The sequence below is a fragment of the Arthrobacter sp. YA7-1 genome (assembly GCF_025960325.1).
Taxonomy (GTDB): domain Bacteria; phylum Actinomycetota; class Actinomycetes; order Actinomycetales; family Micrococcaceae; genus Arthrobacter; species Arthrobacter bambusae_A.
In genome coordinates this window covers 1,430,271-1,542,570 of record NZ_CP110114.1, presented here as the reverse complement: position 1 = coordinate 1,542,570, position 112,300 = coordinate 1,430,271, and the positions used below count along the sequence as shown (strand labels likewise).

Annotated in this window: 116 protein-coding genes, 1 tRNA gene and 2 pseudogenes (2 of these 119 only partly in view); 45 read left to right on the top strand and 74 right to left on the bottom strand. The window is 64.8% G+C overall.

The annotated features are described in order from the left end of the window. From OIT41_RS07225 to OIT41_RS07160, 14 genes are all read right to left on the bottom strand, one after another. Positions 1-1,005: the start of an FtsK/SpoIIIE family DNA translocase gene (locus OIT41_RS07225; RefSeq protein ID WP_264637670.1), read on the bottom strand. 1,845 nt of this gene lie to the left of the window's left edge; only the first 1,005 of its 2,850 coding nucleotides appear in the window; it begins with the start codon at positions 1,003-1,005; its stop codon lies beyond the left edge, outside the window. A 171-nt stretch (positions 1,006-1,176) separates the two neighbouring features. After that, complete coding sequence (locus OIT41_RS07220) at positions 1,177-2,868, bottom strand: ribonuclease J (protein WP_264637669.1); 1,692 nt, start codon at positions 2,866-2,868, stop codon at positions 1,177-1,179. A gap of 27 nt (positions 2,869-2,895) precedes the next feature. Then, positions 2,896-3,807, bottom strand: a complete 912-nt coding sequence (gene dapA / locus OIT41_RS07215; RefSeq protein ID WP_078105677.1) for a 4-hydroxy-tetrahydrodipicolinate synthase — start codon at positions 3,805-3,807, stop codon at positions 2,896-2,898. 64 nt (positions 3,808-3,871) lie between these two features. After that, positions 3,872-4,147, bottom strand: coding sequence for a nitrilase-related carbon-nitrogen hydrolase (locus tag OIT41_RS07210; protein WP_264637668.1), 276 nt, complete (start codon positions 4,145-4,147; stop codon positions 3,872-3,874). A gap of 23 nt (positions 4,148-4,170) precedes the next feature. Continuing rightward, a complete protein-coding gene (locus OIT41_RS07205) occupies positions 4,171-4,578 on the bottom strand; it encodes a hypothetical protein (RefSeq protein WP_241708809.1) in 408 nt (135 codons plus the stop codon). A 60-nt stretch (positions 4,579-4,638) separates the two neighbouring features. After that, entirely contained in the window at positions 4,639-5,127 is a 489-nt protein-coding gene (locus OIT41_RS07200) for a hypothetical protein (protein ID WP_078105678.1), read from the bottom strand. 4 nt (positions 5,128-5,131) lie between these two features. Continuing rightward, on the bottom strand, positions 5,132-5,890 hold the full coding sequence (dapB, locus tag OIT41_RS07195) for a 4-hydroxy-tetrahydrodipicolinate reductase (protein WP_264637667.1): 759 nt from the start codon (positions 5,888-5,890) through the stop codon (positions 5,132-5,134). 58 nt (positions 5,891-5,948) lie between these two features. Further along, positions 5,949-6,404 carry a molybdenum cofactor biosynthesis protein MoaE gene (locus OIT41_RS07190; RefSeq protein ID WP_264637666.1) on the bottom strand — a complete coding sequence of 152 codons (456 nt, stop codon included), beginning with the start codon at positions 6,402-6,404 and terminating at the stop codon, positions 5,949-5,951. Continuing rightward, complete coding sequence (locus OIT41_RS07185; protein WP_264637665.1) at positions 6,394-6,894, bottom strand: MogA/MoaB family molybdenum cofactor biosynthesis protein; 501 nt, start codon at positions 6,892-6,894, stop codon at positions 6,394-6,396. Before OIT41_RS07185 ends, OIT41_RS07190 begins: the two co-directional genes overlap by 11 nt. Further along, positions 6,891-7,436, bottom strand: a complete 546-nt coding sequence (moaC, locus tag OIT41_RS07180) for a cyclic pyranopterin monophosphate synthase MoaC (RefSeq protein WP_274619698.1) — start codon at positions 7,434-7,436, stop codon at positions 6,891-6,893. Before moaC ends, OIT41_RS07185 begins: the two co-directional genes overlap by 4 nt. Beyond that, positions 7,424-8,644, bottom strand: a complete 1,221-nt coding sequence (glp, locus tag OIT41_RS07175) for a gephyrin-like molybdotransferase Glp (RefSeq protein WP_264637664.1) — start codon at positions 8,642-8,644, stop codon at positions 7,424-7,426. Before glp ends, moaC begins: the two co-directional genes overlap by 13 nt. Before the next feature lie 41 nt (positions 8,645-8,685). Then, positions 8,686-10,245, bottom strand: a complete 1,560-nt coding sequence (locus OIT41_RS07170; protein WP_264637663.1) for a molybdopterin-dependent oxidoreductase — start codon at positions 10,243-10,245, stop codon at positions 8,686-8,688. Continuing rightward, a complete protein-coding gene (locus OIT41_RS07165; protein WP_264637662.1) occupies positions 10,242-11,510 on the bottom strand; it encodes a sensor histidine kinase in 1,269 nt (422 codons plus the stop codon). Before OIT41_RS07165 ends, OIT41_RS07170 begins: the two co-directional genes overlap by 4 nt. Beyond that, a complete protein-coding gene (locus OIT41_RS07160) occupies positions 11,497-12,228 on the bottom strand; it encodes a response regulator transcription factor (RefSeq protein WP_078105748.1) in 732 nt (243 codons plus the stop codon). The genes OIT41_RS07165 and OIT41_RS07160 overlap by 14 nt, the downstream gene beginning before the upstream one ends. A 179-nt stretch (positions 12,229-12,407) precedes the next feature. On the opposite strand from OIT41_RS07160, the gene moaA reads away from it, so the two are divergent. The 3 genes from moaA (at position 12,408) to OIT41_RS07145 (ending at position 14,183) form a co-directional block, all read left to right on the top strand. Then, on the top strand, positions 12,408-13,538 hold the full coding sequence (gene moaA / locus OIT41_RS07155; protein WP_264637661.1) for a GTP 3',8-cyclase MoaA: 1,131 nt from the start codon (positions 12,408-12,410) through the stop codon (positions 13,536-13,538). Positions 13,539-13,542: 4 nt separating this feature from the next. Continuing rightward, positions 13,543-13,809 carry a MoaD/ThiS family protein gene (locus tag OIT41_RS07150; protein ID WP_234753108.1) on the top strand — a complete coding sequence of 89 codons (267 nt, stop codon included), beginning with the start codon at positions 13,543-13,545 and terminating at the stop codon, positions 13,807-13,809. 80 nt (positions 13,810-13,889) lie between these two features. Then, a complete protein-coding gene (locus OIT41_RS07145; RefSeq protein ID WP_264637660.1) occupies positions 13,890-14,183 on the top strand; it encodes a hypothetical protein in 294 nt (97 codons plus the stop codon). Between the two features lie 26 nt (positions 14,184-14,209). Here the strand turns inward: OIT41_RS07145 and OIT41_RS07140 are convergent, their stop codons facing one another. From OIT41_RS07140 to truB, 9 genes are all read right to left on the bottom strand, one after another. After that, a complete protein-coding gene (locus OIT41_RS07140) occupies positions 14,210-14,671 on the bottom strand; it encodes a DUF1579 family protein (RefSeq protein WP_241708790.1) in 462 nt (153 codons plus the stop codon). Between the two features lie 491 nt (positions 14,672-15,162). Continuing rightward, the gene (locus OIT41_RS07135) at positions 15,163-16,506 is read right to left on the bottom strand and encodes a M16 family metallopeptidase (protein WP_264637659.1); all 1,344 of its coding nucleotides are present in this window, start codon (positions 16,504-16,506) and stop codon (positions 15,163-15,165) included. 153 nt (positions 16,507-16,659) lie between these two features. Next, the gene (locus OIT41_RS07130) at positions 16,660-18,912 is read right to left on the bottom strand and encodes a polyribonucleotide nucleotidyltransferase (RefSeq protein WP_264637658.1); all 2,253 of its coding nucleotides are present in this window, start codon (positions 18,910-18,912) and stop codon (positions 16,660-16,662) included. Between the two features lie 253 nt (positions 18,913-19,165). Continuing rightward, complete coding sequence (gene rpsO, locus OIT41_RS07125; protein WP_028266602.1) at positions 19,166-19,435, bottom strand: 30S ribosomal protein S15; 270 nt, start codon at positions 19,433-19,435, stop codon at positions 19,166-19,168. Positions 19,436-19,623: 188 nt separating this feature from the next. Further along, positions 19,624-20,478 carry a tryptophan 2,3-dioxygenase gene (gene kynA, locus OIT41_RS07120; protein WP_264637657.1) on the bottom strand — a complete coding sequence of 285 codons (855 nt, stop codon included), beginning with the start codon at positions 20,476-20,478 and terminating at the stop codon, positions 19,624-19,626. Between the two features lie 9 nt (positions 20,479-20,487). After that, positions 20,488-21,471, bottom strand: a complete 984-nt coding sequence (locus tag OIT41_RS07115; protein WP_264637656.1) for a bifunctional riboflavin kinase/FAD synthetase — start codon at positions 21,469-21,471, stop codon at positions 20,488-20,490. Positions 21,472-21,588: 117 nt separating this feature from the next. After that, the gene (locus OIT41_RS07110) at positions 21,589-22,038 is read right to left on the bottom strand and encodes a hypothetical protein (protein ID WP_078105693.1); all 450 of its coding nucleotides are present in this window, start codon (positions 22,036-22,038) and stop codon (positions 21,589-21,591) included. A 2-nt stretch (positions 22,039-22,040) separates the two neighbouring features. After that, on the bottom strand, positions 22,041-22,394 hold the full coding sequence (locus tag OIT41_RS07105) for a hypothetical protein (protein ID WP_241708782.1): 354 nt from the start codon (positions 22,392-22,394) through the stop codon (positions 22,041-22,043). Positions 22,395-22,396: 2 nt separating this feature from the next. Next, the gene (gene truB / locus OIT41_RS07100; protein ID WP_241708780.1) at positions 22,397-23,317 is read right to left on the bottom strand and encodes a tRNA pseudouridine(55) synthase TruB; all 921 of its coding nucleotides are present in this window, start codon (positions 23,315-23,317) and stop codon (positions 22,397-22,399) included. Positions 23,318-23,403: 86 nt separating this feature from the next. Between truB and OIT41_RS07095 the strand changes: the two genes are divergently transcribed. Next, a complete protein-coding gene (locus OIT41_RS07095; RefSeq protein WP_264637655.1) occupies positions 23,404-24,558 on the top strand; it encodes a pyridoxal phosphate-dependent aminotransferase in 1,155 nt (384 codons plus the stop codon). A 3-nt stretch (positions 24,559-24,561) separates the two neighbouring features. Here OIT41_RS07095 and OIT41_RS07090 read toward each other — a convergent pair whose 3' ends face one another. The 6 genes from OIT41_RS07090 to rimP all read right to left on the bottom strand — a co-directional run bounded on the left by OIT41_RS07090 (position 24,562) and on the right by rimP (position 31,132). Further along, positions 24,562-25,047 (bottom strand): nucleoside deaminase, encoded by a 486-nt coding sequence (locus OIT41_RS07090; protein WP_241708776.1) that lies wholly within the window; start codon positions 25,045-25,047, stop codon positions 24,562-24,564. 117 nt (positions 25,048-25,164) lie between these two features. Continuing rightward, positions 25,165-25,674 carry a 30S ribosome-binding factor RbfA gene (rbfA, locus tag OIT41_RS07085; RefSeq protein ID WP_078105698.1) on the bottom strand — a complete coding sequence of 170 codons (510 nt, stop codon included), beginning with the start codon at positions 25,672-25,674 and terminating at the stop codon, positions 25,165-25,167. Positions 25,675-25,972: 298 nt separating this feature from the next. Beyond that, positions 25,973-28,810, bottom strand: coding sequence for a translation initiation factor IF-2 (infB, locus tag OIT41_RS07080; RefSeq protein ID WP_264637654.1), 2,838 nt, complete (start codon positions 28,808-28,810; stop codon positions 25,973-25,975). Between the two features lie 152 nt (positions 28,811-28,962). Further along, a complete protein-coding gene (locus OIT41_RS07075) occupies positions 28,963-29,304 on the bottom strand; it encodes a YlxR family protein (protein WP_171983387.1) in 342 nt (113 codons plus the stop codon). A gap of 224 nt (positions 29,305-29,528) precedes the next feature. Then, positions 29,529-30,509, bottom strand: a complete 981-nt coding sequence (nusA, locus tag OIT41_RS07070; protein WP_078105700.1) for a transcription termination factor NusA — start codon at positions 30,507-30,509, stop codon at positions 29,529-29,531. Then, positions 30,509-31,132 (bottom strand): ribosome maturation factor RimP, encoded by a 624-nt coding sequence (rimP, locus tag OIT41_RS07065; RefSeq protein WP_078105701.1) that lies wholly within the window; start codon positions 31,130-31,132, stop codon positions 30,509-30,511. The genes nusA and rimP overlap by 1 nt, the downstream gene beginning before the upstream one ends. A 168-nt stretch (positions 31,133-31,300) precedes the next feature. Here rimP and OIT41_RS07060 point away from each other — a divergent pair, with 168 nt between their 5' ends. The 3 genes from OIT41_RS07060 to OIT41_RS07050 are packed head-to-tail and all read left to right on the top strand — an operon-like array spanning position 31,301 to position 34,167. After that, on the top strand, positions 31,301-32,305 hold the full coding sequence (locus OIT41_RS07060) for a DUF4439 domain-containing protein (RefSeq protein WP_264637653.1): 1,005 nt from the start codon (positions 31,301-31,303) through the stop codon (positions 32,303-32,305). 51 nt (positions 32,306-32,356) lie between these two features. After that, positions 32,357-33,085, top strand: a complete 729-nt coding sequence (locus tag OIT41_RS07055; protein WP_264637652.1) for a VIT1/CCC1 transporter family protein — start codon at positions 32,357-32,359, stop codon at positions 33,083-33,085. A gap of 35 nt (positions 33,086-33,120) precedes the next feature. Continuing rightward, complete coding sequence (locus OIT41_RS07050) at positions 33,121-34,167, top strand: aminoglycoside phosphotransferase family protein (RefSeq protein ID WP_264637651.1); 1,047 nt, start codon at positions 33,121-33,123, stop codon at positions 34,165-34,167. A gap of 51 nt (positions 34,168-34,218) precedes the next feature. On the opposite strand, the gene OIT41_RS07045 is transcribed toward OIT41_RS07050, so the two are convergent. Beyond that, the gene (locus tag OIT41_RS07045; RefSeq protein ID WP_264637650.1) at positions 34,219-35,016 is read right to left on the bottom strand and encodes a sulfite exporter TauE/SafE family protein; all 798 of its coding nucleotides are present in this window, start codon (positions 35,014-35,016) and stop codon (positions 34,219-34,221) included. Continuing rightward, positions 35,013-36,824, bottom strand: coding sequence for a proline--tRNA ligase (locus OIT41_RS07040; protein ID WP_264637649.1), 1,812 nt, complete (start codon positions 36,822-36,824; stop codon positions 35,013-35,015). Before OIT41_RS07040 ends, OIT41_RS07045 begins: the two co-directional genes overlap by 4 nt. Before the next feature lie 499 nt (positions 36,825-37,323). Here OIT41_RS07040 and OIT41_RS07035 point away from each other — a divergent pair, with 499 nt between their 5' ends. The 3 genes from OIT41_RS07035 to OIT41_RS07025 are packed head-to-tail and all read left to right on the top strand — an operon-like array spanning position 37,324 to position 39,454. Beyond that, positions 37,324-38,079: an ABC transporter ATP-binding protein gene (locus OIT41_RS07035; protein ID WP_264637648.1), complete on the top strand. Its 756-nt coding sequence runs from the start codon at positions 37,324-37,326 to the stop codon at positions 38,077-38,079. 8 nt (positions 38,080-38,087) lie between these two features. Further along, the gene (locus OIT41_RS07030) at positions 38,088-38,831 is read left to right on the top strand and encodes an ABC transporter permease (protein WP_264637939.1); all 744 of its coding nucleotides are present in this window, start codon (positions 38,088-38,090) and stop codon (positions 38,829-38,831) included. After that, entirely contained in the window at positions 38,828-39,454 is a 627-nt protein-coding gene (locus OIT41_RS07025; protein WP_264637647.1) for a TetR family transcriptional regulator, read from the top strand. The genes OIT41_RS07030 and OIT41_RS07025 overlap by 4 nt, the downstream gene beginning before the upstream one ends. 71 nt (positions 39,455-39,525) lie before the next feature. On the opposite strand, the gene OIT41_RS07020 is transcribed toward OIT41_RS07025, so the two are convergent. The 5 genes from OIT41_RS07020 to dxr all read right to left on the bottom strand — a co-directional run bounded on the left by OIT41_RS07020 (position 39,526) and on the right by dxr (position 44,469). Further along, the gene (locus tag OIT41_RS07020) at positions 39,526-40,413 is read right to left on the bottom strand and encodes a DUF4081 domain-containing GNAT family N-acetyltransferase (protein ID WP_264637938.1); all 888 of its coding nucleotides are present in this window, start codon (positions 40,411-40,413) and stop codon (positions 39,526-39,528) included. Continuing rightward, positions 40,376-41,542 carry a flavodoxin-dependent (E)-4-hydroxy-3-methylbut-2-enyl-diphosphate synthase gene (gene ispG, locus OIT41_RS07015; RefSeq protein ID WP_078105708.1) on the bottom strand — a complete coding sequence of 389 codons (1,167 nt, stop codon included), beginning with the start codon at positions 41,540-41,542 and terminating at the stop codon, positions 40,376-40,378. Before ispG ends, OIT41_RS07020 begins: the two co-directional genes overlap by 38 nt. A 66-nt stretch (positions 41,543-41,608) precedes the next feature. Next, positions 41,609-41,902: a YciI family protein gene (locus OIT41_RS07010; protein WP_078105709.1), complete on the bottom strand. Its 294-nt coding sequence runs from the start codon at positions 41,900-41,902 to the stop codon at positions 41,609-41,611. Positions 41,903-41,935: 33 nt separating this feature from the next. Continuing rightward, entirely contained in the window at positions 41,936-43,267 is a 1,332-nt protein-coding gene (locus OIT41_RS07005; RefSeq protein WP_078105710.1) for a M50 family metallopeptidase, read from the bottom strand. Positions 43,268-43,284: 17 nt separating this feature from the next. Beyond that, on the bottom strand, positions 43,285-44,469 hold the full coding sequence (gene dxr, locus OIT41_RS07000; RefSeq protein WP_264637646.1) for a 1-deoxy-D-xylulose-5-phosphate reductoisomerase: 1,185 nt from the start codon (positions 44,467-44,469) through the stop codon (positions 43,285-43,287). Positions 44,470-44,507: 38 nt separating this feature from the next. On the opposite strand from dxr, the gene OIT41_RS06995 reads away from it, so the two are divergent. Beyond that, positions 44,508-45,968, top strand: a complete 1,461-nt coding sequence (locus OIT41_RS06995) for a lipase maturation factor family protein (RefSeq protein ID WP_264637645.1) — start codon at positions 44,508-44,510, stop codon at positions 45,966-45,968. A 4-nt stretch (positions 45,969-45,972) separates the two neighbouring features. On the opposite strand, the gene OIT41_RS06990 is transcribed toward OIT41_RS06995, so the two are convergent. The 7 genes from OIT41_RS06990 to OIT41_RS06960 are packed head-to-tail and all read right to left on the bottom strand — an operon-like array spanning position 45,973 to position 53,809. Next, positions 45,973-46,809, bottom strand: a complete 837-nt coding sequence (locus OIT41_RS06990; protein WP_264637644.1) for an HpcH/HpaI aldolase/citrate lyase family protein — start codon at positions 46,807-46,809, stop codon at positions 45,973-45,975. Continuing rightward, positions 46,806-47,339, bottom strand: a complete 534-nt coding sequence (locus tag OIT41_RS06985) for a MaoC family dehydratase (protein ID WP_241708752.1) — start codon at positions 47,337-47,339, stop codon at positions 46,806-46,808. Before OIT41_RS06985 ends, OIT41_RS06990 begins: the two co-directional genes overlap by 4 nt. Continuing rightward, complete coding sequence (locus OIT41_RS06980; protein WP_264637643.1) at positions 47,336-48,088, bottom strand: CoA transferase subunit B; 753 nt, start codon at positions 48,086-48,088, stop codon at positions 47,336-47,338. The genes OIT41_RS06985 and OIT41_RS06980 overlap by 4 nt, the downstream gene beginning before the upstream one ends. A 2-nt stretch (positions 48,089-48,090) precedes the next feature. Beyond that, positions 48,091-48,858 carry a CoA transferase subunit A gene (locus OIT41_RS06975; protein ID WP_264637642.1) on the bottom strand — a complete coding sequence of 256 codons (768 nt, stop codon included), beginning with the start codon at positions 48,856-48,858 and terminating at the stop codon, positions 48,091-48,093. Between the two features lie 19 nt (positions 48,859-48,877). Next, positions 48,878-50,041, bottom strand: coding sequence for an acyl-CoA dehydrogenase family protein (locus OIT41_RS06970; protein ID WP_264637641.1), 1,164 nt, complete (start codon positions 50,039-50,041; stop codon positions 48,878-48,880). Between the two features lie 2 nt (positions 50,042-50,043). Then, positions 50,044-52,197, bottom strand: coding sequence for an acetyl/propionyl/methylcrotonyl-CoA carboxylase subunit alpha (locus OIT41_RS06965; RefSeq protein ID WP_264637640.1), 2,154 nt, complete (start codon positions 52,195-52,197; stop codon positions 50,044-50,046). Between the two features lie 4 nt (positions 52,198-52,201). Continuing rightward, entirely contained in the window at positions 52,202-53,809 is a 1,608-nt protein-coding gene (locus OIT41_RS06960; protein WP_241708743.1) for a carboxyl transferase domain-containing protein, read from the bottom strand. A gap of 151 nt (positions 53,810-53,960) precedes the next feature. On the opposite strand from OIT41_RS06960, the gene OIT41_RS06955 reads away from it, so the two are divergent. Further along, positions 53,961-54,614 (top strand): TetR/AcrR family transcriptional regulator, encoded by a 654-nt coding sequence (locus OIT41_RS06955; protein ID WP_078105720.1) that lies wholly within the window; start codon positions 53,961-53,963, stop codon positions 54,612-54,614. 362 nt (positions 54,615-54,976) lie between these two features. Continuing rightward, positions 54,977-56,178 (top strand): annotated as a pseudogene (locus OIT41_RS06950) (IS110 family transposase). 38 nt (positions 56,179-56,216) lie between these two features. On the opposite strand, the gene OIT41_RS06945 reads toward OIT41_RS06950, so the two are convergent. Genes OIT41_RS06945 through pdhA form a run of 3 tightly spaced genes read right to left on the bottom strand, consistent with a single transcriptional unit; the run spans position 56,217 to position 59,835 of the window. Beyond that, positions 56,217-57,662, bottom strand: a complete 1,446-nt coding sequence (locus OIT41_RS06945) for a dihydrolipoamide acetyltransferase family protein (protein WP_264637639.1) — start codon at positions 57,660-57,662, stop codon at positions 56,217-56,219. After that, positions 57,659-58,669 carry an alpha-ketoacid dehydrogenase subunit beta gene (locus tag OIT41_RS06940; protein WP_078105722.1) on the bottom strand — a complete coding sequence of 337 codons (1,011 nt, stop codon included), beginning with the start codon at positions 58,667-58,669 and terminating at the stop codon, positions 57,659-57,661. The genes OIT41_RS06945 and OIT41_RS06940 overlap by 4 nt, the downstream gene beginning before the upstream one ends. Then, positions 58,669-59,835, bottom strand: a complete 1,167-nt coding sequence (gene pdhA, locus OIT41_RS06935; RefSeq protein WP_078105723.1) for a pyruvate dehydrogenase (acetyl-transferring) E1 component subunit alpha — start codon at positions 59,833-59,835, stop codon at positions 58,669-58,671. Before pdhA ends, OIT41_RS06940 begins: the two co-directional genes overlap by 1 nt. A gap of 195 nt (positions 59,836-60,030) precedes the next feature. Here pdhA and OIT41_RS06930 point away from each other — a divergent pair, with 195 nt between their 5' ends. The 4 genes from OIT41_RS06930 to OIT41_RS06915 all read left to right on the top strand — a co-directional run bounded on the left by OIT41_RS06930 (position 60,031) and on the right by OIT41_RS06915 (position 62,516). Then, on the top strand, positions 60,031-60,516 hold the full coding sequence (locus OIT41_RS06930) for an Lrp/AsnC family transcriptional regulator (RefSeq protein WP_078105724.1): 486 nt from the start codon (positions 60,031-60,033) through the stop codon (positions 60,514-60,516). Positions 60,517-60,641: 125 nt separating this feature from the next. Then, entirely contained in the window at positions 60,642-61,358 is a 717-nt protein-coding gene (locus OIT41_RS06925) for a hypothetical protein (RefSeq protein ID WP_264637638.1), read from the top strand. 128 nt (positions 61,359-61,486) lie between these two features. Continuing rightward, positions 61,487-61,900 carry a DUF4383 domain-containing protein gene (locus OIT41_RS06920; protein ID WP_078105726.1) on the top strand — a complete coding sequence of 138 codons (414 nt, stop codon included), beginning with the start codon at positions 61,487-61,489 and terminating at the stop codon, positions 61,898-61,900. A 28-nt stretch (positions 61,901-61,928) separates the two neighbouring features. After that, positions 61,929-62,516 (top strand): hypothetical protein, encoded by a 588-nt coding sequence (locus tag OIT41_RS06915; protein ID WP_264637637.1) that lies wholly within the window; start codon positions 61,929-61,931, stop codon positions 62,514-62,516. A gap of 118 nt (positions 62,517-62,634) precedes the next feature. Here the strand turns inward: OIT41_RS06915 and OIT41_RS06910 are convergent, their stop codons facing one another. The 6 genes from OIT41_RS06910 to rpsB all read right to left on the bottom strand — a co-directional run bounded on the left by OIT41_RS06910 (position 62,635) and on the right by rpsB (position 67,543). Next, complete coding sequence (locus tag OIT41_RS06910) at positions 62,635-63,219, bottom strand: DivIVA domain-containing protein (protein ID WP_078105727.1); 585 nt, start codon at positions 63,217-63,219, stop codon at positions 62,635-62,637. Between the two features lie 21 nt (positions 63,220-63,240). Next, positions 63,241-64,164, bottom strand: a complete 924-nt coding sequence (locus OIT41_RS06905) for a phosphatidate cytidylyltransferase (protein ID WP_241708735.1) — start codon at positions 64,162-64,164, stop codon at positions 63,241-63,243. Continuing rightward, positions 64,164-64,721, bottom strand: a complete 558-nt coding sequence (gene frr / locus OIT41_RS06900; RefSeq protein ID WP_078105729.1) for a ribosome recycling factor — start codon at positions 64,719-64,721, stop codon at positions 64,164-64,166. Before frr ends, OIT41_RS06905 begins: the two co-directional genes overlap by 1 nt. Positions 64,722-64,823: 102 nt before the next feature. Then, positions 64,824-65,561, bottom strand: coding sequence for a UMP kinase (gene pyrH / locus OIT41_RS06895; RefSeq protein ID WP_059387847.1), 738 nt, complete (start codon positions 65,559-65,561; stop codon positions 64,824-64,826). Between the two features lie 146 nt (positions 65,562-65,707). Next, positions 65,708-66,544 (bottom strand): translation elongation factor Ts, encoded by an 837-nt coding sequence (tsf, locus tag OIT41_RS06890; protein ID WP_078105730.1) that lies wholly within the window; start codon positions 66,542-66,544, stop codon positions 65,708-65,710. Between the two features lie 120 nt (positions 66,545-66,664). Further along, positions 66,665-67,543, bottom strand: coding sequence for a 30S ribosomal protein S2 (gene rpsB, locus OIT41_RS06885; RefSeq protein WP_078105731.1), 879 nt, complete (start codon positions 67,541-67,543; stop codon positions 66,665-66,667). Positions 67,544-68,145: 602 nt separating this feature from the next. On the opposite strand from rpsB, the pseudogene OIT41_RS20945 reads away from it, so the two are divergent. Next, a pseudogene (locus tag OIT41_RS20945) lies at positions 68,146-68,406 on the top strand (peptidoglycan DD-metalloendopeptidase family protein); the annotation flags it as partial. 156 nt (positions 68,407-68,562) lie between these two features. Here OIT41_RS20945 and OIT41_RS06875 read toward each other — a convergent pair. Both OIT41_RS06875 and OIT41_RS06870 read right to left on the bottom strand, forming a co-directional pair. Beyond that, positions 68,563-69,753 (bottom strand): acyl-CoA dehydrogenase family protein, encoded by a 1,191-nt coding sequence (locus OIT41_RS06875; RefSeq protein ID WP_078105732.1) that lies wholly within the window; start codon positions 69,751-69,753, stop codon positions 68,563-68,565. 158 nt (positions 69,754-69,911) lie between these two features. Continuing rightward, on the bottom strand, positions 69,912-70,829 hold the full coding sequence (locus OIT41_RS06870; RefSeq protein WP_264637636.1) for an alpha/beta hydrolase: 918 nt from the start codon (positions 70,827-70,829) through the stop codon (positions 69,912-69,914). An 83-nt stretch (positions 70,830-70,912) separates the two neighbouring features. Here OIT41_RS06870 and OIT41_RS06865 point away from each other — a divergent pair, with 83 nt between their 5' ends. Beyond that, entirely contained in the window at positions 70,913-71,785 is an 873-nt protein-coding gene (locus tag OIT41_RS06865) for an SGNH/GDSL hydrolase family protein (RefSeq protein WP_241708727.1), read from the top strand. Positions 71,786-71,839: 54 nt separating this feature from the next. Here OIT41_RS06865 and OIT41_RS06860 read toward each other — a convergent pair whose 3' ends face one another. Next, positions 71,840-72,106: a three-helix bundle dimerization domain-containing protein gene (locus tag OIT41_RS06860; protein WP_264637635.1), complete on the bottom strand. Its 267-nt coding sequence runs from the start codon at positions 72,104-72,106 to the stop codon at positions 71,840-71,842. A gap of 277 nt (positions 72,107-72,383) precedes the next feature. On the opposite strand from OIT41_RS06860, the gene OIT41_RS06855 reads away from it, so the two are divergent. From OIT41_RS06855 to OIT41_RS20935, 6 genes are all read left to right on the top strand, one after another. Then, positions 72,384-72,857 (top strand): DUF805 domain-containing protein, encoded by a 474-nt coding sequence (locus OIT41_RS06855; protein ID WP_241708725.1) that lies wholly within the window; start codon positions 72,384-72,386, stop codon positions 72,855-72,857. 137 nt (positions 72,858-72,994) lie between these two features. Beyond that, complete coding sequence (locus tag OIT41_RS06850; protein WP_241708724.1) at positions 72,995-73,426, top strand: ASCH domain-containing protein; 432 nt, start codon at positions 72,995-72,997, stop codon at positions 73,424-73,426. 323 nt (positions 73,427-73,749) lie between these two features. Then, positions 73,750-74,274, top strand: a complete 525-nt coding sequence (locus tag OIT41_RS06845) for an AAA family ATPase (protein WP_264637634.1) — start codon at positions 73,750-73,752, stop codon at positions 74,272-74,274. Positions 74,275-74,528: 254 nt separating this feature from the next. Beyond that, positions 74,529-74,687, top strand: a complete 159-nt coding sequence (locus OIT41_RS20865) for a hypothetical protein (protein WP_319801845.1) — start codon at positions 74,529-74,531, stop codon at positions 74,685-74,687. Positions 74,688-74,702: 15 nt separating this feature from the next. Next, a complete protein-coding gene (locus OIT41_RS20940) occupies positions 74,703-74,759 on the top strand; it encodes a hypothetical protein (protein WP_413542322.1) in 57 nt (18 codons plus the stop codon). A gap of 3 nt (positions 74,760-74,762) precedes the next feature. Next, positions 74,763-74,954 (top strand): pentapeptide repeat-containing protein, encoded by a 192-nt coding sequence (locus OIT41_RS20935; protein WP_350309778.1) that lies wholly within the window; start codon positions 74,763-74,765, stop codon positions 74,952-74,954. A gap of 86 nt (positions 74,955-75,040) precedes the next feature. Here the strand turns inward: OIT41_RS20935 and OIT41_RS06835 are convergent, their stop codons facing one another. From OIT41_RS06835 to OIT41_RS06820, 4 genes are all read right to left on the bottom strand, one after another. Further along, on the bottom strand, positions 75,041-76,081 hold the full coding sequence (locus OIT41_RS06835) for a hypothetical protein (RefSeq protein ID WP_241710966.1): 1,041 nt from the start codon (positions 76,079-76,081) through the stop codon (positions 75,041-75,043). A gap of 147 nt (positions 76,082-76,228) precedes the next feature. Next, on the bottom strand, positions 76,229-77,056 hold the full coding sequence (locus OIT41_RS06830; protein ID WP_264637633.1) for a glycosyltransferase: 828 nt from the start codon (positions 77,054-77,056) through the stop codon (positions 76,229-76,231). Then, the gene (locus OIT41_RS06825) at positions 77,043-78,422 is read right to left on the bottom strand and encodes a bifunctional PIG-L family deacetylase/class I SAM-dependent methyltransferase (RefSeq protein WP_241710970.1); all 1,380 of its coding nucleotides are present in this window, start codon (positions 78,420-78,422) and stop codon (positions 77,043-77,045) included. The genes OIT41_RS06830 and OIT41_RS06825 overlap by 14 nt, the downstream gene beginning before the upstream one ends. Further along, entirely contained in the window at positions 78,416-79,501 is a 1,086-nt protein-coding gene (locus OIT41_RS06820) for an acyl-CoA dehydrogenase family protein (RefSeq protein ID WP_308196871.1), read from the bottom strand. The genes OIT41_RS06825 and OIT41_RS06820 overlap by 7 nt, the downstream gene beginning before the upstream one ends. A 171-nt stretch (positions 79,502-79,672) precedes the next feature. Between OIT41_RS06820 and OIT41_RS06815 the strand changes: the two genes are divergently transcribed. Next, positions 79,673-80,095, top strand: coding sequence for a hypothetical protein (locus tag OIT41_RS06815; protein ID WP_241710973.1), 423 nt, complete (start codon positions 79,673-79,675; stop codon positions 80,093-80,095). Between the two features lie 168 nt (positions 80,096-80,263). Here the strand turns inward: OIT41_RS06815 and OIT41_RS06810 are convergent, their stop codons facing one another. Together OIT41_RS06810 and OIT41_RS06805 are read right to left on the bottom strand one after the other, a co-directional pair. Continuing rightward, positions 80,264-80,419: a hypothetical protein gene (locus OIT41_RS06810; RefSeq protein ID WP_171983377.1), complete on the bottom strand. Its 156-nt coding sequence runs from the start codon at positions 80,417-80,419 to the stop codon at positions 80,264-80,266. A gap of 236 nt (positions 80,420-80,655) precedes the next feature. Continuing rightward, positions 80,656-80,814, bottom strand: coding sequence for a MerR family transcriptional regulator (locus tag OIT41_RS06805; protein ID WP_264637632.1), 159 nt, complete (start codon positions 80,812-80,814; stop codon positions 80,656-80,658). Between the two features lie 132 nt (positions 80,815-80,946). Here OIT41_RS06805 and OIT41_RS06800 point away from each other — a divergent pair, with 132 nt between their 5' ends. The 9 genes from OIT41_RS06800 (at position 80,947) to OIT41_RS06760 (ending at position 87,798) form a co-directional block, all read left to right on the top strand. Further along, a complete protein-coding gene (locus OIT41_RS06800) occupies positions 80,947-81,372 on the top strand; it encodes an Hsp20/alpha crystallin family protein (RefSeq protein ID WP_264637631.1) in 426 nt (141 codons plus the stop codon). A 190-nt stretch (positions 81,373-81,562) separates the two neighbouring features. Then, on the top strand, positions 81,563-82,015 hold the full coding sequence (locus tag OIT41_RS06795; protein WP_264637630.1) for a J domain-containing protein: 453 nt from the start codon (positions 81,563-81,565) through the stop codon (positions 82,013-82,015). Positions 82,016-82,259: 244 nt separating this feature from the next. Further along, on the top strand, positions 82,260-82,535 hold the full coding sequence (locus tag OIT41_RS06790) for a hypothetical protein (RefSeq protein WP_241707848.1): 276 nt from the start codon (positions 82,260-82,262) through the stop codon (positions 82,533-82,535). 469 nt (positions 82,536-83,004) lie between these two features. Further along, complete coding sequence (locus OIT41_RS06785; protein ID WP_264637629.1) at positions 83,005-83,760, top strand: HAD family hydrolase; 756 nt, start codon at positions 83,005-83,007, stop codon at positions 83,758-83,760. Positions 83,761-83,961: 201 nt separating this feature from the next. Next, positions 83,962-84,912: a hypothetical protein gene (locus OIT41_RS06780; protein WP_264637628.1), complete on the top strand. Its 951-nt coding sequence runs from the start codon at positions 83,962-83,964 to the stop codon at positions 84,910-84,912. Beyond that, positions 84,909-85,334, top strand: coding sequence for a phage holin family protein (locus tag OIT41_RS06775; protein WP_264637627.1), 426 nt, complete (start codon positions 84,909-84,911; stop codon positions 85,332-85,334). Before OIT41_RS06780 ends, OIT41_RS06775 begins: the two co-directional genes overlap by 4 nt. Further along, positions 85,331-85,906, top strand: coding sequence for a DUF3618 domain-containing protein (locus tag OIT41_RS06770; RefSeq protein ID WP_264637626.1), 576 nt, complete (start codon positions 85,331-85,333; stop codon positions 85,904-85,906). Before OIT41_RS06775 ends, OIT41_RS06770 begins: the two co-directional genes overlap by 4 nt. Positions 85,907-85,999: 93 nt before the next feature. Further along, positions 86,000-87,070, top strand: coding sequence for a YihY/virulence factor BrkB family protein (locus OIT41_RS06765; protein ID WP_264637625.1), 1,071 nt, complete (start codon positions 86,000-86,002; stop codon positions 87,068-87,070). Positions 87,071-87,582: 512 nt separating this feature from the next. Then, positions 87,583-87,798, top strand: coding sequence for a helix-turn-helix transcriptional regulator (locus tag OIT41_RS06760; protein WP_264637624.1), 216 nt, complete (start codon positions 87,583-87,585; stop codon positions 87,796-87,798). A 318-nt stretch (positions 87,799-88,116) separates the two neighbouring features. Here the strand turns inward: OIT41_RS06760 and OIT41_RS06755 are convergent, their stop codons facing one another. From OIT41_RS06755 to OIT41_RS06740, 4 genes are all read right to left on the bottom strand, one after another. After that, a complete protein-coding gene (locus OIT41_RS06755) occupies positions 88,117-89,574 on the bottom strand; it encodes a cation:proton antiporter (protein ID WP_264637623.1) in 1,458 nt (485 codons plus the stop codon). A 130-nt stretch (positions 89,575-89,704) separates the two neighbouring features. Further along, entirely contained in the window at positions 89,705-91,972 is a 2,268-nt protein-coding gene (locus tag OIT41_RS06750; protein ID WP_264637622.1) for a transglycosylase domain-containing protein, read from the bottom strand. A 255-nt stretch (positions 91,973-92,227) separates the two neighbouring features. Next, positions 92,228-93,118 carry a prolipoprotein diacylglyceryl transferase gene (gene lgt / locus OIT41_RS06745; protein WP_241707871.1) on the bottom strand — a complete coding sequence of 297 codons (891 nt, stop codon included), beginning with the start codon at positions 93,116-93,118 and terminating at the stop codon, positions 92,228-92,230. Between the two features lie 62 nt (positions 93,119-93,180). Further along, the gene (locus OIT41_RS06740) at positions 93,181-94,695 is read right to left on the bottom strand and encodes a DHA2 family efflux MFS transporter permease subunit (RefSeq protein WP_264637621.1); all 1,515 of its coding nucleotides are present in this window, start codon (positions 94,693-94,695) and stop codon (positions 93,181-93,183) included. A 41-nt stretch (positions 94,696-94,736) separates the two neighbouring features. Between OIT41_RS06740 and OIT41_RS06735 the strand changes: the two genes are divergently transcribed. Together OIT41_RS06735 and OIT41_RS06730 are read left to right on the top strand one after the other, a co-directional pair. Continuing rightward, complete coding sequence (locus tag OIT41_RS06735) at positions 94,737-95,276, top strand: MarR family winged helix-turn-helix transcriptional regulator (protein ID WP_241707873.1); 540 nt, start codon at positions 94,737-94,739, stop codon at positions 95,274-95,276. Further along, complete coding sequence (locus OIT41_RS06730; protein WP_241707874.1) at positions 95,273-95,476, top strand: hypothetical protein; 204 nt, start codon at positions 95,273-95,275, stop codon at positions 95,474-95,476. Before OIT41_RS06735 ends, OIT41_RS06730 begins: the two co-directional genes overlap by 4 nt. Before the next feature lie 52 nt (positions 95,477-95,528). Here the strand turns inward: OIT41_RS06730 and OIT41_RS06725 are convergent, their stop codons facing one another. Continuing rightward, complete coding sequence (locus OIT41_RS06725; protein WP_241707875.1) at positions 95,529-97,331, bottom strand: chloride channel protein; 1,803 nt, start codon at positions 97,329-97,331, stop codon at positions 95,529-95,531. A gap of 47 nt (positions 97,332-97,378) precedes the next feature. On the opposite strand from OIT41_RS06725, the gene OIT41_RS06720 reads away from it, so the two are divergent. From OIT41_RS06720 to trxA, 5 genes are all read left to right on the top strand, one after another. Then, positions 97,379-97,888 (top strand): MarR family winged helix-turn-helix transcriptional regulator, encoded by a 510-nt coding sequence (locus tag OIT41_RS06720; protein ID WP_241707876.1) that lies wholly within the window; start codon positions 97,379-97,381, stop codon positions 97,886-97,888. A gap of 2 nt (positions 97,889-97,890) precedes the next feature. Continuing rightward, positions 97,891-98,925 carry a cytochrome c oxidase assembly protein gene (locus OIT41_RS06715; RefSeq protein WP_241707877.1) on the top strand — a complete coding sequence of 345 codons (1,035 nt, stop codon included), beginning with the start codon at positions 97,891-97,893 and terminating at the stop codon, positions 98,923-98,925. A 1-nt stretch (position 98,926) separates the two neighbouring features. Then, positions 98,927-99,847, top strand: coding sequence for a cytochrome c biogenesis CcdA family protein (locus tag OIT41_RS06710; protein ID WP_241707878.1), 921 nt, complete (start codon positions 98,927-98,929; stop codon positions 99,845-99,847). Beyond that, on the top strand, positions 99,844-101,067 hold the full coding sequence (locus OIT41_RS06705) for a redoxin domain-containing protein (protein WP_264637620.1): 1,224 nt from the start codon (positions 99,844-99,846) through the stop codon (positions 101,065-101,067). Before OIT41_RS06710 ends, OIT41_RS06705 begins: the two co-directional genes overlap by 4 nt. A 1,517-nt stretch (positions 101,068-102,584) precedes the next feature. Then, positions 102,585-103,037, top strand: a complete 453-nt coding sequence (gene trxA / locus OIT41_RS06695) for a thioredoxin (RefSeq protein ID WP_264637619.1) — start codon at positions 102,585-102,587, stop codon at positions 103,035-103,037. A 119-nt stretch (positions 103,038-103,156) separates the two neighbouring features. On the opposite strand, the gene OIT41_RS06690 is transcribed toward trxA, so the two are convergent. Both OIT41_RS06690 and OIT41_RS06685 read right to left on the bottom strand, forming a co-directional pair. After that, positions 103,157-103,489, bottom strand: coding sequence for a DUF4913 domain-containing protein (locus OIT41_RS06690; RefSeq protein WP_078105772.1), 333 nt, complete (start codon positions 103,487-103,489; stop codon positions 103,157-103,159). Positions 103,490-103,797: 308 nt separating this feature from the next. After that, positions 103,798-103,980 (bottom strand): hypothetical protein, encoded by a 183-nt coding sequence (locus OIT41_RS06685; RefSeq protein ID WP_264637618.1) that lies wholly within the window; start codon positions 103,978-103,980, stop codon positions 103,798-103,800. Between the two features lie 823 nt (positions 103,981-104,803). Between OIT41_RS06685 and OIT41_RS06680 the strand changes: the two genes are divergently transcribed. Then, positions 104,804-105,913: an ATP-binding protein gene (locus OIT41_RS06680; protein ID WP_241707882.1), complete on the top strand. Its 1,110-nt coding sequence runs from the start codon at positions 104,804-104,806 to the stop codon at positions 105,911-105,913. 245 nt (positions 105,914-106,158) lie between these two features. Here OIT41_RS06680 and OIT41_RS06675 read toward each other — a convergent pair whose 3' ends face one another. The 6 genes from OIT41_RS06675 to OIT41_RS06650 all read right to left on the bottom strand — a co-directional run bounded on the left by OIT41_RS06675 (position 106,159) and on the right by OIT41_RS06650 (position 110,833). After that, entirely contained in the window at positions 106,159-106,461 is a 303-nt protein-coding gene (locus OIT41_RS06675; RefSeq protein ID WP_078105775.1) for a DUF4193 domain-containing protein, read from the bottom strand. Between the two features lie 464 nt (positions 106,462-106,925). Next, positions 106,926-106,999, bottom strand: a tRNA-Ile gene (locus tag OIT41_RS06670). Positions 107,000-107,101: 102 nt separating this feature from the next. Further along, entirely contained in the window at positions 107,102-108,298 is a 1,197-nt protein-coding gene (locus OIT41_RS06665; protein WP_264637617.1) for a glycosyltransferase, read from the bottom strand. A gap of 110 nt (positions 108,299-108,408) precedes the next feature. Further along, positions 108,409-109,314, bottom strand: coding sequence for a DMT family transporter (locus OIT41_RS06660; protein ID WP_078105778.1), 906 nt, complete (start codon positions 109,312-109,314; stop codon positions 108,409-108,411). Then, a complete protein-coding gene (locus OIT41_RS06655) occupies positions 109,314-109,937 on the bottom strand; it encodes a CDP-alcohol phosphatidyltransferase family protein (protein ID WP_264637616.1) in 624 nt (207 codons plus the stop codon). The genes OIT41_RS06660 and OIT41_RS06655 overlap by 1 nt, the downstream gene beginning before the upstream one ends. Positions 109,938-109,987: 50 nt before the next feature. After that, entirely contained in the window at positions 109,988-110,833 is an 846-nt protein-coding gene (locus OIT41_RS06650) for a phage holin family protein (RefSeq protein ID WP_264637615.1), read from the bottom strand. A 176-nt stretch (positions 110,834-111,009) separates the two neighbouring features. Here OIT41_RS06650 and OIT41_RS06645 point away from each other — a divergent pair, with 176 nt between their 5' ends. Continuing rightward, the gene (locus OIT41_RS06645; RefSeq protein ID WP_264637937.1) at positions 111,010-112,239 is read left to right on the top strand and encodes a multidrug effflux MFS transporter; all 1,230 of its coding nucleotides are present in this window, start codon (positions 111,010-111,012) and stop codon (positions 112,237-112,239) included. A gap of 43 nt (positions 112,240-112,282) precedes the next feature. Continuing rightward, positions 112,283-112,300, top strand: partial view of a glycine zipper domain-containing protein gene (locus OIT41_RS06640; protein WP_241707887.1) — the 5' end (the start) only. The gene runs 162 nt beyond the window's last position; only the first 18 of its 180 coding nucleotides appear in the window; the start codon lies at positions 112,283-112,285; its stop codon lies beyond the right edge, outside the window.

The following is a 112,300-nucleotide window of genomic DNA, read 5'->3' as shown; positions in this document are numbered from 1 at the left end:
CTTCTCGACCGCGATTTCGGCTTGGGTCGGCCTGCGCACGCCGGGCGGGACGGACGGTCCGCCCTTGGCGGGCGGGGCATCGTCGTCGACGATTGCGTGTTCGAAGGCCTCGTCGCCGACATAGCCCTCCAGCGTGGGGTCGTCGTCGTGGTCCTTGCCGAAGAGGCGCCTGCGGCGCTTCTTTTTCGGTTCGGCGGCCGCGTCGTTTTCGTAGAGGTAGCTGCGGTCATGGGAATCGCCGCGATGCGCGTCGGCGTCCAGGTCGACACCCATGAGGTGCTCGTAGGCGCCGCGGACACGCCGGGGAATGGCGCCGAAGGGCGTGGCCGTCACAATGAGGAGGGACACGAACGCCAGGGCGCCGTAGACCATGACGGGTACCGCTGGGTGGATGGCGGCCAGGGGCGACGCCGCGAGGAAGCCGAGCATTCCGCCCGCGCGCCGGAGGCCTTCGAATCCATCGGCGACAGTCGGTTGGCCGCCGATGATGTGGGCCAAACCGGTGCCGGCGAACGTCATGATCAGGAAGCCGATGCCCACGCGGTTGTTGCCGCGGCTGTCCCACGGGTGCCGGAAGAGCCGGAAGGCACAGACGAAAAGCATGAGCGGCAGAAGCAGGGATACCCAGCCGAAGGTTCCGTTCACGATGCTGTAGACAACGTCCGGGAACCAGCCTTTGAAGCCCCACCAGGCGAAGGTTGCGATGAAGACACCGAGCACGAGGTTGAAGAGGGCGGCGCCGTCCCGGCGGTCGGCCGGATCGAGGTCGCTGACGTCATGGCCGATCCGGCGGATGCCGGCACCCACCACGTGCCCGATTCCCAGCCAGACACCGGCAAGCGCACGCAGGATCCACGGTTGTTGGGGTTCGACGACGGCGGCTTGCTTGCCGCGGGCCGCGCCTGTGCCGCTCCTGCCGGTCTTGGCCGGGGTCCGGCCGCTGCCCGAGCCGCCGGATTTGCTATTGGAGCTGCCTCTAGGCGCGGAGGTAGTACGAGTCGCCATATCGGCCACGCTACCCCAAGCTGTCCGGAAAACCGCGGATTTCAGGGGCGCGGAGGAACCATGTTGCCCCTGTGAACCATTCGCGGACCTCGGGTTCACGGCGGGCTGGTCTCCAAACACGAACAGCCCGGTTCGTCTGAACCGGGCTGTTCGGAGGCGTCACCGTCCCGGTTAAGCTTCCAAAACCAACGGGATGATCATGGGGCGGCGGCGAAGCTTGCGGTTGACCCACGTGCCGATCACCCGGCGGACCACTTGCTGGAGCTGGTGGTTGGTATGGTCCGCGTGGTGCAGCACGGCGTCTTCGAGGGCCGCGTTGATCTTGGGGATGATCTCATCGAACACGGAATCATCCTCGGCCACGCCGCGGGCGTGGATTTCGGGGCCCGAGACGATCTTGCCGGTGGTCCGGTTGATCACGGTGATAACGGAGATGAAACCCTCGTCGCCGAGGATCCTGCGGTCCTTGAGGTCGGCGTCGGTGATTTCACCCACGCTGGAGCCGTCCACGTAGACGAAGCCGACCTCCACCTGGCCCACCACATTGGCCATGTGGTCCCTGACGTCGATGACCGTGCCGTTGTCGCTGAGGATGACGCGGTCCGAGGGCACGCCGGATTCCTCCGCCAGGTTGCCGTTGGCGATGAGGTGCCGGGTTTCGCCGTGCACAGGCATCGCGTTCAGGGGCTTGAGGATGTTGTAGCAGTAGAGCAGTTCGCCCGCGGCGGCGTGGCCGGAGACGTGCACTTTGGCGTTGCCCTTGTGGACGACGTCGGCGCCCAGCTTGAGCAGTCCGTTGATGATCCGGTAGACCGCGTTTTCGTTGCCGGGGATGAGGCTCGAGGCAAGAATGACGGTGTCACCCTGGCCGACAACCACGCGGTGGTCACCGTTGGCCATCCGGGACAGTGCCGCCATGGGTTCGCCCTGGGAGCCCGTGGACATGAGCACCACGCGGTGGTCCGGCAGGTTGTCGATGTTCTTGATGTCCACGAGGATGCCCGGCGGGACGTCAAGGTAGCCCAGCTTCGCGGCGATGGCCATGTTGCGGACCATGGACCGGCCCACGAAGGCGACATTGCGGCCATGCTTGGCGGCGGCGTCGAGCACTTGCTGCACCCGGTGCACGTGGGAGGAGAAGGAGGCGACAATGATCCGCTTCCTGGCCTGGCCGAACAACCGGTCCAAGGTGGGACCGATCTCCTTTTCCGCCGTGGTGAAGCCGGGGACATCCGCGTTGGTGGAGTCGGCCATGAACAGGTCCACCCCTTCTTCACCCAGGCGGGCGAAGTGGCGCAGGTCCGTGATGCGGCCGTCGAGGGGCAACTGGTCCATTTTGAAGTCGCCCGTGTGCAGCACGTTGCCGCCGGCGGTGCGGATGAAGACGGCCAAGGCATCCGGAATGGAGTGGTTGACGGCGACGAATTCGCATTCGAAGGGGCCGAACTGCTCCACCTGACGTTCAGTGACCGTGAGCGTGTACGGCTTGATCCGGTGTTCCTGGAGCTTGGCTTCCACGAGGGCAAGCGTCAGCTGGGAACCGACCAACGGCAAGTCCGGACGCAGGCGCAGAAGGTACGGCACAGCGCCGATGTGGTCCTCATGGCCGTGGGTCAGGACGATGGCGACTACGTCGTCCAGCCTGTCCTCGATGTACGAGAAATCCGGCAGGATCAGGTCAACACCCGGCTGTGTCTCTTCAGGGAAGAGCACGCCGCAGTCAACCACCAGCAGCTTGCCGTTGATTTCGAAAACGGCCATGTTGCGGCCGATCTCCCCCAGCCCGCCAAGGGGCACGATCCGAAGTGTTCCCTGCGGAAGTTTGGGCGGGGTGACAAGTCCGGGAAGGGCGGTTTGGGTCATAATGCGCTACTTTCCGGCGGAATCGTCCTAGACAGTGAAGTCCATTCCAGCTTCCGCCAAGTCCTCGCGGATGATTGCGATCTCGGCGGCGTCCGGCTCCACGAGGGGCAAACGGACAACCGAGTTGGGCAGGACTCCCTGCCATTTAAGAATTTGCTTGGCGGCGACGGCGCCTTGGACCCGGGTCATGGTTGCGCGGACCACGGGCTCGAGTTCGAAGTTGATCTTGCGCGCCGTACCGAGGTCGTTCGCGTTGATGGCGTCGATCAGCTCACGGAAACGGCGGGTGACGACATGGGTGGTAACGCCAATCAGGCCCACCGCGCCCATGGCCATCCACTGGAGGGTGAGGCCGTCGTCGCCCGAGTAGAAAAGGAGGTCGGTTTCTGCCATAACGCGCGTTGCCGCGGCGAAGTCGGCTTTGGCATCCTTGACGGCGACGATGTTGGGGTGCGACGCGAGGCCGATCATGGTCTCCGGCGCGATCTGGATGGAGGAGCGCCCGGGAATGTCGTAGAGCATGACGGGAAGCTCGGTTGCGGACGCAATGGTCTCGAAGTGCGCCCGGACCCCGGCTTGGCTTGGCTTGTTGTAGTACGGGGTGACGATCAGGAGTCCGTCGACGCCGAGCTTCGCGGCTTCCTGGGAGAGGTGCACCGAGTGCGCGGTGTCATTGGTTCCCGTGCCCGCGATGATTGCCGCGCGACCGCCCACAGCTTCCTTCACAGCGCGGAACATGCCGAGGTTTTCCTCGTCGGTGAGGGTTGATGTCTCCCCGGTTGTTCCGGTGACGACCAGGCCATCGCAGCCGTCGTCGACGAGCTTGACTGCCAATTCAGCTGCCTGCTTGTAGTCAACTTCGCCGTCCTTGGTGAACGGGGTGACCATGGCGGTCAGGAGGGTACCGAGAGCAGGAACGTTCGCACGAGAGTCAGACATATGAAAAACGTTACCCTGTCGGCCACGGGTTGGGAGAATGGGGCCCGCGTGATGGTCGTCAAATTCAGCGAAATGGGAGCAAGGCCTCATACGTAGACGGCGGAGACGGCATAGAGGTCCGCTCCCGCCTCGACCTCGGATCCCCTTGGGTCACCCAGGCTTCCTCGGCGCCGTACAGCTCGAGGTCATAGCCTGTCAGCGACAACTCCGGGAAGACGACAAGGCGGCCGCCCCGCGAATGGGCATCCTCGATAAGGCGCGCGTGTTCCGGCACGTTGGCGGGCACACCGCCGTCGAGCGCTTCGTATTGAATGGCGGCAACTGTCAGGGCGGAATTCACCCAGCTATCCTAGATCAGCGCCTTTAGGCGGGGCCGCTTTGGCAGCCGGAGCGGCCGCCCCCGAACGTCGCCGAGTTGCCCGGATACTGGCCTCCGGGCTTCGCGGCTGTCTCCGGTGAGCAATATCGGGCAACCGCCGACTCGCGCAAGCGGTCCGCCCACGCCCCGAGCCGCTGGGCAGCCCGCACATAGTCGAACAATTCGACGGGGGTCAATGATTCAAGGTCGGTCTCCGCGAGCCGCCGGGCGAGTTCGGCACCCGGTTGCTGTTCGCCCAGAACCGTTCCCTCGCGACGCCACTCCACGTCTTCAGGAGGCTCCCCCGCCACAAGCTGCCGGAAGAGGAAATCGACGACGCCCGGGCTCATCGCCTTCATGGGCCCGTCCAGGCCTTGGGGATAGCCGTTCGGCCGCTTCGAGGGATCGTTCATGCAGCCATGGTATTCGAACATATATTCGAACACAAGGCGTTTGCTTCGAGCCGACAGCCGCTACCGCTCCGCGGCGGTGGGCTCGGTGCGGAAGAGACGGACGGCGTCGCGCATCGATTCCCTCGCGCGCTTCCGGTCGCCGGCGGCGTCATACGCGCAGCTGAGCCGGAACCAGGAACGCCAGTCCTCCGGGGCGGCCTCGGCCTCCACGCGGTACTTCTCAAACTCGGCGTCCGCCGCGGCACGCACAATGCGGCCCCCGGGTGTCCGGGGCAGGTTGTCCACCGGCAGCCCGCCCTCGGCTTCGAGCACCTTGGCCATCTTCTCGGTGCGCGCACCGAAGACAAGCTCGCGGATCAGTGCCCACGCTCCAATGACGGGAAGCACCAGATAGGCGGCGCCGATTCCCTTGGCAACCAGGTTCGCGTCACTGAGCAGCAGGATCGAGCGTTCGAAAGTGACCACGAGGTAGAGAACCAGCAACAGGGTGACGGCGCCCACCCAGATCTTGGTGCGGTTTTCCTTGAATGCGTTCCAGAGCGAGCCCATGCGCCTACAGCCCCAGGTCCAGATAGCCGTCCAGGCCGACGGTCAGCCCGGGGTGGGACGCCACATTGCGCAGTCCCAGCAAGACGCCGGGCATGAAGGCCGCCCGGTCGAAGGAATCGTGGCGGATGGTCAGTTGCTCTCCCGGACCACCGAGGAGCACTTCCTGGTGTGCCACGAGTCCACGCAAACGGACGCTGTGGACCCGGACTCCGTCGACCTCGCAACCGCGGGCACCGGCAAGGGCGCTGTTCGTGGCATCCGGGCTTGCCGGGACGCCGGCATCTTCGCGGGCGGCGGCAATGAGCTGGGCCGTGCGGACGGCTGTGCCCGAGGGAGCGTCCACCTTGTCCGGGTGGTGCAGCTCGATGATTTCCACCGATTCGAAATACTTGGAGGCCGTGGCGGCGAAGGCCGAGGCGAGGACGGATCCGAGCGCGAAGTTGGGGGCGATGAGGACACCCGACTCCGGGTTCGCGGCAAGCAGGCCGCGCAAGGCCGCGAGCCGTGCGGCGTCCCAGCCGGTGGTGCCCACGACGGCATGCATGCCGTGTTCGACGGCGAAGCGGACGTTCGCTTCGGTGCTGTCCGGAACGGTGAGGTCGACGATATATTTCGCACCGGCGTCGAGCAGGGTATCAAGGGAATCGCCGCGGCCGAGCGCCGCGACGAGCTTCATGTCGGCGGCTGCCTCCACCGCTTTGACGGCTTCGATACCCATGCGCCCCTGGGCGCCCAGCACGGCGACAGCAAGTTGTTCGGTCATGCCCTTAACCCTACCGGGCCGCGCACACCCCAACGTGGAGTCGACGGGAAGCCCTCGGCTACTCCCCTGCCCCGACCCACTCGACCGTGCCGTCGCTGAAGAACTGTTCCTTCCAGATAGGCACGTGGGCCTTGATCCTGTCCACAAGCTCCGAGCACACGGCGAAGGCTTGTCCGCGGTGTGCTGCGGCAACGGCGCAGACCAGCGCGGGTTCGCCAATCTCCAGCATGCCGATCCTGTGTGCTGCCCAGATACGGACCGGCCGGGCAGCTTCTCCCGAGTGTTCCGCCACGAGCTTCGCGACGACGTCGGCCATGACCTGGTGCGCAGTGGGGTGGGCGCTGTAGCTGAGCCGGTCGACGGGCTTGCCGCCGTCGTGGTTCCGGACCACACCGCTGAAGCTCACTACCGCTCCCGCGGTATCCGACTCCACGGCTGCTATGGCCTGGTCCACGGAAATCGGCCCTGCGCTGAGGATCGCGCTGATGATTTCGAAGTCGGTTTCAGTGGTCATGGCTTCCCTCCAACTGATCGCAAAGGTGGGCGATGACGGGATCAAGAACGGCGAGGCCGTCCATCACGCCTTTCGGTGAACCCGGCAGATTCACGATGAACGTCTTGCCGGCTGTGCCTGCATGGCCCCGGCTCAGCATTGCCATGGGAGTCTTGGCGGCTCCGGCTCGGCGGATGCCTTCCATGAGGCCCGGAATTTCGCGGTCCAACAAAGGCAGCGTCACTTCCGGAGTGAGATCGTCGGGGCTCAGCCCCGTGCCGCCGCTCGTAATGACGACGGCAGGGTCCTGGGTCAGCAGGGCGCGGATGGCGGCACCGACGGGCTCACCATCCGGCACCACCATGACCGGAAAGGTCTCGTAGCCATGTTCGACCAACCAGTCCAGGATCACCGGGCCGGTCTTGTCCTCGTAGATTCCGGCCGCCGCGCGGTTGGACGCAATGACGACGCCGGCCTTCCGCGGGCCGCGGCCCGGTTCGCAGGCGTTCATGCGCGTACTCCTTCGCCAGGGGCACTGGAGGAGGCGGGAACGGCCCAGTCGCCGCTCTTTCCGCCGCTCTTGGCCAGCACTTGGATGCCGCTGATGACCGCGTGCTTGTCCACTGCCTTGATCATGTCGTAGACGCTCAAGGCGGCCACCGATGCCGCAGTCAAGGCTTCCATTTCCACGCCCGTGACGCCCCGGGTCTTCACCGTTGCCAGGACAACCACCGCGTCCGGGCCGAGTTCGAAGTCCACGGTGACCTTGGAAATCGGCAGCGGGTGGCACAGCGGGATGAGTTCGGGCGTCTTCTTGGCTGCCATGATGCCGGCGACGCGCGCTACGGCAAGGGCATCGCCTTTCGGAAGCTCACCCGCTCCGAGCAGGGCAAGTACCTCGGACGTGCTGTGGACGGTGGCTGTGGCGGTTGCCTCCCGGGTGGTCACGGCCTTGTCGGAGACATCGACCATTTGGGCTGTGCCGTCCTGGCGCAGATGCGTAAGCGCGCCGCCGATGCCGGCGGGTTCTGGAGTGTCATTCACAACATCCATACTTCCACTTCCGCTCCGGCGTCGAGTTCCGTGACGGCTGCGGGCACGTGGACCAGCGCGTTCGAGTTGGCGAGCGCATGGATGAGGTGGGAGCCGGCGCCCCCTTCCAGCCTGACCGTTCCGCCGGGAAGAAGAGTGCCACGGCGGACCTGGTGCTTGCCGGCGGGCGAGGTCAAAGACTCCGAGAGGCGGGCCCGCAGGCTCGGCCGCAATGCGGGACTGCCGACGACGGCGGCGAGCGCAGGGCGAAGGAACATCTCGAAGGACACGAGGCAGCTCACGGGATTGCCCGGGAATCCCAGGAAGGGCAAGCCGTCGAACGTTCCGATCCCTTGGGGGCCGCCGGGTTGCATGGCCACCGACACGAATTCGACCGGCTGGTCCATCATGGCCTGCCGGACCACTTCGTAGGCGCCCTTGCTGACGCCCCCGGTGCTGATGATGAGATCGACGGTGCCGCCCAGGCCGCGGAGGAGCGCCAGCAGCTCGGTGGGATTGTCGCCGCTGATTCCCGTCCGCGTGACGTGGAGGCCGGACTGCAGCATGGCGGCTTCGAGCAGGGTTCCGTTGGAATCGTAGATCTTGCCTTCCGGCAGGGACGTACCGGGTTCCACCACTTCATCGCCGGTGGTGACCAGGAGCACGCGCACCGGCGTGCGGACCTCGACGGCGGTCATCCCCAGGGCGGCGAGCAGCCCCAATTGCCCGGGTCCGAGGGCCGTTCCCGCGCGCAAGGCGACAGTTCCGGCGGTGATGTCGCTCCCGGCGTCGCGGACGAACGTTCCGGGCTCCGTGGTGGGAAGGCGGACGGTTGATGGGACACCGGGGACGGGAAAGACATCAGGCACTGCCTGTTCGATGGGCACGACGGCGTCCGCCCCTTCGGGCATCATGGCGCCGGTCATGATCGGGGCTGCGGTGCCGGGCATGAGCCGGACCGGTGCCGCGCCGGCAGGCACGGGATCCACGACCGTCAGTTCCGCACCGGCGTCGCTCCCTGCGTGCGGTGCCAGATCCGCTGAGCAGACGGCAAAACCGTCCATCTGGGAGTTGGCGAACGGCGGCAGGTTGAGCGGGGCCACGACGTCGGCGGCCAGTACCCGGCCGAGCGCCCCCATCAGCGGCAGCTCTTCGGCGCGGTCGTTGTCTGCGAGCCCGGACAGCAGATCCTGGACGGCTTGGCGGTGGGCTGCGACGGATCGTGCCACGAGTGTTCCTCCCGGGTTGTTTTCGCTGAGACCTATACAGCCTAGTTGGCGGTGACGTGGATGGTGTGGAACCCCGTCGCGCCGTCCGGGGCTACGGGAGTTTGGGCTTCTGGCTGCGGGGTACCCGTGGAGTCAGTGGCACGGACCTGGACTTCATGGTTCCCGGCGCCCAACTCAAGTCCCAGCTGCCACTGGTACCACGTGTCCGAGGAGATCCCCGGCGCGAGTTTGGCTTCCTGCCAAGTGCCGCGGTCGACGCGCACCTCCACCCTGGAAACTCCACGGTGTTGGGCCCACGCGACACCGCCGAACTGGACCGTTCCGGCCTTGACCGAGCGGCCGTCCCGGGGCACGTCGATGCGGGACTGCGTCTTGACGGGACCGTGGTCGCTCCACCCGCGCGGTACCCAGTAGCCTTGGTCGTCGGCGAAACGGGTGACCTTCAGTTCCGTCAGCCATTTGGTGGCCGAAACATATCCGTAGAGGCCGGGGACGATCATCCGGACGGGGAAGCCGTGCTCGATCGGCAGGGGTTCGCCGTTCATCCCGACGGCGAGGATCGCGTCCCGATTGTCGGTGAGCGCTTCGAGGGGGGTTCCGGCGGTCCAGCCGTCCGTGCTGCGGGACAGCACCATGTCCGCCCCGGGCTTGGGTCCGGCCATGGCGAGGAGTTCGCGGACCGGCCAGCCGAGCCAGAGTGCGTTGCCGATCAGGTCTCCGCCTACTTCGTTGGACACGCAAGCGATGGTCACGTAGCGCTCGATCATCGGTTTGGTGAGCAGCGTGGCGAAATCCAAGGTGACTTCGCGCTCCACCAGGCCGGTCACTTTGAGGGTCCAGTCCGGCGGATTCACGGCCGGCGGGATCAGGGCAGTGTCGATCCGGTAGAAGTCGGGGTTCGGCGTGACGAGCGGCTGAAGCCCCGCCAAGGTGAGCGCGGCGCCGTCGGGAATCTTTTCCGGAGGAGTCACCGGGGCGGGTAGTGCCAAGCCGTTGCGGAAGTCCGATGCCACCGTTCCGGCCCTCCGCACGAGGGTCGTGACGATCCCGACGGCGACCGCAGCGATCGCGGTTCCACCGAGCAATTGCATGAAGCTTCGGCGGGCCAATGGCATGTCCGCCGCCTCGGGCACGGGGCGCCAGGTTTCGAGGCGCTGGATCAGGAACCGGAGGAAAAGCATGGTGACCATGGTGGCCACGACGGGGGCGACCGCCGCTGTGGGCGCGGCCTGGGCCCGGGTCAGCACGGCAGCCAGTCCCGCTGCTCCAGCGAGCAAGGCGAGCGCCAGTCCCGCTCCCTTTCGCCGATACTCCAGGAGGCCGGCGACCGCGGCGAGGACTACGGTCACCAAGGCGATGCTGACGATCAGGGCCAATTTGTCGGACGTGCCGAAGAGGTTGACGGCCAGTTCCTTGGCCCAACCCGGCACGGCGTCGATCACCACCCCGCCCAATGCGGTGACGGGCGAGACGGACGGGCTCAGGAAACCGGCCAGCAGTTCGCCGGCCGCCACCCCGAGCCCGATGGCCGCCACGCCACACGCCGCCGCCCACCGGACGGCCGTCCTGGTACTGGCTTTCTTCGAAGTGGTCCTGCTCATGGTGTGCCTGCCTGTTTATGGCTCTTTGCCGGAATGGTGTCCGCGGGAACTGTCTGTATCGGAGATATCTCGGTGCGGGATGCGCTTGCCGGGGAACCCGACGGAAGGCGGAGCGTGAAACAGCAACCCTCGCCTGTGTTCGCCACCGTGACGGTGCCCCCGTGGGCCTTCACGATGCCGGCCACCATGCTGAGCCCTACGCCGGCCCCGCTGTATCGCGGCGCTCCCCCTTCGACGGGCTTTCCTGCTCCCCTGGAACGGTCCTTTTGCCAACCGGTCTCGAAAACGTGGGCGAGGTCCCCGTCGTCGATGCCGCCGCAGCTGTCGACGACGTCGACGACGGCGTCGGTTCCGTCGCGTCCGACGCGAACCAGCACCCCGCCGTCGGGCCGGCTGTAGATGACCGCGTTGAGCAGCACGTTCCGGACGGCCCTTCCCAGGCTGGGGCCGTCCGCGACGGCCATGCACTCGCGGTCCCCGCCGCCGTCGAGCCGGATCCCGCGTTGCGCGGCGAGGGGCGTGAGATCGGCAATGGCGTCGCTCACCAGGTCGTAGAGGTCCAGGGATTCGGCGCTCAGCCGGAGCGTTCCCGCCTGGATTTTGGACAGTTCCAGGAGGTCGTTGACCATGACCGCCATCTGGTCCGTCTGGTCGATGATCTTGCGATAGTACGCGGGGATGTCGGACGCCATGCCGTCTTCCAACGCTTCGGCCATGGCCCGCATGCTGGCCAGGGGGGTCCGGAGGTCGTGTGAGATCCAGGAGACCAGTTCGCGGCGCGCGGTTTCGACGGCGGCCTCCCGGCGTCGGGATTCTTCGAGCTTGATGCTGCTGGCTTCGAGTTCCTGGGCGAGCTGGGCGAGCTCGGAGTTCATGGCAGGCCCGGCCCGACGCGATCCTGGTTGCGGCAGGAACGAGCCGTCGAGGGCTTCTCCGCTGCCCAGGCGCCGCGTTGCCGCCACCAGCCGGATGGCGTTGCGGGACACCCCGGCCCCCAGGACAAGGGAAATCGCTATGGCGACCACCGAGGCCACCCCGAGGATGTACCACATGACTTCGAGATCCACAGCGGAAATGAACATCGCATTGAAGGCGCTCACCATCCCTGCCACGAGGACGGCAACGGTGGCCACCACCACGAGGCAGATCTGCACCAGGATCGACGCGCCGCGCAGGAAACGCAGCAAGGCGAGGGTCAAGGCGCCGATGAGGACAGCCCACAGCAGCATCCAGCCCAGGATCGTGAACATTTCAGCTGGCTGCATGTCCACCGTCCTTCGCGTCAAGGCGGTAGCCGACTCCCCAGACCGTCTTGAGCAAAACCGGGGTGGTGGGGTTGTCCTCGATCTTTTCGCGCAAGCGGCGGACGTGGACCGTCACGGTGGACAAGTCCCCGAAGTCCCATCCCCACACTGCCTTGATGAGATCCTCGCGGCTGAACACCTGGTTGGGCCGGCGAAGCAGGAACGCGAGCAGATCGAACTCACGCGCCGTAAGCATCAGCGGTTTGCCATCCTGGAGCACTGTGCGCGAGGCCGGGTCCAGTTCGAAGCCGGCGAGCTCCACGGGAGGTTCGGGGCTGAATTCCCGGATGCTCCGGCGCAGCACGGACTTCACCCGGAGCACCAGCTCGCGGGGAGAGAAAGGCTTGGTGACGTAGTCGTCCGCTCCGGTTTCCAGGCCCAGGATCCGGTCGTCTTCCGTGCCGAGGGCGGTGACCATGATGATCGGGACGCTCATGGCCAGGCGCAGCCTGCGGCACACTTCCACGCCGTCGAGTCCGGGCAGCATCCGGTCCAGGATGACAAGGTCGGGCCGCCTGGCGGCCGCGAGGCTCAACGCGGTGAAGCCGTCGCCGGCGAGATCGACTTGGAAGCCTGCTTGGACCAGGTAGTCCCGGACGACGTCGGCGATGGTCTGTTCGTCTTCGACCAGAAGAATGCGGCGATTGCCGACGTCGGCAGCGTGCGGGGCGGGCTGCATGTTCACACCTTCAGCATAGATTCGCATTGTGCCGGCGGGATGTGTTCCGGGCACGTCCCTGCGAACCGTATGTATTCCGTAAGAAGTCGGGCTGTTCGGTGCACTCCGCGGCGGGCAGCCGACGAACGTGACCCGTGGGCGATATCACGCTTGGGCCGTGGCTGGCGTAGCCTGAACCCATGAGTGTTCAGCTAGGCATGCCGTTGCCCCCCACGGGCGACGGGACGGGAAGCAGCGTGTCTGCACCCCCGGCGCGCCCTGCCGGAACCCCCGCAGGCTTGTTCGATCGTTACGGACGCCGGGCCACCGACATGCGTTTGTCCCTGACCGACAAATGCAACCTCCGATGCACGTACTGCATGCCTGCCGAGGGCCTCGAATGGTTGTCCAAACAGGCCGTCATGACCGCCGCCGAGATTGTCCGGCTGGTGCGGATCGGCGTCGAACGACTCGGGGTCCGCGAATTGCGCCTCACAGGAGGCGAGCCCTTGGTACGCGCCGACCTGGTGGATATCATCTCAGCCCTCCGTGCGGCGCACCCCGAGCTGCCGATCTCCATGACCACCAACGGCGTCGGACTCGACAAGAAGGCGGCGGCGCTCAAGGAGGCAGGGCTCTCGCGCATCAACGTGTCCCTCGACTCCCTCCACGAAGAAACCTTCACGAAGCTGACCAGGCGTCCCTTCCTCGACAAGGTGCTGGCCGGCGTCGATGCTGCCTGGGCCGCGGGCCTGGGCCCGGTCAAGATCAACGCCGTCCTCATGCGCGGAATCAACGACGCCGAGTCCCCCGACCTCCTGGCCTGGGCAGTGGAGCGCGGCTATGAACTGCGCTTCATTGAGCAAATGCCGCTGGACGCCGATCACGGTTGGACCCGGCGGGACATGATCACCGCCGCCGAGATCCGTGAACTGCTTTCCCGCGACTTCGTGCTGAGCCCGGACCCGCGCGAACGCGACGGCGCACCTGCGGAACGGTTCGAAGTACGACGGCGGAACCCGGCATCCGCCGACGCCACCGGGCCGCTCCTGGGCACCGTCGGCATCATCGCCTCCGTCACCGAGCCGTTCTGTTCCGATTGCCGGCGCACAAGGATCACCGCCGAAGGCAAGATCATGAGCTGCTTGTTCTCCCGCGAGGAATTCGACCTGTTGGGACTGCTTCGCTCCGGAGCGGATGACGAGGAGCTCGCCCAACGCTGGCAGGACGCCATGTGGATCAAACCCAAGGCGCACGGCATGGACCACACCGGCCTCGGCGCACCCGACTTCGTGCAGCCGGACCGCAGCATGAGCGCCATCGGAGGCTGAGGCTTTGCTCGTACGATACTTCGCTGCCGCGCGCGCCGCGGCAGGCGTCGAAGAGGAACACCACGACCTTCCGGAAGGGACCGGCCTGGACGGGCTGATCGCGGCTGTGCTCGCCGTCGAACGTCCGGAACCACCGGCTGGAACACCGCCCTTGGCCCGGATCATTTCGCGCAGCAGCTTCCTGCGCAACGAGGTAGCAGTTCGCGACCGTTCGGCCGCCCTCGGCGCGGACGACGTCGTCGACGTCCTCCCACCGTTTGCCGGAGGCTGAGCCGGCCACGGCCGAAGGGTGGTTCCCCGGGTCCGAGGAGCCTACGCTGTGGCTATCCGCGCAACAGCAAAGGAACAGCCATGTACACCCTCCTGATCGAACACGCTGTGAACGACTTCGGCGCATGGAACCGGTCATTCGACTCGGATCCGGCAGACCGCGCCGGCTCAGGCGTCGTCTCCTACCGGGTATCCAGGCCCGTCGACGATTCGCAGCGGGTCCTGATCGAGCTTGATTTCGCTGAACGGGAGCAAGCTGAATCAATGCTGAACACCTTGCGGATCAAAGTGTGGACTGGACCGGAACGGCCGGCCTCGCTCGACGGCATGCCGGATGCGCGGATCCTTGAGTCGATGGAGGCCAAGGTCCCCTGAAATGCCGTGCCTTCTGGACGTAGGCCTTAGACGCGCCTGCAGACAGAGATCATGAACGGGCTGAACGTCGGGGCATCCCCGAGCCTCAGTTCCGCGATATGGGTCAGCACGCCGCCGTCCACCGTGAAGGTGTGCCGCGCAGTCCCCCGGGGACTCCGGCGCTCAAGCCGCAGTGTGCCGTCCTGCCAATGCCCGCGGGCCGGGGCTTCCGGTGGCCGGCCCATGCTGTCCACGTAGTACCACATGGTGTCCCCATGATCCGGGTCCACCGTGAAGACACCGTGCCCTTCGAAATGGGTGCCGTCGGGTTCAATGTGCCGGTAGCTTTGCACCAAGGCATACCCTCCTGCCGCACGTGAGAACGTCACCTCGGCGTCGGCGGTCCGGGCAGGTCCCCACGGCGAGGCCGCAAGCTCGGTACTCCCCCGCCAATGCCCCAGGAACGCCTCCAGCGCAGTGTGTGCAGGACTCTTCAAGGGCTCGTTCATGGCGACTCCTGCGCAAGGGGATGGATACGTCACCATCATGTTCCCGATCGAGCAGGCGCGTCCAGCCTCCCCCCACCCGGACATGCCCCCTGTTCCAAGCCAGGAGTGGACATAACAGGACTATGTCCACTCCTTGGCTCCAACGAGGCACATGTCCCCCGGGAGCGTGCACGGTGCACCACGGCACATGCCCCCTGTTCCAAGCCACGACTGGACATAACAGGACTATGTCCACTCCTTAGCTCCAACGAGGGGCATGTCCCCTAGGGAGCGTGCACGGTGCACCACGGCACATGCCCCCTGTTCCAATCCAGGAGTGGACATAACAGGACTATGTCCACTCCTTGGCTCCAACGAGGGGCATGTCCCCTGGGAGCGTGCACGGTGCACCACGGCACATGCCCCCTGTTCCAAGCCAGGAGTGGGCATAACAGGACTATGTCCACTCCTTGGCTCCAACGAGGGGCATGTCCCCTGGGAGCGTGCGCGGTTTAGATGCCGAACGTCTCGGTTTCCTCGAAGGGCCCGACGACGGTCACGGTGCGGGGGGCTTCGGCGAGCACCCGGGCGAGTTCCTGGACCTGCTCGGCGGTGACTGCCTTGATGCGGTCCAGTGTTTCGTCGATGTCCTGGAATTCGCCGGAGACGAGTTCGGCCCGGCCAAGGCGGGACATCCGCGAACCGGTATCCTCCAGGGCCAGCACGATTCCGCCGCACAATTGCCCTACGGCCTTGCGCAGTTCCTCGTCCGTGATCCCGTCCGCAGCGAGCTTGTCCAGTTCGGCGCCCAGGAGTTCAAGAACCTGCTTGACTTTCGACGGCGTGCAGCCGGCGTACATGCCGAAGTAGCCTGCGTCCGCATAGGCGGACGCAAAGGAATACGTGGAATAGACGAGGCCGCGCTTTTCGCGGATCTCCTGGAAGAGGCGCGAGGACATGCCGCCGCCCAGGACCGCGTTCAGGACGCTCATCACGAAGCGGCGATCGTCGGTGGCCACGATCGAGGGGCAGCCCATGATGATGTTGGCCTGCTCCACGGGACGCTTGATGACATGCAGCCCTGCCGTACCCGTAATGTCCGCCCGCTCGGTGGAGCGGCGCTCAACTGGGGCAACGGTGTCCTTCAGCTCCCACCCGGCCGTACTTAAGGCATCGAGCACGAGGCGGCATACGACGTCGTGGTCCAGGCCCCCTGCGGCGGTGATGACGATTTCGTCCGGCCGGTAGTAGCGCTGGTAGTGTGCCCACACGGAATCGCGGGACACGGCCTTGATGGCGGCGGGAGTGCCCCCGATCGGGCGACCCAGCGGGTGCACACCAAGTACGGCGGCCACGAAGTTTTCGTGTGCGACGTCGGTGGGGTCATCGCTGTCCATGGCGATTTCCTCTAGGATCACGTCGCGTTCCTGTTCAAGTTCCGCAGGATCCAGCACGGCGCCGGTGATCATGTCGGCGATGACGTCGATGGCCATGGGAAGGTCCGTGTCCAGCACCCGGGCGAAGTAGCACGTGCTTTCCTTCGCCGTGGCGGCATTCGATTCACCCCCGACCTCGTCGAACGCGGAGGCGATCTCCAGGGCTGTGCGCTTCTTGGTGCCTTTGAACAGGAGGTGTTCAAGGAAGTGGGTGGAGCCGTGCTGCCCGTCTGCCTCGTCCCGGGAGCCGACTCCCACCCAGAATCCGATGGTTGCCGAACGCTGCCCGGGCATCGCTTCGGTGAGCACCCGGACACCTCCCGGAAGCACTGAACGCCGGACTACGGGGCCGCCTTCGACACCATGGATCAATTCGCCGCCGGGCACGGTCTGCGCCAATGGGAGGGGTACGACAGTCATCAAGACCTTTCAGTTCTGCGGGAAATCATGGGTGCCAAATCTGGCTGCAATCGTACCAGCGGGTGGATCGCCCCCGGGACGGGAATTCATTGTTAAACCGGGCAGGACCGGTGGACATGTCCACCGGTCCTGCCGCGTGTTTGCCGGTTCAGGCTACTCGGCGGAAACTTCAGCCTCTTCAGCGGAAGCTTCTTCCGAGGCGGCGCCTTCCTCCTCGGCCACAACCGGGGAGAGGGAGAGCTTGCCGCGGTCGTCGATCTTGGTGATCTCGACCTGGATCTTCTGGCCTACGGAGACGACATCGTCGACGTTGTCCACGCGCTTGCCACTGGCGAGCTTGCGCAGCTCGGAGATGTGCAGCAGGCCGTCCTTGCCCGGGGTCAGGGAAACGAACGCACCGAAGGTGGTGGTCTTGACAACCGTGCCCAGGTAACGCTCACCGATTTCCGGGATCTGCGGGTTGGCGATGGCGTTGATCGCGGCGCGGGCTGCTTCTGCAGACGGACCGTTGGTAGCGCCGATGTAGACGGTGCCGTCGTCCTCGATGGAGATGTCGGCGCCGGTGTCTTCCTGGATCTGGTTGATCATCTTGCCCTTGGGGCCGATGACCTCGCCGATCTTGTCAACAGGGATGTTGACGGCGATCACGCGCGGTGCGAACTCGGAGAGCTCGTCCGGAGTGTCGATCGCGGCGTTGATGACGTCCAGGATGTGCAGGCGGGCTTCGCGGGCTTGCTTCAGGGCTGCGGCGAGGACCGACGCGGGGATGCCGTCGAGCTTGGTGTCCAGCTGGATGGCCGTAACGAACTCGGAGGTACCCGCAACCTTGAAGTCCATGTCGCCGAAAGCGTCTTCGGCGCCGAGGATGTCGGTCAGGGCAGCGTAGCGGGTCTGGCCGTCAACCTGGTCGGAAACCAGGCCCATGGCGATACCGGCAACGGCCGCCTTCAGCGGCACGCCTGCGTTGAGCAGGGACAGCGTGGAGGCACAGACGGAACCCATCGACGTCGAACCGTTGGAACCGAGGGCCTCGGACACCTGGCGGATGGCGTACGGGAATTCCTCGCGGGACGGCAGGACCGGAACCAGGGCGCGCTCGGCGAGTGCACCGTGGCCGATTTCGCGGCGCTTCGGGGAGCCGACGCGGCCGGTTTCACCGGTGGAGTACGGCGGGAAGTTGTAGTTGTGCATGTAGCGCTTGCGCGTGACGGGAGACAGCGAGTCGATCTGCTGTTCCATCTTGAGCATGTTCAGCGTGGTGACACCCATGATCTGGGTCTCGCCGCGCTCGAAGATGGCGGAACCGTGAACGCGGGGCAGGACCTCTACCTCGGCGGTCAGCTGGCGGATGTCCGTCAGGCCACGGCCGTCGATCCGGATCTGGTCCTTGAGGATGCGCTGGCGGACAACCTGCTTGGTCAAGGCGCGGAAGGCTGCGGAAAGTTCCTTTTCGCGGCCGTCGAACTCGCCGGCGAGGGCGCCAAGGACTTCGTCCTTGAGTTCGTCGGAGGCGTTGTCGCGGTCCTGCTTGTCGGCGATCTGGAAAACAGCAGCGAGCTTCTCGGCAGCGGCGGCTTCAACAGCGGCGTAGACGTCGTCCTGGTAGTCCAGGAAGACCGGGAATTCAACGGTCGGCTTGGCGGCGCGGGCGGCCAGGTCAGCCTGGGCCTCGCAGAGTGCCTTGATGAACGGCTTGGCGGCCTCGAGGCCTTCGGAAACGACCTCTTCGGTGGGAGCGGTGGCGCCCTGTTCCTTGATGAGGTTCCAGGAGTTGTCCGTGGCTTCGGCTTCAACCATCATGATGGCGACGTCGTCGCCCGCGATGCGGCCGGCAACAACCATGTTGAAGACGGCGTTCTCAAGCTGGGAGTGCTTCGGGAAGGCAACCCACTCGGTGCCCTGTTCGTCGGCGATGAGGGCAACGCGGACGCCGCCGATCGGGCCGGAGAACGGGAGGCCGGAGAGCTGGGTGGACATGGACGAGGCGTTGATGGCCACGACGTCGTAGAGCTCGTCCGGGTTGATCGCCAGGACGGTGACGACGATCTGGACCTCGTTGCGCAGGCCCTTGACGAACGCGGGGCGCAGCGGGCGGTCCATGAGGCGGCAGGCCAGGATGGCTTCGGTGGACGGGCGGCCTTCGCGGCGGAAGAACGAGCCCGGGATGCGGCCGGCTGCGTACATGCGCTCTTCGACGTCGACAGTCAGCGGGAAGAAGTCGAAGCCTTCACGCGGGGACTTGCCTGCGGTGGTTGCGGACAGCAGCGCAGTGTCTTCGTCGATGTAGACCATCGCGGCGCCGGCTGCCTGCTTGGCGAGGCGGCCGGTTTCGAAGCGGATTACACGCTTGCCGAAGCGGCCGTTGTCGATGATGGTTTCTGAGAACTGGATTTCGGGACCCTCCATTGAGAGTCACCTCCGTTTCTTGTTTAGCGGAAGTCCTCCCGCATCGACCCAGGCCAGCGTCTTTTCCTGGCCTGTACGACACCCGGTCATCGATCGAGACCCACGGGCTGCGCCTTCATTATGGAAAGCTTTCCCGGGGATCACTACCGAAGACCGCGAATGCGCGATGCGGTTGAACTCCTGTTAAGTGTTGGATTTAGTTATGGAGAAAAGGCGGCCCGTTCCGCGGAGGATCGGGCCGCCCGAAGTCAAACTAGCGGCGCAGGCCGAGACGCTCGATGAGCGCACGGTAGCGGGCAATGTCAGTCTTCTTGAGGTAGCCCAGCATGCGCTTGCGACGACCAACCATGGCCAGCAGACCGCGCTGGGTGTGGAAGTCGTGCTTGTGCTCCTTCATGTGCTCAGTCAGATCCTTGATCCGCTGAGTCAGGACTGCAATCTGAACCTCCGGCGAACCAGTGTCGCCCTTGGACGTTGCGTATGCCTCGATGATGGACTGCTTAACAGCGGCTTCAAGTGCCACGTGAACTCCTAGAGTTGTGCCGTGCGTCCCGATTCAGCGCCTCGCTGCCGGGTTGTGATGTGCCAATGACCGCACACAAAACAGGTCCAGCCGCCACGGACTGCAGCCGGATCCATCTCTCAGTTTACCGGCAGCCCGGCAATGTTGTCGAAAGCTGCGGTGTGAGCCTCATCAAAGCCAGGGTCCGCTCACTGGCCGATCTCGGTCCGGACGGCGAAAAGCTCCGGGAAGAACGTCAAATCAAGCGCCTTCTTCAGGAAGGAAACACCGCTCGAGCCTCCGGTTCCGGTCTTCATGCCGATGGTCCGCTGCACCGTGCGGAGGTGCCGGAAGCGCCACAGTTGGAAGTTGTCTTCCAGGTCCACCAGTTCCTCACACGCTTCGTACGCCGCCCAATTGTCCGCGGCATGTTCGTAGATGTGCTTGAAAAGGGGCAAGAGCTCCGGGGCGAACTCGTGGGCCACGGTGACGTCCCGGTCCAGGACGGACCGCGGAACGTCGTAGCCGTGCCGGTCCAGGTAGGCCAGGAACTCGTCGTAGATGCTCGGAGCGTGCAGGAGCTCCTCCAGCACGGTCCTGGACTCCGGATCCGAGTCGAACACCGGCAATATCTTGGCGTTCTTATTGCCGAGGATGAACTCGACGGCGCGGTACTGGCTCGACTGGAAGCCGGACGCATTGCCCAGGAAGCCCCGGAACTGGGAGTACTCGGCGGGTGTGAGCGTCGCGAGCACAGACCATTGCTCGGTGAGTGTCTTCTGGATGTGCTTGACCCGTGCGATGGCCTTGAGTGCGGAGCCGAGGTCGTCCTGGCGGAGCCAGGCGGCCGCGCTCCGGAGCTCGTGCAGGACCAGCTTCAGCCAGAGCTCGGTGGTCTGGTGCTGGATGATGAACAGGAGCTCGTCATGGTGTTCCGGTCGGCTGACGGGTTGCTGGGCGCTGAGCAGCAAGGGCAGCTGCAGGTAGGAGCCGTAGCTCATGCGTGAGCTGAAATCCTGGACGATGCCTTCGTCGAGAGGCCGGGTGTTCTTCTCAACGCTCACGGCGCGGGGCTACTTGCTCAGCAAAAGGTCGTGGGCCTGGACGACGTCCAGGCGCATCTGCTCTACCAGGGCCTCGGGTCCGCGGTAGGCCACCATGCCCCGCAGCCTGGCCGTGAATTCCACCACGACGGTTTGGCCGTAGAGGTTGAAGTCCTCCACGGCTTCCTCCGGGCGGTCGATCACGTGGGCTTCCACTTGGCGGCTCACGCCGTCGAACGTCGGATTGGAACCGACCGAAATCGCGGCGGGCCAGCGGGTTCCGGATTCGTCCACGAGCCAGCCGGCGTAGATTCCATCCGCGGGGACGTAGCCCGTGGAGCCGTGGTCCAGGTTCGCCGTGGGAAAGCCCAGGGCGCGTCCCCGCGCGGCGCCGTGGACCACTTCGCCGCGCATCCTGTGCGGGCGGCCGAGGACGGCGGCCGCGGTCTCGACGTCGCCTTCGGCAAGGGCCTCGCGCACCCAGGTGGAGGAACAGCGGCGGTCCGTGCCGCCGTCGTCGTGCACTGGAAAGCCCTCCGCGCCGAACTCATTGACGACGTGGACGCCGAACCCCAGTTCCTTGCCCAGTTCCTGCATGGTGCCGACGTCGCCGGAATTTCCCACACCGAAACGGAGGTCATGGCCCACCACAACGTGAGCCGCGTGAAGCCCCTCCAGCAGGACGTTGACGACGAATTCCTCCGGAGTCATGGCCGCCAGGGTGAGGTTGTATTTCATGACGAGGACAGCGTCCACGCCCGTGTCGGCCAGGGCATCGAGCTTGTCCTGCAGCCCCATCAGGAGCTCCGGTGCGGAGTCCGGCCGGTGGACCAGCGCCGGGTGGGGATCGAACGTCACGACGACGGACCGCGCGCCGTGCTGCTCCGCGGTGCGCAACAGTTGGGTCAGCACCTGCTGGTGTCCGCGATGGACACCGTCGAAGTTGCCGATGGTCACGACGCTGGGACCGAAATCCTCGGGGACCTCGGTGGGATCGTTCCAGATGTGGACCATCAACCTCGCCTTTTACTGCTGGTATTCGCTATGCCCGGCGCCTCGTCCGGCGCCGGAATTCTCTAAGGTTACCCGCTATCCCGTGGCTGGCATGCGCGGGCTGCGGAGCCTCGATTCCTACTGCGGGAGCGGTGCCGGGCGGCGGCGGTAGAGCCACAGCAGGCCCAGGACCGGCAGGATCAACGGCACGAAGCCGTATCCACGTCCGAACAGCGACCACACGGTGTCATGCGGGAAGGCCACAGGATCGAAAAGGCTGATGGCACCAACCACCACCACCCCGAGCATCTCCACGAGGACGGCTGCCAGCGACACCTTGAACCACGCGCGGCCCGGCTTCGCGAGGGACACCGTGGCCACGATGTACACCACTGCGGCGAAGGCCGAGAGGATGTGGGCCAAGGGAGCGTCCGAGAACTTGGTCAAGATCTGATAGCCTGCGCGGGCCGTGGCCGAGATCGCGAAAACCGCGTAGACCGCGATCAGCAGCCTCCCGGGCCCGGTGTTGCGGGTGTCCCGGTTCTTTTTCTCGGTGCTTTCAACAGTCACTTCGTGTGCTTCTTCCAATGTCAGTACCAAATCTGGTTCATGCGGGCCGCCATGACCAATGCGGTGACGCCCACGGCGCCCATGACGAAATTGCTCCAACGGGTCCGTTCCAGGATGGACCAGTACACCGCGACGACAGGGAGTATGAGTGCCGTGATGATGTAGCCCCAGAATTCCCAGGGCTCCCCTGCAATCTTTTCACCCGTCGCCACGCGGATGATCGATCCCACCAGATAGACCAGCAGGACGAGTTCGACGGCGGCGACGGACAGTATGGTGACGTCGTTGGGGGCCTTCTTCATGATGCCCGCCACGACGCAAATGATGGAGGACAGCAAGCCCACTATCAGGACGGCGTAGAAATATCCGTCCATGGCTAATGCACCTGCTTTTCGTTGTCGGGGGCGAACACGAGGACGGGTTTGGCGAAACTCCCGGCATCGGCCAACAACGCCACCAGCTCGCCGGACGGCGAGAACGCGGCAGCCGGGTTTTCGGTGGTGGCCGCATCGGCGGTGCCTGCAGCAGGTCCCGCGGCGATCCTGCGGCCAAAGGAGATCTCGGTGGTTTCGGCCTCGCTCAGCTCCCGGTTGGGCATGAGGGCGCGGGCGGCGGCGGACATGTCGAGGACGTCCAGTTCCTCGGCAAGCTGTTCGAGGGTCCGGGCCTGCTCCAGGGAATACGGTCCCACATGCGTCCGGCGAAGCGCTGTGAGATGGCCCCCGACGCCGAGGGCCTCGCCCAGGTCGCGGGCCAGGGCTCGGATGTACGTGCCCGAGGAGCACTCGACGGTCACATCGATGTCCACCAACCTGCCGTCGTCGACCCTCCGGATGGCGTGGATCTCGAAACGGTGGATGGTCACGGGCCGGGCGGCGAGCTTGACCTCTTGCCCGGAACGGACGCGCGCGTAGGACCGTTCGCCGTTGACCTTGATGGCGCTGACGCTGCTGGGAACCTGCTGGATCTCGCCGCTGAGCTGCGCGACGCCGGCACGGATGGCGTCCTCGGTGACTCCGGCGGCGCTGCGGCTTTCGGTGATGTCGCCTTCGGCATCGTCCGTGATGGTTGATTCGCCGAGCCGGATGGTGGCGGAGTACGTCTTGGAGGTGCCCACGATGTACGTCAGCAGCCGTGTCGCCTTGTTGATGCCAAGCACAAGCACCCCGGTGGCCATGGGGTCCAGGGTCCCCGCATGGCCCACTTTCCGGGTACCGGCCAGTCGCCGCATCCGTCCAACCACATCGTGGCTGGTCCATCCTTGCGGCTTGTCAACGATTACCAGTCCAGAAAGCACGCCTCCCAGTATATCCGCGCCGGAGCATGCATCCCGCTGCGCGCAGCTTCCGTGAACGGCCCGGGACCGCGGCTAAGATGGCTCCCATGCCTGAGCTTGCCGCACACGTCCGCGCAGTGCCCGTGAACCAGATCCGCGAAATCACCGAGGCCGCGTGGAGCACTCCCGGGGCGATTGTCCTCAGCATCGGCGAGCCCGGCTTCGCGCTGCCCCGGCACATCCTGGACGCGGGGATCGCGTGCCTGGACAGGGACGAGACCAATTACACCCCCAATGCCGGGATCCCGGCCTTGCGTGAGGCGTTTGCCGCCCGCTTCCGTGCCCACAACAAGGTGGACGTTGGGGCGGAGCGCGTGTACGTCGTGGACGGAGCCCAGCAGGGACTGCACTTCGCCATGAGCCTGCTCCTCTCCCCCGGCGACGAGATCCTGATTCCCAATCCGGGCTATCCCACCTTTGCCATGACGAGCCATTTGCTGCACGCTGTCGCGGTGCAGTATCCGCTCTACCCCGAGCACGAGTTCCAGCCCCGCATCGAGGACATCGAGGCACTCATCACGCCGCGCACCAAGGTTTTGGTCCTGAATTCGCCGTCCAACCCCCTGGGCGCGGTGATCTGCGAGGAAGCGACGCGCCAGCTCGTGGAATTGGCCGTCAAGCACGATCTGTGGATCATTTCGGACGAATGCTACGAAGCCTTCACCTTCGATGTTCAACACACGAGTCCTGCCCGCTTCGACAGCGCTGTTCCCGGCGAGGCCCGCGTCTTCACCTCCCTGACCTTGTCCAAAACGTACGGGCTGACCGGGCTGCGGATCGGTGCGCTCATTTGCCCGCCGGGCCTGGAACGGAAGATGAACAACGTCATGGAAGCGATCGTTTCCTGCGTGGCTTCGCCCTCCCAGTACGCCGCCGTCGCGGCGCTGACCGGCCCGCAGGACTATGTGGTCACCGCCCGGGAGCATTACCGTTCCAACCGCGACGCCGCCTCGGCGCTGCTAGCGGACAAGGGCATTCCCTACTTGGGCGCCCAGGGCGCTTTCTATCTCTGGGCGGATGTCTCCCATGTGAGCGGCGGAAACGTGCGTGCGTGGGTGCGCCAATTCCTGGCGGAGGCCGGAGTGGCCGTGGCGCCGGGCACCGCGTTCGGTTCCATCGGCGAGGGGTGGATCAGGATCGCTTTGTGCGGAGACCACCAGCAGCTGCTCGACGGCGTCGGTCGGCTTCCGGCACGGTCCTGAACCTCAGTATTTGGTCCGGTTCTTGTGCCCGCGCCAGGCGTCGAAAGGAGCGTCGGAGGCAGGGACCTCCTGATGTTGGACGGGCAGCAGTTCAGGCCTGTTGCCGTCGAAGTATTCGTAGAACACCGCATCGTCGAAGCCTGCGGCCGCGGCCCCGTGCCGGTCCGCGGCAAAGTAGACGCGGCTGACCCTGCCCCAGAGTGCGGCCGAGAGGCACAAAGGGCACGGTTCGCAGCTTGAGTAGAGCACCGAGCCGCTGAGGTCGAAGCTTCCCAGTTCGGACGCGGCCCGCCGGATGGCCACCACTTCGGCGTGCGCTGTGGGGTCGTTGTCGCGGGTGACCCGGTTGACGCCGTCATGGATCCGTCCGTCCGGGGTGACCACGACGGCACCGAAAGGGCCGCCGCCGTCGGCCACGTTTTGCACCGCGAGCCGCACGGCGTGCTCAAGGTAGCCTTCTGGACTCTGAGCTGCATCGTGCGCCGCCATGCTCCGATCTTAGCGACGACCCGTCATTTTGGCCCGGTTTTTCACGGTTAAACAAGCAGGGCCGGATCCGGCAGCTCGTGAGAGTTGCGGATCCGGCCCTGCCCGGGAAGCGCTGGGCTACTTGCCGCCGTCTTCATCGATGTCTTCATCGGCTCGGAGGTCGATGTCTTCTTCGTCAAAATCGTCTTCGTCGATGTCCGCATCCTGCGGGGCATCGCTCTTGTATGGGTCAGCATCGCCTGCGTGCTTGGCGCCGGCGGCCAGCGCTGCCACCTCGGCGTCGCGCTGCTTGGCGGTGCGCAGCAGCTCCTCAAGGTTCGAGGCGTTGACCGGAATGAGGTCGGCAACGAATTCCAAGGTGGGAGTCAGCCGCACGGTGATGTTGCGGCCCACTTCCTGGCGCAAAACACCCTTGGCCTTCTCAAGTGCCCTGGCAGCATCGGCCTGGGCAACTTCGTCACCGAAGACGGTGTAGTACACGGTGGCGTGCTGAAGATCATTGGTGACGCGGGCATCGGTGATAGTGATTCCCTCAACCCGAGGATCCTTGATCCTCCGGCCCAGTGCCTCAGCAACAACAACCTTAATCCGCTGCGCCAACTTGGCAGCGCGTGCCGGATCAGCCATGACATCCTCCTGGATATAGAAAACTTAGCCACGCTCTAAGGCGAGTTTACGACGGAACCGTCGGGTTTCCCGGCGGCCGTTTGGAGCCGATATGGGGGCCCGGGAGTGGCATCTAAGGTGACAGCCGAGGGACCCGATGCGAGCTTGCGAGCATTGGGAAGGCTGCCACCGCTGCCGGAGCTGGGTGGCTGACGTCGCAAGACGTCAGCCACCCAGCGTAGGGGCGGGGCCCCCATATCGGCGGAAAGGGCCGGGGCCGCCGGAAGAATCCAACGGCCCCGCCCTCTATTTTTCGACTTTAGACGCGCGGCTTTTCGCGCATCTCGAAGGTCTCGATGATGTCACCTTCGTTGATGTCGTTGTACGAGCCAAGACCGATACCACACTCGAAGTCCGTACGGACCTCGGTGGCGTCGTCCTTGAAGCGCTTGAGCGTCTCAACGGTGAGGTTGTCACCGATGACCTTGCCATCGCGGCTGACGCGTGCCTTCGTGTTACGGCGGATGATGCCCGAGCGCACGATGGAACCGGCGATGTTTCCGAACTTGGAAGAACGGAAGACTTCGCGGACCTCGGCGGTACCGAGCTGGACTTCCTCGTACTCCGGCTTGAGCATGCCCTTGAGGGCCAGCTCGATGTCATCGATTGCCGAGTAGATGACGGAGTAGAAGCGCATGTCCACGCCTTCACGATCGGCCAGTTCAGCCACCCGCTCGGCGGGCTTGACGTTGAAGCCGATGATGATGGCGTTGTCCACCGTGGCGAGGTTGACGTCGTTCTGCGTGATGGCACCCACACCGCGGTGGATAACGCGCAGTTGAACGTCTTCGTCGCCGACGTCGATCTTGAGCAGGGCGTCTTCGAGGGCTTCGACCGCACCGGAAACGTCACCCTTGAGGATGAGGTTGAGGGTGTCGATCTTGCCTTCGGCCACAGCCTTGTCGAAGTCCTCGAGGCTGATGCGCTTGCGGCGCTTGGCCAGTGCCGCGTTGCGGTCGGCTGCCTCGCGCTTTTCAGCGATCTGGCGGGCCGTACGCTCGTCGGAGGTCACCAGGAAGGTGTCGCCTGCACGCGGTACGTTGGACAGACCCAGGACCTGGACCGGACGGGACGGGAGCGCGACGTCGAGGGCGTTGCCGTCTTCGTCGAACATGGCACGGACGCGGCCGTGGGCCGTACCGGCCACGATCGTGTCACCGACGGCCAGGGTACCGGACTGGACCAGGACGGTGGCCACGGAACCGCGGCCCTTGTCCAGGTTCGCTTCGATGGCAATGCCTCGAGCGTCCTTGTCCGGGTTTGCGCGCAGGTCCAAAGCGGCGTCTGCGGTCAGCAGGACGGCGTCGATCAGTTCGTCGATGTTGATGTTCTGGCGGGCAGAAACCTCAACGAACATGGTGTCGCCACCGTATTCCTCGGGAACCAGGCCGTACTCGGTGAGCTGGCCCTTGACCTTGTCCGGGTTCGCGCCATCCTTGTCGATCTTGTTGACCGCGACGACGATCGGCACGTTGGCCGCTTGTGCGTGGTTGAGTGCTTCCACCGTCTGCGGCATGACGCCGTCGTCGGCTGCGACAACCAGGATGGCGATGTCGGTGACCTTGGCACCACGTGCACGCATGGCGGTGAACGCCTCGTGACCGGGGGTGTCAATGAAGGTGATGTCGCGCGGAGTGCCTTCGTGGACGTGGCTGATCTGGTAGGCACCGATGTGCTGCGTGATGCCGCCGTGTTCGCCGGCAACCACGTTGGTCTTCCGGATGGCGTCGAGCAGTCGGGTCTTACCGTGGTCAACGTGACCCATGACGGTGACAACCGGGGGACGCGGTTCGAGGACGTCGTCGCCTTCGGCTTCCAGTTCGGCATCGAGATCGATGTCGAAGGAGTCGAGGAGCTCGCGCTCTTCGTCTTCCGGAGAGACGACCTGTACCTTGTAGCCAAGTTCGGCGCCGAGCAGGCCGAAGGTGTCTTCGTCCAGCGACTGGGTAGCCGTTGCCATCTCACCAAGGTGGAACAGCACGGTCACCAGTGCGGCGGGGTTTGCCTCGATCTTGTCGGCGAAGTCCGTGATGGACGAGCCTCGACGGAGGCGGACCACGGTGCTGCCGTCGCCGCGGGGTACGGATACGCCACCCAGCGACGGAGCACTCATCTGCTCCAGTTCCTGACGCTTTGCACGCTTCGACTTGCGCTGCTTGCCGCGTCCTGCGCCACCCTTGCCGAAGGCACCTTGGGTACCGCCGCGTCCGCGGCCGCCCTTGCCGAAGCCACCGCCGGCGGGAGCTCCGCCACCGGTGCCTGCGCCAGGAGCGCCGCCCGGACGGCCGGGGCCGCCACCGGGACGGCCAGCGCCACCCGGGCGGCCTGCGCCACCGGGGGCGGGACGCTCGGTGCGGTTGGGCATCATGCCCGGGCTGGGACGGTTTCCTGCGGGGCCGCCCGCGGGACGCGGAGCGCCCGGACGGGGAGCGCCGGGGCGCGGAGCACCCGGACGCGGACCACCGGAACCGGCTGCGGGGCGGGGACCGCCTGCGCCGGCCGCGGGACGCGGACCGCCGGGACGTTCGCCGTCAGTGCGGCCACCGGAACGCGGCATGCCCTGCGAAGTTGCGAAGGGGTTGTTGCCCGGACGGGGAGGACGCTCGCCGTCGCCACGGCCGCGGGGCATGCCCTGCGAGGTCGCGAACGGGTTGTTGCCCGGACGGGGGCCACCGGGCCGCGGAGCCTGGCTGCCCGGACGTGCCGGGGCAGGGGCTTCGGCCTTGGGGGCCGGACGGGCACCCGGCTTGGCGGAAACAGGGCTTGCCGTAGCTGCGGGAGCCGCGGGCGCTGCCGGGGCGGGGGTTTCAGCCTTGGGGGCGGGAACCGGAGCCTTGGGCGCAGCGGGGCCCGGAGCAGGGCGGGATGCTGCGGGTGCAGCAGGCGCAGCGGGTGCTCCAACGCGAGGTGCTGCCGGGGCAGCCGCCTTTGCAGCGCTGGCGCCGGGGTAGGCGTCGCGAAGCTTCTTCACGACCGGTGCCTCGATTGTCGACGAGGCGGAGCGAACGAATTCGCCCAATTCCTGCAGTTTCGTCACTGCATCTTTGGAAGTAATACCGAGCTCTTTGGCGAGCTCATGTACGCGGACCTTGGCCACATTTCTCCTGTCTCGGTCCGCACCGAGCCAGGCACGAACCGTCTAATTCTTACTGCGGGCCCCTGCCACGAACGCGGCGGATAGGCCCTGTGCAGAGCGCAACAAAATTGTCATCGTTGCGCACTCATCGCTGGGAACTCATCGGGTTTCCATCAGTTTTCTGACCCGCTTTCAGGTTTGGACGGTTTTCCTGCTTTCACGGGGGTGTCCGCAGGGGGTATGACTGCCGCCAGGTAGCTTTCGACGGCGGTGACTTCGCTTGCGCCCGCGAGGGCCCTTGAGAAAGCACGCCGTTTGCTTGCCAACGCCAGGCATGTGGTGCTGGGGTGCAGCCACGCACCCCGGCCAGCCATCCGGCGTCGTTCATCCACCAGGACGACGGGTGACCCGCCGCCTTCGGCGACAAGCCGGATCAACTCGCTCCGCTTGCCTTGTTTCCGGCATCCGATGCAGGTGCGCACAGGCTGGTGCCTGGTGTGAAGCAGTTCAGTCACTGGGTGTATCAACCTGCCTCAGTGTCTTTACCTGTCTTCTGCGGTTCTGCTTTGCCCGGCGCGGGCCCTTGCCTTGTTGGGATTGTTGTCCCCACAAGTCGCGAGCACGCCAAAGCGCACGGATACCGGGCATAGGCCCGGTTCCATCTATTCTAAGCCCCCGAGGGCCCGGCCACCGAATCCACAAGGTGCGTGGATCCGGGGCCGGGTACGGTTTGGGGTATTTAGTTGCCCTTGGCCGGAGTGGCGTCAGAGACGATGTCGATCCGCCAGCCGGTCAGCTTGGCTGCGAGGCGGGCGTTCTGGCCTTCCTTGCCGATGGCGAGGGACAGCTGGTAGTCGGGAACAACCACCCGGGCGGAGCGCGTGGCTTCGTCGGTGATAGTGACGGAATTCACGCGCGACGGCGAAAGGGAGTTGGCGATGAAGGTCGCCGGGTCTTCGCTGAAGTCGACGATGTCGATCTTTTCGTCGTTGAGTTCAGTCATGACTGCGCGGACGCGGGAGCCCATTTCACCAATGCACGCACCCTTGGCGTTGATACCGGGGGTGTTGGCTTTGACTGCCATCTTGGTCCTGTGGCCCGCTTCGCGCGCCAGCGCCACGATCTCGACGGAACGGTCCGCGATCTCCGGGACCTCCAGCTCGAAAAGCTTCCGGACGAGGCCCGGGTGTGAACGCGACAGTGTGATGGAGGGTCCCTTGGCGCCGCGGTGGACGTCCACCACAAACGCACGCAGCCGGTTCCCGTGGGTGTACTTCTCCCCCGGCACCTGCTCGGGCGGCGGCAGCAAGGCTTCCACGGAACCGAGGTTCACCTGGATCATGTGCGGGTTGTTGCCCTGCTGGATCAGGCCGGCGACAAGCTCACCTTCACGGCCCTTGAATTCGCCGAGGACGTTGTCGTCCTCGACGTCGCGCAGGCGCTGCAGGATGATCTGCCGCGCGGTGCTCGCCGCGATGCGGCCGAAGCCCGCAGGAGTGTCCTCGAACTCGCCGATGGCTTCGCCGTCGTCGTCGATTTCCGTGGCCCAAATGGTCACGTGCCCGCTCTTGCGGTCCAGCTCGGCGCGGGCCTTTTCGAAAGCGCCCGGGGTCTTGTGGTAGGCCACCAGGAGCGCCTGCTCGATGGTGGGAATCAGGAGGTCCAGCGGGATTTCACGCTCACGCTCCAGGAGTCTCAGCGCACTCATGTCAATATCCATTAGGCCTCCTCGGAAGGTCCGTTGTACTCGTCTTCCAGCACGGCCTCGTTGAGGTGGCTGAACTCTATCTCGACTTTTCCTTGGCGGATCCTGTCGAAAGGAATTTTCACGGGTTCGCCCTGCTTGGGCTTCATGCCCTTCTTGACCTCTTGCTCGGGAACCAGTGTGACGCCGTCGTCGTCGACGGACTGGATCCGGCCTGTCAGGTTCTCGCCCTGGATCACGTTGACTTTGACCATGCGTCCGCGTGCCCGGTGCCAGTGGCGGGGCTCGGTGAGTGGCCGTCCGACGCCGGGCGAGGAGACCTCAAGGTCGTAGGGGCGGCCGTCGGTGCGGGGATCGTTGTCAAGGATGTCCGAAAGGGCCCTGGAGATTTCAGCGATGACGTCCAGGCTGACGCCCCCGGTTTCCTCCTGGGGCAGGTCGATGACCACGTGGACTACCCGGTGCGAACCGGCAACCTGGATGGCAACATCCTCAAGGTAGAGCCGGCTTGCCAGGACAGCAGGCTCCAGAAGCGCCTTCAGCCTGCTCTCCTCGGGGTTGCGGACCTCGTGTTGTGCCGGACTCGTCGGATCCGTTCCAGCCTGGTCTGTTGAAGTCGTGGCTTCCGAATGACTCACTGGCCAGCCGCCTCCCGATAGATGATGTTGTGACTACTAGCTTAACGACATTTACGGCGGCGTGGTGCACGGTGCTTCTCTGCGGGGAGACGCAAGTGGTCCGTGGGCGTGACACCATAGTCTGTTGTGAACCACGAGACTGTTGAGAAACCACGGAGCCGTCGCTGGATGAAAGGCCTCCTCCTGGCTTTCCTCGCAGTCCTCGTCCTCGGAGTGGGCGCCGTCGTTGTCCCGCGGGACGCCGGAAAGCCGCAAGCGGTGCCGTTTTCCGAAACTGCCCGCTCCGCAGCGCTGTCGTCGACCGAGGCGCTTTTGGGCAGCGCCTCGGCCCTGGAGAGCACCGACACTGTGATGTTGCTGACACTCCAGACGCGCGCGCTGCTTCCGCTTCCCGGTTCGTCGCCATCGACCATGCCCTCGGCTTCCACCAGCCCCGGCGCCACCCAGGACCGCCCGACCCGGGCGGCCTTTGTCTCAGAACTCACCTCGAGCGCGTCCCGTCGCTTGGCGGACGCGGCGGACGCCGACGGCGGCATGGCACGGCTGCTTGCCGCCGTCGGGACCGCCCAGCTGCTTGAGTCATCGCGGCTGGCCGTGGCGTGGGGCTTGCCGGCACCGTCGACCCCGGCCGCGGCCGGTTCCGCCCCGACCCCGCCGCCAAGCTGCCCTGCATCGCCGGGTACGTCGACCACTGCACCGACACCCGGAACAGCGCCCACCGCGGCAGATCTGCCGGCCGCCCTGGCTGCCGTCGTCAGCTCCGAGCAGGAGTCGATCTATGCGTACCAGGTGGCCTTGACCAGGCTGGACGCGAAGGCTTCCGCGACGGCAGCCACCTGGTTGGCCCGTCATCAGGAACTGCTCCGTGGAGCGGAAGCCCAGGGCAGGCTGCACTGCATCGCCACACCTCCGCGGGAAGCCGGTTATCGGCTGCCCGCCACTTTCGCCGCCAAACCCGCCCTGGCGCTGGGCAGCATGGAGTCCAGCTCACTGACGGCCTATGCCGACCTCGTGGCGTTGTCGGACGGCGGGACGCGCCAATGGGCCATCGACGGGCTTGTCGACGCCGCGAAACGCAGCCAGGCCTGGGGAACTCCGGTTGGCCCGTTCGCGGGACTTTCCGTCGACAACGCGGCACTGCCGCCGCTGCCGTCAGGAACTCCGTCTCCATAGGAAAGCCTTTCTTTGCTGGCGGCAGCCGTCCCGGAGTGTTTGGCTTGTACCATGGCTTCCATCGAAACTGCAGCCCTGCATGAAAACGAACCACACGCCAACGACCTCGCCCACCGGCTCAACTGGCTTCGGGCCGGAGTCCTTGGCGCCAACGACGGAATCGTCTCCGTTGCCGCCATCGTGGTGGGCGTCGCCGGCGCCACGACGAGTACCGGCGCCATCCTCACCGCTGGAGCAGCCGGTCTCGTGGGCGGTGCGGTGTCCATGGCACTCGGCGAGTACGTATCCGTCAGCAGCCAAAGCGACAGCCAAAAGGCACTCATCGAGAAGGAGCGCCGGGAACTCGCCGAGGAACCCGAAGAAGAGCTGGCCGAACTGACTGCGATCTACGAGGCCAAGGGCCTGCGTCCTGAAACCGCGCGGAAAGTGGCCGTCGAATTGACGGAACACGATGCCTTGGCCGCCCACCTTTCCGCCGAATTGAACATCGACGAGGACGACATCGTGAGCCCGTGGCATGCGGCCTTCGCCTCCGCCATTGCCTTCACCCTCGGCGCGGTACTGCCCCTGCTCGCGATCCTGCTCCCGCCCCCGGGCCTGCGTGTACCCCTGACCTTCATTTCCGTGCTGCTCGCGTTGGCCGTCACGGGAGCCCTTGGAGCATGGATCGGCGGCAGCTCGAAGACCCGTGCCGCCGTGCGGGTCGTCATCGGCGGAGCCCTTGCGCTGGCCGCGACCTTCCTGATCGGAAGCCTCTTGGGCTCCTCCGGAGTGGTCTGAACCACTCCGGGACCGGCTTGGGTAGTCTGACAGTGATGACTACCTTCGTTTCCATCCCTGGCGACCTCCAGGCACGCTACTCCCGCACAGCGGAGGGGCGCGCGTGGCTCTCAGGGCTGCCCGGGCTGATCAACGCGAGCCTGGAACGTTGGCAGCTGTCCGTCGACCTGGAACCCGGCGCGGAACCATGGAATGGCCATGGCGGCATCGTCATTCCGGTCCTCTACGACGGTGCCCGTTCGGTGCTCAAAATAGCGTTCCCGCACGAGGAGGCCCTCGTCGAACGGCATGCCCTGGCCCTGTGGGGAGGCAACGGAGCCGTCAGGCTGCTCGACGCCGATGCCGCCTCCTGCGCGATGGTCCTGGAGCGGCTCGACGCCGTCAGCTGGCTGCAGGGCGCCCGGATGGATGAAGCGCGCGACGTCTGGGGAACGCTCGTGCGGGAACTCAGCATCGAGCCGGACGAGCGGTCCGAATGGAAAGAGTTTGAGCACATCGCGGCCCGGGCCGAACGCTGGAGCGATGAGTTGCCTGCCGATTGGGAGCACCTGGGCCAGCCCTTTCCCCGGTGGCTCCTCGAAGCCGCTTTGGAGGTATGCCAGACGCGGGGCGCAGTAGGTCGGCGCTCGGGCCGGGACGTGCTGGTGCATTGCGACCTGCATTTCGTGAACATCCTCCCCCATCTCAACGGCTCCCCCGGTGGCGCGTTCAAGGGGGCGGGGTCAGCGGGCAAACGCGCCTACGTGGCGATCGATCCGCAACCGATGATCGGTGAGGCGGAATTCGCCGTCGCCCCGATCCTGTGGAACCGCATCCGCGATCTCTCCAGGACGGCGCCGGAAGTCGCCCTCCTGGAGCGCTGCGCGGATTTCAGCAGCGCGGCCGGCCTGGACGGCGAAGCGGCCCGGGAATGGAGTTTGGTCCGCGAGGTCGAAAACGCGCTGTCGTATGCCGGCAAACCACGCCATGAAGGCGATCTGGCGCGCTCCTTGTGGGTGGCCAGCACCCTTGCGGGACGGCCGCTGGACGGGCTGCCCGCAGCGCACGACCTTCCCGAACCGGGACAGCCCGCCTCGAGCTAGCGTCAGACTTCCGCGGCTTCGCGCCGGCGATCGCTCCCGGCGTCCGTAACGCTACGTGGCGACGTAGTCGTTCCAGACATCCATGCCGAGTTTGATGATCAACGCGCCGACGACGATCAGGAACACGATCCGTACAAAGCCGCTGCCCTGTTTCACGGCGGTCCGGGCGCCCAGGTAGCCACCGGCCATGTTCGACAGGCCCAGCACTGCGCCGACGCCCCACAGCAGTGATCCGTGCGGCAGGAAGAACAAGAGGGCTCCGGCGTTGGTGGCCATGTTGACGATCTTCGCCTTGGCGCTGGCCTCGAGGAACGCATAGCCCATGGCGGAGACGAGGGCGATCACCAGGAACGAGCCTGTTCCGGGACCTATCAGACCGTCGTAGAACCCGATCACCGCCCCGATGGCGCACGCCACGACATAGTGCGTGTGGCCGTCGTGACGCAGGGCCGTCAACTCGCCTGCGTTGGGCCGCAGCGCGGTGAAGAGCGCGACGGCGATCAGCGCCACCACGATGATGGGTTTGAACACGCTCGCGGGAAGGTTGGCTGCCAGGACGGCACCGCCGAAACTGCCCGCGAGGGCAATCACCGCCATCGGGATGGCCGTCTTGAGGTCAGGACCGACCCGGCGGTAATAAGTGACCGCGCTCGTTGTCGTCCCGAAGATGGAGCCCATTTTGTTGGTGGCCAGCGCCTGGACCGGGGTGATCCCCGGAACCAGGAGCAAGGCGGGGAGCTGGATCAGTCCCCCGCCGCCCACCACGGCGTCTATCCAGCCGGCAGCGAATCCGGCCACCACGATCATGATGAGCGTGGTGAGCTGGACCGACTCGAAGCCGGAGATCACTTCTGGCGTACGGCGTTGACCACGTAGTCGGCAGCCTTCTCGACTGCCACGTTCTCGGCCTCTCCGGTACGACGGTCCTTGATCTCCACAACGCCGTCCACCAGGCCGCGGCCGACCGCCACGATGGTGGGGACGCCCACGAGCTCGGCGTCGCCGAACTTCACGCCGGGGGAAACCTTGGGGCGGTCGTCGTAGATCACGTCGAGGCCGGCGGCTTCGAGTTCGGCGGAGAGCTTTTCCGCCGCCGCGAAGATTTCCTCGCCGCGTCCGACGGCGACCACGTGGACATCCGCGGGGGCCACGGAGCGCGGCCAGATCAAGCCACGGTCGTCGTTGTTGGCCTCGGCCAGGGCGGCCACGGCACGGGTCACGCCGACGCCGTACGAGCCCATCGTGACCACGACCTGCTTGCCGTTCTGGTCAAGGACCTTCAGGTCGAGGGCTTCGGCGTACTTGCGGCCGAGCTGGAAGATGTGGCCCATTTCGATGCCGCGCGCAGTCTCCAAGGGACCGGAGCCGTCCGGGGCTTCGTCTCCCGCGCGAACCTCGGTGCATTCGATGACGCCGTCCCAGGCGAAGTCGCGCCCGGCGACGAGGCCGAAGACGTGCTTGCCGTCTTCGTTCGCGCCGGTGACCCAGCTGGTGCCCGGGACAACCCGGGGGTCCACCAGGAAGAGCAACTTGGACGTGCCTTCGAGGCCGAGCACGGCCTCGCCGAGGACCAGGCCCGGGCCGATGTAGCCCTTGACGAGTTCCGGGATCTTCCTGAGGTCGTCCTCGTTGGCCGCTTCGAGGCCGATCTCTCCGGCAATGGGCAGGAATGAACCGATATTGGCTTCGACGCGCTTGAGGTCCACGGCGCGGTCTCCGGGGACGCCGATGACCACGATCTGGCGCTCACCGGTGGGCAGCGTGACGGCGAGGACCACATTCTTGAGGGTGTCGGCGCCAGTCCAGCCGCCGCCGTCGGAATCGCTGCGGGGGGCGAGCTGGTTGGCGGCCGCCACCAGGGTTTCGATGGTGGGCGTGTCAGGCGTGTCCAGGACGCGTGCTGGAGGCGCGTTGCTGAAATCGATGTCGGCCGGGACCACGGTGGTCACGGCTTCGACGTTGGCCGCGTACCCGCCTGCCGAGCGCACGAAGGTGTCCTCGCCGATCTCGGTGGGGTGCAGGAACTCCTCGCTCTTGGATCCGCCCATGGCGCCTGCCGTGGCGGCAACGGGGATGACCTCAAGGCCGAGGCGCTCGAAGATTTTCAGGTACGCGGCGCGGTGGGCCGCGTAGCTCGCGTCCAGGCCGGCGTCGTCGACGTCGAAGGAGTACGAATCCTTCATGATGAATTCGCGGCCGCGGAGGAGCCCCGCGCGGGGACGCGCTTCGTCGCGGTACTTGTTCTGGATCTGGTAGAGGCTCAGCGGCAGGTCCTTGTACGAGGAGTACAGGTCCTTGACCAGGAGGGTGAACATTTCCTCGTGGGTGGGCGCGAGAAGGTAGTCGGCACCCTTGCGGTCCTGGAGCCGGAACAGCCCCTCGCCGTATTCGGTCCAGCGGTTGGTTGCCTCATACGGTTCCCGGGGCAGCAGTGCCGGGAAGTGGACTTCCTGGGCGCCGATGGCGGCCATTTCCTCGCGGATGATCTGCTCGACCTTGCGCAGCACACTCAGTCCCAAAGGCAGCCACGTGTAGATGCCGGGCGCGGCACGGCGGATGTAGCCCGCGCGGACCAGGAGTTTGTGGCTTGCGACTTCGGCGTCGACGGGATCTTCACGCAGGGTGCGCAGGAACAGCTGGGAGAGGCGAAGGACCACGGGGCAGAATCCGTTTCTATGGCAAGAGCTGGCAAAAACTACTGTGTACCAATCTACCGGCTTGCGGCCGGTGAACCTGCCGCTGCCACTCCCCTGGGTTCCTCCCCCAAGGCAGGGGAGGCACCGAACGAAGAGGAGCCACGCCATGGTGCGAGGAAGCCCCTGGCCGCTGGGCGGCTGGTCATCCTGCCATGGCGTGGCTCAGCGGCCGCTCGGCCGCTCGCGCTGTCTTGGAGGCTCAGTGAGACCTGTCGGATGCCTTCAAAAGATCAACGCTTACAGTCATTTGTCTGTGTTTCCTCTCTGAAACCATCCGCGCCCCAGCGACACGGCTGATCTGAACTTATGTGATTGCGGACACTTTTTTCAAGGGCTTGGACTTATCAATTTTTTGTTGACGCCAACCGGTTGCGGGCCTACCTTTTATTCATCACCTGATGAATAAGTTATCCCGGAGGCGACGATGTCCCACAGTGCACCAGGAAGTAATGCGCCGGGCATGCCTCCGGCCGTCAAAGCGGAAGGCCTGCACGTCACCCGCGGCCATAAAAAGATCCTGCGCGGCGTGGACTTCGCCATGGAGACCGGGCGGATCACGGGCCTGCTCGGACCCTCCGGGAGCGGAAAGACAACCCTCATGCGCTGCATCGTGGGGGTCCAGCGGCTCACCGCCGGCAGCGTGGAAGTATTGGGCCGACCTGCCGGTACGCCGTCCTTGCGGCACGACGTCGGATACGTCACCCAGGCACCGAGCGTCTACACGGACCTCAGCGTCGAAGCGAACGTCAGGTATTTCGGAGCCATGCACGGCGTCTCGGCGGCCGACACCGCGGAGGCGATTGCCGCCGTCGGGCTCGAAACGCTGGCACGGCAAAGGACGGCGGACCTGTCCGGCGGCGAATTCAGCCGGGTCTCGCTGGCCTGCGCGCTCGTCTCGCGTCCCAAGCTGCTGATCCTCGACGAACCGACGGTGGGTTTGGATCCCGTCCTGCGTGCCGAGCTGTGGGAACGGTTTTCCGCCATGGCCGAAGCCGGCACCACCCTGTTGGTGTCGAGCCATGTCATGGAAGAGGCCTCGCACTGTTCATCGCTGCTCCTGCTCCGCGAAGGTTTGCTGCTCGCGCAGCTCAGTCCGGCGGAACTCAGCGAGCGGGGCCACAGCAACGACTTGGAACAGGCCTTCCTGCACATCATCCGGGAAACAAGCGGCGTCCCGAATCGCCGGAGTGCCAACGAAAGCCAGGTGGCGTCATGAATCCACGGATGATGTTTGCCACCACCAGGCGGGTTTTGGACCAACTGCGCCACGACCACCGCAGCGTCGCCCTCATCATGGTGGTTCCCGCCCTGCTCCTCACGGGCGTCTACTATCTCTTCGAGAACGAAACCCTGCCTCCCGGATTCCCCCGGACCTTTGACCGTGTGGGACTCATGATGCTGGCCATTTTCCCGTTTGTGGTGATGTTCCTGGTCACGTCGATCACGATGTTGCGCGAAAGAACCTCGGGGACGTTGGAACGGCTCCTGACGACGCCCATCCACAAAGCCGATCTCCTGTTCGGCTATGCGTTGGCGTTCTCCATCATGGCCGCTCTCCAATCCCTTGTCGCCACGGCTGTGGCCTACTGGATCTTCAACCTGGACATCAAGGGCGGTCCTGGTTACGTCGTGATGATCGCCGTCATCAATGCCGTGCTGGGCGTCGCGCTCGGCCTCTTGTGCTCAGCCTTTGCACGGACCGAATTCCAGGCGGTGCAGTTCATGCCCGTCGTGGTCATTCCGCAGATCCTGTTGTGCGGGCTTTTCGTGGCCAGGGACCACATGAACAGCCTCCTGGAGGGCATCTCCAATGTGCTGCCGCTGACGTTTTCGGTCGATGCACTCCAGCAGATCGCCGACAACACCGAAGCGACGCAAACCATGTGGCAGGATGCCGGGATCATGGCTGCGATCGTCATCGGAGTATTGGTCCTGGCATCGTTCACCCTCCGACGGCGGACCTCGTGAGCGGCGCCTTGCCTCCCTTGCGGCGGGGGCGCCGGAGCGGCGGCAGCGACTCCCGCGAACTGATCCTGGCCACAGCGCGCCGGCTGTTCGCCGAGCACGGGTTCGACGGGACGAGCCTGCGGCAAGTGGCCCGCGAAGCCGAAGTGGACCCGGCCATGGTCCACCACTTCTTCAAGGGCAAGGACGAGCTCTTCGCCCAGAGCGTCGAGCTCCCGGCGAATCCCGACGAGGTCCTTGCCGGCGTCGAATCACTCGATCCTGGGCAACGCGCCGAAGCAATCGTCCGCGCCGTGTTGCGGCTGTGGGAAAGCCCGGCGCAACACGGGCTTGTCGCCTTCGTCAGGGGAACGATCGGTTCCAAGGCCAAGACCGCCTTGCTGCGGGAGATGGTGGCGAGGACCATCCTGTCCAGGATCACGGCGGGCCTTCCCGGCTCCCCCGAGGAGGCGAAAATGCGCGGCAACCTCGTTGCCACGCAGGTAGTGGGGCTCATGCTGATGCGCTACGTGGTCCGGCTGGAACCGTTGGCTTCCGCTTCCCAGGACGAGGTGGTCCGGCTCGTGGCCCCGAACGTCCAGCACTACCTCACCGGCGAGCTCTCCCACCCAACTGACTCGCAGTAGTTGTCGTTATGAACCCTCAAAACGACAACTACTGCGAGTCAGTTGGGTGGGTCAGGACGGGGTTGGGCCGGTCAGTACAGGACCGTGGCGAAGGTTCCGAGGCGTTGGAAACCCACCCGCTCGTACGTGGCGCGTGCCCTGGTGTTGTATTCGTTGACGTAGAGGCTCGTGATCGGCGCGAACTTCTGCGCCAGGACCACCACTCCTGCCATGTACCCTGCGCTGAGTCCTTGGCCGCGGAACTCGGGGTTCATCCACACGCCCTGCACCTGGGTGGCCTGGGCGGTGACGGCCCCGAGTTCGGCTTTGAACTTCACCGTCCCGTCCGCGTCGATGTGCACCAGGGAATGGCCTTGCCGGATCAGTCCGGACACCCGGCGGCTGTAGAAGTCCTCGCTCCCAAGAAAAGGTGAATACCCCACTTCTTCTTCGAACATGGCGGCACAGGCGGGCAGGATCCGGTCGAAGTCCGCAATGTTGCCGAAGCCGAGCTGCGGATTGGCGTCGACGGCGGGTGGCCCGGATATGGCCAGGAGCGGCTGGTCGGCACGCACCTCGTGGGCGAAATGCCCCAGTTGCTCCAAGCGCGAATGGAGTGCCAGCACGGTCTCCGCGGGCCCGAAAATCGAGGCATAGCGGCGGCCGGCCCGGTGGGCAACCGCCGCGACGCGTGACGCCAGGTCAGGGTCCAACTGCACCGGAACCAGGTTGGCGCCGGCCCAGCAGGCACCCACCAGGGCGTCGCCGTCGAACACTCCGAAGACGCTCGCGCCACCCGCCGTGGGTGCGGCGCTTCCCGACGAATCGAGGTGCGCCAGAATGAAGACATTCGCTACGGGGTCTTCCATCGCGAGCACGCGAAGGGCCCGGGTGTCGGCAGCGCCGAGCACCCGGACGGAAATCCCATCGGCGGCTGTCTCGCTACGAGACGCTAACCACGGGGCTACCCTTGACAGCATCTTCGCCATCGGCCTCCCCCATCTCTTCGGCGATACGCATGGCCTCTTCGATCAGTGTCTCAACAATCTGGCTCTCGGGGACAGTCTTAATGACTTCGCCCTTCACGAAGATCTGTCCCTTGCCGTTTCCGGACGCCACACCAAGATCGGCTTCACGGGCCTCACCCGGTCCGTTCACCACGCAACCCATGACGGCGACCCGCAGCGGAATCTCCATTCCTTCGAGCCCGGCCGTGACCTGCTCGGCCAGCGTGTAGACGTCCACCTGGGCGCGTCCGCATGACGGGCAGGAGACGATTTCGAGCTTGCGGGGGCGCAGGTTGAGTGACTGCAGGATCTGGTTGCCGACCTTGATTTCCTCAACAGGCGGCGCGGAGAGGGACACGCGGATGGTGTCGCCGATGCCCCGGGACAGCAGCGCACCAAACGCCGTGGCGGACTTGATGGTGCCCTGGAAAGCCGGTCCGGCCTCGGTCACGCCAAGGTGCAGGGGCCAGTCGCCCTTTTCGGCAAGCATCTCGTAGGCCGCCACCATGATGACGGGGTCGTTGTGCTTGACGGAGATCTTGAAATCGTGGAAGCCGTGTTCCTCGAACAACGACGCTTCCCACACGGCCGATTCCACGAGGGCTTCCGGGGTGGCCTTGCCGTACTTCTTCAGGATGCCGGGCTCCAGGGATCCTGCGTTGACGCCGATCCGGATCGACGTGCCGTGGTCCTTGGCGGCCTTGGCGATCTCCTTCACCTGGTCGTCGAACTTGCGGATATTGCCCGGATTGACGCGCACCGCGGCGCAACCGGCTTCGATCGCAGCGAAGACGTACTTCGGCTGGAAGTGGATATCCGCGATCACCGGAATCTGGGACTTGCGGGCGATGATCGGCAATGCCTCGGCGTCGTCCGCGGACGGGCAGGCGACACGCACGATGTCGCAGCCGGACGCCGTCAGCTCCGCGATTTGCTGCAGCGTGGCGTTGATGTCCGTCGTGGGTGTGGTGGTCATCGATTGCACGCTGATGGGTGAATCGGAGCCGACGCCGACCGACCCCACCTTGATCTGGCGGGTCTTGCGGCGGGGAGCGAGAACGGGGGGCGGGGCTGACGGCATTCCCAGGCTGACCGAGGTCACGTGGACTCCTTGGGTTGAAATGGGTGGAACGTGGGGCCGGAGTCCGGACTCCGGCCGGTCAAGCTGCTAGGAAGCGTGGGCGGAGAGCATCCCGATCACGGGGTTCCACTCCGATGTCCGGATGCCTGCGATCCCGCGGACGGCGGCGAACGGATCCTCCTTCAGCGTGGCGTTCAGCTCGGACTCGTCGGCGGCCTCGAGCAGCAGCAGCGCACCAGCGCCGTCGGTGTAAGGGCCGCTCGCCAGCAGGGTTCCCTGCTCGGCGAGGCTGGCGAGCCAGGCACGGTGGGCGGGGCGGTTCGCGTCGCGCACCTCGGCGGACTCGGCGTCGTACACGTACTCAACAGCGAAAACAGTCATATGGATAGCCTATCCCCCCGGCACAATTCAGCATCAGCCAAAGAGGTTGACGGGCTTGACGATGTCCGCATAGATCAGCAGTGCGCTCATGGCCATGAGCACACTCGCCACGACGTAGGTGAGCGGCAGGAGCTTGGCGATGTCGAAAGCTCCCGGATCCGGTTTGCCGAACAGCTTGGCGATCCGACGGCGGGCTCCCTCGTAGAGCGCGCCCGCAACATGTCCGCCGTCGAGCGGCAGGAGCGGAACCAGGTTGAAGATGGCGAGGGCGAAGTTCAGTCCTGCGAGGAGTCCCACGAGGGCCCCGATGCGCGATTGCAGCGGAACCTGGTCCATGGCAGCCACTTCACCGGCCACCCGGCCGACACCCACCACGCTGATCGGGCCATTGGGATCTCGCGGCTCGGAACCGAAAGCCGCTTGCGCCACGCCGACCACCCTCGCGGGCAGGTTGAGGATGACTCCGGCAATCTGTTTGATGTTCTCGCCTGCCATCGGAAGAACGGTCGACGCCGGTTGGGGCACCATGGCGGTCTGCGCACCGATGCCAAGGAACCCGACTTGCTCGTACAACGGCTTGCCGTCCGCGCCCTTGGCCTGCTGGCCGTTGTCCCCAACGACGGGGCGCGCGGAAAGCACCGGGGTTACCTGCGTGGTGACGCTCTTGCCGCCACGATCCACGGTGATCTGGACAGACTTGCCGGCGGATGCCCGGATCCAGCCGCTCATTTCAGCCCAACTCGTCACGGGCTTGCCATCGAAGCTGGTGACGACGTCGTTGGGCTGGAGCTTGGCCACCGCAGCCGGGGTCAGCTGGCAGTTCGGGGAGTTCGGATCGACGGTCTCACCGGCCTTGACCTGGCACTTGGACACTTCGGCAATGGTGGTGGTGGCCGAGGACACTCCGAAGCCCATGAGCAGCACCGCGGTCAGGACCAGGCCGATGAGCAGGTTCATGGCCGGGCCACCCAGCATGATGATGACCTTTTTCCAGACCGGCAGCCTGTAGAAGACCCTGTTCTCGTCCCCGGGGCCAACTTCCTCGTGCGCCGCGGACCGGGCCTCGGTGGCGAGCGTCTGGAACATGCCGGTGCTGGACGGCCTGACGCTGCCGTCTTCCTTGTTGGGCGGGTACATGCCGATCATGGCGACGTAGCCGCCCAACGGGATGGCCTTGACGCCGTATTCGGTCTCGCCTTTCCGCTTGGACCACAGGGTAGGGCCGAAACCAATCATGTATTTCGTGACGCGCACTTTGAACAACTTGGCGGGGACCAGGTGCCCCACCTCGTGCAGCGCAATGGAGACAGCCACGCCGATCGCGACGAAGACGACTCCGAGAATGAACAGAATGACGGGATTCATGCCTTAAGTACTGCTTCCTAAAGGGTGCTGTTGGCTAAACGATCGTGGGTGCGCGTGCGTGCCCACCTCTCAGCATCCAACACGGAGTCCACTGTCAGCTCCAAGGATCCTGAATGTTCGCTGAGGACGGACTCCACCGTGTCCACGATGTCGGTGAACCGGATCCTGCCGGCGTGGAAGGCCTCCACCGCTTCCTCGTTGGCCGCGTTGAAGACCGCCGGGAACGTGCTCCCCTGCTTCGCTGCGTCCTTGGCCAGTTCCACCGCCGGGAAGGCTACCGAGTCGAGGGGCTCGAACGTCCAACTCGTGGCCTGGCTCCAGTCGCAGGGCTTTGCGGCGCGGGGCACGCGGTCCGGCCACCCGAGTCCGAGGGCGATGGGGAGGCGCATGTCCGGCGGAGAAGCCTGGGCAATGATGGAGCCGTCCACGAATTCCACCATGGAATGCACCACGGATTGCGGGTGCACCACGACGTCGATCCTGTCCAAGGGGACGTCGAAGAGCAAGTGGGCTTCGATGACCTCCAGCCCCTTGTTGACCAGGCTTGCCGAGTTGGTGGTGACCATCAGGCCCATGTCCCACGTGGGGTGGGCAAGGGCCTCGGCCGGGGTGACGTCGCGGAGTTGCTCGCGGCTACGGCCCCGGAAAGGTCCGCCGGACGCCGTCAGGATGATTTTCTCGACCTCTTTGTCGGTTCCCGCCCGCAGGCATTGGGCGATGGCGGAGTGCTCCGAATCCACGGGCACGATCTGGTCGACGGCGGCCGCGGCCTTCACCAGTGCGCCGCCGACGATCAGGGATTCCTTGTTCGCCAGGGCCAGGATCGCGCCGGACTTGAGGGCTGCCAGCGTGGGCGCCAGGCCGATGGATCCTGTGATGCCGTTGAGCACGACGTCCGCTTCGATCGCGGCAATCTTGGTGGACGCATCCGGCCCCGTGATGATCGCCGGATCGTAGTTCCGGAGTCCGGCGGCGGAGGCCGCAGCGCCGATGAGTCTCCGGAGTTCATGGGGATCGCCGTAGGCAATGCCGACTGCCTGGGCCTTGGTGTGGACAGCCTGCCGCGCAATGAGTTCAAGGTTCCCGCCGCCTGCGCTCAATGCAACGACCTCGAAGAGATGCGGGGCGGCGTCGACGACGTCAATCGCTTGAGTGCCGATGGAACCAGTGGACCCGAGGAGGATGATCTTGCGCGGCTGCATTGCTTAAGTATCCCGCACCCCAGGCGTAGCGTTGGTTTGTGGACTGGGTCTCGTGGTTCGAGGCGCCGGACTATGAATTCGCCCGGCAGGTGCTACAGCGCGGCACGGCCGCGCTGTATTTCATCGCGTTCCTGTCCAGCCTCAACCAGTTTCCCGCGCTCCTCGGGGAGCACGGGCTCCTGCCTGTTCCGAGGTACGTAGACGTCCACAGGGTCTTGCGCAGGCCCAGCCTGTTCCGTTGGAAGTATTCGGACGCGTTGCTCCGGGCCGTGTGCGCTGCCGGGCTAGCGGTGTCCTTGACCCTCGTGGGCGGGTTGCCGCAGCTGGGCCCGCCGTGGCTTCCCTTGGCGGCGTTCCTGGCGTTGTGGTTGCTCTACATGTCGATCGTCAACGTCGGACAGACCTTCTACGGCTTCGGCTGGGAGATGCTGCTGTTGGAGATGGGCTTCACTGTGGGCTTCCTCGGTTCGGATCAGGTTCCCCCGCCGAGAACCATCCTCGTCCTGCTCGTGTGGCTGCTGTTCAGGCTCGAATTCGGCGCGGGCATGATCAAGATCCACGGCGGAAGCGAGTGGCGTGATTTAACCGCCCTGTACTACCACCACGAGACGCAGCCCATGCCGGGGCCATTGAGCCGCCAGGCGCATCTGTTGCCCAAGCCGATGCACCGGATGGAAGTGCTCGGCAACCACTTCGCCCAGCTGGTGGTGCCGTTCTTCCTGTTCGCCCCGCAGCCGCTGGCCACCATTGCCGCCGGAATTGTCGTCTTCACGCAGCTTTGGCTTGTGGGGAGTGGAAACTTCGCGTGGCTCAATTGGTCCGCGATCGTGCTCGCCTTCGCTGCGGTGGGCGACCGGGAGGCCCACGCCGTGCTGCCTTTCATACCGCGACAGCGGTACCCGGCCACGGCTCAGGCCCCGGTGTGGTGGCTCGCCGTCGTCCTCGCGGTGACGGTGCTCCTCGTGGTGCTCAGCTATTGGCCGGCCCGCAACCTGCTCTCGCGGGGGCAGCTCATGAACGCCAGCTTCAACCGGTGGCAATTGGTCAACACCTACGGGGCGTTCGGCACGGTGACAAGGCACCGGGTGGAAATCGTGGTGGAGGGCACCCAGGCCGATGTTCCGGTCGACGAGGCGGATTGGCGCGAATACGGCTTCAAGGGCAAGCCCGGCGACGTCCGCCGGCTCCCCCGGCAATGGGCGCCGTACCACTTGCGCCTCGACTGGCTGATGTGGTTCCTGCCCTTGCGCACGGTGCACGAGGAATGGTTCTACGCGTTCCTGGGCAAACTGCTCGACGCCGATCCGCCCACTTTGCGCTTGTTGCGCCAGGATCCGTTCGACGGCGCGCCGCCGCGTTGGGTGCGGGCGCGCAGCTTCCTGTACCGCTTCGCCACGAGGGCCGAGTTCCGCGAGACTGGGCAGCGCTGGATCCGCATGGAGCTCTACGAGGTCATCGCTCCGTTGTCCCTGCCGAAGTCACGACGGCGCGGTCAATAGCGCTTCAGGAAAGCCGGGCCCTGCGCAACGTGGATTCGGCGTGTTTCAGGATGGGACCGTCCACCATTTTGCCTTTGTATTGGAACACGCCCGTTCCAGCCGCGGCCGCAGCGTCAAGCAGGTCCCGGGCCCCCGCGACGGCATCGGGCGACGGCGCATAGGCTTCGCGGACGACGGCAACCTGGTTCGGGTGGATGCAGGCCTTCGCACCGAACCCGCTGGCCACGGCGTCGGCCGACTCGACGGCCAGCCCGGCAAGATCGGGAATGTCGACGTAGACCGAGTCGATCGCTTCCTTGCCTGCGGCCTTGGCCGCGAGCAGCACCGTGGACCGCGAGTGCATTGCGACGGCACGGTAGCCGCCGTCGTCCTTGCGGCTGGAGGTGCCGCCCATGGAGGCGATCAGGTCCTCGGCGCCCCACATGAGTCCGACGACGTTGGGGGCCTGGGCGATCTCAGCCGCGTTGACGATTCCTTTGGCCGTCTCGCAGAGGGCGATGACGTGGTATCCCTCGAGTGCTTTCAGCTGTTCACCGGTCTCGGCCTTCGCCAGCATGACGGTGCGGTAGGGAGTATGCGCGAGGCAGTGCAGGTCCTTCTCGAAGTCCGCGGTGCCGACCGGATTGACGCGCACAATCGTGCGGCTCGGGTCGAGTTCGGCCGTCTCGCCGCCGGAGCCGAGCTGGGCGAGGATGGCGCCCCTCGCCCGCTTCTTGTCTGCGGGGGCGACGGCGTCCTCGAGGTCCACGATGACGGCGTCGGAACGCTCAGCGGCCTTTTGGAACCGCTCCGGACGGTCGGCGGGGCAGAAAAGCAAAGCGGGGCCCATGGTGAAGGTCATGTATTGATTGTCCCCTGTTGTGCCTCCAGATGCGCGGTCCGGCTCCACATGAGGCAGGCCCGCGTGGCCAGCGCGACAACCGTCCCGTCCTGGTTGCGGCCGGTGTGTTTCATGGTCACCACGCCCTGCCCGGGACGCGACGACGACTCCCGTTTCCCGGTGATGACAGTCTCCGTGTAGAGGGTGTCACCGTGGTAGAGCGGGTGCGGGAATGAGACGTCCGTGAGGCCCAGTTGGGCAATGATGGTGCCTTGGGTCAGTTGCGTCACGGACTGTCCCACCATGGTGGACAAGGTGAACATCGAGTTCATGAGCCTCTGGCCGAAGGGCTGCTTCGCGCTCCACGCCGCGTCCAGGTGCAATGCTTGCGTGTTCATGGTCAGCGTGGTGAACAGGACGTTGTCCGTTTCGGTGACGGTCCGCCCGGGCCGGTGGGCGTACACGACGCCTTCCTCGAGTTCGTCGAAGTACAGGCCCCGCTGCTCGACAATGCGGGGTTCGGCGACGCCGGATTCGGGGACGTTGGTCATACGGTCAGCTCCTGGTCCTCTTCGAAGAGTTCGACGCCGGTCGCGGCGGCCACGTCCTCGGCGGAGACATTCGGGGCCAATTCGCGCAGGACGAGCCTCGATGCCCCGCCTTCGGACACGACGTCGATCACGGCGAGGTCGGTGATGATCCGGTCCACGCAGCCCTTCCCCGTGACGGGCAAGGAGCATTCCTTGACGATCTTGGGCTTGCCGTTGCGGTCCACGTGCTCCATCATCACGATCACCCGCTTCGCGCCGAACACCAGGTCCATGGCGCCGCCCATGCCCTTGACCATTTTGCCCGGCACCATCCAGTTGGCCAGGTCCCCGTTGGCCGCGACCTCCATCGCGCCCAGCACGGCGACATCCACATGGCCGCCACGGATCATGCCGAACGACGTTGCCGAGTCGAAGAACGCGGCACCCGCGTTGACAGTGACCGTTTCCTTGCCGGCGTTGATCAGATCGGGATCCACTTGATCGTCGGCGGGATAGGGGCCCACGCCCAGGATCCCGTTCTCGGAATGCAGGATCACTTCGACGCCCTCGGGGATGTAGTTGGGAATCAGGGTGGGCATGCCGATCCCGAGGTTGACGTATTGCCCGTTGCTCAGTTCGCGGGCTACGCGGGCGGCCAGTTCGTTCCGCGTCCAGCCTTTGCCCTCGTGGTGTTCGACGCCGGCGCGGCGGTACTCGTGCCTGACCGTCTCGGGACGCGGCGGCACATCCTCGGTGATGTTCGATTCCATGGCTACGCTCCTGCCTGTCGGGTCAACGCGACCGTCCGCTTCTCGATGCGCTTCTCGGTGTCCGGCGCCACCACGACCCGCTGGACGAAGATGCCCGGGGTGTGGATATGCTGCGGATCGAGTTCGCCGGGTTCCACGAGTTCTTCGACCTCGGCGATGGTGATCCGTGCCGCCATGGCGCAGAGTGGATTGAAGTTCATGGCCGTCGCGTGGAAGACAAGGTTCCCGTGGCGGTCGCCCTTCCAGGCGTGGACCAGTCCGAAATCGGGCGTGAGGGATTCCTCCAGGACATAGTCCGCCCCGTTGAAGGTGCGCACTTCCTTGGGTGAGGAAGCGATCGCCACGCTGCCGTCGGCGTCGTACTTTTGCGGGAGTCCGCCCTCCGAGACCTGTGTCCCGACGCCGGCCGCGGTGAAGAACGCGGGGATGCCGGCGCCGCCGGCGCGCAGTTTCTCGGCGAGAGTACCTTGCGGGGTGAGGACGACCTCGAGTTCACCGGCGAGGTACTGGCGTGCGAACTCCTTGTTCTCACCGACATAGGAGCTGATGGTCCGGCGGATACGCCCGTCCCTCAGCAGGATGCCCAGGCCCCAGTCGTCCACGCCGCAGTTGTTGCTGACGGTTTCAAGGTCCCGGGTGCCTTGATCGTGGAGCGCATCGATCAGCGCCACCGGGATACCGCACAAGCCGAACCCGCCGACGGCGAGAGAGGCGCCGTCGTGGATGTCCTTCACCGCTTCCGCGGCGCTGGCAACAACTTTGTCAATCATCGTTTACCTTCCCTGACGGTTAAAGGCCCAGCTCGCGGGCGATGAGCATCAACTGGACCTCGGTGGTGCCTTCCCCGACTTCCAGGATCTTGGAGTCGCGGTAGTGGCGCGCCACCGTGAATTCGTTGATGAAGCCATAGCCGCCGAACACCTGGGTGGCGTCCCGCGCGTTGTCCATGGCTGCCTCGCCTGCGACCATCTTAGCGATGGCCGCTTCGGTCTTGAACGGCTTGCCTGCCAGCATCCTCGCGGCCGCATCGTAGTAGGCCAGGCGTGCCGTGTGGGCCCGTGCCTGCATGCGCGCGATCTTGAACTGGATGGCCTGGTACTTGCCGATGTTCTGTCCGAAGGCCATGCGTTCCTTGGCGTATTTCACCGACAAATCGACACAGCCCTGGGCAGCGCCAGTGGCGAGCGCGGCGATGGCGATGCGGCCTTCGTCCAGGATGGACAGGAAGTTGGCGTAGCCGCGTCCCCGGACACCGAGCAGGTTTTCTTCGGGCACCCGCACGTTGTTCAGTGTCAGCGGGTGGGTGTCGGAGGCGTTCCAGCCCACCTTGTTGTAGGCCTTTTCGGCGGTGAAACCGGGCGTGTCGGTGGGAACCAGGATGGTGGAGATTTCCTTTTTGATGCTCCCGTCGTTGCGTTCGTGCTGCCCGGTGACGGCGGTGACGGTGACGAGCCTGGTGATGTCGGTCCCGGAGTTGGTGATGAACTCCTTATTGCCGTTGATGACCCAGCGGCCATCCTCGAGGTGCGCGTTCGTCTTGGTGCCTCCGGCGTCCGAGCCGGCTTCCGGCTCGGTCAGGCCGAAGCCTGCGAGCGCTTCGGCCGAGGTGAGCCGGGGCAGCCAGTGTTCCTTCTGCTCCTGGGTGCCGAAGCGGTACACCGGCATGGCTCCGAGCGATACGCCCGCCTCGAGGGTGATGGCCACGGACTGGTCCACCCGGCCCAGTTGTTCCAGCGCGAGGGCGAGCGCGAAATAGTCGCCGCCCATGCCGCCGAACTCTTCAGGGAAGGGCAGGCCGAAAAGGCCCATCTCGCCCATCTGCTTGACGACCTCGTACGGGAAGCTGTGTTCCTCGTCGTGCTTGGTGGATACGGGGGCCACTACCTCGTCGGCGAATTCCCGGACGGAGTCGCTCAGGTCCTGGTATTCCTCGGTGAGTTCAAAACTTGCCATGGCTAGACTTCCTCGTCTTTCTGGTTTTCTGCTGTAAGTTCAGGGGCCGGTTCCGATGCGGCTTCGGAGGTGGGTTCCGCCAACACGTGGATGGTGGCGAGGACTTGATCTGCCTTCACGAGGTCCCCGGTTTTGCTGCTGAGGTGCACGGTGCCGGACACCGAGGCCACCAGTTGGTGCTCCATCTTCATCGCCTCCACGGAAAGGAGTACCTGGCCTGTTTCCACCTGGTCGCCGTCGTGCACCGAAACGGAGACGACGGTTCCCGGCATGGGAGACCGGACTTCGGGATCCGCGGCGCTTTCTTCGCGCTGGATGGCCGCCAGGATGCGTTGGATCCGGGTCTCGCGGTCCAGGATCTCCAAACGGCAGGACCAGCCGTCGCTGCCGAGCCAGAGCTCGCGCGTCCCGGCCACCGGCGACGGTGAACCGTACGCGAAGGGGTGCTCGGCGCCGTCGAGCACCAGCACCGCATGCCCCGCGGATCCCGGACGCAGGGCGGCAGAATGCTCGACGCCGTCGTCCACTCGCGCCGTGAAGCCCTGCCTTTTCACCGTCAGCCCCACGGTGGCCAGGCCGCCGTCGGGACGTCCGATGGTGGCCTTCCACGGCGCGGGGGCGCCGACGCGCCAGCCGTCGGCGGTGTTCCAGGGTGCAGCCGTTCCAGCAGGAGCCGGTTCCGGGCGGCCGAGCAGTTCTGTCCGGTTGAGCAGTTCTGTCCGGTTGAGCAGCGCGGCGGCGATCAACTCGACGTCGCTCGCTTGACGGAATTCCAACCCGTCCAGTTTGCGCTCGATCAAGCCGGTGTCGAGGCGTCCGGCGCGGACGTCGTCGTCGTTGATCAGGAGCCGCAGGTACTCGACGTTCGTGTGCACACCCAGCAGCGCGTAGTCCCCCAGCGCGTGGTCGAGGGTGTCCAGCGCCGCCTTGCGGTCCGGTCCCCACGCAATGACCTTGGCGAGCATGGGATCGTAATCGCCGGTGACGGTCAGTCCCGGAAGCATGGCTGAGTCGACGCGGACGTGCGGATCGTTGCTTGCCCGTTCCCGGAGCGTCACGATCTCGCCGATGGACGGCAGGAAACCGCGTTCGGGAACCTCCGCGTAGACGCGTGCCTCCACCGCGTGGCCGTCAAGCACGACGTCGGACTGCGCCACCGTGAGGACCTCACCTGCGGCGACGCGCACTTGCCATTCGACCAGATCGACGCCCGTGACCATCTCCGTGACCGGGTGCTCTACCTGGAGGCGGGTGTTCATCTCCATGAAGAAGAAGTGCTCCGGATCCTCGTCCGAGACCAGGAACTCCACCGTGCCCGCACCGCTGTAGTTGACGCTTCGGGCAGCCTGGCAGGCTGCCGCACCGATCCGCGCCCGGACCTCGGCGCCGTTCGCGAGCGACTCCAGCAAGGGGGACGGTGCTTCCTCGATCACCTTTTGGTGGCGGCGCTGGAGCGAACACTCGCGCTCGCCGAGGTGTATGACGTTGCCGTGGTTGTCGGCGAGGACCTGGACTTCGATGTGCCGGGGCGTTTGGATGAGCCGCTCGAGGAAGAGGGTGTCATCGCCGAAGGCGCTCGCCGCCACCCGGCGGGCCGTCAGCAGGGTCGCCGCCATGTCCTCCAGCCGCTCCACGATGTGCATGCCTTTGCCGCCGCCTCCTGCCGAGGGCTTGATCAGCAGGGGGAAGCCGACGCCGGGCGCCGCGTCGATCAGTTCCTCGTCGCTCAGGCCGGGTTCGGCGATCCCCGGAACGCAGGGGACGCCGTAGGACATGACGTGGTTCTTGGAACGGATCTTGTCGCCCATGATCTCGATGGCGTCGATGCCGGGGCCGATGAACGCGATGCCGGCAGCGTCCAGTGCCTTGGCGAACTCCACGTTCTCGGCGAGGAATCCGTAGCCGGGGTGGACGGCTTGCGCGCCGCTTTGCAGGCAGGCCTCGATGATCGCGTCGATCCGGAGGTAGCTGTCAGCTGCCGCAGCAGTACCGATCCGGACGGCAGCATCGGCTTCGCGCACGTGGCGGGCTCCGGCGTCGGCGTCTGAATAGACCGCCACCGAACGGATGCCCATGGCCTTGAGGGTACGGATGACGCGGCAGGCGATCTCGCCGCGGTTGGCGACAAGTACGGTGTCGAAGGAGTTGATTGTCATGGGGTCACATCCGGAAGAGGCCGAAGGAGGTTTCCGGCAGGGATTGGCGGGAGACGGTATCGAGGGCCATGCCCAGGATGCGCCGGGTGTCTGCGGGGTCGATGATGCCGTCGTCCCAGAGCCGGGCGGTGGAGTAGTAGGGGCTGCCTTGGTCCTCGTACTGCTGCTTGATGGGGGCTTTGAAGGCTTCTTCGTCCTCGGCGGACCATTCCTCGCCGCGGGCCTCGTACTGGTCGCGCTTGACGGTGGCCAGCACGCTGGAGGCCTGGTTCCCGCCCATGACCGAAATCCTGCTGGCCGGCCACATCCAGAGGAAGCGCGGCGAGTAGGCCCGGCCGCACATGGAGTAGTTTCCGGCGCCGAAGGAACCTCCGATTACCACGGTCAGCTTGGGCACGCGGGCGGTAGCCACGGCGGTGACCATCTTGGCGCCGTTCTTGGCGATGCCGCCGTGCTCGTAGTCCTTGCCCACCATGAAGCCGGAGAGGTTTTGCAGGAAGACCAGCGGGATGCCGCGCTGGTCGCACAACTCGATGAAGTGCGCGCCCTTGAGGGCGGACTCGCTGAACAGCACACCGTTGTTGGCGACGATACCCACGGGGTGGCCATGGAGCTTCGCGAATCCAGTCACCAGGGTGGTGCCGTAGTTCCTCTTGAACTCATGGAACCTGGAGCCGTCCACCAGGCGGGCGATGACTTCGTGGACGTCGTACTGGGCGTTGACGTCCGTGGGAACGGCACCATAGATCTCGGCCGGGTCCACCACGGGTTCGACGGCGGCGTCCACGTCCCATGCCGGGGCCGCCGGCTGGGGCAGGGTGGCGACGATGTCGCGGACGATCTGCAGGGCATGCTCGTCGTTTTCGGCGAGGTGGTCCGTCACGCCGGAAATCCGCGAGTGGACGTCGCCGCCTCCGAGTTCCTCGGCCGTAACGATTTCACCGATGGCGGCCTTCACAAGGGGCGGCCCGCCCAGGAAGATGGTGCCTTGGTTGCGGACAATGACGGTTTCGTCGCTCATGGCGGGAACGTAGGCGCCGCCGGCGGTGCAGGATCCCATGACGGACGCGATCTGCGGGATCTTTGCCGCGGACATCTTCGCCTGGTTGAAGAAGATCCGGCCAAAGTGCTCTTTATCCGGGAACACCTCGTCCTGCTTCGGCAGGAACGCTCCCCCGGAATCCACGAGGTAGACGCATGGAAGCTTGTTTTCCAGGGCGATTTCCTGGGCCCGGAGGTGCTTCTTCACCGTCATCGGGTAATACGTTCCGCCCTTGACCGTGGCGTCGTTGGAAACCACCATCACCTGGCGGCCGTGGACCAAGCCGATGCCCGCGATCACGCCGGCGCCCGGCGAGTCATCGTTGTACATCCCGTTGGCCGCCAAGGGGGCGATCTCCAGGAAAGGGCTTCCTTCGTCCAACAAGTAGTTGATGCGCTCGCGCGGCAACAGCTTGCCCCGGGAAATGTGCCGCTCGCGCGACTTCTCCGGGCCGCCGAGCGCGGCCACGGCAAGGCGCTTCTTCAGCTCGTGTACCAGGGACAGCTGCGCTTCCGCGTTGGCCGCGAACTGGTCGCTGCTGGTATCCAGCTGGCTGGCGAGTGTCTCCATCGACTGTGTCCCATCCCGGCCCATGGGCCATCTCAGTTAGTACCGCATAACTGGAATTTAGGTTAGTCTCTATTAACTGTGTTGTCCATCACCTCCGCACCGGGCCACCCCGGTGCCGGCGCCGAAGTGGACGCGTGCAAAAGGAGGAATTGTGGTCACCTTCCAACGGAGCTCCCAGCAGGACGGCCCTACCCCGCGGAGCCCCAAGCAAGAGAGCCCGACCCAAAGAAGCCAGGCCAAGGAAACACGGCGCAAGGCCCTCCTGACCGCCGCAGCCGGGTTGTTCGCCGCCGACGGTTTCAACCGCGTGTCCCTTGAGGACCTGGGTGCCGCGGCTGGAGTCAGCGGTCCTGCCGTGTACCGGCATTTCCCGGGAAAACAAGCCGTACTGGCCGAGTTGCTGTTGAGCGTGAGCCGGAACCTGCTCGACGGCGGACGCACCGTGGCGTCCGAGGCCCCTGACGCCGAAGCCGCGTTGCACGGACTGGTGGAGTTCCATGTGGACTTCGCCCTCAGCAATCCCGATGTCATCCGGGTCCAGGACCGCGACTTCAGCAACCTCAGCAACGCCGACCAGGCCGAAGTCCGCACACTGCAGCGCAATTACGTGGAACTGTGGGTGGGTGTGCTTGGCGAACTTCATCCGGAAACCGATCCCGCCGAACTCCGGGTCCGCGCCCACGCCGCCTTCGGCCTCATCAACTCGACACCGCACTCGGTCCGGCACCATGGACGACGCATGGCGGTCAAAACCGCGAGGCCCATCCTCGAACGCATGGCCCTCGCGGCCCTGACGGCGCGCTAACCTCCCGCCTGCCAGGCCCCAACTGGCTCGCAGTTGTTGTCGTTCTGAGCCTTCAAAACGACAACAACTGCGAGTTAGCGGATGAGCGCCGCTGGTGCGCCGTGGGCCGGGAAAGTATGCGTCTGGCTCACCAAGACTCTGGCTCTCTCCGGGCGGCTCGGTGATCATGGAGGTGTTCGTCTCGGTGAACGCCGACCCAACTTGGTGCCTTGAGTCCGTGAGTTAGCGTGGCGTGGAGGACTTCCACGGGAACCGTGGATTGTTGCTTTGAAGCACGGGTATTAGATTCCTGAATATTTTCCCTGTCCTCCCCGAGACGGACACAGTAGATGGCCGTCTGAGGGTGTTGGAGGGAAGTCGTTATGGACATTGTTCACGAGCGGGCCGCGGGGTTGGATATCTCCAAACGCGACGCGAAAGTCTGCGTGCGGGTCCCGGGCCCGCGGGCCGGGACCTACACATCAACGGTTACGACCTGGGCCGCGAACACGCATCAGATCCTGGAGCTGCGTGAGTTCCTGGAACGCGAACATGTGAGCACGGTGGTGATGGAAGCGACCAGTGATTACTGGAAGCCCTTCTACTACCTGATGGAGGAGACGCTGCCGGTGATGCTCGTCAACGCCAAGGCGGCCCGGAACATCCCCGGCCGCAAGACGGACGTCTCCGACGCGGCCTGGCTGGCGCAGTTGGCCGCTTTCGGGTTGTTGCGGGCCTCGTTCGTGCCGCCGGAACCGATCCGTGAGCTCAGGGACCTGACCCGGGCCCGTGCGATCGCCACCCGCGACCGGGCCCGGGAGATCCAGCGGCTGGAGAAGTTCCTGGAGAGTTCCGGGATCAAGCTCTCCTCGGTGGTCTCGGATCTGACAGGGGTCTCCTCCCGGAACATCCTCGAGGCCCTCATCAACGGAGAACGCAACCCAGAGGTGCTGGCCGGGATGGCCCGGGGCATGCTGCGCTCGAAGATCCCGGCCCTCGTCGACGCGCTCACCGGCCGGTTCAAACCCCACCACGCGTTCATGGCCCGCCTGCACCTGGACCAGATCGACACCCACACCCGGGTCATCGAGGCCCTCACGGCACGGATCGAGGAGGCGATGGAACCCTTTCGCGACGCCAGGGAAGCCCTGGCCGCCATCCCCGGAGTCTCCCGCAGGGTCGCCGAGGTGATCATCGCCGAAACCGGAGCGGACATGGCCGTGTTCGAAACCCCCGCCCGGCTCGCGTCTTGGGCCGGCGTCTGTCCCGGCGCGAACGAATCCGCCGGACCCTCAAGGGAGCCCTCGGCATCGCGGCTATGGCGGCCGCACGGTCCAAGAACACCTACCTCGCCGCGAGATACCACCGCATCACGGCCCGAAGCGGACGCAACAAAGCCCTCGTCGCCGTCGAGCATTCCATCCTCACCGCGGCCTGGCACATGCTCGCCAACGGCGAGTGCTACAACGAGCCCGGAGCTGACCACTTCACCCGCATCAACCCGACCCGCGCCAAGAACAACGCCATCAAGCAGCTCAACAGCCTCGGCTACGACGTCACGATCACTCCGGTCACCGCAGCCTGATCCACCCCTACTTTTGTATTAGTTGGGCCGGGGAACCGCTAGATCATCGTCATGACGGTGGCAGGGTCGGACAGGATCGCGCCCAGGTCGGCCAGGAACTTCGAGCCCTGTTCGCCGTCCACCAGCCGGTGGTCGAAGGACAGGCTCAGGGACATGACCTGGCGGACTGCGAGCTCGTCGTTGTGCACCCATGGGGCCTTGCGCACCGATCCGAGCGCGACGATGGCAGCCTCGCCCGGGTTCAAGATGGGGGTGCCGGCGTCGATCCCGAACACGCCGATGTTCGTGATCGAGATAGTCCCGCCCGTCAGGTCTGCCGGGGAGGTCTTGCCCGAACGCGCCGTGTCCGTGAGAGCCGACAACGCCGTGGACAGTTCCAGCAGGGTCATCCGGTCCGCGTCTTTGATATTAGGGACAGTCAGGCCCCGCGGCGTGGCGGCGGCGATACCCAGGTTGACGTAGTTGAACTGCACGATCTCCTGTGCGCCGTCGTCCCAGCGGGAGTTCAGGCTCGGGTTCCTGCGGAGGGCAATCAACACTGCCTTGGCCGCGATGGTCAGCGGCGTGAGCTTGTAGCCGGCAAATTCGCGGCTGGCCTTGAGCCGCGTCAAAAGTTCCATGGTCGGAGTGACGTCCACGGTGAGGAACTCCGTAACGTGCGGCGCCGTGAAGGCGCTTTGCACCATGGCGGCTGCCGTGAATTTCCGGACTCCCTTGATGGGCGTGCGGGTCTCGCGTTCAGTTGAAACCCCGACGGCGGACGCAGCGGCGGGGGCGATCTCGGGAGCCGAAACCTGCGCCTGGGACCCGGAAGCGAAGTCCTGGACGTCCGAACGGGTGATCAGGCCTCCCGGTCCGGTTCCTTTGACCAGCTCGAGGTCGATTCCGAGATCCCTCGCCAGCTTGCGGACCGGAGGCGTGGACCGTGGACGCTCCTGCTCCGCTGCAGTCTCGCTTGCAACCGCGGGCGGTGCCGTAGTTTCGACGGTGGAAAAGGGCGCGACGGCGGGAACAGGCGCGACGGCGGGAATGGGCTCCCGGACTGGCTCGCGTTCGGTGGCGCCTGCGTCAAAGCTCCGCTGGCGTCGGGCGGGGCGTCCGGACTTTTCGACGACGGCACCGTAGCCCACGAGGTTCGGCTCGCGCTTGGCCGCCCCCTCCGCCGGGCTCGGGGCGTCCCCGGGGGAAGCTCCCGCATCGGAACCGCTAGCACCGGAAGGTGAGGCTCCGGCGTCGTCGACCTCAAAGGAGACGATCGGCTTGCCGACCTCCACAACGGAACCGGCCTGTTCGTGCAAGGCGGCGACGGTTCCGGCGAAGGGCGAAGGCAACTCAACTACGGCCTTCGCCGTCTCGACCTCCGCAATGACCTGGTTCAACGTCACGGTGTCCCCCACCGCGACCTTCCAGCTGAGAATTTCCGACTCGGTGAGTCCTTCGCCGAGGTCGGGCAGCCTGAATTCCTTGATCATGGTGGCGCTCATCCTTCCAGCCCGCTCAGGGAGTTGCCGCGGCCGAGTGCGCGGTCCACACCGTCAAGGATCCTGTCCAGGTCCGGCAGGTGGTGCATCTCGAGCTTTGAGTACGGGTAGGGGATGTCGAACCCGGTGATCCGGACCGGCGCCGCTTCAAGGTAGTTGAAGCAACGCTCCGTGATGCTGGCGGCGATTTCGGCGCCGAGCCCGCCGGACTGCGCAGCCTCATGCGTGATGACGAGCCTGCCGGTCTTGCGGACGGATGCCTCCACTGCCGGGAAGTCGATCGGAGCGAGCGAGCGCAGGTCGATGACCTCCACGGAGACTCCTTCGTCGGCGGCGGCCATGGCGGCGTCGTTCGCGGTCTTCACGAGCGGTCCGTACGTCACCAAAGTGACGTCGCTGCCTGGCGTGACCACCCTTGCCTTCTCCATGGACAGCGCCGTGGAAAGCTCCGCCGTCTCATCCACTTCTCCCTTGTCGTGGTAGCGGCGCTTGGGTTCGAAGTAGAGCACCGGGTCGTCCGAGGCGATGGCCTGCTGGATCATGGTGTACGCGTCCTGCGGGTTGGAGACGCTGATGACGCGGAGTCCCGAGGTGTGCGTGAAGTAGGCTTCCGGGGACTCAGAGTGGTGCTCGGGCGAACCGATTCCGCCGCCGAAGGGAACCCGGATGGTGATGGGCATCTTGACGCGGCCCTGGGTCCTGTAATGCATCTTGGCTACTTGGCTGACGATCTGGTCGAATGCCGGGTAGATGAAGCCATCGAATTGGATTTCGCAGACCGGCCGGTAGCCGCGGTAGGCCAGTCCGACGGCGGTGCCGATAATCGCGGATTCGGCCAAGGGAGTATCAACCACCCGGTGTTTGCCGAAGTCTTTCTGGAGGCCGTCGGTCACACGGAAAACGCCGCCGAGCGCTCCGATGTCCTCACCCATGAGGACAACTTTGGGATCGTTTTCGAGGGACTTGCGCAGGCCGGCGTTGATGGCGCGGGCGAAGGTCAGCTTGCTCATCAGAGGGCACCTTCCTGGGTTGATCCGCTGAAGCTTTCCAGATAGCGGGAGTAGTGGTCCTTCTGGCGTTCGATCCAGGAGTTGGGCGTGCTGTAGACGTGCTTGAAAAGATCAAGGGGCGCGGGATCGGGCATGTTGATGACTCCTGCCCGCAGGTCCCTGGCCACCTCGTCCGCTTTGGCCTGGGTCTTAGCTTCGACTTCTTCCGTCAGGAGTCCCTTGGTCCGAAGGAGCGCCTTGAGCCGGGTAATCGGGTCCTTGGCTGCCCAGTCTTCAAGTTCATTGGCGTCGCGGTAACGGGTGGGATCATCCGCCGTCGTGTGCGGGCCCATGCGATAGGTCACCGCTTCGATGAAGGTCGGTCCGCCGCCGTTGCGGGCCCGGTCCAACGCAATGCGCGTGGCAGCCAGGACAGCCAGGACGTCGTTCCCGTCGACCCGCATGCTGGGGATTCCGAAGCCCGAAGCACGGTCGGCGATCTGGATGTGGGACTGAATCCGGACGGGTTCCGAGATGGCCCAGTGGTTGTTCTGGCAGATGAAAACCACGGGTACCTGGAAGCTCGCCGCGAAGACCATGGCCTCGTTGACATCGCCCTCGCTCGTGGCGCCATCGCCGAAGTAGGCAACTGCCACGGAGTCCGCTCCGTCGTACTGGATGCCCATCGCGTAGCCGGTTGCGTGCAGCGATTGCGAGCCGATGATGATCTGTTGGGTGGCGATGTTGTGGCGGTACGGGTCCCAACCGGCCGAAGCGTTGCCGCGCCACGCGCGGACCAAATCCGTTGGCTCCACGCCGCGGCAGTAGGCAACGCCGTTGTCCCGATAGCTGGGGAAGACAAAGTCGTCGTCCCTGAGGGCCCTGCCGGAACCGATCTGGGAGGCTTCCTGGCCCAGCAGTGGCGGCCACAGGGCCAGCTCACCCTGACGCTGCAAGGCCGTGGCCTCGGCGTCGATACGGCGGATGACCATCATGTCCTCGTACAGCGAGCACAGTTGCTCGTCCGTGACATCGCTGACCCAGAGATCGAACTCCGGGTGGCTGATGCGTTCCCCTTCCGGGGAAATCAGTTGGACCAGATCCCCGCCGGTCCGACGCGGGCTTGCTGCACTGATTCCGGGATTCGGCACCTTGTAGGCGTCCTGGCCGGGTTCGTCCGTCAACACAGTTGATCGCACCTTTCAGCTCGTGCTCGCAGGCCTTTGGAGGGACTTGTGATCCACCCGCGGGCCAGCATCCGGGCGTCTTCGCCTGGATTAATTGTGACCCTACTCACAATGCTCATTGGGTACAACCACCGTTGAAAATCCTGCGCATTCTGCCCTATCTGAATGGTAGGCACCGTGCTAACGTTGCGCATTATGCAAGCTTTAGATGGCACCGACACACGCCTGCTTTCGGCCATGGCGAAGGATCCCCGCGGCACGGTGGTGGCCTTGGCGCAGAAGCTGGGACTTTCCCGAAATACGGTCCAGGCGCGGATGGCCCAGCTGGAAAAGAAGCATGCGTTCCTTTCCTTCGAACGGCGCATCAACCCGGCAGCCCTCGGCTACCCGCTCATGGCGTTCATCTCGGTGCATGTGCAGCAGCAGAAGCTTGGGCAGCTTGCCTTGGACCTCGCCGAAATCCCGGAAATCCTGGAGGGGTACGGACTGACCGGTTCGGCTGACCTGCTGCTGCGGGTGGTGGCGCTCGACGCCGAGGATCTGTTCCGGATCAACGGCAAGATCCTTGCGTGCGACGGAGTGGAACGAACGGACACTGCCATGTCCATGGGCGAATTGATTCCTTTCCGAGTGCAGCCGTTGTTGAACCGGAATACCAAGAAGGCGCTCCGCACGGGCTGAGCCCTTGAATCCCCTTGCTCCTCGCTGGAATGTGCGATTTGATGCAGGTGGACGCCTAGGGGGCCGGCTGGCGGCTTCTGTCCGGTTGGCGGCGCAGGCCTGGTCGCCGGGAAGGGGAACCACCCGTGAGCACCCCGCAAGTACCGCTGCAGCCTGACCAGGACCCTCAGGCCGTCCCGCCGGCGTCGGGAGGCGAAGCACCGCGGCACGGCAACACGCCGCCTGACGGCCCAACCGGTCAATACCCCGCCCCTTACGGCCGGCCAAGCCAGTTCACACCGCCGGGCCAGTTCACACCGCCGGCGCAGTACCCCGCTCCCGGGCAGTACTCCGGCGCCTACTCCGGCCCCTACGCCCCTCCAGGGCACGGGGCGTACCCTCCCCACCCCTACGGGATGCCCGTCCCGCCGCCTGCGAAGAACCGAAAGCTCCTCTGGATCATTCTCGGAGCGGTGGCCGCGTTCGTCGCCCTTGTCATCGTGGGGGTCGTCGTTCTGGTCAACGTGGTGGGAAGTGCCACGAACAGGGCCCAGGCCGTCTCCGACGACTTCACCCGCCTGATCGTGAACGGCCAAAGCTCCCAGGCGTACGACCAGTACATGAACCCCGTGCTCACCCGAAGCCTGACGAAGGACAAGTTCATGGCCGGCATTGCGGGTCTCGGACTGGACAACACCTGCAGGCCCCATTACGACTCCGTAAACGTCGGTTCATTCAACGGCAACAACACGGCCGACGTTGTTGGAACCCTGCAGTGCCAAGGCAAAACCCTTGACTTCAGGTACAACTTTGAAGGCAATGATTTGAAAATGGACGCCATCCGTCTCCAGCCGCAGGGATAACTCCGAAAAAATTCATCCCATCCGACCCATCCATCGTGCCGGGGAGTCCGAATATCTGGTTGAGAGCCCCGTCCGGGGTTTCGAACACAGGCCGGAGACAACCCCGGCCATACCGGAAGGTTTGGACCATGCGCACTTCGCCCAACCGCCTGATCGCCACCATCTTTGGCGCCGTCTACCTGCTCGTGGGTGTCGTTGGATTCTTCGTCACCTCGGGAATTGGATTCTTCGCAACCGAGGGTGCCAATCTGATCATCTTTGCGGTAAACCCCCTGCACAACATCATCCACCTCGCCATTGGCGCGGCCCTCCTCTACTCGGGCATGAACAGCACCGTTCTGTCCAAGACCGTCAATACCACCGTCGGCGCCGTCTACTTGCTTGTCGGCATCCTCGGACTGTTCCTCGTGGGCTCCGCACTGAACATCATTGCCCTTAACGGCGCAGACAACGTCCTGCACCTTGCCAGCGCTGTGGTTCTTCTCGGCATCGGCCTCTCGCAGGACAAGGTTCCGGCCACCACCGCCAGGGCCCACGTCTAAACACCTCGAAACCCGGAAGGAGCCGTCCGTGTCAGCTCAAGCTGCGACCCCCGTGTCAGCTCAGCCAACGACGTCCGTGGGACCCACCCTTGGGGCCTCCCTCACCTTGTTCTCGTGCTTTGCGGGAATGGGCGCGGGCCTCGTCGAGCTTTCCATCGCCTCGAGCTACATCTTGGGCCGGGGACCCCTGGTGTGGGCGGGCAGCCTCTTCGTGGTCTGGGGCCTGGCGCTGATCGCAAGCTCGATTGCCAGCCTCCAAAGGGGGCGGCTCCGGTTCCGTAAGCCAACAACCGCAGGCCTCCTCGCGGCCGTGCTGGTCCACGTCGGATTCCTGGTTGCCGGCATGGCCCAAAGGGTGCTCGACGGCGGGCATCTGGCGGCTCTTTTCCTGGTCCTGATGGCGTTGGGATCCTCCGCCTGGCTCGCCCGCAGGTTTCGCGACGACGTCGGGGGAACCGTTTCGGCTCCCCCACGTGCCGGTGCGCTCTTGGCGGCCGCCTTCGCTGCCGCCGTCGTCGTCGCAGCAATTACGACGCCGGGGCTCGCCGCCTCGGTGGCCGGAGCGCATGCCGTCCCGCACGGAGAGCACTCCCTGCCGGGCGTCCATAACCACTAAGCCTTAACCACAAAGACCTTCCGCCCAGGCGGAAGCAGCAATCCCTCCCACACCGAGTGTGGGAGGGATTGCTGCTTAAAGCGGTACCGCCCCGATTCCCGGGCGGGCCGGAGCTTGGCTAGTCGATGGCCGCCATGAGTTCGACCACCCGGTCGAGGAAAGCATCAACCTGCGCCTCTTCATAGCCGTCGCGACCGCGGGCCTCGGAGAAAGCTGCCCGGCGGACGTTGTCGACGCTCAGCGGCTTGTCGTTTTCCAGGTAACCGATCAGGGAGACACACAAGGCATCGACCTCGGCGATGTTGTAGCTGCGCGCACGCTTCTTGTCCGGCCGGCGGAAACGTTCGCCATCTGGCCGGTGCAAACGGCCCCGCAGCACTCCGGAGAGTTTGCCGATCTTCAGCAACCAGGCTTCCTCGCCTTCGGCCGCTATCAGCTCGTCGCGTTCGCGCCGGGCGAAGGCGTCTTCAAGGCGGTCCAGTGCTGCGTCCACGGCAGTGGCGTCGTAGCCGCCTTTGACAGGATCAAACGAAACGGCGCGGACATCGCCGCTGCCGATCTTCTCCGATGCCTCGGCCCTGTTTTCGAACGACAACCGGGCGCGCTGGAAAAACTGGTCTACCTGCTTTGCGTTGTAGCCATACTTGCTGTGCGCCACGCGCTCAAATGCTGCGGGGATCTGGCGACGAATGTCCACTGCCACTGCTTTCCTTCTGGGTGGTTGTCAGGCGCCGCTCAACAGCGCGTAAAGAATAAATGCTGCCGGAGCCGCGAAGACGATCGAGTCGAGCCGGTCCATGACCCCGCCGTGTCCGGGCAGGATGCTGCTCATGTCTTTGACGCCAAGTTCCCGCTTGACCATGGATTCCGCGAGGTCCCCGGCGGTAGCCGCGGCAACCATGCCAACGGCAAGCACCACGCCGACCCACCAGGGCCGGTCCAGCACGAAGATGCTGGCGAGGATCCCGATCACCATGGCACCTGCCACCGAGCCGGCAAAACCTTCCCAGGTCTTCTTGGGGCTGATCTTGGGAGCCATCGGATGCTTGCCGAACAGAGAGCCGACGAGATACCCGAAAGTATCGTTGGACACCACTAGCAACAGCATCACAGCAATCTGCCAGGCACCCGCCGGAACCTGCCCGCCGGGCCACGGACCCGCCGTCGTCGCTCCCGTGCCGACATGGAGAGGCACGATGGCAAAGCTGATCAGGAAAGGGACCCAGGCAAGCGTGAAGATTCCTGAGAAGACGCTGCGCGGAGCTCCCGCAGCGCTTTCAAGGGACCGCCAGAGCAGGACGGCCGTGCTGCTCAGCACCATCGCGAAGAGCAGGCTCTCGGTGCCTCCGAAATAAGCCGCCAACGGCATCGCCACGGTACCGGTCAACACGGGGATGATCGGCATCCTGGTGCCTTGGCCTTCGAGCGCACGGAAGATTTCCCACACACCGAGCACCGCGAACGCGGTGGTCAGCAGCACGAACCCGAGCGGCAGGAACAGCAGCCCTCCGAGGACGGCGAAGAGCATGGCGAGCCCGACGCCGATGGCGGCCGGAAGATTCCTGCCGGCTTTGGGCGTTGGGTTGCCTCGTTGGCGTCTGGCGCGTGTGGGGATTCCCTGCGCGGGCGCCGGCTCAGCCTCGCTCATCAGACCTCGAGCAGCTCGGCTTCCTTGCGCTTGAGGAGCTCATCGATACCGTCGACGTGGGCCTTCGTGATGGCGTCGAGTTCCTTTTCGCCACGGGCACCCTCGTCTTCTCCGGCTTCGCCGTCCTTGACGAGCTTGTCCAGGGCGTCCTTGGCTTTGCGCCGGATGCTTCGGATGGAAACCTTTGCGTCCTCACCCTTGCCCTTGACGATCTTGACGTATTCCTTGCGGCGTTCCTGGGTGAGCTCCGGGATGGTGATCCGGATGACGTTGCCGTCGTTGGACGGATTGGCGCCGACCTCGGAGTCGCTCAAGGCCCTTTCGATGTCGCGCATCGAGGTCTTGTCAAAGGGCGTGATCAGGATGGTCCTGGCGTCGGGAATAGCAAAGGAAGCGAGCTGCTGCAGCGGTGTGGGCGTGCCGTAGTATTCCACGATCACCTTGTTGTAGAGCCCGGGGTTCGCGCGACCGGTACGGATCGACGCGAAATCCTCCTTGGCTACCTCGACCGCCTTGTCCATCTTTTCCCCGGCTTCGAGCAAGGTTTCTTCGATCACGGTTTCTCCTCAGAAATAGTCGCGCCCCGGTCCACGGGCCGCAATGCACAATAAATTTCCGCCCCTGCGGGCGGAAGAGTCCTAGAAATATCCTAGCCCTTGCTAGGGGGTGACCAGGGTGCCCAGCTTTTCGCCGAGAATGGCCCGGGTGACGTTCCCTTCGCCTTCCATGCCGAAGACGACCATGGACAAATTGTTGTCCTTGCACATGGTCATTGCGGTCTGGTCCATGACGCGGATGTCACGGCGCAGGGCCTCGTCGTAGCTGAGCTTTTCGAGCTTCTCGGCCGTGGGATCCTTCTTGGGATCCGCAGTGTACACGCCGTCCACGCCGCTCTTTGCCATGAGCACGACGTCGGCATGCACTTCGAGGGCGCGCTGGGCGGCCACGGTGTCGGTGGAGAAGTACGGAAGGCCTGCGCCTGCACCGAAGATGACCACGCGGCCCTTCTCCATGTGGCGGATGGCACGGCGCGGAATGTAGGCCTCGGCAACCTGCCCCATGGTGATGGCGCTCTGGACGCGGGTCTCGACGCCGGCTTGCTCCAGGAAATCCTGCAGGGCCAGGCAGTTCATGACTGTGCCGAGCATACCCATGTAGTCGGCGCGGGAACGGTCCATGCCGCTCTGGGAAAGTTCGGCGCCGCGGAAGAAGTTTCCGCCTCCTACGACGATTGCCACCTCGACCTCGGAAACAGCTGCGGCGATTTGCTTGGCGATGGCGCGGACGGTTTCCGGGTCCACGCCAAGCTTTCCGCCGCCGATGACCTCGCCGGACAGCTTCAGCAGTACACGACGACGGGTCTTCTCCGGATGGATTGCAGTGTTCTCGGTTTCCATGGTGCCTTCCCGTTTGTGGACTCTGGCTAGATTATCTTGCTGGGGGCCGGGCAGAAAGCTGCCGGCTATGGAGGCACTCGTTGCGGGCCTGCCGTCGCATGCAAAAGGGGCGGCCACCGAAGTGACCACCCCTTTTGTATGTCTAACTAGTTTCCGACGCGGAAACGGGCAACTGCGGTTGCCTTGACGCCGGCCTCTTCGAGGACCTGTGCAACGGTCTTCTTGGAATCCTTGGCGAATGCCTGGTCCAAGAGAACTTCGCCCTTGTAGAAGCCCGTCACGCGGCCTTCGACGATCTTGGTGAGAGCGGCTTCCGGCTTGCCTTCGGCCTTGGCGGTCTCTTCGGCGATGCGGCGCTCGGACTCGACCAGCTCGGCCGGGACGTCTTCGCGGCTCAGGTAGTTCGGGGCCATGGCTGCAACGTGGACAGCAACGTCGTGGGCTGCGGTAGCAGCGGCGTCGCCCTCGCCCTCGACGGCGAACAGGACGCCGACCTGGGCCGGGAGGTCCTTGGAGGTCTTGTGCAGGTAAGCGTCAACCGTGCCGCCTTCAATGCGGGCGATGCGGCGGACAACAACCTTTTCGCCGAGAACGGCGCCTTCTTCGACGACAACCTCGGAAAGGGGCTTGCCTTCGACGTCGATGGCCAGCAGGGTCTCGAGGTCGGCAGCGCCGGACTCGACGGCGACGGCCAGGACCTTGTCGGCCAGCTGGATGAACTTGTCAGCCTTGGCAACGAAGTCGGTCTCGCAGTTGACCTCGATCATTACGCCGACACCGTCCGTGACCTTGGCTGCAACCAGGCCTTCGGCGGTGGAACGGCCTTCACGCTTCGTAGCGCCCTTGAGGCCCTTGATGCGGATGATCTCGATGGCCTTCTCGGCGTCGCCGTTGGCCTCGTCAAGAGCCTTCTTGACGTCCATCATGCCGGCGCCGGTGCGCTCGCGCAGGGCCTTGATGTCAGCAGCAGTGTAGTTCGCCATGTGAACCCCTCTGTCTAGAAATTTATGTGTTTACGGACTGACAGGACGGCAGCCCACCGGGTGGGCCGCCATCCTGTCAGTAGCTCCCTGCACCGAAATCAGCGCGGGAAAGGTCCGGATTTACTTGTCTGCTTCGGCTTCGCCGGCAGCAGCTTCGGTGGCCTCGGCGGCCGGGGCTTCAGCAGCTTCCGCAGCCGGGGCTTCGGCGGCCGGAGCTTCAGCAGCTTCAGCCTTGCTGCCTTCGAGGAGCTCACGCTCCCACTCAGCCAGCGGCTCTTCCGGCGCCTCTGCAGCACCGGTTGCGCGCTGGTTACGGGCGATGAGGCCCTCGGCAACGGCGTCGGCAACCACGCGGGTCAACAGGTTTACGGAGCGGATGGCGTCGTCGTTGCCCGGGATCGGGAAGTCAACTTCGTCGGGGTCGCAGTTGGTGTCCAGGATGGCAACAACCGGGATGTTCAGCTTCTTGGCTTCGTCAACAGCCAGGTGTTCCTTCTTCGTGTCAACAACCCACAGAACGGAAGGAGCCTTGGTCAGGTTGCGGATACCACCGAGGTTGGTTTCCAACTTGGTGAGCTCGCGCTTGAGGAGCAGGAGCTCCTTCTTCGTGTAACCCGAGCCTGCAACGTCCTCGAAGTTGATCTCTTCGAGTTCCTTCATGCGCTGGATGCGCTTGGCAACGGTCTGGAAGTTGGTGAGCATACCGCCCAACCAACGCTGGTTGACGTACGGCTGGCCAACACGGGTAGCCTGCTCAGCGATTGCTTCCTGAGCCTGCTTCTTGGTGCCGACGAACAGGACGGTGCCGCCGTGGGCGACAGTAGCCTTGACGAACTCGAAAGCGCGGTCGATGTAGGACAGCGACTGCTGAAGGTCAATGATGTAGATGCCGTTGCGCTCCGTGAAGATGAATCGCTTCATCTTCGGGTTCCAACGACGGGTCTGGTGTCCAAAGTGGACGCCGCTGTCAAGCAGCTGGCGCATAGTTACGACGGGCATGCCGACGCTCCTTCCGGCAGGTCATTCATGAGAGCGCCACACGGGCCACTCTTACCCTGCCAATAGTTGACGGTTAGTTAGCCGGACCCGAACGGGCCGTGGCTCCTGGCATCCATTGCACTTCTCATCAGGCCAATGACTCGCCGGACCGCAAGAGGCACAATCCTCCGCAGCGTTGAATCCGCGAGGATTCTCAATTGGAGGGTTGGATACGCGTAGTCAGCCTGCAACCCCCGCGCGACTGAATGAGAAGCGCTTCTGAACAAGCCTGAGGGCACAGCAAACTGCTCCACCAAGTGTACTACAGCGCCTTCAGCCTCATGACCGCCGTCGCGCGATCGCAGGGTCCGTCCTTCGGCGGATTTTCCGCCTGGTTTTCCACATAGCCAGGCTGGCGCCTTTCGGGACGCGCCACCCCAACGAAGGCTTGTTACGTGAGAACCGCACATCTACCGGCCTACGTTCTTTTGCTCGTTGCCCTCGGCCTTTTGCCCGTTGTCCTCGGCGCGGCGCCTGCCGTTGCATCGCCGCCGTCGGGCCCGCCTGTCCAGTCCGGGACCGGCCCGGACTGGGCGTGGCCCCTCTCCCCCAGGCCCACCGTGATGCGTGGGTTCGATCCTCCGGACAAGCCGTGGTTGAGCGGGCACCGCGGCGTGGATTTACAAGCAGCCGACGACGGCGCAACGGTCGCCGCCCCCGCTGGCGGCACTGTGGGCTTCGTGGGCGTCGTGGTGGACCGGCCTGTGATCACCATCGACCACGGGAACGGGCTGCGGAGCAGCTTTGAGCCCGTCGACAGCGAACTCGAAGAAGGCGCCCCCGTGGCCACGGGCCAAGCCATCGGCGTCGTCAGAGCCGGCCACTGCGCGGGATCTCCGTGCGTCCATTGGGGAGTTCGGTCCGGGGAGGACTATGTGGACCCGCTTGCCTTCGTCACGGATCTCCGGCCGTCAGTGTTGCTGCCTCTGGACGATTGGTTGGCGCTGGACGAGCTGCGGGTGCTGCAAGACTTACCGCCGCTAGACGATGGCGGAAATCCCGGTGATGGCCCGCCCCGTGACAAGGGTGTTGATTTCGTGGGTGCCTTCGTAGGAGTAGATAGCCTCGGCGTCGGCGAAGATCTTGGCCATCTCGTAGTCCGTGACAATGCCGTTACCACCGAGGATTCCCCTTCCCAGGGCTACGCTCTCGCGCATGCGGGCCGTGGTGAAGGCCTTCGCCAGCGCGGATTGCTCGTCCTTGGCGACGCCGGCATCCTCAAGCTGCGCGAGACGGACCATCATGCCCATGGAACTGACGGTGTTGCCCAGGATCTGCACGAGTTGTTGCTGCACCAATTGGAACGATGCCAGGGGCCTCCCGAACTGCATCCGTTCAACCGCGTAGCGGCGGGCAACGTCGAACGCCGCAAGCTGCTGGCCCACAGCCTGCCACGCGACCGAAAGTCGGGTGACTTTCAGGACCTTGTTGGTGTCCCTGAAGCTGTTCGCATTGGCCAGTTTGAAGAAGTCCGGAACCACCACATTTTCAAGGGTGATATCGGCATTCTGGACGGTCCGCAGCGAGATCTTGTTCTCGATCTTGCTGGCCTTGAATCCGGGGAGGCCCGTGTCCACCAGGAAGCCCTTGACCTGATTGTCGGCGAGGTCGCGGGCGAAGACCACAACCCAGTCCGAGAAGGTGGCGTTGCCGATCCAGCGCTTGGCCCCGTTGAGGATCCAGTTGTCGCCGTCGCGGCGCGCGGTGGTCCGGGTGCCGCCTGCAACGTCCGAGCCGCCCAACGGCTCGGTTAGTCCAAAGGCGCCGATCTTCTTGAGGGAGTAGACGTCCGGCAGCCAGGCTTCTTGTTGCTCCCGGGATGCCAAGGCCTCGATGGAACCAGTGAACAAGCCGTCGTGGACGCCCATGAACGTGGCAATCGAGGCATCGGCGCGCGTTGCTTCTGCGTGGACAAGGCCAGCGAACACGTTGGAATAGCCTTGCCGCCTCACCGGGCTGACTAGGTCAATCTCAGCCAGCTTGGGAATCAGGTCCATCGGGAATTCCCCACGGTTCCAGCAATCAACGGCAATCGGCTTGACCTCACGGGACAGGAAAGTCCGGATCTCGGCCAGCCGGTCTTGTTCCTTGCCCGTAAGCAGTTGCTCGAATCCATAGAAGTCGCCGTCGGCGTACGGGAGATTCTCGAGGTCGATTGCTGCCTTGGACATGGCGCTCCTTCGCATAAGTTACTGGTGAGTAACTTACAGCAAGGGTGGGGACACCACAAGCAACCCGGCGCACACCTTTGTGAAGCTCTAGCCGCTCTCGTCACACTCGGGGAATTGATGCCGGGATTCGATCCTTGTGATCCTCTTGGCCGAACGATTCAGTCTGCTTGGCTTAGCCGAGCTCGAAGCCAGGCCTCGATGCGTTCGAGGGCGGCTAGTGCCATGGGCGTCGCATGTCCGGTGAATCCATGAGGGGACGCGGGATAAACACGCAGGTCGACCTCGACACCGGCTTCAGACATCCGCGAGGCCATGGCGAGATTGTCTTCCAAAAGGATGTCGTCGCGGCCAACCACGATAAGGATCGGCGGCAGCCCGGCAAGGTCGGCGAAGAGCGGTGAAAGGTCGGGGTGGGCGCGATCCGGAGCAGTCCCGGCATACGCGTCAAGAAAATACTCGTCGGCGATCAGGCGCCCGGCCTCCGTCTTCGCGGCGAGGTCATAGGTGCCGAACTGCAGCACGCCGCCGCTGAAGGCCGTGACCCCGCGATCGCGCAACCGGACAAGCGTGGAAACCGCCAGCGTTGAACCGGCAGAGAAGCCACCGACACCGAGTTTCGCTGTACCAAAACGGCTTTCGGCCTGCTCGACCAGCCACAGCGCTGCCGTCTCGCAGTCGTCGGGTGCGGACGGCCACGGGTGCTCGGGGGCAAGCCGGTAATCCACGCTGACTACGGCAACACCCAATGCGTCGGCAAGCCGCCTGTTGCGAACATCGCTTCCAGCGGCTGAGCCCATGTAGAAGCCGCCGCCGTGGATTTCCAGGAACACTCCCGCCACCGGTGAACTGACCGGACTGTGGATCCGCACCGGAACGCTTCGGCCAAGCGCGCTTGCCTGCTCTGTGACTGGCTGTGGATCACACTCCGCAGGTGCTGGCGCGCCAGCCCGGAATGCGAGGAGCTCTTCCAGACTCCCCGGGCCGCGGCCGGCCGGCCGGTGGGCGTAGAAAGCGCGGGTTTCATCGACGAGTGACCACAGTTCAGGATCGATCCGCGATGATAATTCGAAGTTCATTGGATAACCCTAGGATGCGCATCCGGCGCGGGGCCAAGGTCCACGCCGTGGCGCGCTCGGCCCGTTAGGAGCAGTATGGAGGGATGAACGCTCCCAGCGCCGATGGTCCGGCGCAGGGTGGCTCCGTAGGTCCGGGGGCCCGCCTGCACCCCTGGAGCCGTTATGTGGCCCTGGGTGATTCCTTCACCGAAGGGGTAGGAGATCCGGAGCCCCGCAGCCCGGGCGGCCTGCGAGGCTGGGCGGACCGGGTCGCGGAAGAACTGAGCGCCGGACACGAAGATTTTGCTTACGCGAATCTGGCGGTCCGTGGCAGGTTGCTCCATCAGATCCTGGACGAGCAGGTTGGGCCCGCGCTGGCCCTGCAGCCGGATCTGATCACGCTCAATGCCGGCGGCAATGATTTGATCTTCCGTAGAACCGATCCCGACAAACTCGCCGCCCGGATGGATGCCGGAGTGCAGCTCCTGGCCTCCACCGGTGCGACGGTCGTCCTGTTCGCCGGCCCGGACTGGGGCGCTACGCCCGTGCTGGGCCGGACCCGCGCCAAGGTGGCCATCTTCAACGAGAACCTACGGACGATTGCGGCCCGCCACGATGCGGTCATCGCCGATCTCTGGGCACTGCGTCAACTCACCCACCCACGGATGTGGGATCCGGACCGGCTGCACTTCTCTCCCCTGGGTCAGCACACCATCGCCATCATGGTGCTCGATACCCTCAACGTTCCGCACACCTTGGAGCCGATGACTCCGAAAGCGCTGCCCGGACGCAGCTGGCGCGAAGCCCGGGCGGACGACATTATCTGGGCGCGGGACCACTTGTTCCCGTGGGTCCTGCAACGCCTCAAACAAGGAATCTCCGACGACGGGCGGCACGCAAAGCGACCGGATCCCGGCCCCGTGTTTGGCGCCTGGATGCCGCCGGGAACATTCGTGGGTAACGATCCGCCAAACTGACGGCGATCTCAGAGGTTCCATCTCAACCCCGGAAGCCCCAACTCAACGCGGCGCCTACGGGTTATCTACCGCTGGCTGCTTCCGGGCAAGTACGGATGAGAGACCGCCGGACACACGGACTTCGGCTGCCAATTTGGTGAGGCGCTTCTTGGCTGCGTGTTCAACCAGGAGTGGGACATAGTCCCGGACCGGGCCGCCGTTCAAGTTCCCGTGCTCTTCAGCGACCACGGACTCGATGTCCGGGCGTGGCATCTCGGGGAACCGCTCGGACAGGTTGTTGATGACAGCCACAAGGGCCCGCGCTTCGTCTTCCCCCGTCATAGGGCCAAGTGTCCGATCCGGGCGCAGGAAGGTCAACAAAATGACGTTGTACTGCAGGGGCCGACACGGACGGGGGCGCTGGAACGCCCACAAGCCCTGGCGCGCGAGTTTCCCGGATGTCTGATTTTCGCCGCCGGCGCGCATGAAAGTGCCTCAACGTCCGAGTGCGATCCATAGTTCCGACACGCCGTACCGAAATTTCATCTGCGGTACAACTTGACGGGTGGTTTGGCCCCCTACGATAAAGCGTCATTACTCGTCTATTTAGGAGATCCATTTGTCGTACCAGCAGCAACAGACCACCCAGTTTGGCAGTGACGTCCCGCTTTGGGCTCCCTACTACGGTGCACCCATCGGTGAGGCAGCACGCCGGTTCTTCAAGAAGTACGCCACCTTCACCGGCCGGGCCAGCCGCAGCGAGTACTGGTGGTGGATGCTTATCTCCATCGTCGTGAGCATCGTTCTGAACATCATCACGTCGGTGGCCGGCTCAGCCGGTGCAACCGTCAATGACTCCGGTGCCACAGTCCCGGGCCCAGGCATGATGATCGGCGTCATCCTCCTGGTCATCTGGGGACTGGCCGTCATTGTCCCGTCCCTGGCCCTGACTGTCCGCCGCCTCCACGATGTGAACTTCAGCGGCTGGCTGATCCTCATCGGCCTCGTCCCGTTCCTCGGGAGCCTGGCACTGCTCATCTTGACGATCCTGCCGTCCAAGCCCGAAGGCCAGCGGTTCGACGTCCCCGCATAAGTCCACACCAGAGGACAAGCTGAAGGGCCACTCGCGCGGTGGCCCTTCAGTGTTTCGATGCAGAAACATCCTCACGACTCATCAAGGCTGGACGCGCCTACCTTCGTGGCCGGCAACCAAGGGCCTAGGATTTTCAGATGCTATCTCCCGACGAAATTGCTGGTCTGCCGGTCGAAGAGTACGGGTTTCCGGGCTCGCTGCGAGATGAACTCGTGAGCGCGATCCTTGACGGACGGAAGACGGCGACGACCTCCCTCCTCGTCCAATACAAACTAGCCGAAGACCGATTACCCGCGGTCGGTGAACGGGGCGTGGTCGTTGATTCGTCAGGGCGACCCGTTTGCATCACGGAAGTTACCGAGGTTCGCGTAGTGCCCCTCGGTGACGTTGACGCAGCTCACGCGATCGACGAAGGCGAGGGTTACCAGGCAGTCTCCGACTGGCGTGTGGGCCACGAAAAATTCTGGCATAGCTCCGACTTTCGGGCCGTCCTGCGAGATCCCACTTTTGCGGTCTCAGACTCGACGGAAGCTGTTTTGGTGCGCTTCCGCGTATCTCTCCGGAGCTAGCCTTCCATCGAAAGTCCGGCCGACCGGCCCCTTTAGAGGGTGCGGTCGTCCAGTATGGGGTCTATGCGAGGCCAAGACCCGCATCCCGAAACTCCTTCGAACACTGACCGGGTGACACCTGGTCGGCGATGGCGAGCACTGTCGTCGAGCGCAACCGCATACGCAGAGCGTCATCGGGATCTTTGGTCGAAAGCGCTTCCCACGTCCCCGCGCTGAGGCAGTGCGCTGCCGCGGCTTCGAGAAGGCATGCGTGGGCGAGCCTGCTCGCTCTCCAGATCGACGATTCACCGGAAATGATCCTTGACTGCGTTACTGTTCCGTCCATGATCATTTGGCTCAACGGCACCCACGGAGCGGGAAAGACGACGACGAGCGCGCTCGTGCAGCAATTGCTGCCCGACGCCCGCGTCCTCGACGCTGAGAAGGTCGGTGAGGTCCTCATGGACATCAGGCCTGGACTTCCCGCAACGGACAATTTCCAACACTGGGAGCCCTGGCGACCACTGGTCGTCGAAACCGCTCGGCGCGTGCTCGAATTCACCGGAGGCACCCTCGTGATGCCGATGACTGTCCTGGTCGAGAGCTACTGGCGGGAGATCAGCGATGGTCTTACCGGGCACGGCATCCCGATCCAGCATTTCGTGCTCCACGCCGATCAGGCCACGCTCCGCGAACGCATACAGAACGACAAAGACCTCGGACCCTCGACGTTCCGCTTCGCATACCTGGAGCCATACGCCGAAGCAGCCCGTACGTGGCTACACGATGAAGCCGAGGTCATCGACACCACGCACATCAGGCCGGAGCAAGCCGCGCGCCGGATCGCGGATTCGGTGCTTGGCCGCTGAGAGCACGGTACAACCGACAGGTGAGTCCGCTGAGGGATCCCCTGGCGGACGCCGGGCGCCGCCGGTGTCGGGTGCAAGCAGTATTGAAGGGATGGCAACCGTGGATCTCTTTTCAGCTCCAGCGCACGAGGTTCCAGTGGCGTTTGGAGCCTCGGGCGCGCCCAAACGCTTGGCCGGAGGACGAGGGGTCATGTGGCGCGCCGGAGCAGTCGTGCTGGAGCCAGTCGGATCGGATCGCGTGGGGCGAAGGACCTATGCCAAAGGAAAGGCTGCTGAACTTGGCTACCGGGGAATACGGTGCCATTGAGGGTGTGGAACAGGTCATTCATGGCGACCTACTCGGCGACGTCAGCGAAGAAGTACGGGCCTCGTACTTCGCCGCCGGCGACGATCATCTGGACACCAACCTGTAGCCCGGAGCCGATCTCATCGGCAGCGACATCAGGTTCTGCCGGCTGTGCGGGGCGGACCTGAGGGGGACCTGACTCATTGCCGCCGATCTGCGCGACAGTGACTTATCGGGTGCGGATCTGCTCGGTGCAGACTTGCGGGATGCCCGGCTTGACGGCGCTGATCTCTCGAAGGCCCTCTACCTGACACAGCCTCAGCTAAACGCCGCGAAAGGGAGCCGCGCGACTCTTCTCCCCTCCGGCTTGGCAATGACCCCGTACTGGAATTGAGGATGAGCGCTCACCGCGGGGCCGGGAACGACGGCGCGGCACCTCCCAAGGAAGGTGCCGCGCGGATTTCGTCTGCGGACGCGAACCTAGTGTGCGCTCGTGAAGAGCAAGCCCTTCGGGTGGATCGAGGACAGACCCGCGACCGGTGTGAGCGATCCGGTCGAGAGGTCCAGCGCCGCGAGGTAGTCCGGGGCGGCATCCGGCGTCACGGTCGAGAGTGCCTGGCCGGCCGCGAACGGGCCGGTGACGGAGAGCACCGTGTTGTGGTCGGGATCGGTGATCCACAGGGTTTGCCGAGACGTCGTCGCGAAGGCGGTGTCGTCGACCTGCTGGCTGAGGTTGAGCACCTGCAGCGACTGCTGCGGGGTCCCGGCGCGGTCGGCGAAGATCAACTGCTGGTCGCCCTGTGAGGCAAGCGCGAACTGGTTCTTGAAGCGGGGGCTGTCGGCCGGGACCACTGTCGCCGAGTCAGGGTCGGTCAGGGCAAGGGCCGTGGTCCCTGTCGAGCCGGAGTTGGCGACGGTTGCGGTGGCGTTGTCCGTGAAGACCGGGGCCAGGGCGGCTGTCGAGCCGCTCAGCGTCGCCTGGTAGACGGCCGGCCCGGTGGTGTCGGACGGGTTCGAGGCGGTGATGAAGATCTTGCCCTGGTAGATCGTAGCCGTGTCCGTGCCGCCCCCGTGCGTCAGTCCGGTGTAGGCGAAGTCCTTCACGGCGGCAGCGCCGCCGGACGGTGTCACGGTGTGGAAAGCGGAGTTGCCGTCCTCGTTCGTTGTCACCAGCAGCCTTTGGCCTGCCTCGTCAGCGTGCAGCCCGTCGATCTTGCCCGTAATCGTCCAGGACCCGCCCGGGGTTCCGTCGAGGGAGTATTGCTGGATCGTGCTCGCGGTTGCACCGCTCGTGGAGGGTTCGCCCATCGGGCCGACGCCGTTCTGGAAGGCCACATAGATGTTGTTGCCAAGGCGCGTGATGTCATCTGGCTTGCTCTCGCCGCCGACAGCAGCGAAGGACTTGACCGTGTAGGGAGACGCAGGGGCGGCGTTGGCCGGGACGGCGGTGCAGCTCAGGAGGACTGCGGCCGAGAGTACAGCGCCGAACATGAAGGGCTTGCGGGAAGGTCTGATGTCCATGGTTAAGTTCCTCAGTGTCATAGTCGATTCCCCATCGGGGCCATCATCCGGTCACCGCATGGATGCGAGGTAACGCTGGGATGAACGGAGGACGGCCACCCGCTTGGAGACGCTCCCGGAACGCCAGACCATAACGGGCTCAAATACCTAGCTCGTGGCGCTGCTCGCCGCTGCGGTGTCCGGAGGCATGGCCATCGCCTCGCCCAAGCCACGAAGGTAACCGGCGAACCCGTGGAGCGCCCGGCCGTGCAGGCGACTGGAGGTGATGACCCGGAGGGTGTCCGTCGCGACTACGGCGCTGCCGGATCGCCGGAGGCGCGCCGCCAGGATCCGGTCCTCGTGGAGGCGCACGGGCTCAAACCCGCCCACTCCGAGGTAGTGCGAAGCCCGGACGCCGAAGTTCGCGCCGAACACATGGGGGTGGTCCTCGGCGAAGCGATGCCTGCGTGCCCACGCGTTGAGCAGGCTCTTGTCCAGCTCGCCAGGGTCCGGCTCAACGGTGCCCAGCACGGCGTCAGCCCCGGACTCGGCGAAGTCCACTTGGCCGCAGAGCCAATGCGGTGGAACCACGGAGTCGGCATCGGTATTTGCCAGCCAGATCTGTTCAGGGGCTGTGGTCGTGGCGGCGAGGGCGGCCCGGATGCCGGCCGCCCTGCTGGCCCCGGCGCTGTGCAGGCGAACGTCGACGAGGCTGAGGCACCCTTCGGAGCCTGCGGCGTCGACGGCGGCATCTCCCGTGCCGTCGTCGCACGCGTCCAACACCACCACGACGCCGATGCCCACGCCGGGGCGCAGCGCGCGCAACTCGGCGGCGGCGCGGCATATGGCGCGGATCGCCGGGGCGATGCGCTCGGCCTCGTTGCGGGCGGGGACCACGACGGCGACATGGGCGATGCTGCCATCGACTGGCCCACCGTGTGCGGACGGGATTCCAGGGATGGGGCGGTTGCCGCCCTCAATGCTAGGCGCGGGCATCGGCGCTTCCGGCCGCGGCCGCGATGAACGTCTCAAGGATGAAGGCCTTCTCCCGGTACACCGCGGCGGAAGGCCAGGGCAGCCGCCCCCGCGCGGCCGCATGGACGCTGTCTCCATCCAGTGACCAGCCAGAAATCGGATGGCGCCAATGGCACATCACCAATGTCCCGCCCGGCAGGAGCGAATCCACCGATTTGTCGAGCACGGCGTCCAACTCGGCGCGGCTCAAGTAATACCCCACCTCTGAGATGACGATGAGGTCGAACCGGCCATCGGGCCACTGGGTGGGCACCGTCATGTGCGCCGTCGTTGCCCCTGGGTTATCGGCAAGCCGGGCATCCGCCGAGGCGAGGGCCTGGCTGCTCGCATCCACGCAGAGGAGTTGCTCGCAGCGCTGGGCGAGTTCGGCGCTCAGCACTCCAGAGGAGCAGCCCAGTTCGAGTCCCCGGGCGTAGCGCGGATCGGGCAGCGCCGCCATGGTCAAGTCGCGTTTTCGCTTCTCGTACCAGCTGCTCGAATAATCCCAGGGGTCGCTGGATGCAAGGTGAACGGCGTCGAAAACGCGCTCCGCGTCGGCCGCTGTGTTCCCGCCTGAAGGAGGAGTCCATGCAAAGGTCTCCCACGTCCGGCGGAAATGGTCGACGAAACGCTCCTGCAGGAGTGCTTCGTCACCAGGCCGTCCTGAGAGAGGTTCCATCTGTGAGCGGTGGGCCTGCAAGGCCGCGGACTTGGCTTCCCGGCCGCGCGCCGTCAGTTCCGACCGCACCCAGCTGCGCCATCGCGCGTCAGCTACATTGGCCCAAAGCCAGTACCAGATCGGGTATTCGAGGAGCCCGTGACCCTCCGCTTCGGCGAGTTCCGCGGCAACGGAGCCGACGACGTCATGATCGGGGTGGCCGTCCCCCCGCAAAGGCGCCACCAGCACGACGTCGGAGGGCAGGCTCCCGCCAGCGTCCCGGACGGCAGCCCGCAAGGCGTCGCGGATCGCCGGGCGGTGACGTCCGAGCTGGCCGTCGGGGAGCCGCAGGTTCGTCCAACGGGCGCCCACACCCAACGCGGCCATCGCGTTTTCGAACTCCCGTACCCTGAGCCTTGCCAGCTCGCCAGGGGTGGTGGTCGGAGAGTGCGGGTGCGAGGCCTCGCCCGCGCTGCACAGCACAACTCTGACAGCGGCCCCCAAGTCCACCAGCCGGGTGATAAGGCCACCGGCACCGAGAGTTTCGTCGTCGGGATGGGCAGCAAGCACGACGACGCTTCGGCCGGCCAGTTCGGCATCGTCCAGTGGGAGCTCAGGCAGCAGATCCACCCCCGCCCTCAGCCACTCGTCCTCAGCCGTGCCTGCATCGGCATGTGCAAAAGTCACCATGTGTTTGCGCCCTTCAAGACCAGTGATCCGAGTTGGGCGTCGTCGCGCTGGCCGTGATGTTGCCGGACGTAGAGGCGAAGATCGGAAACCCGCTTGGCATGTCGCTCATCCCGGGCCAGCGGGGCCGGGCCCAGGTTCTCACCGACGGTGTCCTGGATTCTTTCCACAATCTCAGCCACGTTGCCCCTGATCCGCAAGGCGTGCGCCCACGCATCGTTGCTGTCTTCGCGATCGCCTAAGGTGCCGCCGTCAATCCTGGCCGCCGCGCTGCGGAGCAGCTCGAATCCGGATGCGAGCAAACGGTCCGCTTCGCCAAGGCCGGAAAGCGCGATCTGGTCCGGTTCCCGGCGTGCGAGGGCGTCCTTGAACGTGCGGACGAGGCCGACGGCGCCGCCCAGCCAGCAAGCGGCGACGCCGATGCCTCCCCAGGCGAAACCGGGTCGATCGAAATACCAGCCCGGCTCGCCGACCGGGACCGCAGGGACGTCAGCGAAATGCACCGTGCCACTGGGAATTTCGCGGAGGCCGTGGCTAATCCAGAGCGGTTCTTCGACTTTCACTCCCGGGGAGCGCAAGTCCACGGCGAATGCCTGGCGACTGCCCGATTGCGTCTGCGCAGTGACGATTGCATGGTCGAGATCGCCGGCCAGGGAGCACCAGGGCTTCGAGCCGGACAGCGTCACGCCGGACCCCGCCGATGTGGATTGCCCGGCATCCCGCGCCTCAAGAACATGCCCCGGCCCCTCGGCGGCGAACACACCCCATGTGCCGTCGAAAAGGGCCTCCTGCCCCGCTTGCTTCAGAATGGCGCCGGCGTCCAGGTGTGGTTCGAAGACGCGCGCAGCAGCAACGTCGACTGCGGCCAGCGACGCCAGGATCTCCCACAGCCGTGCCGTCTCGCCTTCGCCGGGATCCGGCATCGTCCGTGCTGTCATCTCGGCCAGTGCCAGCAACGCGGGGACGTCGCCTACCCGTTCATCTGCCTGCGACAACAGTCGCTCGACGTCCTCAGGCAGTGGAGCTTTCCCCAGCCGCACGCCTTTGCTCGTCTTGTCATAGCCCGGGCGGTGCATGTTCATCTCTTCCTCCGCATCACCTAGACCAAACCATTTCCTGCGGTTAATAGTAAGCAGGCTTATTACCAACCGGCCAACAAGCGCCCCCCGACTCCAGCGAATTAATCAGCATACTGACTAATCTGGGATTGAAGGTGCCGGAAACCCCGGCTCCGCCGGACCTTGGGAGGCATGATGAGTGCGCGCGACGAAATCAGCAAGGCAGCGGAGAGCGCCATGGACCTCGCCCGATCGTCAGAACCAAACGACGACGGGCATGTACCCCACCCCGGAAGGCCTGGCGAGCCCATCAAAGGGAACTCCTCGGTCAGCGAGGCCACCAACGCCACAGCAGCCGCACGCGAAGCCGCGGGCGCTGGTGGCTCGTCAGTCGATGCACCCTCATCTGGCCTTCGTGAAGGCAACTCACAGACCTCTGCCGAGAGTCTGGATTCAACTGATGCTGGCCGGAGCCCCGGGGCGGAAGGTGCCTCTGCAGAAGCTGCCAGGAGCCGGGTTCCAGGGCCTGCCGGCCTTCCGGAGCCTGACCCCCAGGACGGGACGTCCGAGGCCCTCGAATCCGACGAGGATCCTTCTGTCGGCATGGGCAGGGGCTGAGGAAGCCAGAATGCCATCCCCATCGATCCCGCTGGGCATCTGAGAACCGCGGGTCAACTCGCCGTACCGAAATTCAGACCGTAACCAGCACGTCGAAAGGCCACCTGCACGGCGAAAGGCCCGTGCACCAGCACAGGCCAACCCGCGATTCCCTTGCGTGATCGGGGCTTAGACGCTTCGGCCGCGGTTGACGAAGAACATGATCACAGCGACCACAAGCACGATCGGAGCGATCCAGAGCAGGAAGCCGACAGCCTTGACCGTGCCGCCGATGATGAACAAAACGATCGCGATAACGGCCAGGATCCAAAGCAACGCGCTCATTACCATTACCTCCCAAATTGTGTTCTCGAACAGCCCCGGGTCGGCGGCTGGCCCTAATCTACTCCGCGCGGAACAGCGTTTCCAGTGGTACTGGCCGGTACCGGATGAGCCGTTGCGTCCGACGATTCGCGGAAGTCGTCAATGGCGGCCGCCGCAAGCTCCTGGTCCCGAACCCCAGTCCTGTGCCACGGTCAGACTCCATCTTCCCTTTCCCGGTTCTCCCTGCTCATCCTGACCTAGGCCGAGCGGCGTTCCGTGTAGCGTTCGCGGGTCCTGCCCGGTTCCAACAAGCCCTTGCGTTCGTAGAGGCGCAGGTTCTGCTGACCCGTCCCCACCAGTTCGGCGGCGACGGAAATCGCATACACGCCCCTCCCCCGGTCCTCGGCCTGCCCCATCGGGTACCTCCAAAATCCTTCAAAAATCAGGCTTGCCCTGATCCATTCATGGTGCTATAAGAAATATATACCAGCCACCATAGATCGGCTGGGTTGACAACAAAAACTTCGATCCGCAAGGAGTGACACACCATGCTGATGCGAACGGATCCGTTCCGTGAACTCGACCGGCTGGCCGAGCAGGTGCTCGGCACCACGGCACGGCCGGCGGCGATGCCGATGGACGCCTGGCGCGAAGGCGAGGACTTCGTTGTCGCCTTCGATCTGCCCGGAGTCAACGTGGACTCGGTGGACATCGACGTCGAACGCAACGTCCTGACTGTCAAGGCCGAACGCCCGGACCCCGTCGGCGAGGGCACCGAAATGATTGCCTCCGAACGTCCCCGCGGCGTCTTCAGCCGCCAGCTCATCCTCGGCGACGCGCTGGACACGAACGGTGTCAAAGCAAGCTACGACGCCGGAGTCCTGACCCTGCGCATCCCGGTGGCGGAGAAAGCAAAGCCGCGCCGCATCGAAATCGAAACCGCCGGAAAACAGCGCCAGGAAATCAGCGCCTGACCCTCGGCGCAGCCTCCCGGACCGGGAGCACCCCATCGGCCCACCACACGCAAAGGGCGGTCGAGTTCACAGACCACGCCACAGCGCAGCCAGCGCACGGATGAGGCCCCGAGGATGACTCCCGCAACGATGGTCCCCGGCCGAACAGGCCGGGGACCATCCCCCCGCCCACCTGAACCAAGCACCTACGATGAGGAACAACGGCCCGAATCCCTACGACATCCTGCATATCGACCCGACCGCCACGGCGCGTGAGGTGACCCGCGCCTACCGCACGCTCGTGCGCGGCCGGCACCCGGACACCCGGCCTGCCCGTGTGGCTCGTGATCCCGGTCCGGCGGAACCGGAATTGCAGGAGGAGCTCCAGGAGCTGCAGGACATCATGGCTGCCTATGCCATCCTCGGCAACCGGGAAAAGCGGGCGACCTACGACCGGGAACACCGGCAGCCAACTACGGACACGAAGCGGCAGCGGCCGGACGAAGCCTCCGTGTGGACCTCAGAGCAGCTACTACCCGCCGCCTCGCTGCTGATTGGACCGGTTATCCGGGAGCCGCCCGGCGGACGGTCCCCGGGATCGCCGGGCTGGCAATGTTTAAATCTCCCAAACGGTTACACGCTGATCCTGCGGATAGGGCGCTGAGCGCCCAAAGCCACCCACGCAATCACTAGGAGCCTCCATGAGTACCTGAGCTCATTCGACAATCAATTGATGCACGCGTTCTGCGAACGCTTCGAACAGCGCTGGGGCAAAGGAACAGCGCCAAGGAGTTCACCCAAGGAACCCAGCACTGAATACCGTACCCGGACTGGCCGGAAGCTTCCTGCCATAGTCCGGGCCCTGATGGACAATACCCGGATGAGAAATCAATGACCCGGAGCGCACCATGACCCCTCCACAGATCAGCCAGTTCCTCGAGGATTGCATCATCAAAGATGACACGAACGATTCAGGACTCAACGCCGACGCGTTCTATGGGCTCTACGTCAGCTGGTGCTCCCTTAACCGCAAAGTCCCCCTCCCCGATCACGCCTTCCGCACGGCCCTCCGGATCGCGGGCCTCCAGACGGAAAAGAACGGGAAAGGCAAGAAGGGCGTTTTCCAAGGCTTGCGTATGACAGGGCCGGCAGCAGTGGACTACATCCTCAACAGCAGCGACTAAACCCGGACACCATGGCGCCCACGGCATGGCAAGTAGGGCAGTACGGCGGACTGAACGCGCCCGCCGCAGCGGGCCGGCCGGGCTGCGCTGAACGGTCCGCCGACCTACTGAGCGCCGTACCTGGGAAATGAAGCGCGCCAATGCCCGGTGTCACCCTGTGCCGGGCATTGGCGCAGCTACCGCCGAGAGCGTCTTCCAGGAAATCGCCCTCGCGCCGATCGTAAACCGCCGAAACGGCCCGGCGATTGAGTAACGGCTACTTGTTTCTACCGTGAAGGTCCCGGCTTGTACTCCGTCCGGTGTTCCACGCGGCCTCCGCAATAAGGTCTGGCGTTCCTTTCAGTAAGTATACTTACAATATTGTGCTGCACCCTGGGGCAGCACGGTCAAGGACCGTCCACCCGCGAATGCTTTACCCGGAATCTCCTCATGGCCCGGGGCCGGAGCAGCCAAAGGAAGGTTGCCACTCATGAATGACCAACCGAAAAGCGCCAAAGACGTCGGGGTCCTGTTCGATGTGGACGGAACCCTCGTTGATTCCACCTATTTCCACACAATGGCGTGGTGGCAGGCCTTCCGGCAACAGGGGCTGGACGTGCCGATGGCATCAATCCACCGTCACATCGGCATGGGTGGAGACAAACTGCTTGAGCGGCTACTCCCCGCGGACTCCGATCGGGATATCCGCGCTACGGTCGAGCGCGCTCACGGCTCGATATTCTCGACCTTTTGGCCCGCTATCCGCCCTTTCGAATCGGCAAGGACACTCCTGCAAGGGTGCGTGGAATCAGGGTTGGCCGTGGCGTTGGCTTCCTCGGCAAACGAGCGGGATCTTCAGGTGCTCCGAGGCATTCTCGACGCCGAACCCTGGATCGATTGTGCGACAAGTTCGGCCGACGCCGCCGAGAGCAAACCCTCCCCCGACATTCTTCTGGCCGCACTTGAGAAGCTGCATCTAAAGGCCGCAGATGTGGTATTCGTCGGCGATTCCGTCTGGGATGTCAAGGCTGCCGCCCGGCTCGGCATCGAAACGATCGGCCTCACATGCGGCGGAATCAGTGCAGCCGAGCTTTTTGAAGCGGGAGCGGTCGAAGTCTATTCGGGACCAAGAGCGCTCCTCCATCGACTGGACGCCAGTTCCATTGGAAAACTTGCCCGCCGGATTGATGGTGCGGAATCCCGCGGAACCGCACCAGGGGCACCTACGGACAACACGTCGGGATAGTCGCCGCAAAAGCATCCCCATCCTCGGCCAGGAAATGCCCCGCAAAGCGCGGCCAAGCCGTTCCCCGGCGCAGTTCGCGGACCTTTCCCGCCGGATTCATGGACAAGGGGTTACGCTCGGAAGGTAAGCATGCTTACTATCTTAACTGCCAGTATTTCTGGTTCTTGATCCGCAGCCGACCTTCTTGGAAAGAGAGCGAAGATGACAGAGAACCAATGGGACGGGAATGACACGCCCCCGCCGGCCACCGAGCGACCAGCGGATGCGCAAGTTCACCCGCCGCAGACCCAGAACCGCGGCATGCCGACGACGGAAACCATCAAGGACGAAGCAGGGAACGTGGCCGAGCAGGCCGGGGACTCTGCGATGAACGTCGTCGAAACCGCGAAATCCGAAGTTGCGAACGTTGCCTCTGAAGTGAATTCAAGCGCAAGGGATCTGTTGGAGCAGGCCAGGCTGGACCTCACGGACCAGGCCGGAAGGCAACAGCAAAAAGTCGCGGCAGGCCTTCGATCCATCTCGGAGGAACTGCATTCCATGGCCACCGCTTCGGAACAACCCGGCGTCGCAACGGATTTGGTGCGGCAAGCCGCCCAACGGTCTTCGTCCGTGGCGACCTGGCTGGAAGACCGGGATCCGGGCTCCCTCCTGGACGAAGTGAAGACCTTCGCGCGACAGCGTCCCGGCGCGTTCCTCCTTCTGGCCGCCGGAGCAGGCGTCCTGGCCGGCCGCCTGAGCCGCGGACTGAGTGCCGGCGCTGAGCGCACTCCGCAAAGAACGGCCCCCGGGCGGGCAGCCGTCCAGCCGAACCGCAGCGGGGACCGGTCTTTCGTCCCCGGGCCAGGGATGACAGTGCCCCCTCCTCCGGTCCAGCTCCCTGGACCCGCCACGACGACCGCTGGATACCCGAACCCCGGCACCGGCCCGGGGGATGGGACCTTTGCGCCTGCAGGCGATCCCGGAACCCTGCCTCAACCCGCGCCGGTCACCGAGCCGGAAGCCGATCCGTGGCCTGACGGCGGGACAGCCGAGGATCCATTCATCCGTGACCGTTCGCACCGTCTTGGTTCTCCTGCTCCCCTGGCAGGAAACGACGCAGCCGACGGCGGGAGCGGGCCCGGCGTCGAGCCCACCAGCGGTGAGTCGCGATGACCGAGAGCCACATCCCGCCGACGCCCGCGCAGGCCAAAGCGGAATCGACATCGCTGGGAGACCTTCTGGGCGAGGTCACGCGGGACATTTCCACGCTGATGCGCCAGGAAGTGGAGCTGGCCAAAGCTGAACTGAAGCAGTCCACGGCGCAGGCAGGCAAAGGTGCCGGAATGCTGGCAGGCGCCGGCCTTGCCGGACATTTTGTCCTCCTCTTCCTTTCCCTCGCCCTTTGGTACGCACTAGGCGAGCTGATGGGCCTGGGCTGGTCCGCCGTCGTCGTGGCTGTCCTCTGGGCGATCGTGGCCGCTGTACTGGCGTCGATAGGCCGAAAGGAACTCAAAGCCGTCAAAGGCATGCCCCAGACAGCCGCAACAGTCCAGGAAATCCCAGAAACACTCAAACCACGCGAGGAGCAACGATGAGTGAAAACCCGGATGATATCCGTTCCGAGATAGAGGAAACCCGCCGGCGCCTTGGCACCAACGTTGACGCAGTGGCAGATAAAGTGACGCCATCTCACGTAGTCCGACGCCAAACCGAAAAAGTCAAAGACGCCGTCTTCGGCGTGAAGGAGAACGTCACGGGTGCTGCGGATGGGGTGGCAGATGGCGGGCGATCAGCGATCGACGACGCCGGTGCGGCCATAGGCGACGTGCCGCACCGCCTGGCCGGCAAGACCCAAGGCAGCCCGTTGGCGGCCGGGTTGATAGCCTTCGGCGCCGGGCTGCTGGTGGCTTCCCTGATCCCGGCAAGCGATAAGGAAAAGGAGGCAGCTGCGGCCCTGAAGGAAGCGGCCGAACCCCTGACCACCGAACTTTCCGCGGCGGCTCAGGACGTGGCCCGGGATCTCCAGGAGCCGGCCCAGGAAGCGCTGGACAACGTGAAGTCCGCGGCCACTGAGGCAGTCGAAAACGTCAAGGAAGAATCCCAGACCGCCGTTTCCGACGTAACGGACAGCACCACAGCGGCCAGGGACAGGATCCATCCGGCCTGATCCACACGGATCCACCACACGGAGGCGTGCTGTCAGGCCAATGCGGCATACAGGACAGTACGCCTCCAGCCCGCTCTGGAATGAGGGACATCCATGACGACGAACAGCCCCGCCGAAAGCAGCAAGGCCAAGGCAGCAACAGCCCCGGATGCCGATGATGCCCGAAAACCGGACAGGCCCACGGACATCGCCAAGCCAACCTGGACCTACATAACCAAGAGGACCTTCCGGGAGTTCGCCAAGGACCAGTGCCCGGACGCCGCCGCGGGGCTGACCTACTACGCGGTGCTTTCCCTTTTCCCTGCATTGCTTGCGCTCGTCTCCCTTCTTGGTATTTTCGGGCAGGCAGGCAAGAGCACCTCCGCGCTCCTGGACCTTCTCCAAGGCATCGCCCCGGGATCCACCATCGACACCATCCGCCAGCCCATTGAAGAGCTCACGACCTCGACGTCGGCCGGCTTCGCCCTGGTACTCGGTCTCGCCGCTGCGCTGTGGTCGGCGTCCGGATATGTGGGAGCCTTCAGCAGGGCCATGAACCGCGTCTACGAAGTGGACGAAGGGCGCGGGTTCATCAAACTCCGCGCAACCATGCTCGGCGTCACTGTGTTTGCGGTGATGCTCGTGGCCCTGATCGCCGGCATGCTCGTGCTCAGCGGACCCGTGGCCGACGCCGTGGGGAGGGCAGTCAACCTTGGCGGAGACCTCCTGACGGTCTGGAGCTTCGCAAAATGGCCCGTCGTCGTCCTGCTGGTGGTCTTGATCATCGCGGTCTTGTACTACGTCACCCCTAACGTGAAGCAGCCGCGGTTCCGTTGGATGAGCATCGGCTCCTTCATCGCTTTGCTGGCATTCATCCTTGCATCGCTCGGCTTTGGCTTCTACGTGGCCAACTTCAGCAACTACAACAAGACCTACGGGGCAATAGGGGGTGTCATCGTGATGCTCCTGTGGTTATGGATATTGAACATGTCCCTCCTGTTCGGCGCAGAGTTCGACGCCGAAATGGAACGCGGGCGGGAACTGCAGGCAGGAATCGACGCCGAAGAAGCCATCCAGCTCCCGCCTCGCGGAACGAAGCGCAACGGGAAACTTGAGAAACGGGAAGAAGAAGATGTGGTCGACGGCGAAAGGCTTAGCGCGCGACACACCCGGAACGCGGATTGACCCGGACCCGGAACGCGGATTGACCCGGACCCGGCAGCAGTGATCAGGGTCCGGATCGACGGATGAGCACCAAACGCCAGGCTAATGGACCAGTCCGCCGTTGGCGCCGGCTTTGAGGATGGCTCGGCCTCCGACCTGCGTCCAGCTCCTGACTGAAGGAGGAGCGCCTGGGCAACCTCACGTGGATCATCGTCATGCTGGTCCCGTCACTGAGCGGTCGGGAACGGGCTCAATTCGATTCCGGTGGGTGGCGACCTTGGAACCCTAAAAGTCAAAAGGGCCCCTGAACTGCGTTTCCGCAGCTCAGGGGCCCTTTTCGGGTAGGGCTACTCGGACTTGAACCAAGGCGCGGGGCGAATCGCCGTGGCTGGGTGGCCGTGCCAAGGTCGAATCGATCACTTGGCCGCGGTCTCAGCCCATCGTCATGCCACCTGTCCCCGTCGTCCCCATGAACCAGGAACACAATCGGCACTTCCGCCGACGACCAATCCGCGGACACGACGGAGACACCGATGACCACGACGCCAGACCACAGAAGTGCGGCGGACACTGCCGACGAACAATGGCTGACCCCGAAAGACATCTGCACCCATTTGCAAATTCCTGAGCAGACGTTCTACCAGTGGCGGGTGAAGCACGTCGGCCCCCGTGCCTACCGAATCGGCCGCCATCTGTGGATCAGCCGGAGTGAATGCAATTCGTGGTTATCCTTGCGCATGGAAGATTAGGCGCTTTACCAGCGGCTTTTGTCGTTCTGATGCTCGATCATCGCTGGGCGGGTCCTCCGCGCAACCAGGGCGCTGCGCGCCGCTCGCAATCCAAAACTTCCTTCGGCGCTCCGCTCATTTCCTCCCGAAGTTTTGGATTGTTCCCGGTCCCCCAAGTTGCGCTCCTGCCCCTTATGCCCAGCGGTAGATCCTTTGTCACAACGACGCAGAAATCTGACCGGGACGATGTAGCCCGTTCAAGGAAACCGCGTTGAACTATCCGGTGTTCCGGATAATTCCCGATGGTCCATGAGGCCCCGGGCTACGGCTCGCGGGGCTTTACCCGGGTTGTTGGAAGAGTCGTGCGAGCCCGGTTTCCGAATCCGAGAGGGCGAGCACGACGTCACCGGCATGCAGTGTGGTTTCGCCGCGGACTTGGATGAGCTGGCCGTCTCGTCGGATCATGCTGATCCACCCTGATTCGCCCAGGGCCATCTCCGCAATGGTCGAGCCATCCGCCGGGGATCCGGGCTCGACGACGTGGCGGTGCAGTCCGTGCGGTTCGTCGGTGAACCGCAGGCCAATGCCCCAGGGTTCCGGGTCGATGCGGCGCATCGGCACGTGCAGGAGTGCGGCTAGGTAGGGCACGAGTGTGCCTTGAACGATGACCGAGGTCAGGACGACGATGAAGATAATGGAGTAGATGCGTGACGCATCGGGCGGTCCGGCGCTGAGGATGAACATGCCCAGCAGGATCGGGACGGCTCCTTTGAGGCCGGCGAGCAGGATGAAGGCGCGTTCGCCGCGGCGCAGCCGGATGGGTATTGTGAGCAATCCGACAAGGGCGGGGCGGATGATGAGGATGAGCAGGCCGGCAAGGGCCAGCCCGGTCCCCAGCTCGCCGGAGCGGAGGACCTCCAGGAGCGGGACGCTGAGCCCCAGAACTGTGAACGCGACGATTTCGGCCAGGCTGGCGATGCCGGCGCTGAAGCGTTCGATGTCGCGTTTGTGAGGGGCGCGTTGGTCGCCGATGATGATTCCTGCCAGAAACACTGCCAAGAACCCTGAACCGTGGAGCAAGGTCGTTGCGGCATAGATGAAGGCAACAGCCGCCATCGTTCCCACCGAGTGCAGGGCTTCGTTCGGCAGGGCAACCTTGCGCATCAGCGCCAATAAGCCATGTCCGGCCAAGAAACCGATGAGAGCACCGACGGCCATTTGGAGCATGAAGTCCGCTGTGCCGACGGCCACGGCGTCAAGCCCGCCACCTGTGGCGCCGAGCAGGCTGATCATCAAGGCGATGCCGACCGGGTCGTTCGCCCCCGATTCACCCTCCAAGATGGTGCCTGTGCGGCCGGTGATTTCCCGGCCGCCCAGGACGGAGAACACGACGGCGGGATCTGTCGGGGACAGGGCCGCACCGATGAGCAGGGCCGCGCCCCAACCGAATCCAAAAAACGCATGAGCGGCCAGTGCCAGGGCGGCTGCCGTTGCCGCGGTTCCGGCGATCCCGATCCACGCTATGGCCCCGGCTGATTGACGGAACCGGTGCCAGCCGATGTGCATGCCGCCATCGAAGAGGATGAATACCAAGGCAACGGTGACGATTCGTTCATCCACAGTCACCGGGATGTGTTCGAGCCCGGGTACAACATCGGAGGCCAGGGACGCGGCCAAGAGAAACAAGGCCGGCGCGGGTACACGGAGCCGGGCGCTGAGGCGATGGGTCAACACGGCGGCAAGCAGAGCGCCCGCGACCAAGAGCATGATGAGGGAAAACGGCTCGAGGTCGATCACGTGTTGAATGCTACGCCGCGAACGGGCACCGGGAACTGAAGCCGGTGTCAGAAGCCAGAGCTTGACCTGTCAAGAATCGCTGCCACGCTCCGTCGACCGAGGCCCGACCTGGCCTGCCGCGATGAGGGCATCAGCCCTTCCCGTTTCCGTTGCCGGGTTTCGACGGGGCTGTCGGGGCCTGGGGCGCCCTCGGCTGCGGTGCCTGGCTCGGGGTCCCTCCGGTGGCCTGGTCGCTGCTGCGGGTCTGTGCCGCGGAGCCGCCGATGAGGCTCTGCGGCGGGGCGTCGAAGTCGCCGTGGTCGTAGAGACCGACGACCTGCTGCATGTACTGCGCCCACTGTGGTCCGGCGATGTAGGCCCCGTCGACCACGGGGTAGTATCTGCCGTTGACCGTGATGTCGCGTCCGAGCCGGGAGGGACCGCCGTTGAAGGGGTCTCCGAAGAAGGACGCCGTTGCCAGGCCTTTGGTGTAGCCAAGAACCCAGGTCTGGTTGTTGTACTGGTTGGTGCCGGTCTTGGCGGCGTCCGGGACGCCGAGCTTCTGCGGGATGAGCAGGCCGGAGCCCTTGGTGAGGACGTCCTCGAGGACATTGGTGGTCGCCTTGGCGACATCCGGTTTCAGGGCGTTCGGCTGGCACGCCGATGCCTGCCCGCCGATTCTCTTGCCCGAGGCGTCGTCGACTTCGGCGATCGAGATGGGTGCGCAGTACGTGCCGTCCGCGGCGAAGGTAGCGAAGGCGTTGGCCATCGTCAGGGGGGCGACGTTCTGGCTGCCCAGGATATTACCCAGGGTCGAGAGGTCGATCTTCTTGTCGTTCCCGTCGCCCAGGTGCAGGCCGATGGCGTCGGCCGCCCGCTGGACGTCGCAGAAGTCGTTCAGGCCGGCCAGGGACGCGAACGTCGCGGTGTTGATTGAGTTGTAGATGCCCTGCCGGACGGTCATGGGCCGGTACCAGCCGGGTTCGTCGTTCTGCAGGTCCGTGGAGGGTGGAAGAGTGCTGTCGAACCAGCCATGGACGGCCCCGCATGTCGTCTTCCACGGGTAGTTGACGCCGTAGCGACGCCTTGACGCGTCGACAATCTGGTTCGTTGTTTTGCCTTCGCCGAGCCAGGCCGCGAGGGTCACCGGCTTCATGGTCGAGCCGGGCTGCATGCCGCCCACGCCGCCCAGGTCGTTGCCGTTGGCGTCCGCGCGGTCGACGTTGAAGTTGTAGGTCGAGACGAAGCTTGTGCCCTGGCCGGCGAGCGTACGGGAGTTCTGTGCCATGGCGAGGACCTTGCCTGTGCCGGGCTGGACCGTCACGAGGGAGGCGCCCCATTTGTCCGGGTTCGTCCCGGTCGTGGCGTCGACCTGGGCCTGGGCGGGTCCTTGGAGGCGCGGGTCCAGGGTGGTCTTGATGGTCAGGCCGCCGCGCATGATCTTCTGGATCCGGTCCTCCTGTGTCGCGCCATAGGCCGGGTCGTTCTGGATCTGGTGGAGGACGTAATCGCAGAAGTACTGGGCCTGGACGGCGTAGGCGCAGCCCTGCTTGGGCGGGTTGACCTTCAGCTGGATCGGGGTGTTGACGGCGTCGTCGTGCTGCCGCTGGTTGATGTAGCCGTGCTGGAGCATCGCATCGAGCACCAGGTCCCGCCGCGTTTTGGACGCCACCGGGTGCTGGGTGGGGTCGAACAGCGAGGGTCCGTTGACCAGGCCGGCGAGCAGGGCCGCCTGGGGCACCGTAAGGTCCTTGGCGTCAACGGAGAAGAAGTACTGGCTGGCGGCCTGGATGCCGTAGGCGTTGGCGTTGAAGCCGACGATGTTGAGGTAGCCGGCGAGGATCTGGTCCTTCGTGAACTGCTTCTCGAGGCCGATGGCGAGCTTCATCTCCCGGAGCTTGTCGTTGATGGTCTTCTGGCCGTTGAGCACCACCTGGGCGTCCTTGCCCTGGGCGATGAGGTTCTCGTTGAGCACGTTGGTCACGTACTGCTGGGTCAACGTGGAGGCGCCCTGCCGGGCCCCGCCGCTGTTCGTCACGAGGGCGCGCAGGATGCCGGTCGGGTCGATGCCGCCGTGCTGGTAGAAGCGGTAATCCTCGATCGCGACGATGGCGTTCTTGATGTTCGGGGACATCTGCTCGAGGGGAACCTGGGTGCGGTTCTCGTTGAACAGCGTCGCGATCTGGGATCCGTCTGCTGCGAGTACCCTCGTCACCTGCCCGGCAGGTGCCACAGTCAGCTCACTGGGCAGCCCGTTGAAGAACTGGGCCGAGCCGCTCGCTGTGATCCCGGCCACCGCTGCGGCGGGGACCATCAGGCCGGCCACGAGCATCCCGCAGACGGCGCTCACGCCGAGGAAGAGCAGGATCCGGCCGAGCGTTGTTCCCGTGTCCAGGAGCGGGTTCCTGCCGGAAGTCACAGCGGCCGGCGCAGGGCTCCGGGCCGGATCGGACCCAGCACCGTGCGGAAGCATGCCTCGTTCACGGGGCCAAGGCCGAATTCGTATCCGATTGAACATATCTTCCTCAGGTTCTCTGGCGATGGATCGGGTTGGTTGTCGGGCGTCGTGCCCCGCGTCTCTCAAGTGCCCGGGTGGTGAGCATTGCCCGCAAATCGCACACGTGGGCGGGGTGCGGGCTGGGTCGGTTCCGCGCCGTCATGCGGGCTCTGAGGGTCAGCTGCCTGTAGTCAGCGGTTCAGAGGAGTCCGGCGCGGAATCCCCAGGCACGGCCGTCGAGCGTCTGCGCCGGAACAGCAGGACGAACGCGACGGCGCCCGCCAGGAAGATGAGGCCGGCAACCCAGGTGTTCACCCGGAGCCCGAGGATCAGGTTGGCATAGTCGGAGCGCATCAGTTCAAAAGCGAAGCGCCCCGCCGTGTAGCCGGCGACATACAGGGAGAACACGCTTCCCGCCCCGAGGGTGAAGCGCCGGTCCACATACAAAAGAAGAAGCCCGACGACGACGCACCACAGGGACTCGTAGAGGAACGTGGGCTGGAAATAGCCCAGGACCACCGGCGCGCCCGAGGGATCGGTCACCGCCGAGCCAGTTGCAGCATCCATCTGATGGATCTGGAGTTTCCACGGCAGAGCGGTCGGATCCCCGTAGAGCTCGTTGTTGAACCAGTTACCCCACCGGCCCAGGGCCTGGGCAAAAACCACACCTGGCGCCACTGCGTCCAGGAACGCCACCAAAGACACCTTCGCCCTGCGGCAGCCGATCCATGCCCCCACGACGCCCAAGGCCACGGCGCCCCAGATCCCCAGGCCTCCGTCCCAGATAGCAAAGGCATTCCACGGATTCTTTCCCGGAAGGAAGTAGAGCTCGGGATCGGTGATGACGTGGTAGAGCCTGCCCCCGATGATCCCTGCGGGCACCGCCCAGAGGCAAATGTCCAGGACCTGCCCGGGCGCACCGCCGCGGGCGGTCCAACGCCGGGACGTCAGCCAGACGGCCAGCACGATCCCGGCCAGGATGCACAGCGCGTAGAAGTGGATGGTCAGGGGGCCTAGGTGAAAGGCGCTGACGGTCGGCGAGGGGAAGAAGGAATCAGAGGCAGTCATGGAGATTCGGGATCCTGTTCGGGAAGTTAGGGCAAAAACAGTGTTGCTCGGCAACCTTGAGGTCAGCCGGGTTCCGAATGGTCCTCCCGAGCCGGAAGAGCCTTGGGGCGGGCGCGCCGTCCCAGAAACGACAGTATGGCTGCCGCGGCACCGAGCACCGCGAAGAGCGCCACCGCGATCCGGAAACCGAGTCCGGGGACCGCCGGGGCTCCGGCACTGTTGCCCAGGGCGTTGGCGAGGGAGTACGCGACGGCGCCCAGGGCGACGCCCAGGGAGGTTCCGACGCCCCGGGTCATGTTCAAGACGCCGCTGACCATGCCGGCCTGGTGGTCGTGTCCGGCCGCTGCCACGGAGGCGTTGTTGGCTGGGGTGAACAGGCCAAGCCCCAGACCCATGGCCGCGAGGGCGGCTGCCGTGACCCACAGATCATGGGAGGAGAAGACGAGCGCGGCCAGCGCGGCTGCGGCCAGTCCCATGCCTGCGGACGCCGGCAACCGGGCGCCGAATCGGTCCGCCAGCAGACCCGCAACCGGTGCAACGAGTCCCAATGAGACCGGCAGGACCGTCAGCAGCAGTCCGGCCTGGGCCGGGGGAAGGAAATACTCCGATTCCAGATGCAGCGGTGTGACGAACAGGACCCCGAACAGCACGAGATAGCCCAGCAGACCGGTCGCGACGCCCCGGCTGAATGTCCCGGACCTGAACAGCGACAGGTCTACCAAGGGGTGTCTTGCCCGGCGTTCCCGCAGGGCAAAGAGAACGAAAAGAACCAGCGATGCGCCCAGCAGTCCGAGAACAACGGAGTTGCCGAAACCGAGCCTGGCCGCCTCCGACAAAGCCAGGAGCAGGGCCCCGACGGCCGGCATCAGGGCAACCAGCCCCAGCCAGTCCAGCCGGGCACGGGGGGCCTTGAGGTGGGTGCGCGGGAGCAGGAACCAGCCCAACAGCAACCCGATAATCCCTGCGGGGATGTTGACGAAGAACACCCACCGCCACCCACCCAGGCCGATCAGGAGGCCTCCGACCGAAGGGCCCATGGCCAGGCCGATGGCCTGCGCGGCACCCTGGAGGCCGATGGCCTTACCAAGCTTCCCGGCAGGCATGCTCGTCCGGATCAGGGCAACACTGTTGGCCTGCAACATGGCCGCGCCGACCGCCTGGACAGCCCTGGCCACCAGGAGCCAGGTGATGTCGGGGGCAAGCGCGCACCCCAGGGAAGCGAGGGTAAACAGGGCGAACCCATAGGTGTAGAGCAGCTTCCGCCCCACCATGTCCGCCAGTCGGCCGACCGCCGAGATGCTGCCCACCAGCACCAGAAGGTAAATCAGCGCCACCCACTCCACCTGGGCGAGGGTGGCGTTCATGTCAGTCCTGATGGCCGGCACCGCCAGTGTCACGATGCTGGCATCCAGCTGGCCCATGAACGCGCCGATACACACCGTTGCCACGACCAGCCACGGCGCACCGGGTCGTCGCCGGATCCAGTCAGGCCTGGCCGGTTCCCGCCACAGCTTCCCCCAGCCGGTGGGCGGAGCGGAGGAGAAAGGGGCTGTGCCTGAAGAAAGTTGTTCGGTCACAGAACTATTCTATAGGGGGAATACCGGGTTAGGCTAATGGCATGAACACCGTCAATGCGTCCGACCCGGCCACCGACCCGGCGGTCCGTGACTATGCCGGCGCCGATGCCTGGTCGCTGACCGGGGTGATCACGCGTCTGCGGCGGGTCCTGCGCTCCAGCGTGCGGCAGGAGTTCCCCTGGGAATCCCTGCCCATGGCCCAGGTGGAGGTCATGCAACGCCTTGCCGATGAGCCCGGCATGGGGGTCAGTGACCTCGCCGACCGCCAACGGCTGGCGACCAACACCGTCAGCAGCCTGGTCCAGCAAATGGTGACCGCAGGATTCGTGGAACGCACCCCCCGTCCGGGGGACCGCAGGGCCGTGAACCTGATCCTGACGCAGACCGGCACGGAGATACTGGCAGCATGGCAGGCCGCCAACGACCGAAGGCTCGGCCAAGCCTTGGAACGGCTCCCGGAGGCCTACCAGAACGTAATAGAAAACGCCGTCCCTGCCCTGGCCGCCCTCGCGGCGCTGCTGGAAGCCGAGGACCAGACCCGGAACCGGGACCAGGCACGGCAAAGCGGGACACGGCCGTGACGGGCACGCCCCGGCCGCCACGCACCGACAGGTATTGGCCGGTTCTCCTGCTCGACATCACAGCGGTCACTGTTCTTGTCGTCCTCGCCCTGGCACTGCCCGCCGGTCCCTGGTGGTGGAACCTCGCCGCCCTCTGGACCGCCGTCGCCGTACTGCGGGCCCTCAACCAACACCAAAGCCTCGCGCGGGAACACCCCTAGAAACGCGATTATCCGCGGCACAGCACCGTAGGCCGACTCGGCGATAAGACGACTACTTTCCGGGAAGGGTGGATCCGGTCGCGCCGGGACCTGAGAGGATACGCAGGACCGAGGTCTGGTCCAGCCAGCCCCGGAGGATGCCGTCGTCATCAGTTACCGGGGTTCCTGCGCTGGCCGAGGAGTCCAGCAGGGTGTCGAGAACGGATTCAAGGCTCGCGCCGGGCAGGACGGTAGCGGGCATTTCGGCGGCGTCCGAAAGGAGGATCCGCTCCGCGTCCTCGTCGTTGCTGAGGACTTCGGAGAGGGAGTGCACGGTCACTATTCCCTTCAATAATCCTTCCCGGTCCGTGACCGGCAAGGCCAGGTGTCCCTCGGCGAGCAGCCTTCGTGCTCCTTCGGTGACGGCCATGTCCGAAGGCAGCGGCTGCAGCCCGGTGTCCATGATGGCTCCTACGTTCATGCTGCGCAGCAGTTCGGTGCCGGGGTGCCGTTCGAGGTCGATCCCGCGGCGGCGCAGCTTGAGCGTGTAGATGGTGTCCCTGGACAGGGCCTTGGACACTCCGGAGGCGACCACAATGGCCAGCATCAGGGGCAGGATGATCGAATATTCGCCGGTCAGTTCGAACATGATGAGTACCGCCGTGATCGGTGCCCGGGCTGCGCCGGCGAACACGGCACCCATGCCGACCAGGGCGAAGGCCCCCACCTGGCCGTGCAGGGCCGGATCCAGGAAACCGGCAACCTCGCCGAACGCGGCGCCAAGCATGGCTCCGATGAACAAGGACGGGGCGAACACGCCCCCGGATCCGCCGATACCTATGGTCAGGCTGGTAGCGACGATCTTGCCCACGAGCAGGAGCAGCAGAAAACCGACCGCGTAGCTGCCTGCCACCCCGGCCTGGAGGACCGGGTAGCCCACCCCGTACATCTGCGGCAGCACCAGCAGCAGCGACCCCAGCAGCAGACCGCCCGCGACCGGGCGCAGCCACTCCGGGCCGCGCCAGGCCCAGTCGCACAGGTCCTCGATCTTGTACAGGATCCGGGTGAAGCCGATGCCGGTAACGGCCGCCAGCAGGCCCAGCAGGATGAAGAGCGGATACTCGACCCCCGAGGAGACGCTGAAGGCAGGCAATTGGAGGAACGCTTGGTTCCCCAGGAAGGTCCTGCCGATGATCGATGCGGTGACCGAGGCCAGGACCACGGCGCCGAACGCGCCGGCGGCAAAATCGGCCAGCAGCAGCTCCAGGGCGAAGAACACCCCAGCGATGGGGGCGTTGAACGTCGCGGCAATCCCGCCGGCGGCTCCGCAGGCCACCAGGGTCCGGACCCTGGATTCGGGCAGCCTGAGAGTCTGGGCAAGCCAGGACCCCAGGGCCGAACCGATCTGCACGATCGGCCCCTCCCTGCCCACGGATCCTCCGGAACCGATGCAGATCGCCGAAGCCAGCGCCTTGACGACGGCGACCCTGCCCTTGATGCGGCCCCCGTGCTGGCTGACCGCATACATGACCTCCGGGACGCCGTGGCCCCGGGCCTCCGGGGCGAAGCGCTTCACCAGCGGCCCGTACAACAGGCCCCCGGCCGCCGGGGCCAGGACGACGAAGGCGCCTCCCAGCCACGGAACCCACGGATGGGCACTGCCACCCGGAGCGGCCGAGTAGTCGGTGGTGCCGCTAAAGAACAACGTCGCCGCGGTGATCAGCCAGCGGAACCCGACAGCCGCGAACCCGGCCCCGGCACCCACCACGACAGCCATGGCCACCAGCTGGTAGGAGGAGCGCGCCAATGTCCTCCGGAACACAGCCGCCCGGCCGGGCAGGAACCAGCGACTGGAATGAGCGGGCTGCGCGGTCAAGGAAACTCCGATTCATTACGTGACACAACATATGTACTATGACAAGTATGAAGAATACCACCAACGCCGTCGGACCCTCCGGTGATGCACGGACCAGGCACCGGGACGACGCCGCCCTCGAGAGCACGTTGACAGCCTCCCGGGCGCTGCTGGGGGTGATCGCCCGGTCCCTGGCGCCGGTGATGGACACGGTAACGTTGCCCCAGTTCCGGGTCCTGGTGATCCTGTCGAACTTCGGTCCGCTGCGCATGGGTGAACTGGCCCAGCATGTAGGTGCGAAGCAGTCAAGCTTCAGCCGTTTCGCCGACAGGATGGTCGCCGGCGGTCTGATCGCCCGCGCGGCCAGCCCCGACAGCCGGCGCGAGGTGATCATTTCCCTCACCGAGAAAGGCGAAAGGGTCTACGCCGAAGTCACGGATGCGCGCCGGCGCGAGATCTCCTTGGTTCTTCAGGATCTCTCCGGCCCGGATCTGGACGCGGTCCGTGCAGGTTTTGAGGTTTTTGCCCGTGCCGCCGGGGAGCCCTCCGCGGACGAGACCCTCATCCTGGGGATCTAGGGGTGGCGCTGCTGGCCGCCATGCCGGACCCCGGTGCCGGGGATCCGGGAGCAGCGATGACCGGGCCCATGTGGATGCCGGACCCGCCACCCACGCTGGAACGCGTGCTGGCCTGGCACCCCCAGCCCGTCCCCCTTCTGCCGTTGTTCGTCCTGGTCCTGTTGGTCCTTTACGGCCTCGGCGTCTTCATTCTCTTCCGCCGGGGTGTGCGCTGGCCGCCTGCCCGGATCATCTGGTGGCTTCTGGGGACGGCGACCGTACTGCTCGTCACCGCCACCGGGATCGAGGGCTACGGGATGGAGCTGTTCAGCATCCACATGGTCCAGCACATGGTCCTGAACATGCTCGCCCCGGTCTTCCTGGTCCTCGGGGCCCCGGTGACCCTGCTGCTCAGGGCATTGCCGGCAGGGCCGGGGCGGCGCGGCCGTGTCCGCAGGATCGTTCTGCGGGTCCTGCACAGCCGGGGCGCCGCCGTCCTGATGCATCCGGCCGTGACGTTCGCCCTGTTCATCACCAGCCTGTACGGGCTGTATTTCACACCCGTCTTCGACTACCTGATGGGCACCTGGTGGGGGCACAACCTGATGCTCGTCCACTTTTTACTCATCGGATTCCTCTACTTCTGGGGGATCATCGGCGTCGACCCCTCCCCGCGGAAAGCCCGGGGCGGGCTGCGCGCCAAGGCCGGGCCGGTACTGCCCGTGCTCGAACTGGCCGCTACCGCGCCCTTCCACGCCTTTTTCGGGGTTGTGGTCATGATGTCCACGACGCTGCTGGTGAAGTTCTACGCGATGCCGATGCCCGGCTGGCACGTGTCTCCGCTGGCTGACCAGGCCGCCGGCGGCGGCATCGCCTGGGGATTCACCGAACTTCCCACCCTCCTTGTCCTCGGGGTGCTCGTGGTGAAATGGCAGAAATCGGACCAACGCACCACCGGGGCCGCAGAGAGACGTGCGTCCCGTGAAGGCGACACCGAACTTGCCGACTACAACGCCTACCTCCTCTCCCTGGAGACCCGCAACGGGGGCCGGCGCTGACATGACTCCTTCCGGCACCGGCGCAGGAGCGGTCCTGTACGCATTCACGCTCGGGCTCGTCGCTGCCGTGAACCCCTGCGGATTCCCGATGCTCCCGGCCTACCTCGCACTGTTTTGCGGCAACCGTCCCGGCCGCCTGGGATCCGGGACGGCCCGGGCCCTGCTCGCCGGGGCCAGTGTCAGCGCAGGGTTCGCGGTGGTGTTCGGCGTCCTCGGGTTCCTCTTCGAAGCCGGGGCCCGGCTCGCGACAGGCTGGCTGCCTCCGATCATGGCCGCAGTGGGCCTGCTGATGGCCGTCGCCGGAGTGTCCACCCTGTTCGGCCACCCACCGGTCCTGCGCCTTCCCGCCCCGCGGATGCGCGCCGGAAGGTCGATTCTGGCCATGGCCCTTTACGGGGTGGCATACGCGACCGGGTCCCTGAGCTGCTCGCTGCCGCTGTTCCTGGCCGCGGTCGCCGGGTCATTCACCGGCCAGGGCTTCTTCGGCGGACTCCTGAGCTACCTTGCCTACGCGCTAGGCATGGCCTTGTTCGTCACCGCCGCCGCCGTCGTCGCGATGGTCCTTGGCGCCGCCGCAGTGCGGCGCATCGGGGCCGCCGGACGCTGGCTTGGGCTGATCTCGGGAATCACTTTGACCCTCTCGGGCGCCTATCTGGCCTATTACTGGCTGACCGAGCTGCTGGATCCGGTGGGGGTCTCGACCGTCACGGCTTCCGTTCAAGGAGCTTCCGGCTGGCTTGCCTCCCTCATCGGCGCGGCACCGGCCCTGTCCGCGCTGGTGCTGGGCGTCCTCGTGCTCGGCCCGATCGCCTTGATCATCCGCCGGATCCTCACCGAGCCGCACCCTCAACCAGCGCCGCAGCATCCACCTGCAGCACCAACGACCACGTCCCAACAGGAGAAAGGGAACACCGGACCATGAGAACCGCCCCGCCATCCACCGATCCAGCCACGAACAGGCGCCGGCTGATCGCAGCCGCGATCTGGGCCATTGCCGGCCTCGCCATCGCCGCGTCCGTTGCCGGAATCTTCCTGGTGGCCCCGTCCAAGCCAGGCACGACGGCGGCCACCCCGGCCCCCGTGACGGTCGAACCGGGCATCGACGCCGCCACGGCCCGACTCCTGCAGCTGGACGTTCTGCACCCCCCGCTGGATAACGCCCCGGATTTCACCCTCACCGCGCAGGACGGCAAGCCAGTCAGCCTCTCCCAATACCGTGGAAAGTCCGTCGTGCTCTCCTTCAACGACGGCCAATGCCAGGACCTGTGCACTCTCCTGGCCCAGGACGTCACCGAGGCCAACCGCGACTTGGGCGCTGCCGCGGCCGACGTCGTCTTCCTCTCCATCAACGCCAACACTGCGCATCCGGCGGTCGGGGACGTCAAGGCCTGGACCGAGGACCATGGACTCGCCTCCGAGACCAACTGGGTCTTCGGCACCGGAACTCCCGATCAACTCACGGCCGTGGCCGCGAAATACCACGTACCGATAGGCGTCGACCCGCAGACCCATGACGTTGTCCACGGATCCGAACTGTTCTTCATCAATCCCGCAGGCAAGGAAGCGGCGATCGGGCAATTCGGCACCGAATCCGCGAACACGGCCCTCTTCGCCCACGGCATGGCCCAAATGGCCGTGGACCTCGTTCCCGGACGTCCCGGTGCCACGGTCGGCGGGCCCGCATCCTCCAGTGCCACCGCGGCGAAACCCGCCGAACTGGGGCAAGCCGCCCCCGGCTTCACCCTGCCGAGGCTGGGCAACCCAGGAACCCGGACCTCCCTGGACGGAACGAAAGGCAAATACACGGTCGTCAATTTCTGGGCCAGCACCTGCACCGCCTGCACGCAGGAAATGCCCGATCTCCAACAAGCCCACCAGGACCTGGGATCCTCCACAGCATTCCTGGGCATCGACGTCGCAGACCCAGCCGGCCAGGCAACGGACCTGGCCGCACGCAGCGGCACCACCTACCCGCTGCTGGCCGACACCAACGGAACCACCGCCGGGGCCTACCAAATATCAGGCCTGCCGTTCACCGCCATCATCGCCCCGGACGGAACACTGCTCGTCCGCCACCCCGGAACGTTCACCGCCGAACAGCTCGAATACGTCCTGCACACCCTGGAAAACAACCCACAATAACGACAGGCCCGCACGGGCATGGATCGCTCAATCAGCGGCAGGAGCCCCCATGGCGATGCGGTTCCGATAAGGCCACACCTGGTCCTCGATGTAACAACCCTGCGGGTCGCTCCTGGGGTGGTGACTCTGAGCCTGCTGATTCTGTTCTGCTTTTCCTCGAGCCGCACCCGATCGCCCTACAACGGCTGGTGGTGGGTTGCCTTGCTGCTTTTCCTTCTGGGGAACATCGCGTTCCTTTCAAGGGAACGGAACAGCAGATCTGGAACAACGAGACGGCGCGCCTCCCGGCCGCCTCCACCACAGGCCGCCAGCGTCGCTCGAATTCCGGCAGGGCCGGCCCGATCCGCCTGCGCGAGGCCACCGGTCCCACGATGTCCCGCGGCAGCGCGGCACCGGCGATAGCGAGCGAGCCGCCTTGGCCAGCCAGAAGCGACACGGCTCCACAGGCGTCGCCCAGGAGAACAGTCCGCCCGTCAGGGGGACCTTGGCCCCTGTTGGAGTGGCTGGCCCGGTCGTACACTAAGAGCGCCTGCAGGTAACCATCAGATGACGCCGGGTTGTTCAGGACATGAGAATGTCCGAGCCTTCTCTTAGCGAGATCGCGAAGGTACCTGCAGGTTCTGCGGGTAAGACTGCAGGGCGGTCCCGGAGCGACATTAGCCGCGGGGCTCAAGCGACCGTTCATAAAGGACGCCGACACTGGGAAATTTGGCTCTTGCGTCACCAGAAAATCAGGCGTAACACTGTTAGTACGTTCTTCGAAAGAAGAACGGGAACGGACAACAGGGGAACCCTGGAACACACAGTGGATCTGATCCGCCTTGGTCTGCCGGTGACGAGGCAGGAAGCACCAGGACTCCGCAAGTTCGGGAGATGATGTTCGTCATAACAGAATCAAAACAGTCGAAGCCCCTTCAGCATTGCTGGTGGGGCTTCCCCTAGTACTACCCTTCAACGTCCAACTCCTGAGCCCCACAAGCCGACATTCGCCGCCCCACATCGGGGACTTGCCCGGCCAGAGTCGAATGCCGGTCCTGACCGTCCTGGTCAGCTTCTGCCGCGGCGAAACCTACCGCCTGGCGAATTACTCTGACCCGTCAACCCCAACAATGGCTCATCGTCGGGGCCTTTCGCCCCTACAGCACGGATGGGTCACGGCAGATACTGGGCATGGGCCTCTTTTCGGACCTAATGCCGAAGCCGGTTCCACGGTCACAATGAAAGGACACCACGATGGCACGATGCGACGTTTGTGGAAACGACGATCCAAGGACTTTCACGGTCACCAGGGCTGACCAAAAGGGCACGTTCGACAGCTTCGAATGTGCCATCCATATGATGGCACCGGCGTGCGAACATTGTGGCTGCCGGTTGTTGGGACACGGCGTCGAGACCGACGAAGGAATCTATTGCTGCGAGCATTGCGCGCGCGAAGCGGGAGCACAGCATCGGGAAAGATCCCATGCCAATACTGACCTCGTTGTTCCGGCCGGCCCGCCGTCTGAAAGCCGGCAGGAATGACAGAAAACATCACCGTCTGCCCGCACTGCGCAAAGTCAAACAGGGTTCCGTCCAGCGCCGGCGGCCAGCCGCGATGCGGGCACTGCCATCAGTTGTTGCCTTGGATCGTTGCCGCCAGCGACGGCGACTTCGCCGAAGTCGCCGAGGGGGCAACTCTTCCGGTACTTGTCGACTTCTGGGCTGTGTGGTGCGGCCCGTGCCGGACAGTCAGCCCGGTGCTCGATCAATTGGCGCGGGAACGGGCCGGAAGGGTGAAACTCGTCAAAGTCGACGTGGACAACTCCCCCCATCTGGCTTGGCGTTTCGGCATTCAGTCGGTGCCCACGCTCATGATCCTGATCGGCGGAAAGGTCCTCGCGTGCCGCGCCGGGGCCGCACCGGCAGCAGCCCTGCGCTCATGGATTAATGGCGTTCTTTCCCAAAATCACATAGTCAGCAAGAGTGGCTGAGTCTGCAGGACCGGGTCCGCGATCTGGAAACGGCCCAAACCTCAGCGACGTACTTCCAGACGCCCATTACAGCGGCGTCCGGCAGGCTCGATCAACCCGTCCCGGGCCATAGCCGGGCATCAAAACCATCCGGGCAGGGGTTCCTCGCACGGCAGGGGATCGAGTTCGGCAAGATGGCCGCCGTCCGGGCTGCACCCCTTGAACGGGCCGTCAACCGAGAGCAGCACCGACATGTGATGGTCCGCGTGGTCGCGCCACCACACGCTCATGCCTGTGGTTTCGTCGAGGCGCAAGAATTCCCACGCACGCCACAATGCATCCAAACGACTGATTGCTTCGGCATGCTTCCACCATTGCGGGCACCAAATCACACCGCCGCCGACAATGAACTTCCTGCGATAGGTTGTGGCCAGATTGTCGCTGACAAACTCGGCAACATTTGAATAGAACATGGGCTATTCTCCCATCAACGACACCCCATTCCTAAGCACCGACCACACCGTGATGGTGATACATCTCGGGATCGGAAAGAAGACGCGAGAACCGATGGCAGCCATTCGAGATCCTCAGAACCTGGCCGCCGGAAGGAAGCAATAAGAGATTCGCAGGCAAGGCAGTGGATCCTCGGTACTGGCCAGAAGAAGCAGCAGGGACGTGCCGCCGGTGGTCGGGCACCCCTTAGCCGGTTGCGTATCGAAGCGGATCTTTTGGATCCCCGCTAGTTTGTCATCTGTGCCGCGCTTCGTGATCTCGTTTCCAATCACTTCGCGCTGGGCCGCGATCGCGTCTGTCGCGCGCTTTTCAACTCGGCTTCAGTCTCGTCAAGCTCCATATCTTCCCCGCTCAGGTCAGTCACATCAATCTCAAAGCCCACAAAAATTCCGAACGTATTGTGCTTCTTGATGGCGTCGTCCCCGCCGTCGGCCGACGGCAGCAAGATCACTGCCAGGGCTAAGAGTCTTTCCTCGTCCAACTCCTCAGTTAGAACTGCCCCTCGAGCAGTGAGAAGAGAATGACCTCGCCACCTCGCCGGACTTCTCTTCTGGGGTGCGGAACTGCTGCGACTGAACCCTGGCTGCAACTTCCATCATTCGCCCTGGGTCCCCAATGAGCTTTTGATAGTCGAGACGCGAAAGCACATTCGCAACGCTGTTGTTTTCAGTTCACGGTAGAGGCCCGGAAGGAGTTCGGGGATCCTGTCATCGCGACCTCCTTAGCCCTTAGGATCAGTTGGTTAGAGCGAAGGACTGAACATATTTTGGACTCGGCAACTTTTTCGTTGCCGAGTCCAGCTATTTCCAGACGTTCCCCCTGCCGGGGAACGTCTGGAATTGCGACACTTGATGTCAGGCTGGGGTCTAGGAGTTTCACAAGTCGTTGCCAGAGAAGGAAGCGATGAGCCCTATTCTGACAGCTCCACACCAATCACCTGACGTCCAGCTGGGGTGCGGGCTCTGAGGACCTTCCGCCCCGTCAATTCAGGTGACTGATGCCTCCCCCGTGTTTTGGCCATGTCCACAAGTTGGTTGGCCGTTGGGCGGCTCCGCTGACGCCGGCCAGCGGCCCACGCGCTACATCCCTCGTGCCGCGTGTGAAGAGGAGAGCCGGCATGCCGATTCTCTGCGCCGAGGAACGGATCGAGTGTGCCGCGCATCAACGCCCAAGGAAGATCAAATGGGCTAGCATGTTGGTTATTCACCAAACTCACCATACTCGCCAAATTAACCAAATTCACCCCGATTCACTTGTTTCCTGGAGGAAGTAGCGTGCCCACGACGGAGAACCCGTTTCGACCCACGGCCGGCGCCACACCACCCGAGGTCATCGGCCGTTCCGGGCTTCTGGACGAATTCGAGTACGGGTTGGAACTTGGCTCGGGCGCGCCAGGCTTGCTGTCCATCTTCACCGGCGCCCGAGGCATCGGCAAGACCGTCATGCTCGGCGCAGCCCACGACGTTGCCCGCGAACACGGATGGGCCGTCATCGCCGAGACTGCCACCACTGCGTTCATGGGCCGCATTGGGGAGAAGATGCGTAGATTGACTCAGGAACTGGCCGACCAGCCCGAATCGCGCCGCCGCATCACAGGATTATCGATCGCCGGCTTCAGCATCACCTCGCAGCTGACACCCGAACGCCAGGTCGACTGGCGGGAACTGGGAGAAGCTCTGCTGGCGCTCCTGAACGAACATGGCACGGGCCTGCTGATCACGGTGGATGAGATTCACGCAGCTGACCGCGCCGAGCTTGCCCAGCTTGCTGCCAACGTTCAGCACTTCATCCAGGATCGGCTGCCCATCGCGTTGATCTTCGCGGGATTGCCCTCAGCGGTATCAGACCTGCTGAACGAAGGTGTAGCGACATTCCTTCGAAGGGCCGACAAAATCGACTTGCATGCCCCGGCCGTGCGCGACGTCGAGAAGTCCTACACCGGCACGTTCGCCGCCGCTGGCATCAGTATCCCGCCGGAACAGATCCAGAAGGCAGCAGCTGCCACGGGCGGCTACCCCTTCCTGATCCAACTCATCGGCTACTTCCTCTGGCGTGAAGCTGAGAAGGAAAACGGCCCGCTCTCCCCCGACGCAGTCGACAGAGCGATCGCCGCCGGCATCCGGCGCAACGAACGCGTTGTCATCGAAGCAGCCCTCGCAACCGCCTCAGCCAAGGACCGCGAATTCCTCCATGCAATGTCCACCGATGACGGGCCGTCGACGACCGCGGACATCATTCACCGAACCGGGTCCCGACCAACCCTGGTTGCGAAATACAGGAACCGCCTCATCGATGCAGGACTCGTCGAATCAACCGGGCACGGAAAGGTTGACTACGCCATTCCTGGGCTGCGGGAGTACCTCCGCAAGAACCCCGGCTCCTGAGTCCGTAAGGATACTCCCGTGGTCAAAAGCGCTCTGGACTACCGACACGACAGTGAGCAAATTGGGAAAGCACCCACGAAAGACGGTATTTCGCCAGCGACCGGCTCCCGGAATGAGCGAAGCCCCGGTCAAATAGCGGTTGACCGAAGCTCCACGAAGATCTTCCCCGGGCCGCCTTGAGGTTTGCTGGGAAGGCTGAGCGTGTCCCCAAGCACAACCACGCTCAGGCCATAAAGGGGACTGTCTTAGCCCTCGCACTCGATGCAGTATGCGTGTCCGTCGCTTTCACGAGCGAGTTGGGACCGGTGCCGAACCAGGAAACAGGAGTAGCAGGTGAACTCATCTTCCGCTTGAGGAACTACTTGGACGACCAGCTCTTCGGAGATAAATTCTCCGCCTGGCGTGAGGCCCTCATCGAGGGCATCAGCTTCGTCGAGTTCGTTGACGACGCTGCGGGCATCCGGGGCGGCGGCGGACTGCAGAGCCTCCAGGGAGCGGTCTTGGGATTCCTTGACGTCGGAACGGACTTCGTCATAGTCGGTTGCCACTTGTTGGTTCTCATTCCTTACGGTCGTTGAAACTCGTCACTCTGACGACTCTGAAACGTTCACCACGATGCACTCGTTCCCTCGGTCGACGATCGGCTTGGCACCATCGACCGGCCCGCTCAACTGCACTATCGGTTCAAAGCACGCCCCAGCCGGCTGCGCCTTCGGCGCGGGCCAGTACAAGGATGCCGTTGACGGCGCCCTTGTGTCCGAGCGCGCAGACCAGGACCGGCCCGGCTTCTCGGCGACCGCGAGGTCCTCGTCCTCGTCCGTGAAATCCACTCGAGCGAAAACATGACGAGGAAGCACTACCTCCAGAAGACACACGAGGCGCCGGATAACACCTCGCTGCTCGAGGCGTTCGGCAATTAGTTCAAAACGTTTCCAGTGGGTGGCTACCTTGGAACCCCAAAAGTAAAAAGAGCCCCTGAACTGCGTTTCCGCAGCTCAGGGGCTCTTTTCGGTAGGGCTACTCGGACTTGAACCGAGGACCTTAGGATTATGAGTCCCGCGCTCTAACCAGCTGAGCTATAGCCCCGAGTCGGCCAGGGGCCGCCTTGTCAGCGTCCTCCCGGCCAAAACACTCTAGCAAAACTATTCGGCTCCCAACGCCAAGCTGGGGTCAAGCCGATCCGCGTGGCTAGATGACCTTGTCCTCGTAGCCCGCTCCGCGGTAGAGGTCCTCGAACGTCTGGAGAGTGCCTTGGATGCTGTGTGGTTCCACCATGGCGCGGCTCGCCTTGCCCATGGCTTCGAGTTCGCCGGCCGGCAGGCGGAAAAGCTCTGTGATCCTGGCTGCCAGCTCGTTGCTGTCCCCTGGCGTGAACAGGTGTCCGTTTTCGCCGTCGCGCACAAGGTGCGGCAGGGCCATCGCATTGGCGAGAAGAACCGGCGTCGACGCCGACATCGCCTCGAGCGTCACGAGGGACTGCAGTTCGGCGGTTCCGGGCATGCAGAACAGATCAGCTCGAAGGTATGCCTTCCTGAGTTCCTCATCGCTTGCGAGCCCCAGGAACTTGACCCGCCCGCTCAGGCCCAGGCGCTTGGCTTGTGCCTCCAATGCGGGACGGACCTCGCCGCCGCCGACGATCTCAAGATGCACCTTGAGTTCGGCGGGTGTCTTGGCGACCGCATCGATCAGGACGTCCACATGCTTTTCTTCAGCAAGGCGGCCGACGAAGAGAACGGTGGGGTCGGGATTCCGCTCGATCTCTTCGCCCGGCCCAAGTTCATAAGCGGCTGCGTCAATACCATTGGACAGAGGCAGGACCTTGCGAAGGAAAGCGTGCTGGTGCATGGCCTTCGCAGCGAGCGGCGTGGGGGTGGTGACGACGTCGGCCTGGCCCATGACTTTGCCCATGTCTTTCCACGACACCCGCCCGATGATGTCCTTGAACCACTGCGGGAACGGCAGGAACGGATTAAGGTTTTCGGGCATGAAGTGGTTGGTGGCGATGATCCGGATGCCGCGTTTCTTCGCCTCGTAGAGAACGTGCTCGCCGATCGAGTAGTGGCTCTGGATATGAACGACGTCGGGCTGGACCTTGTCGAAGAGCAGCCGAATGTCGTTCTTGATTTCCCAGGGGTAGCAGATGCGGAAGTATTCGTGCGTGAAGACTCCGTGGGACTTCAGGCGGTGGATCGTGCCTTCATCCCCGAATTCGGTGAAGCTCTTGCCGTTGTCCGCCCGGCAGGCCAGCACATGGACATTGTGTCCGCGCGCCTTCATGCCTTTGGCAAGCCGGTACCCGAACTGAGCAGCACCGTTGACCTGCGGGCGGTAGGTCTCGGCCGCAATCAGGATGGTGAGGGGTTTGTTGGTTTCGGGAACGGTCACGTGGAGAACTCCTGATGGTCACGGTGCGAACATCGCAAAAAGCCTGGCCCTGCGGTGTCTTCGCCGGTTGCCTGCCGCGGGTGTGCGGGGCACGGTTGTCGAACGTTGCCCTAGGCCTTCCGGCTTGCAGCCGCCTTCGCGTCACGCTTTCGCTTGGTGACCTCCGGATGGTGCCGGCTCAGGGCAATAACCCCCACGATAGCAAGGGAAGCGGCCACAGCCATGCCGATTGCAAGCACGGCGTGGACATCGGGACGAAGCTCACCCAAAATTGCGATCCCGATGGCAATTCCGACAATGGGGTCCACCACGGTCAACCCTGCGATCACCAAATCCGGCGGGCCGCCCGAGTAGGCACTCTGCACGAACCAGGAGCCGAGGCCGCCTGCCGCGGCAATGGCGACCACGGTGTACCACTGCACATTGAGCAGAAAGTGCCCGTTGGGGTCCAGCAGGTGCCGGCCGATGATACGTGTCAGGACCGCGACGAATCCGAACAGCACCCCGGCTCCCAGGATGTACACGAAAGCACTCAGGCGGTGACGGAACATGACGGCCAAGGTTCCGAAGAGCCCGACGGCGAGGGTCAACAGCAGCACGATGGTTATTTCGTCCTCGCCGCTGACGTGATGGTTCTCCTGGGTGGCGTTGACGGCCAACAGGACGAACATTGCCGAGCCGGTCACGCAGGCAGAGATCGCCACCACGGTGCCGCGGTTGATGCTGAGTCCCTGGTCCTTCGCGTTGACCACCGTGGTGATGACCAAGGCGATGGCGCCGATGGGCTGGACCACCGTCAAGGGTGCCGACACCAACGCAATGGCGTTCATGCCCATGCCCAAGGCAAGGAGCAGAAGGCCGAACATCCAGCGCGGATTTCGGAGGAGCCTCAGGAAACCATGGGAACTCAAGGCGAGGCCACCGGTATCGGCTTTGACCGCGCTGCCCTGCCGCTGGGCCCCAATGGCAAGGCAGAAGGCGCCGAGCACCGCAAGAAGGACTGCCAACCAGACCATCAGCTGCGGCCGCCGTCGTGGGCTTTGAGTTCTTTGCCCTTGCGGAGGATTGCCCAGAAATAGTTGTAGGCCGCCACCCAGTGTCCTGCCAGACCCAAGCCCAGGCAGATCCAGGCGATCACGAAATAGACACCGGCGAAGGGAACCGCGAGCTTGGAGAGGACCAGGAGGGGCGTGCCCAGAAGCAGGAACGCGGTGCGGATCTTCCCGATCCGGCTCACCGGGAGGTCGGGGTGGCTATGGAAATAGAACAACGAGGCTGTGGCCAGGACGACGTCGGGCACCACCAGGGCGGCCAGGTACCACCAATCCACCACCCCGGCGATGGCGAGCGTGACAGCGACCGTGATGAGTGCCAGGCGGTCTGCGACGGGATCGAGGATGCGGCCCAGTTTGGAGGTCTGGTTGAAACGCCGTGCGACGTAGCCATCCACCCAGTCGGTACCGCCCATGATGGCAAGAACCAGGACCGCGAAACCGTATTCCCTTTGCCAGAGCACCAGCCACACGAACAGCGGGACGCCCATGAAGCGCAAGACAGTCAGGAAATTGGGGACGGTGAAGATGAGATCGTGGTCGATCTGTGGCTGGCCCCGGCGTGCGCCTGCACCGATGAACTTCACCTGTCCCCCTTTCCGTAGTCCGCAGCTGACGCTGGTGATTGCCGTCCCGATTACTTGAACAGCTTCCGTAGGCCGACTGCGGCCACCGTGGCGGAAGCGGCGAAGAGCAATAGCGCCTTCCAGCGCGCGGCGAGCCGTTCCGGCAAGCCGGCCGGAACCTTCTCACTGAAATCTGTGAACTTGTCGGCAGCGAACCGGCGTCCGTCGTCGAACTTGTGCCCCGCAACGTCGAGGAGGACCTTTCCTTGGGTCTTGACGTCGAGCTCGACGCCGAGCTGATCGCGAACGTCGGCGAGATGCTCACGGCGCTGCTCCAGACGGCGGAGCAGCTCGGCTTCGCTCGGGGCGGGGGGCTGCTCGGCTTTGCGTGCTTCTTCCTTGGCGGCCTTTTCGGCCTTGGCCTTCTCTGCCGCAGCGGCCTTCGCTGCTTCCGCCGCCTTGTATGCCTCCGACGACGGGTCAAGGACGCTCGCGTCGAACGACGTACCCTCCTTGACTATGCCCAGATCGTGCTTGATGCTCCGCATGGTCTTTTCGGGTACCAACGGCATGGCCGCCTTGAACGCACGGAAGGCGACAAGGGCTCCGATGAGAATGATCACAAGGAACGCCGCCGCCACCACAAGCGCAGCCAGCCACGGGGGCATGACGGTGGCCAGGCCCAAGATTGCCGCCACCACCAGGGCAATGACAAGCAAGGACAAAAAGACCAGCGCAACGCCAACGAACGCGCCGGCAACTCCCAGGTGCTTTCCCTTGCCCTTGAGCTCGAGCTTGGCCAAGCTGATTTCGTCGTTGAGCTGCCTCGGCGCGAGCCGGGCTGCAAGCTTCAGGGTATTCGGCAACGCCGAAATGCCCGGGCGTTGGCCGGCCCGGCCGCTGTGACGTCCACTCATAGGTCCCGCCTCACTGCTTCCTTCTTGCTCCTACCCGCTCCTGCACGCACACGATGACAACCGCCCACGCGCACCTGTCCACAAAACTACCATTCAGCCTCAGCCTCAACTTCCGGGACAGGCCTGCGGCGCGCCCCGCTATCGCTGATAAATATGATCTGTGGCACATAGGATTGATAATCGTGAACACTCCCCCTGTACCGGGCGATTCCCTCAGTCGACGCGAAAAACTCCTCTATATCCTGCTGCTTGGCGCCTTGACCGCGTTGGGTCCATTTACCGTGGATCTCTACCTACCGGCGTTTCCCGCCCTCGAGCGTCATTTCGACGTATCAGCGGCTGCGATCCAACTCACACTGACCGGCACCACGGTGGGCTTCGCAATCGGTCAATTGGTGGTGGGCCCGTTCAGCGACAAGTTCGGACGCCGCATGCCCTTGATCCTGGCCACCGCACTGCACATCGGGTCTTCCCTCGGCGCAGCGCTGTCCACGGATATCAGCACGCTTGCCCTGTTCCGCGTCCTGATGGGCGTGGGTGCCGCCGGCGGGGGCGTGGTGGCCATGGCCATGGTCAGGGACCTCTTCGCCGGCTATGCGATGGTGCGGATGTTCTCCCGGATGTCCTTGGTGAATGGCCTGGCGCCCATCCTGGCTCCGATCATCGGTTCACAACTGCTTTTGGTAGTGCCATGGCCCGGGATCTTCTATTTCCTGGCGAGCTACGGATTCCTGGTAATCATTGCCGCAGTGTTCCTCATTCGGGAAACGTATCCCGCTGAGCTCCGCCGGCAGACGACCTCGACGGCGGCCCAACGCTACAGGGCCGTGTTCGCCGACCGGATTTTCGTCGGGATGCTCCTCGTAGGCGGGTTCAACTTCGGCGGCCTGTTTGCCTACCTTTCCGCGTCCACTTTCCTGTTCCAACAGGTCTACAACTTCTCACCTCAGGAATACGGCCTGCTGTTTGGTGTCAACTCGCTGGGCATCGTCGCCGGCGTCCAGATCAGTTCCAGGGTTATCCGACGGGTGGCACCCCAATGGATCATCGCTTTTGCCACAGTCTGGATGCTGCTGATGGCAGTGTTGATCGTGGTGTTCGACCTGCTCCACTTCGGCCTATGGGGCGTCATGGTCCCGCTGTGGTTCTACATCCTCGCCACCGGATTCATGTTCCCCTGCGTCCAGGTGATTGCCCTGGCCAACCATGGTGCACAGGCCGGGACGGCAGCTTCCCTGCTGGGTGCCTCCAACTTCCTGATGGCCGGAATCATCCCGCCCGTGGTCGGCTGGCTTGGAGTCGGCTCAGCCATTCCCATGGGTGCCGTCCAGGCCGTGTGTCTCGCAGGCGCCGTGGCGGCGCTGTGGCTCGTCGTGCGGCCGCGGTCCGTCCCCTCCATCCACTGATGTTCGACGGCGGGCCGTCCGCAAGGCGAAGTAGGCTCAAGTCATGACGCGCAAACCGCAC

Bases quoted from the DNA above. Each gene is read 5' to 3' on its own strand.
- OIT41_RS07220 (WP_264637669.1), bottom strand. From the start codon at position 2,868: ATGACCCAAACCGCCCTTCCCGGACTTGTCACCCCGCCCAAACTTCCG.
- dapA (WP_078105677.1), bottom strand. From the start codon at position 3,807: ATGTCTGACTCTCGTGCGAACGTTCCTGCTCTCGGTACCCTCCTGACC.
- OIT41_RS07205 (WP_241708809.1), bottom strand. From the start codon at position 4,578: ATGAACGATCCCTCGAAGCGGCCGAACGGCTATCCCCAAGGCCTGGAC.
- OIT41_RS07200 (WP_078105678.1), bottom strand. From the start codon at position 5,127: ATGGGCTCGCTCTGGAACGCATTCAAGGAAAACCGCACCAAGATCTGG.
- dapB (WP_264637667.1), bottom strand. From the start codon at position 5,890: ATGACCGAACAACTTGCTGTCGCCGTGCTGGGCGCCCAGGGGCGCATG.
- OIT41_RS07190 (WP_264637666.1), bottom strand. From the start codon at position 6,404: ATGACCACTGAAACCGACTTCGAAATCATCAGCGCGATCCTCAGCGCA.
- OIT41_RS07185 (WP_264637665.1), bottom strand. From the start codon at position 6,894: ATGAACGCCTGCGAACCGGGCCGCGGCCCGCGGAAGGCCGGCGTCGTC.
- moaC (WP_274619698.1), bottom strand. From the start codon at position 7,436: ATGGATGTTGTGAATGACACTCCAGAACCCGCCGGCATCGGCGGCGCG.
- OIT41_RS07170 (WP_264637663.1), bottom strand. From the start codon at position 10,245: ATGAGCAGGACCACTTCGAAGAAAGCCAGTACCAGGACGGCCGTCCGG.
- OIT41_RS07165 (WP_264637662.1), bottom strand. From the start codon at position 11,510: ATGCAGCCAGCTGAAATGTTCACGATCCTGGGCTGGATGCTGCTGTGG.
- OIT41_RS07160 (WP_078105748.1), bottom strand. From the start codon at position 12,228: ATGCAGCCCGCCCCGCACGCTGCCGACGTCGGCAATCGCCGCATTCTT.
- moaA (WP_264637661.1), top strand. From the start codon at position 12,408: ATGAGTGTTCAGCTAGGCATGCCGTTGCCCCCCACGGGCGACGGGACG.
- OIT41_RS07145 (WP_264637660.1), top strand. From the start codon at position 13,890: ATGTACACCCTCCTGATCGAACACGCTGTGAACGACTTCGGCGCATGG.
- OIT41_RS07140 (WP_241708790.1), bottom strand. From the start codon at position 14,671: ATGAACGAGCCCTTGAAGAGTCCTGCACACACTGCGCTGGAGGCGTTC.
- OIT41_RS07135 (WP_264637659.1), bottom strand. From the start codon at position 16,506: ATGACTGTCGTACCCCTCCCATTGGCGCAGACCGTGCCCGGCGGCGAA.
- OIT41_RS07130 (WP_264637658.1), bottom strand. From the start codon at position 18,912: ATGGAGGGTCCCGAAATCCAGTTCTCAGAAACCATCATCGACAACGGC.
- OIT41_RS07115 (WP_264637656.1), bottom strand. From the start codon at position 21,471: ATGGTCCACATCTGGAACGATCCCACCGAGGTCCCCGAGGATTTCGGT.
- OIT41_RS07105 (WP_241708782.1), bottom strand. From the start codon at position 22,394: ATGGACGGATATTTCTACGCCGTCCTGATAGTGGGCTTGCTGTCCTCC.
- OIT41_RS07095 (WP_264637655.1), top strand. From the start codon at position 23,404: ATGCCTGAGCTTGCCGCACACGTCCGCGCAGTGCCCGTGAACCAGATC.
- OIT41_RS07090 (WP_241708776.1), bottom strand. From the start codon at position 25,047: ATGGCGGCGCACGATGCAGCTCAGAGTCCAGAAGGCTACCTTGAGCAC.
- rbfA (WP_078105698.1), bottom strand. From the start codon at position 25,674: ATGGCTGATCCGGCACGCGCTGCCAAGTTGGCGCAGCGGATTAAGGTT.
- nusA (WP_078105700.1), bottom strand. From the start codon at position 30,509: ATGGATATTGACATGAGTGCGCTGAGACTCCTGGAGCGTGAGCGTGAA.
- OIT41_RS07060 (WP_264637653.1), top strand. From the start codon at position 31,301: ATGAAAGGCCTCCTCCTGGCTTTCCTCGCAGTCCTCGTCCTCGGAGTG.
- OIT41_RS07055 (WP_264637652.1), top strand. From the start codon at position 32,357: ATGGCTTCCATCGAAACTGCAGCCCTGCATGAAAACGAACCACACGCC.
- OIT41_RS07050 (WP_264637651.1), top strand. From the start codon at position 33,121: ATGACTACCTTCGTTTCCATCCCTGGCGACCTCCAGGCACGCTACTCC.
- OIT41_RS07035 (WP_264637648.1), top strand. From the start codon at position 37,324: ATGCCTCCGGCCGTCAAAGCGGAAGGCCTGCACGTCACCCGCGGCCAT.
- OIT41_RS07030 (WP_264637939.1), top strand. From the start codon at position 38,088: ATGATGTTTGCCACCACCAGGCGGGTTTTGGACCAACTGCGCCACGAC.
- OIT41_RS07020 (WP_264637938.1), bottom strand. From the start codon at position 40,413: ATGCTGTCAAGGGTAGCCCCGTGGTTAGCGTCTCGTAGCGAGACAGCC.
- OIT41_RS07010 (WP_078105709.1), bottom strand. From the start codon at position 41,902: ATGACTGTTTTCGCTGTTGAGTACGTGTACGACGCCGAGTCCGCCGAG.
- OIT41_RS07005 (WP_078105710.1), bottom strand. From the start codon at position 43,267: ATGAATCCCGTCATTCTGTTCATTCTCGGAGTCGTCTTCGTCGCGATC.
- dxr (WP_264637646.1), bottom strand. From the start codon at position 44,469: ATGCAGCCGCGCAAGATCATCCTCCTCGGGTCCACTGGTTCCATCGGC.
- OIT41_RS06990 (WP_264637644.1), bottom strand. From the start codon at position 46,809: ATGACCTTCACCATGGGCCCCGCTTTGCTTTTCTGCCCCGCCGACCGT.
- OIT41_RS06985 (WP_241708752.1), bottom strand. From the start codon at position 47,339: ATGACCAACGTCCCCGAATCCGGCGTCGCCGAACCCCGCATTGTCGAG.
- OIT41_RS06980 (WP_264637643.1), bottom strand. From the start codon at position 48,088: ATGGAATCGAACATCACCGAGGATGTGCCGCCGCGTCCCGAGACGGTC.
- OIT41_RS06975 (WP_264637642.1), bottom strand. From the start codon at position 48,858: ATGATTGACAAAGTTGTTGCCAGCGCCGCGGAAGCGGTGAAGGACATC.
- OIT41_RS06970 (WP_264637641.1), bottom strand. From the start codon at position 50,041: ATGGCAAGTTTTGAACTCACCGAGGAATACCAGGACCTGAGCGACTCC.
- OIT41_RS06965 (WP_264637640.1), bottom strand. From the start codon at position 52,197: ATGACAATCAACTCCTTCGACACCGTACTTGTCGCCAACCGCGGCGAG.
- OIT41_RS06960 (WP_241708743.1), bottom strand. From the start codon at position 53,809: ATGGAGACACTCGCCAGCCAGCTGGATACCAGCAGCGACCAGTTCGCG.
- OIT41_RS06945 (WP_264637639.1), bottom strand. From the start codon at position 57,662: ATGAGCGCCACCATGATCAAGGAATTCAGGCTGCCCGACCTCGGCGAA.
- OIT41_RS06940 (WP_078105722.1), bottom strand. From the start codon at position 58,669: ATGAGCAAGCTGACCTTCGCCCGCGCCATCAACGCCGGCCTGCGCAAG.
- OIT41_RS06930 (WP_078105724.1), top strand. From the start codon at position 60,031: ATGCAAGCTTTAGATGGCACCGACACACGCCTGCTTTCGGCCATGGCG.
- OIT41_RS06920 (WP_078105726.1), top strand. From the start codon at position 61,487: ATGCGCACTTCGCCCAACCGCCTGATCGCCACCATCTTTGGCGCCGTC.
- OIT41_RS06905 (WP_241708735.1), bottom strand. From the start codon at position 64,164: ATGAGCGAGGCTGAGCCGGCGCCCGCGCAGGGAATCCCCACACGCGCC.
- pyrH (WP_059387847.1), bottom strand. From the start codon at position 65,561: ATGGAAACCGAGAACACTGCAATCCATCCGGAGAAGACCCGTCGTCGT.
- tsf (WP_078105730.1), bottom strand. From the start codon at position 66,544: ATGGCGAACTACACTGCTGCTGACATCAAGGCCCTGCGCGAGCGCACC.
- rpsB (WP_078105731.1), bottom strand. From the start codon at position 67,543: ATGCCCGTCGTAACTATGCGCCAGCTGCTTGACAGCGGCGTCCACTTT.
- OIT41_RS06875 (WP_078105732.1), bottom strand. From the start codon at position 69,753: ATGTCCAAGGCAGCAATCGACCTCGAGAATCTCCCGTACGCCGACGGC.
- OIT41_RS06870 (WP_264637636.1), bottom strand. From the start codon at position 70,829: ATGAACTTCGAATTATCATCGCGGATCGATCCTGAACTGTGGTCACTC.
- OIT41_RS06865 (WP_241708727.1), top strand. From the start codon at position 70,913: ATGAACGCTCCCAGCGCCGATGGTCCGGCGCAGGGTGGCTCCGTAGGT.
- OIT41_RS06860 (WP_264637635.1), bottom strand. From the start codon at position 72,106: ATGACGGGGGAAGACGAAGCGCGGGCCCTTGTGGCTGTCATCAACAAC.
- OIT41_RS06850 (WP_241708724.1), top strand. From the start codon at position 72,995: ATGCTATCTCCCGACGAAATTGCTGGTCTGCCGGTCGAAGAGTACGGG.
- OIT41_RS06845 (WP_264637634.1), top strand. From the start codon at position 73,750: ATGATCATTTGGCTCAACGGCACCCACGGAGCGGGAAAGACGACGACG.
- OIT41_RS20865 (WP_319801845.1), top strand. From the start codon at position 74,529: ATGCCAAAGGAAAGGCTGCTGAACTTGGCTACCGGGGAATACGGTGCC.
- OIT41_RS06835 (WP_241710966.1), bottom strand. From the start codon at position 76,081: ATGGACATCAGACCTTCCCGCAAGCCCTTCATGTTCGGCGCTGTACTC.
- OIT41_RS06830 (WP_264637633.1), bottom strand. From the start codon at position 77,056: ATGCCCGCGCCTAGCATTGAGGGCGGCAACCGCCCCATCCCTGGAATC.
- OIT41_RS06825 (WP_241710970.1), bottom strand. From the start codon at position 78,422: ATGGTGACTTTTGCACATGCCGATGCAGGCACGGCTGAGGACGAGTGG.
- OIT41_RS06820 (WP_308196871.1), bottom strand. From the start codon at position 79,501: ATGAACATGCACCGCCCGGGCTATGACAAGACGAGCAAAGGCGTGCGG.
- OIT41_RS06815 (WP_241710973.1), top strand. From the start codon at position 79,673: ATGAGTGCGCGCGACGAAATCAGCAAGGCAGCGGAGAGCGCCATGGAC.
- OIT41_RS06810 (WP_171983377.1), bottom strand. From the start codon at position 80,419: ATGAGCGCGTTGCTTTGGATCCTGGCCGTTATCGCGATCGTTTTGTTC.
- OIT41_RS06805 (WP_264637632.1), bottom strand. From the start codon at position 80,814: ATGGGGCAGGCCGAGGACCGGGGGAGGGGCGTGTATGCGATTTCCGTC.
- OIT41_RS06800 (WP_264637631.1), top strand. From the start codon at position 80,947: ATGCTGATGCGAACGGATCCGTTCCGTGAACTCGACCGGCTGGCCGAG.
- OIT41_RS06795 (WP_264637630.1), top strand. From the start codon at position 81,563: ATGAGGAACAACGGCCCGAATCCCTACGACATCCTGCATATCGACCCG.
- OIT41_RS06790 (WP_241707848.1), top strand. From the start codon at position 82,260: ATGACCCCTCCACAGATCAGCCAGTTCCTCGAGGATTGCATCATCAAA.
- OIT41_RS06785 (WP_264637629.1), top strand. From the start codon at position 83,005: ATGAATGACCAACCGAAAAGCGCCAAAGACGTCGGGGTCCTGTTCGAT.
- OIT41_RS06780 (WP_264637628.1), top strand. From the start codon at position 83,962: ATGACAGAGAACCAATGGGACGGGAATGACACGCCCCCGCCGGCCACC.
- OIT41_RS06775 (WP_264637627.1), top strand. From the start codon at position 84,909: ATGACCGAGAGCCACATCCCGCCGACGCCCGCGCAGGCCAAAGCGGAA.
- OIT41_RS06770 (WP_264637626.1), top strand. From the start codon at position 85,331: ATGAGTGAAAACCCGGATGATATCCGTTCCGAGATAGAGGAAACCCGC.
- OIT41_RS06765 (WP_264637625.1), top strand. From the start codon at position 86,000: ATGACGACGAACAGCCCCGCCGAAAGCAGCAAGGCCAAGGCAGCAACA.
- OIT41_RS06760 (WP_264637624.1), top strand. From the start codon at position 87,583: ATGACCACGACGCCAGACCACAGAAGTGCGGCGGACACTGCCGACGAA.
- lgt (WP_241707871.1), bottom strand. From the start codon at position 93,118: ATGACTGCCTCTGATTCCTTCTTCCCCTCGCCGACCGTCAGCGCCTTT.
- OIT41_RS06735 (WP_241707873.1), top strand. From the start codon at position 94,737: ATGAACACCGTCAATGCGTCCGACCCGGCCACCGACCCGGCGGTCCGT.
- OIT41_RS06720 (WP_241707876.1), top strand. From the start codon at position 97,379: ATGAAGAATACCACCAACGCCGTCGGACCCTCCGGTGATGCACGGACC.
- OIT41_RS06710 (WP_241707878.1), top strand. From the start codon at position 98,927: ATGACTCCTTCCGGCACCGGCGCAGGAGCGGTCCTGTACGCATTCACG.
- OIT41_RS06705 (WP_264637620.1), top strand. From the start codon at position 99,844: ATGAGAACCGCCCCGCCATCCACCGATCCAGCCACGAACAGGCGCCGG.
- trxA (WP_264637619.1), top strand. From the start codon at position 102,585: ATGACAGAAAACATCACCGTCTGCCCGCACTGCGCAAAGTCAAACAGG.
- OIT41_RS06690 (WP_078105772.1), bottom strand. From the start codon at position 103,489: ATGTTCTATTCAAATGTTGCCGAGTTTGTCAGCGACAATCTGGCCACA.
- OIT41_RS06660 (WP_078105778.1), bottom strand. From the start codon at position 109,314: ATGGTCTGGTTGGCAGTCCTTCTTGCGGTGCTCGGCGCCTTCTGCCTT.
- OIT41_RS06650 (WP_264637615.1), bottom strand. From the start codon at position 110,833: ATGAGTGGACGTCACAGCGGCCGGGCCGGCCAACGCCCGGGCATTTCG.